We start from the raw sequence: 109445 nt of genomic DNA, 5'->3' as shown, positions 1-109445 counted from the left end.
GACCCGCTTGCGCTCCGGATGGCATTCGGCGGCATAGGCCGCGCGCGCCTCGTCGAGCCGGGCGCCAGGGATGTTGATGCCGTGCTCGACGTGGTTGAACAGCCTGCGAGTCAGCGCCTGGATCAGCTGGCGCTTGGTCTCGAGGGTGTCGGCGGGTGGTTCGTAGTACTTGATCCAGTACCCGTCGTAGTGCACCCGGGTGTCGCCGTCGATCTTGCGTCTGGTGCCGTTGGCGATGGTCTGGGACATACGTCGCTGGGATCGAAATGACCGGAATGGGGCGCAGTGTAGAGAAGAGCTTGCGCGCCGTCAGCCCTTGCCGAGTCTAGACTGATGCCATGGGGCGGCAATCGGGTTCGCTACCGCTGCCGGGCCGCCTGGATCCATGCTGTCGAGAGAGCATCAATGCAACATAGGGACAAGGTCGCGGCCATCTTCATGGGGCTGTTCGTCTGGGGGTTCGCCGGTGCGCTGTTCGGTGCGCTGTTCGCGGGCCTGTATCAATTGCTGGTCGGGTTGGGGATTGCGGGCTGGCTGCCGCTGCTGATCGCCGCCACCATTGCCGCCACCACCACCTCGGCCTTCTACAGCGCCATGCCGGTGGCCCTGGCCGGGGCCATGGCCGGGGTGCTGGCCTCGATCGCCTATCTGATCGCCACCGGGCATCAGGTCGAGCTGCCCTTGATCGCCGGCCTTGCCGGTCTCGCCGGGGTGCTGGCCGGCGGTTTCTATGCCTGGGCCATCAGCAGCGGTGCCCGCCCCCTGGCGCAGACCTTCAGCGGTCTGCTCGCCGGTCTGCTCGCCGGGACGGTGCTGGCGCTGCTCCTCGGGCTGAGCGGGATCGAGGTCGGGATGTTCACGCTCGCCGCCGGGGTCGTGGCGCTGGTCGGCTCGATCTATCAATTCTCGGTGCGTCGGTTGGCGCATGCCGCCGACTGGCTGCCGGGCGGGCTGTCGGCGCCAGTGGTGGCGGGCTTGATCGCCTCAGTGGTCGGCGCCAGTGTGTGGATCGTCGGCGGTACCACCGCCGGGCTGCATGTCGCGCCCGGCGCGGCCTTCGAGGCGATTCTCGCCGAGGTCCCGGCGGGTCTGCTCGGCGGCGCGCTCGGTGGCGCGCTCACCGGTCTGCTGCTGGAGTCGCTCGGTATCGATCTGCAGGCGATCGCTTGAGCGCCTGCCTCGGGAACGAATCGGGCACTTATGGGCTAGGCTCAGGTCTACAACCCTGGTTGCTGAATGGTTGTATTGGTTCCACTTTCTTGCATCTCGTTGATGAGGAGGTCTTCATCATGTTGTTGTATGTCCTGCTACTCCTGGCCGTCGGGATCGTCATCGGCTGGAACTGGCCGCAGCCGCCGTGGGCGCGTGATTTCCAGGCGCGCGTGGTCGACACGGTGCGCTCGCTCACCGGCAAGGCCAGGTAAGACGCGCGGTGCGCTGAGGAGCCAACCGCGCGTCACTGGACGCGCGGTTGGCTCCGGGCGGCTTCAATCGGTGGGGTGGGACGGCTAGACGGCCGATGCCGGTGGGTCACTCGATCCACGCATACATCCATCCAGTTCATCCGAACCGCGAGGGAATCCATGCGCAGTATTCCAAAACTTCTCGCCCTGATCTCCGCGATCCTCTGTCTGGCGGTGCTGAGCGCCCCGCTGCATGCCGCGCCCTTCAACGTCCAGCGCGGCCAGATCGCGCTCCAGGAACTCGGCTATGCCCCCGGCCCGGCGGACGGGATCTACGGCCCGGCCACCCGCTCGGCGATCAAGCGTTTCCAGCGTCATCACGGGCTGGCGGTCACCGGGCGCTTCAATCAGGCCACGGTGGCGCGGCTGCGTCATCTGATGCAACGACGACACATGCGTCGTTGATCGTCCTTCTGTGAGGTGTTGTCCCATGCCTATTCGACTCGGTGCAGCGGCGCTGTGCCTGCTCGCTTCATTCCTCTCGGTCGGTTGCGCCACCCAACCCGGGCGCGCCACCACCGGCGGCGCGCTGATGGGGGCGGCCACCGGTGCGGCGATCGGCTCGTTGAGCGCCGACGCCGGCAAGGGTGCGTTGATCGGCGCCGGTGCCGGCGCGCTCGGCGGCTATCTGATCGATGCCGAGAACGCCTCGCGCCGTCCGCCGCCCTCGCGCTATGGGCCGCGCCCCTATCAGGGGCAGCCCTGTCCGCCGGGGCTGGCGCTGGGGCGTGGCGGGCGCTGCGTGCGTTACTAGGGGATGGAGCGCTTCGCCCTGGCGCGGGTCGCGCTCACGGCCCAGACGTTGCAGTCACGGCTCGGGATCGCCGAGCTCGCCGACTGCTGCGCCAGCATCGACCGGGTGCTCTGGCATGATGGCGCCGAGGGCGAGCTCTACTGTCTGTGGGGCCAGTTCCTGGTGCGTCGCGAGTGTCTTCGTGGCGGTGTGCGCTTCGCCCTGCCGGAGTGCCCCAATGCGCTCGCCTGGACCCTGACCGAGACGGTCGATGGCGGCGCGGTGATGATCCACTGCACCATCGCGCGGCACGACCCCGAGCCGGAGTTCGTCGAGTCGATCGAGACCTTCGTCGAGGACTGGCGCATCGGGTTGGAGCGCTGTTGCGGTTGAACGCCCGAGGCTCGGCTCAGAGCACCTCGAGCGCGCGGACCAGGGCCTCGAGTTCGGGGTCTTCGGCGAGCGCCCCCTCCCAGACCCGGTAGCGCCGCTGGGTCGATCCCTCGCCGATGTTCAACTCGACGATGAACCCCGAGGTGTCGGTCGGCGCCGGACGTTCGTCGGGTGCGCCGAGGGCGCTCGTGAGCCGTTGCAGACGCGCGCGCTGCGTCTCGTCGAGACAGCCTCGGCGCGGGGCGTGGCTGGTGTAGTCGCCATTCTCGATGCGGTAGTCACCAGTGGCGTCGATACGGATCTCGACGGCATAGTCGTCCTGGCCGATCATGCGGTAATGCAAGGGTTCCAGCGGCATGGCGGGATCTCCGTGGCGGCGTTGCCGATTCCGGCCCGACGGCTGTCCGGCCGGTCCTGCGTCCAGCATAGTGCAGTGGCCGGTCGCGGCCCGCTTGCTTTTGGGCGCGCCGCTTGGCACCCTCGATTCGAGATGGGCGCCGTGGTGTCGGCGTCAGCGGGCGATGTCACCTGCATCGTGCAGGTTGCCCGCCCCGCTGGCCGGGGGGTGAGAGCCCCTGCGCGCACCGTGGCTGGGCGCGCTTCGGCTCGTGTCCGCGCTCGCGCATCCGCGTTGCCGGTCACGACCGGGGGCGGTCGGCCAGGCGCCCGTGAAATCCGGACTCCCGCACCCCAGGTCGTCAGATATCGATGTCACGCCCCGAGGAACTCCCCCGCCGGATCGGTCGGGCGATGCTGCTGGCCGCCTGGGTCGTCGCGCTTGGGCTGTTGGCGTGGCTGTTCGATGATCTGCTCGATCGCGATCGAGCACCGCCGCCGCGGGTGTTCGTCGCCCCCGACGGGGTGCCGAGCGTGGTGCTCGAGCGCAATCGCGCCGGGCACTATGTCGCCGATGGCCGGATCGACGGTGAGCCGGTGCGATTCCTGGTCGACACCGGCGCCACCGATGTCGCCCTGCCGCTGGCACTGGCGCGTCGCCTGGGCCTGGAGTTGCGCCCCGGTGGGATCAGCCGCACCGCCAACGGCGAGGTGCGGGTATGGCGCACGCGGCTGGCGCGCGTCGAGCTCGGAGGTCTGGTCGCCCATGACGTGCGCGCCGCCGTACTGCCGAACATGCCGGGAGACGAGGTGCTGCTGGGGATGAGCTTTCTCGAGCGCCTCGAACTCGTCCAGCGCGGCGAGACCCTGACCCTGAGGCCTGCGTCGGGCTGATCCCCTACGCCCCCTGTTGCCGAGGCGTCGCCGTCAGTGGCGACGTGTTCGTTCGCGCGTCGGTCGGAGAGCCCGGCGCCGGCAGCGCGAGCTGCAAGAAATCCGGGGCCGCGCGCCTGGCGCGCCGGCCCCGATCCCTGATGTCGAGCGCCCCATGAGGGGGCGCGGACTGGTCTTTTCCATCGAGATGACACCGTGAGCCAGAAACCACCCCTGATCGTTTCGGAAACCGATTTCGAGCGTCTGCAGCGATTGCTCGATACCCTGCCTGCCGATGGCGTCCCGGGACGCGACAACCTCGAGGAGGAGCTCGAACGCGCCGAGATCGTCGCTTCGGAGCAGGTGCCCGCAAACGTGGTGACCATGAACTCCCGGGTGCGGGTGCGGGTCTCGTCCTCCGACGAGACCTTCGTGCTGACCCTGGTCTATCCCAAGGACGTCGACCCCGAGGGCGGCACCGTCTCCATCCTCGCGCCGGTCGGCAGCGCGCTGCTCGGGCTCGCCGAGGGCGCCGAGATCGACTGGCCGCGTCCCGGTGGCACGCTGATGCGGGTGTGCATCGAGGAGGTCCTCTATCAGCCCGAGCGCAGCGGCGAGTATCACCGCTGAGGGTGGCCACGCCTCGCCTGGGTTACACTCCGGCCGTCTCCGCCGCGCGCGAGACGTCGCCGGGGTCCGCCCAGGCGGGCCCGGATACCGGCGAGACCGCCGTCTCCTCTCCCCAGTTCGTCCAGGGACATGCCCGTGATGAAACCTTCGCTCCGCCCCGTCACCCTGCCGCCGTCGCTGCGCCGTCGCTTCGGCTCGTTGCTGCTGCTGGCCGCGGCGCTGACCCTGGTCGGCCTGGTCGGGACTCAGCTCGGCCAGCGCCATAACCCCAATCCGCGTCCGGTCGCCTATCTCGGCAGCGACGGCGTGCCCGCGGTGGTGCTCGAGCCCAACCAGGTCGATCAGTACGTCGCCACCGGGCAGATCAACGGCCATCCGGTCGACTTCCTCGTCGATACCGGCTCGGCTGATGTCGCCATGCCCTACCTGCTCGCCCAGCGTCTCGGCCTGAGGCTGAGGAGCGGCGGTTACAGCAAGACCGGTAACGGCAACGTGGCGACCTGGCACGCAACCCTCGAACGGGTCGACGTCGGCGGGTTGGCGGTCACCAACGTCAAGGCCACGGTGCTGCCCAACATGCAGGGCGAGGAGGCGCTGCTCGGCATGTCCTATCTCAAGCACATGGAGGTGGTGCTGCGCGACGGCACCCTGTCGCTGCGTCCCCTGGGAGGGGACTGAGCGCTGTCGCGCCCCGTCCGCTCAGTGGTGACCGTCGAGCAGCCGGCGCTTCATCCGCTTGAGTCCGAGCCAGGCGGCACCGACCACGATCGGCACCGAGAGCCCCATGCCGAGGGTCGCGTCGATCGGTAGCAGCCCCTGGGCCTCCAGACCCTTGAGGGCATAGCCGACCAGGCCGACGCCGTAGTAGCCGATGGCGATCACCGACAGCCCCTCGACCGTCTCCTGCAGCCTGAGTTGGATCCGGGCGCGCCGGTCCATCGATTCGAGCAGCCCGCGGTTCTGGTGCTGCAGGTCGACCTCGACGCGCGCGCGCAGCAGGCTCGCCAGCCGTGCGGCGCGCTTGGCCAGGTCCTGTTGCCGCTCGCGGGTGGAGTCGCAGGTGGCGATCGCCGGGGCCAGCCGCGCCTCGAGGAACTCGGTGAAGGTCTGCAGCCCTTCGATACGACGCTGACGCAGCTGTTCGAGCCGCTGCTGGACGATGCGGTAGTAGGCGCGCGAGGCCTCGAAGCGATAGATGGTGCGCGCGGCGACGGTCTCGATCTCGGTGGCCAGGGTGGTGAGCTCGGCGAGCAGTTCGCTCTCGCTGGCGCCGCGGTCGTGGTCATTGCCCTCGGTCATGCGCGCGGCCAGCGCCACCAGGCGGCGCTCGGCCTCGCTCAGCGCGCGCGTGGCCTCGCGTGCCGCCGGCAGCCCGAGCAGCGCCATCGCGCGGTAGGCATCGACCTCGAGGATGCGCTTGGCCAGGCGCCCGGCCTGGTTCTCCGACAGCCCGCAGTCACGCAGCAGGATGCGTGAATAGCCGTCGCTGTGGATGCGCAGGTCCGACCAGGCGCGGCTCGAACCACCGACCACCTCGGAGCCGATGAAGGGGTTGCCCTCGAACAGCGCCAGCAGCTCGTTGCTGCCGCGCTCGGGCATCTCGCACGACTCCAGCGCCAGCGCGGTGGCGGTGACCACCTGTCCCGGGATCTCGCGCAGCCAGTCCTGTGGCAGCTCGTTGATCAGCGGGTCGGTGAAGGGGTGGTTGAAGCGTTCGTGACGGCTGAAGGTATAGGTCACAAACTCGGTATGGCGCTCCCAGCGCAGCCACAGCCCGCCGCCGAGATCGACCGCATAGTACTGCCCGACCTGCTCGGGGCGACGCACGCCGAAATGATCGAGCAGTCGCAGCAGGTGCTCGGCATTGGCCCCGCTGCGTCGCTCGCCACAGACCGCGGCAAGGTGGAAGACGCGTGCAGGGGAAGGCAGCGGGTCGAAGGTGCGCGCGTGCAGCTCGGCGGTGACCGAATGACGCAGCGGGTGTTCCTTGAAGGCCGGGGACATCGATTGAAACAGGCTCGTTGTTGACACGGGTGCTCAGAGTAGCGGAAAAGGATGACCGGCGCGCGTGGGCGAGGTTCCGTCGCTCGCCTGGCAAAATCGGATGGGTGCCCGGACAATGGGTGTCCGATAGCGTTCGCGAAGGCCCTTGGTGGCTGGCGGGCGCGCCGCTCAAGAACGACGACGACTCACCATGTCCGAACCAACAGAGGAGACCGGTGTCGGCGAGGCCCGGACCCTGCGCGACTCGCTCGAGCAGATGCGCGAGCAGGCTGCGCGCGAGATCGACCGCCTCAACCGTCGCCTGGTGGCGCGCGAGCAGGCCGTCGAGGACAGCGTGGCCTCCGAGACCGAGCGCCTGGCGCTGCAGCAGGAGCTGACCCTGTTGCGCCAGACGCTGGGCGTGAAGGAGCAGGCGCTGGCGCGGATCACCGACGAGTGCCAGCGGCTCGAGGACCTGCTCGAGGATCGCAATCTCGCCTTCGACGGGTTGCAGCAGGCCTTCGAGCAACGCGACAGCTCGCTGCGCGAGACCCAGCGTGAGCTCGAACGCATGCGTCAGGAGATGGCCTGGCTGCAGAAACGTGCCTATGGTGCGCCATTCTCGCCGCCCCCGGCTGCGGCCTCACCGCCGTCGCCCCGTGCAGCCCCAGCCCGTGCAGCCCCAGCCCGTGCGGCGGCACCGGCGCCCGGCGCGGCGCCGCCGCGCCCACCGGTCTCGTCGCCGTCGCCGTCGTTGGCGTACGTACGGGGGCCGCGCGAGGGACGGCTGGTCATCGGTCTGGTACTGGTGGTGCTGGTGCTGATCAGCCTCGCGGTCTTCCTGCCGCAGTTGCGTGTCTGGTTCTCGGCGATGTCGCTCTCCGATGGACCGGCCGAGCTGATCTGGGCCGAGCCGCCGGAGCCGGCCACATCGTCCCCGGCAGCGCCCGCGCCGCCGCCGACCGTGACCGCGCGCCCCTTGATCCCGGCCACTGCGCCGCCGCGCGCCGAGCAGATGCCGCTGCTGCTGCGCGATCGGTTGGCCGACGGTGCCTTTGGTCCCGAGCTGGTGGAGCTGCCCGGGGGCAGCTTCCGCATGGGCTACAACTCGCTCGCCCGCACCGACCACATGCCCGCGCACCAGGTGAGGGTGGACGCCTTCCTGATCGGCGCCTACGAGGTCACCTTCGCCGACTACGATCGCTTCGCCCGCGCCAGCGGACGTCCCTTGCCGGACGATTACGGCTGGGGGCGTGGCGACCGGCCGGTGGTCGGGGTGAGCTGGGAGGATGCGAGCGCCTATGTTGCCTGGCTCTCGCGCGCGAGCGGTCATCGCTACCGGCTGCCCTCCGAGGCCGAGTGGGAGTATGCCGCCCGCGCCGGCGGGACGGGGTCCTACTGGTGGGGGTTCGGCAAGGAGCCGGGGCGTGCGGTTTGTTTCGATTGCGGCAGCGAGTGGGATCGACGCTCCAGCGCCCCGATCGGCAGCCTGCGGGCCAACCCCTTCGGTCTGTTCGATACCGCCGGTAATGTCATGGAATGGGTTGCCGACTGTTATGTCTTCGGCTATCAGGATGCACCCGTCGACGGCAGTCCCCGGGTCGACGGTGGTTGTACCGAGCGTGTCGCCCGCGGTGGCTCCTTCAGCCAGCCGTCGACGGCGATCCGCACCTATGCGCGCCAGCACTTCCCGCCGCGGACCCAGCTCAACATGCTCGGTTTCCGGGTCGCCCGTGACCCCTGAGCCCGGTCCGCGGGTGCTTGCCGTCGGCGTGGCCACGCTCGATCTGATCAACGAGGTCGCCGACTATCCGCCCGAGGATGCCGAGGTGCGCGCCCTGGCGCAGCGTCGGGCGCGTGGTGGCAATGCCACCAATACCCTGGCGGTGCTGGCCCAGCTCGGGTGGCGCTGTGCCTGGAGCGGTACCCTGGCCGACGATGCCGGGGGACGCTTCATCGCCGCCGATCTGGCGCGGCGCGGGATCGCGCTCGCCGCGGTGGAACGGGTCGCCGGGGCCGCCACCCCGACCTCCTACGTCACCCTCAGCCGTGCTTCCGGCAGTCGCACCATCGTCCATCATCGCGATCTTCCCGAGCTCGATGCCGCAGGCTTCGCCCGCGTCGGACTCGACGGGTTCGACTGGGTGCACTTCGAGGGCCGCAACCCCGCCGAGACCGCCGAGATGATGCGCCGGGTGCGGCGACTGCGTCCGCGGGCGCGGATCTCGGTCGAGCTGGAGAAAGCGCGTCCCGGGATCGAGTCGCTGGCCGCGCTGGCCGACCTGGTGCTGGTCGGGCGCGATCATGCGCGCGCCGGTGGTGGCAAGACGCCGGCGCGGGCGCTCGCGACCTTGGCACCGCTGGCGCCGCAGGCCTGCTGGGTGCTCGGCTGGGGCGAGGGCGGTGCCTGGAGCCGGGTGCCCGGCGCCGCCCCGCGTCATCATCCGGCCTGGCCGCTGGCGCGGGTGGTCGACAGCCTGGGCGCGGGCGATTGTCTCAACGCCGGGGTGATCGACGGCCTGCTGCGTGGGCTCGAGCTGGCGGAGGCGAGCGCGCGGGCGGTGCGGCTGGCCGGGTTCAAGTGCGCCCGGCCCGGTCTCGACGACCTGATCGATGCGGCGCTCGCGACCGCCGGCGTGCTCGACTGAACCCTGGGCCGGCTCAGGGGGATGGGTTGGGCCAGCGGGTCTGGATTGCCTCGATCTCGGCGAGCAGTGCGGCGTCGAGCGTGATCTCGAGGCTGCCGAGGTTGTGCTCGAGCTGCTCGAGCGTGGTGGCGCCGAGGATGGTGCTGGAGACGAAAGGACGGGTGTTGACCCAGGCCAGCGCCATCTGCGCCGGGTCGAGACCGTGGCGACGGGCGAGGGCGACGTACTCGGCGGTGGCCGCTTCGGCCTGGGGGTTGTTGTAGCGCTTGAAGCGCGAGAAGCGCGTGATTCGCGCCCCGGCCGGGCGCTGGCCGTCGAGATACTTGCCTGAGAGTACGCCGAAGGCCAGCGGCGAGTAGGCGAGCAGACCGCAGTCCTCGCGCAGTGCGACCTCCGCGAGGCCGATCTCGAAGGTGCGGTTGAGCAGGTTGTAGGGGTTCTGGATGCTCGCCACCCGGGGCAGACCGTGCTGCTCGGCCAGGGTCAGGGCGTGCATCAGCCCCCAGGGGGTCTCGTTGGAGAGGCCGACATGGCGGATCTTGCCGGCGCGCACCAGCTCGGCGAGCGCCTCCAGGCTCTCGCGCAGCGGCACGCTGTCGTCGATCTCGGCGGGGCTGTAGCCGAGCCGACCGAAGAAGTTGGTCTGACGATCCGGCCAGTGCAGCTGGTAGAGATCGATCACATCGGTTTGCAGGCGGCGCAGGCTGCCCTCGATCGCGCTGGCGATGTTGTGCCGGTCGAGCCGCCGGGTCAGATGCGGCAGCCAGTCGGCAGGACCGGCGACCTTGGTGGCGAGCACCATCTCGTCGCGACAGCCGCGCTGTCTGAGCCAGTTGCCGATATAGGTCTCGGTGCGCCCCTGGGTCTCGCCGCGGGGCGGGACCGGATAGACCTCGGCGGTATCGATGAGGTTGATCCCGGCGGCGCGGGCGCGGTCGAGCTGGGCGTGCGCCTCGGTCTCGCTGTTCTGCTCGCCGAAGGTCATGGTGCCGAGACAGAGCGCGCTGACCTCGAGGTCGGTGCGGCCGAGTCGTCTGTAGTGCATCTGGGTCTCCTGTGACCGCTGCGAAGTGGTGATCGCACCATCTTAGCAACCCCTCCAAACCGAACGGGTTAGGCCCGCTGTGCCGTGCTAGTCTTGCGAGCCTGCGCCGGCCCCTGGTGTTCCTGGGGCGGGCCCGACATCCTGATCTCGCAATCATCATACGGAGTACATGCATGCGCTGGTTCGGTACGGCCGTCGCCGGCGGTCTCGGGTTGGTGTTCGGCGGTCCGCTCGGTGCCCTGTTCGGCGCCGCGCTCGGGCGTGGCGTCGATCGTGGCTGGAGCGCCAAGGGGGGAGAGCGGCTCACCCTGGAGCAGCGTTCGCGTATCCAGCAGCGCTTCTTCGAGGCCGGGTTCCGTGTCATGGGGCATGTGGCCAAGGCCGATGGCCGGGTGAGCAAGGCCGAGATCGCCTATGCCGAATCGGTGATGACCCGGATGGGATTGGGCGCGCCTCAGCGCCAGAGCGCAATCGCGCTGTTCGGCGCCGGCAAGGCGCCGGAGTTCGCGCTGGCGCCCGAGATCGCGGCGCTGCACGAGGTCGCCGCCGGTCAGGGGCCGATGCTGCATCTGCTGCTCGAGGTGGCGCTGTCGATGGCTTATGTCGACGGTCCGCCCTCGCGCGCGCAGCGCGCCGCGCTCGAGACCATCCGGCGCGGGCTCGAGGTCTCCAACGGCGCCTATCGACGCATCGAGCTGCTGGTCTCGCTGCAGCGTCGGGTCCGCGATGCCGGTGGCGACAGCTCCGCCGGGCCTGGCGCGGCGCCGCGGCGCGAGCTGCCGCTCTCACGCGCCTATGCCGTGCTCGGCCTCCGCGCCCGGGCGAGCGACGTCGAGGTCAAGCATGCCTATCGCCGGTTGATGAGTCAGCACCACCCCGACAAGCTGGTCTCGCAGGGGGTGAGCGAGGCGCAGATCCGCGCCGCCTCGCAGAAGACCCAGGAGATCCGCCGCGCCTACGAGACCATCACCCGCGCCCGCGGGTGAGTGCCGCCGCTTGGCGCTTGCCAGCCGCCAGGAAGTTTGAACCGCAAAGGGCGCGAAGGGATTCAAGCCGCCAGCCGCCAGCCGCCAGCCGCCAGCCGGGAGGATTGAACCGCCAAGCCGCAAAGAGCGCAAAGGTGTTCAAGTTGTCAGCGACCAGCGGCCAGTGGTCGCTGGAGGCTCTACCTCTCCTTTGCGTGCTTTGCGGCTTGGCGGTTCGAATCAGCTTCCAGCGATCAGCATCCAGCCTCCAGTAGGCGAGGCTGGTGTGCATGATCGGCGATTGACGGGCAAGACGGTATCTTGGCGGTTCAATCTCCTGGTCGCTGGTCGCTGGTCGCTGGTCGCTGGTCGCTGGCCTGTCATTGCACCCGTGTGCGGGCTCTGCCTATACTCGGGCGCTCTAAGGAGATGACCAACGGCGGTACTGTAGGATGAGCGGTAGAGCGAAAGGGTACGGTTTGATCGGTGCGCTGGCGCTGCTGTGTGGAGGCCAGGCGCTCGCCGCCGGACTCGATCAGGCACTCGGTGGCATGGACTGGAACGATGACCGCCCGGCGGGCTTCGAGGTGCTGCACCAGGAGCGTTTCCAGGGCCGCGAGTTCACCCTCTGTGTCGATCCCTCCGCCGCCCCCACGGTCGGCGATGTGCGCTTCGATCAACGCATCTACCGCTTCGTCGATGGTCGTCTGGCGGCGATCTCCTTCATCAAGGAGGACGCCGGGCTCGACTGGTATCGCGCCAGTCGCGATCAGCTCGAATCGACCCTCGGTGCGCCCAGTCAGGTGCTCGACAACCCCATGCTCGAGTTCTATCAGACCTATTGGCGCGACGCCCACAGCATGGGCTCGCTCGAGTGGGAGGAGGGCGACGCCGAGTATGACGAGGCGCCGGGCGTGTCCTTCACGCTGTCGCCGCCGCTGGGGCTCTGAGGCCGCGCGACGCGCGCATCGATCCAGTCCGCGCCCTACCCGGGGCGCGACGCCGAAAAAAACGAATCCAGGGGGACCTAGCCATGACTCGAGACCTGATTGCGCCATCGATCCTCTCGGCCGACTTCGCCCGGCTCGGCGAGGAGGTCGATCAGGTGCTGGCCGCCGGCGCCGACATCGTTCACTTCGATGTCATGGACAACCATTACGTGCCCAACCTCACCATCGGCCCGCTGGTGTGCGAGGCGCTGCGCAAGCACGGGGTCGAGGCCCCGATCGACGTGCACCTGATGGTCAAGCCGGTCGATCGCATCATCCCCGACTTCGCCGCCGCCGGGGCGAGCTACATCACCTTCCATCCCGAGGCCAGCGAGCACGTCGACCGCAGCCTGCAGCTGATCCGCGACCAGGGCTGCAAGTCGGGGCTGGTGTTCAACCCAGCCACGCCGCTGAGCTATCTCGACTATGTGATGGACAAGGTCGACATGGTGTTGCTGATGTCGGTCAACCCCGGCTTCGGTGGCCAGAGCTTCATCCCCGCGACCCTCGACAAGCTGCGCGAGGCGCGCCGTCGCATCGATGCCAGCGGTCGTGACATCCGTCTCGAGATCGACGGCGGGGTCAAGGTCGACAACATCGCCGAGATCAAGGCCGCCGGCGCCGACACCTTCGTCTCCGGTTCCGGCATCTTCGGCAAGGGCCGCGTCGAGGACCCCAACCGCTACGACACCATCATCGGCCAGATGCGCGAGGCGCTGGCCGGGGCGGGGCGCTGATGACCGCCGCCGCCTCGCTCCTCCGCCCGCAGATGGTGCTCTGCGATCTCGACGGCACCCTGGTCGACAGCGTCCCCGACCTCGCCTACTGCGTCGATACCATGCTGGCGCGTCTGGGCCGTGCGCCCTGTGGCGAGGCGGCAGTGCGCAACTGGGTCGGCAACGGGCTCGAGCGGCTGGTGCGCCGCGCCCTGGTCGGCGCGCTCGATGGCGAGCCCGATGCGAGCGAGTTCGACCGCGCTTATCCGATCTTCCTCGAACTCTATGCCGAGTACACCTTCGAGCGCGCCGCGCTCTATCCCGGGGTGCGCGAGGGGCTGGATTTCCTCAAGGCGGCCGGTTATCCGCTCGGGTTGGTGACCAACAAGGCGGCGCGCTTCACCGGGCCGCTGCTGCGTCATCTCGGGCTCTACGAGGACTTTGGCATCATCATCAGCGGCGATACCCTGCCGGCGTGTAAGCCCGATCCGTTACCGCTGCAGCATGCGGCGCGTCATTTCGGCGCCGACCCCGCCGCCTCGCTGATGGTCGGCGACTCGGTGAGCGATGTGCGTGCTGCACGAGCGGCAAAATTCGGTATTATTTGCACCAGCTATGGGTACAATCACGGCCAGGACATCCGCGACAGCGGTCCCGACGCGGTCATCGACTCGCTGACCGAATTGACCGGGATACTGGCCCCGTCCCGCTGAGCGCGGGGCGACGACACGGCAAACGGACTCTGACACATCATGTGGATCGACGCGGCTCGAGTGACGGTAGGGTGGCGATGGCGACGCTAAGTCGCCTTCGTCTGACCCCTATCGTCCAAACTCAGCCGTCAGGAGATCCACATGACTCCCGAGACCTTTTGTGCCCTCGCCGAGCAGGGCTATAACCGCATTCCGCTCGTCAGCGAGGTCCTCGCCGACCTCGAGACCCCGCTGAGCGTCTATCTCAAGCTCGCCGCCGGCGCCAACTCCTATCTCTTCGAGTCCGTCCAGGGCGGCGAGAAATGGGGACGCTACTCGATCATCGGCCTGCCCTGTCGCACCCTGCTGCGGGTGCGTGGTCACGAGGTCAGCCTGGAGCGCGACGGCGCCGTGATCGAGTCGCACCAGGTCGCCGACCCGCTGGCCTGGATCGAGTCCTATCAGGCGCGTTTCGAAGCCTTCGACGTCGAGGGGCTGCCGCGTTTCACCGGCGGTCTGGTGGGCTATTTCGGTTACGACACCATCCGCTATATCGAGCCCCGGCTCGGCGACTCGCCCAATCCCGATCAGCTCGACACCCCGGACATCCTGCTGATGGTCTCCGACGAGGTGGTGGTGTTCGATAACCTCAGCGGTCGGCTCTATATCGTCCTCCACCTCGACCCCACCGCGGGCGACACCCTGGAGTCGGGGCAGGCGCGGATCAACGCGCTCACCGAGCGCATGTGTCGACCGCTGGTGCCGCACCACAGCGGCGAGCGCCGCCAGGTCGACGAGAGCGACTTCGTCTCCGGCTTCACCGAGCAGGGCTTCAAGGACGCGGTCGAGCGGACCAAGGACTATATCCTTGCCGGCGACTGCATGCAGGTGGTGCTCTCGCAGCGTCTGTCGATCCCCTTCAAGGCCCCGCCGCTCGATCTCTATCGCGCACTGCGCGGGCTCAATCCCTCGCCCTACATGTACTTCCTCGACTTCGGCGAGTTCCAGATCGTCGGCTCCTCGCCGGAGATCCTCACCCGGCTGGAGGAAGAGGAGGTGACCGTGCGCCCGATCGCCGGGACGCGCAAGCGCGGCGCCAACGAGGCCGAGGACCAGGCGCTCGAACGCGACCTGCTGAGTGACCCCAAGGAGCTGGCCGAGCACCTGATGCTGATCGACCTCGGGCGCAACGACGCCGGCCGGGTCTCGGAGATCGGCAGCGTGCGCCTCACCGACAAGATGGTGATCGAGCGCTACTCGCACGTCATGCACATCGTCTCCAACGTCACCGGGCGGTTGCGCGAGGGGATGAGCGCGATCGACGTGCTGCGCGCGACCTTCCCCGCGGGCACCGTCTCCGGCGCGCCGAAGATCCGCGCCATGGAGATCATCGACGAACTCGAACCGGTCAAGCGCGGGATCTACTCCGGCGCGGTGGGCTATCTCTCCTGGAACGGCAACATGGATACCGCCATCGCCATTCGTACCGCGGTGATTCGCGACGGGACCCTGCACATCCAGGCCGGCGCCGGCATCGTCGCCGACTCCCAGCCCGAGCTGGAGTGGCAGGAGACCATGAACAAGGGGCGCGCCATCTTCCGCGCGGTGAGTGCCGCCGAGATGGGCATCGATCGTTACGGCTGCGGGCTGAAGGGGGAATGACCATGTTGCTGATGCTCGACAACTACGACTCCTTTACCTACAACCTGGTGCAGTATTTCGGTGAACTCGGCGCCGAGGTGCGGGTGGTGCGCAACGACGAGTGCACGGTCGACGAGGTGGTGGCGATGCGCCCCGAGCGCATCGTCATCTCCCCCGGACCCTGCACCCCCAACGAGGCGGGAATCTCGATGGCGCTGATCGACGCCATGGCCGGGCGGGTGCCGATCCTCGGCGTCTGTCTCGGTCACCAGTCGATCGGTCAGGTGTTCGGCGCGCGCATCGTCCGCGCCCGCGAGGTGATGCACGGCAAGACCTCGCCGGTGTACCACCGCGCCTGCGGGGTGTTCGCCGGGCTCGCCGACCCCTTCGTGGCGACCCGCTATCACTCGCTGGTGATCGACCCCGAGAGCCTCCCCGAGTGTCTCGAGGTGACCGCCTGGACGCAGACCGAGGACGGCGCGCTCGATGCAATCATGGGGGTGCGACACCGCACCCTGCCGATCCAGGGGGTGCAGTTCCATCCGGAGTCGATCCTCAGCGATCACGGTCACGACCTGCTGCGTAACTTCATCGAGGACCGGGACTGATGGACATCAAGGACGCCATTGCACACTGTATCGAGCGACGTGACCTCGACGACGCGCAGATGCGCGCGGTGATGCACACCATCATGACCGGGGGGGCGAGCGCGGCACAGATCGCCGGCTTCCTGGTCGCGCTGCGGATGAAGGGCGAGTCGGTCACCGAGATCGCCGCCGCCGCGGCGGTGATGCGCGATCTCGCCGCCGGGGTCGAGCTCGACGGTCTCGATCATGCCGTCGACATCGTCGGCACCGGGGGCGACGCCTCGGGGACCTTCAACGTCTCCACCACCAGCATGTTCGTCGCCGCCGCCGCCGGTTGCCGGGTGGCCAAGCACGGCAACCGCTCGGTGTCGAGCAAGTCCGGCGCGGCCGACGTGCTCGAGGCTGCGGGGGTACGTCTCGACCTCAGTCCGGCGGAGGTGGCGCGCTGTGTCCACGAGGTCGGGGTGGGCTTCATGTTCGCCCCGGGGCATCACAGCGCGATGAAGCACGCGGTCGAGCCGCGTCGCGCGCTCGGGGTGCGCACCCTGTTCAACGTGCTCGGTCCGCTGACCAATCCGGCACGGGTCTCCAACCAGGTGCTCGGGGTGTTCGCCGAGCACCTGCTCGAACCCCTGGCCGAGGTGTTGCGCCGGCTCGGCAGCCGTCATGTGATGGTGGTGCACGCGCGCGACGGGCTCGACGAGATCAGCATCGGCGAGCGCACCGACATCGCCGAGCTGCGCGACGGTGAGATTCATCGCTACAGCGTGCGCCCGGAGGACTTCGGATTGACCCGCGCCGCACTCGAGCAGGTGCGGGTGTCGGGACCGGAGGAGAGTCTGCGGGTGTTGCGCGGGGTGCTCGACGGCGAGCCGGGCGCGGCGCGCGAGATGGTGCTGCTCAATGCCGGCGCGGCGATCTATGTCGCCGGGCGGGCGCCTTCGTTGGCGGCGGGGGTGGGGCGCGCCGCCGAGGTGATCGACAGCGGCGAGGCGCGTCGCCGGCTCGATCGACTGTGCGCCCTGACCGGCGGTCTCGAAGCCGCGCTGGCCACGACTTGAGGACGAAGAGATGCGAGAGACCCCGGATATCCTGAAGAAGATCGTCCACCGCAAGGCCGAGGAGGTGAGCGCGCGCGCCGCGCGTCGCCCGCTCGCCGAGTTGCGCGCCGCCGCCGCCGAGCAATCCCCGGTGCGCGGTTTCGCGCAGGCGCTGCGCGCGCGTGTCGCCGCCGGCGACCCGGCGGTGATCGCCGAGGTGAAGAAGGCCAGCCCGAGCAAGGGGGTGCTGCGCGAGCACTTCGTCCCGGACGAGATCGCCGCGCGCTACGCCGCCGCCGGCGCCGCCTGTCTCTCGGTGCTCACCGACGCCGACTTCTTCCAGGGCAGCGAGACCTATCTGCGCGAGGCGCGCGCGGCCTGCGCGCTGCCGGTGATCCGCAAGGACTTCATCATCGACCCCTATCAGGTCGTCGAGGCGCGTGCCATCGGCGCCGACGCCATCCTGTTGATCGCCGCCTGTCTCGACGACGCCCAGCTCCGCGATCTCGGCGCCCTGGCCGGCGAGCTTGGGCTCGACGTGCTCGTCGAGGTCCACGACGGCGAAGAGCTCGATCGCGCCCTGGCCTGTCCCGGTGAGCTGATCGGTATCAACAACCGCGATCTGCGCAGCTTCGAGGTCAGTCTCGAGACCACCCTGGGACTGCTCGACCGGGTACCCGAAGAGCGACTGCTGGTGACCGAGAGCGGGATCCTGGCGCGTGCCGATGTCACCCGGATGCGCGGGCACGGGGTCAATGCCTTCCTCGTCGGCGAGGCCTTCATGCGCGCCGAGGACCCCGGCGCCGCGCTGCACGCCCTGTTCTTCGCCGACTAGACCCCGGCGCCGCACCGCGCTGCCGAGAGGACGCGGCGGCGGTCGGGTCCTCGTCCCGCATCATCCCCGAGCCCGTGCGTGCACGATCGCACCGACGGCGCGCGGGGGCGAGTCCGTGAGTCGTGATCGGGGGAGATGCGCCGCGAGCGTGCCGCCGGGCGTGATGCGCCGACCGGGGGGCTGTGGCCGGCGTGGTCCGGGGTTCAGCGGGTGCCGAACACCACGATGGTCTTGCCCTTGACGCTGACCAGCCCCTGCTCCTCGAGGTTCTTGAGCACCCGGCCCGCCATCTCGCGCGAGCAGCCGACGATGCGTCCGAGCTCTTGACGGGTGACGCGGATCTGCATCCCGTCGGGGTGGGTCATGGCGTCGGGCTGCTTGCAGAGATCCAGCAGTGTTCCGGCGATGCGCCCGGTGACGTCGAGGAAGGCCAGATGGCTGACCTTGCGACTGGTCTGGCGCAGCCGGGTGGAGAGCTGGTAGCCGACGCTGTAGAGGAAGTCCTTGGCATAGACCTTGAACTCGTTCTCGAGCAGCCGGTCGAGGCGCTGATAGGTGATCTCGGCGACCTTGCACTTGGTGCGGGTGCGCACGATCACGCTGCGCGTGTTCTGCGGCACGAACAGCCCCATCTCGCCGATGAACTCGCCCTTGTTGATATAGGCGAGCATGATCGTGCGCCGCTCGTCGGCGTCATCGATCAATGCGGCAGCCGACCCCTCGATCAGATAGTAGAGGCTTTCCGCTGGCTGGCCCTGGCGGATGAAGTCCACGTTCTTGTCGTAGGTCTTGGTATGACACTGCGACAGGAAGGGCTGCAGCCAGGGCGGGTCCTTTTTCGGTGGTGTCAGAATGCTCATGCGAAGCTTGCCAGAGCGCCTTGTCGTCTCACGATTCTATGCATGCTGCTGTGCATTGTCGAACTGTGTTAGCCTTCGCCCGGTTCGAGGCCGGGGTCGGTCGGGCGTGGCCTGGCGGGTGACGGCGGAGCAGACGGGAGCAAACGGGATATGAAAGCGCGGGTGAAGTGGCTCGAGGGTGCGGCCATGGTCGGCATGGCCGGCGATGCGGGGTCCGAACATGCAGTGGTGATGGACGGACCGCCCCAGTACGGGGGGCGCAACCTCGGTCCTCGACCGATGGAGCTGCTGTTGATCGGCATGGGTGGCTGCACCCAGTTCGATGTGATGCAGATCCTGCGCAAGGCCCGCCAGCAGGTCAGCGACTGCGTGGTCGAGCTCACGGCCGAGCGTGCCGAGCGCGACCCCAAGGTCTTCACCCGGATCCATGCACACTTCATCGTCAGCGGACAGGGACTCGACCCCAAGCGGGTCGAGCGCGCGATCGCGCTCAGCGCCGAGAAGTACTGCTCGGCCTCGATCATGCTCGGCGCCACCGCCGAGATCACCCACGACTTTGAGCTGCGTGATACAGCCGTCTCCGTTGCGGATGCGCCACCACGTTAGCGCCCGCGCCTTCCGTTGTTTCCGAGGTTCCTGAGGAATGCCCAATCCGTTGAAGAAGCTGCGCCTGGAAGGGTTCAACAACCTGACCAAGTCGCTCAGTTTCAATATCTACGATGTCTGCTACGCCGACTCGGACGAGCAGCGCGAGGCCTATATCGAGTATATCGACGAGGCCTACAACGCCGAGCGCCTGACCGCGATCCTGACCGATGTCACCGAGATCATCGGCGCCAATATCCTCAACATCGCGCATCAGGACTATGAGCCCCAGGGTGCCTCGGTGACCATGCTGATCTCGGAGGAGCCGATCGCCGCCGAGGCGTTGTCGAACAACGCCACCCCGGGGCCGCTGCCCGAGGCGGTGGTGGCGCATCTCGACAAGAGCCACATCACCGTCCACACCTATCCCGAGACCAATCCCCAGACCGGGATCAGTACCTTCCGCGCCGATATCGACGTCTCGACCTGTGGTCGGATCTCGCCGCTGCGCGCGCTCAACTATCTGATCCACTCCTTCGAGTCGGATGTGGTCACCATGGACTACCGGGTGCGCGGCTTCACCCGCGACGTGCGTGGCAAGAAGCACTTCATCGACCACAACATCAGCTCGATCCAGAACTATCTCTCGAACGACACCAAGCGCAAGTTCCAGATGATGGACGTCAACGTCTATCAGGAGAACATGTTCCACACCAAGATGGTCCTCAAGCACTTCCGCGTCGACGACTATCTCTTCTGCATCAAGGCCAAGGACCTCTCCGATCGCGAGTACAAGCGCATCCACAAGCTGCTGCGCCGCGAGCTGAGCGAGATCTTCTACGGCCGCAACATCGGCCGCGAACTCGAGTTCATGGACCCGTGACGGCGGCGTAGCCGTCGGGTCTTAGCCGCCAGCGATCAGCCTCCAGCCACCAGTCGTCAGTGCGCCCGTCGTCGAGGCTGCGCGCCCACTGGAGGCCGGCGGCTGGTTGCTATTCATCCCTTGGCGTTCTTTGCGGCTTTGCGGTTCAGGTCGGGATAAGACCTGAACCACGAAGGCGCGAAGGACGCAAAGAGTGTCATGAGAGCGCGCGGTGGGCTGATCGTCCACGGTCCACCGCTCCCGCCTGCGAATGCCTTCCGACCTGAGCGATTCAACCGCCTGTTGTCAGTGCGCCCGTCGTCGAGGCTGCGCGCCCACTGGAGGCCGGCGGCTGGTTGCTATTCATCCCTTGGCGTTCTTCGCGGCTTTGCGGTTCAATCCGCTGGCCGCTGGCCGCTGGCCGCTGGCCGCTGGCGGTTCTAGACTGTCGCAATCGGCCATGCGTTGAAGAGCTAAGGGAGGCAAGGGTGCTGATCGACGAGTTGATGACGACCTCTGGGGTCAAGTTCGGGACCAGTGGCGCTCGTGGGCTGGCGACGGCGATGACCGACCGGGTCTGTTACGCCTATGCCCATGCCTTTCTCCGTTATGTTCGTGACCAGGGGGCGCTGGCCGCCGGCGCCGAGGTCGGCCTCGCCGGCGACCTGCGCCCGAGCACCGAGCGTATCCTCCGCGCCTGTGCCCGTGCCGCACGTGATCTCGGTCTGGAACCGCGCGACCACGGTCGCATTCCCACCCCGGCGCTTGCGGCCTACGGTCTTGCCCGGGGCGTGCCGACGCTGATGGTCACCGGCAGCCATATCCCGGACGACCGCAATGGCATCAAGTTCAATCTGCCCAGTGGCGAGATCCTCAAGGACGACGAGGCGGCGATCCGCGCCCTGCCGGTGATCGCGCCCGGGGAGCTGTTCACCGCCGCGGGGGCCTTTGTCGACACCGCCGCCGCGCCGCTGCCGCCGGCGAGTGACGCGGCGCGCAGCGCCTATCTGCGGCGCTATCTCGACTTCTTCCCCGAGGGCTGTCTGCGTGGGCTGCGGGTCGGGGTCTACGAGCACTCGAGCGTGGCACGCGACTGTCTCGCCGAGCTGCTCGAAGCACTTGGCGCCGAGGTGCGGCGGCTGGCGCGCGCCGATCGGTTCGTGCCGGTCGATACCGAGGCGATCCGTCCCGAGGACGTCGCGCTGGCGCGTGAGTGGTGCGCCGATGGCGCGTTCGATGCGCTGGTCTCGGCCGATGGCGACGGCGACCGCCCGCTGGTCGCCGATGCCCGGGGCGAGTGGCTGCGCGGGGATATCGCCGGCATCCTCTGCGCGCGCCAGCTCGGCGCCGCGGCGGTGGTCACCCCGGTGAGCAGCAATACCGCCGTCGAGCGTTGCGGGGGCTTCACCGAGGTGCTGCGCACCCGTATCGGGTCGCCCTATGTGATCGCCGGGATGACGACGCTGCTCGGGCGTGGTCTGGCGCCGGTGGTCGGTTATGAGGCCAATGGTGGTTTCCTGCTCGGCAGCGCCATCGAGCGCGACGGGCGGGTGCTGGCGGCGCTGCCGACACGCGACGCGGTGATCGTCGCCCTCGCGTTGCTGCAGGCGAGCGCCGCGCGCGCATTGCCGCTCGCCGCGCTCGCCGCCGAGCTGCCGCCACGCTTCACCGCGAGCGATCGGCTGCGCGAGTTCCCTTCGGCGCAGGCGCAGTCGCGTATCGCTGCGCTCGCCGCCGATCCCGCGGCGATCGGCGCCTTGTTCGGTGAGGCGCTCGGCGCCGTCGCCGAGGTCGACCAGACCGACGGGCTGCGTCTCACCTTCGCCGCCGGCGAGATCGTCCATCTGCGCCCCTCGGGCAACGCCCCGGAGCTGCGCGTCTATGCCGAGGCCGACAGCGCCGAAGGTGCGCGGGCGCGGGTCGAGGCGACCCTCGCCCTGCTCGAGCGCTGGCGCGGCTGAGCCTGGCTCAGACCAGGAACAGGGTGGCGAGCCCGAGGAAGGCGACGAAGCCGACCACGTCGGTGACGGTGGTGAGGATCACCCCGCCGGCGAGCGCCGGGTCGATGCCGAAGCGCTCCAGCGCCATCGGCAGCAGCGCCCCGGCGAGGGCGGCGGCGAGCAGGTTGATGGTGATCGCCACGCCGATCACCAGCGCGATCTGCGGATCGCCGAACCAGTAGGCGGCGACCGCCGCCACCACCACCGCCCAGACCACGCTGTTGATCGCCGCCACCGCCAGCTCCTTCCACAGCAGCCAGCGGGCGTTCTTGCTCGAGAGCTGACCGATCGCCAGGCCGCGGATCGCCAGGGTCAGGGTCTGGGTACCGGCGATACCGCCCATGCTGGCGACCACCGGCATCAGCACCGCCAGCGCCACCACCTGCTGGATGGTGTCCTCGAAGCGACCGATCACCCAGGCGGCGAGGAAGGCGGTGAGCAGGTTCACCCCGAGCCACAGCGCGCGACGTCGCGCGCTGAGCAGCACCGGGGCGAACATGTCCTCGGTCTCGGAGAGACCGGCCTGGCCGAGGAACTGGTGCTCGGCCTCCTCGCGGATGACGTCCATCACGTCGTCGACGGTGATGCGCCCGAGCAGCAGTCCCGAGTCGTCGACCACGGGTGCGGTGACTAGGTCGTGCTGCTCGAAGCGGGTGGCCACCTCGCGCGCCCCCCAGGTCGCCGGGATCGCCTGCACCGCCAGGGTCATCGCCTCGGCCACCGTCTCCTCGGGGTCGTGGGTGAGCAGATCGGTGAGATAGAGTACGCCGAGATAGTAGCCCTCGCGGTTGACCACGATGAGGTTGTCGGTGATGTCCGGCAGCCCGTCCTTGAGTCGGCGCAGATAGCGCATCACCACGTCGAGCGTGACCTCGGGGCGGACGGTCACGGTGTCGGTGTTCATCAAGCCGCCGGCGCTGTCCTCGGGGAAGGCGAGGGCGGTCTGCAGCCGTTCGCGACGCTGCTGGTCGAGCGACTTGAGGACCTCGCTGGTGATGGTCACCGGCAGGTCCTGGATGAGGTCGGCGAGGTCGTCGGTGTCGAGCCCGCCGACGGCGGCGACCAGCTCGCCGGCGTCCATCTGGCTGATCAGCTGCTCGCGCACGTCGTCGTTGAGATAGGTGAGGATCTCGCCGTCGTACTCGGCATCGACCAGACTCCACACCAGCTCGCGCTCCTTGGGCGGCTGCGACTCCAGCAGGTGGGCGATCTCGGCCGGCTGCAGTGCATTGAGCATGCGCGCGGCCTTGCGCATGGCGCCCTGCTCGAGAACCTGGTGAAGATCGGCGAAACGCTGGTCGTCAGTGGTGCTGGGTGCTGCGGCTGTCATGGCTGCCCGTGGCTGCTGTGATTGGGAGACGCTCGCCGGGCGCGGGGTGGCGGTGCATCGCGGGGGCCGGCGCTCGGTTGCGCCTATCCTAACAGAGCCGATGGGAGGGGCCTGGGGGCGGCGTCAATCGGTGTTGAGTGCCGCGAGCAGGTCCTGTGGGTCGGCCTCGTCGAGCCGGGCGAAGAGCGCCTCGGTGCGTCGCTGCAGGGTGCTGGTGTCGGCGGCGAGCACCACCTCCTTGACGTCGAGCAGGGCACCGGGCTGCATGCTGAACTCGCGCAGCCCGAGCCCCAGCAGCAGACGGGTGAAGCGCGCGTCGCCGGCCATCTCGCCGCACATCCCGACCGGGATGCCGCGGGCGCGACCGGCCTCGATGGTCATGCGGATCAGCCGCAGGATCGCCGGGTGGGTGGGGTCGTAGAGGTCGTTGACGGCGTCGTCGAGGCGATCGATGGCGAGGGTGTACTGGATGAGGTCATTGGTGCCGATCGAGAGGAAATCGCAGTGACGGGCGATGGCCCCGGCGGCGAGCGCCGCGGCCGGCACCTCGATCATCGCGCCGAGCGGTAGCGCCGGGTCGTGCGCCAGCCCCTCGCTGGCGAGTTCGCGCTTGAGCTGCTCGAGCAGTTGGCGTACCGCCATGACCTCGCGCACCCCCGAGACCATCGGCAGCATCAGCCGCACCGGACCGAGCGCCGAGGCGCGCAGGATGGCACGCAACTGTGGTCGGAACAGTGCCGGTTCCTTGAGGCAGAGACGGATCGCGCGCAGCCCCAGCGCGGGATTGCCGCTCGGCTCGATGGGCTGGGCGGCGCTGTCCTTGTCGGCACCGAGATCGAGGGTGCGGATGGTGGTGGGGATGCCGCCGAGTCCCTCGATCATCGCCGCGTAGCTGGCGAACTGCTCTTCCTCGTCGGGCAGGTCGAGGCGGTTCATGTAGAGGAACTCGGTGCGGTAGAGTCCGACGCCGGCGGCGCCGTTGGCGCGCGCCGTCTCCACGTCCTCGGGCAGCTCGAGGTTGGCCTGGAGGCCGACTGCGATGCCGTCGCGGGTGCGCGCGGCGCGTCCGATCAGTCGGCGCAGCCGGTGCTGGCGCGCCTCGGCGGCGCGGACGCGATCACGGAAGTGGGCGATGGTGAGGTCGTCGGCATCGCACAGCACGGTGCCGTTCTCGCCGTCGACCACCAGGAACTCGCGCGGCTCGATGTAGCGGGTGATGTTGCGCACCCCGATCACCGCCGGGACCCCGAGGCTGCGCGCGAGGATCGCGGTGTGCGACATCGGCCCGCCGAACTCGGTGACGAAGCCGGCGATGCCGCGGTGGTGGAGCAGGATGGTATCGGCCGGGGTGAGGTCGCGGGCGACCACCACATGGCCGTCGAGATCGTGCTCGGGCAGGCGCGGCTCCGGGGACTCGCCGGCGAGGAAGGACTGGATCTGGTGGACGACGTGCTCGACGTCGTCACGGCGGGTGCGCAGATAGGGGTCGTCCATCTCGTCGAAGATGCGCACCAGGGTGTCGCGCTGCTGCTGCAGCGCCCACTCGGCGCTGCAGCGCTCGGCGCTGACGATGCGCCGGACCTCCTCGACCAGCGCCGCGTCCTCGAGCATCAGCAGATGGGTGTCGATGAATTCGGCGATGTTCTGCGGGGTCTGGGTGGGGATCTGCGCGCGCACCGCCTCGAGCGCGCCACGTGCCGAGGCGATCGCCCGCTCCAGCCGCTCGAGTTCGGCGGGTACCTGCTCGTCGCTGATCTCGATATGGCCGATGGTGGCCAGGCTGCGACTGTCGACCAGCGCCGGCCCGAGCGCGATGGCGCGCGTCGAGTGGATGCCGATGCCCTGGTAGGCGATGGTCACTCGCCTTCCCCGAAGCGGTCGCCGATGAGTTGCTCGATCGCCGTCAGTGCAGCGGCCTCGTCCTCGCCCTCGGCGCTGACGGTGATCCAGGTGCCGCGGCTGGCGGCCAGCATCATCACCCCCATGATGCTCTTGCCGTTGACGCGCTGACCGCGGCGCTCGACCTCGATGCGGCTGGTGAAGCCGTTGGCGCACTGCACCAGCTTGGCCGCAGCGCGGGCGTGGAGGCCGAGTTTGTTGATGATCTCGAAGTCCTTGCTGGTCATGCGTCCTGCTCCTGGCAGCGAATCACACCCTCGCGCCCGCCCTCGAGCGCCTTCTCGGCGACGCTGTCGAGGTCGAGCTCGGCATAGTTGAGCGCGCGCAGCAGCATCGGCAGGTTGACCCCGGAGATCACCCGCACCTGGCGTCGCTGCTCGTGCAGCGCCAGGGCGATGTTGGCCGGGGTGGCACCGTAGAGATCGGTGAGCACCAGTACGCCGCCGCCCTGGTCGAGTCGGTCGACGCAGTCGAGCGCCTCGCGCAGCATGCACTCGCAGGGACGGTCGTTGACCAGTTCGAGCGCTTCGGTGGCTGCCGGCTCGGTGCCGAGGATGGCGCTGGCGATGCGCAGCAGGTCGCCGCCGAGTGGCTGGTGGGTGATGAGTAACAGTCCGATGCTCACGGTAACTCCCGGTGTCTGACCAGCACCTTGTGACCGGTCTGCTCGAAGTGACGGCGCAGCGCCTCGGTCATGTAGACCGAGCGATGCTGGCCGCCGGTACAGCCGATGGCGATGGTGAGATAACTGCGCCCGTCGGTCTCGAAGCGCGGGATCCAGCGGTCGAAGAAGGCGAGCATGTCGTCACGCATCTCGCCGACCTCGGTGCTGGCGTCGAGGAACTCCATCACCGGCTGATCGAGTCCGGTCAGTGGCTTGAGTTCCGGCTGCCAGTGCGGGTTGGGCAGGCAGCGCACGTCGAAGATGAAGTCGACGTCCTTGGGCACGCCGTGCTTGAAGCCGAACGACTGCAGCAGGATCGAGACCTTGGGCGAGTCGCTGCCGACGAGGTGGGCGCGGACCAGGTCGCGTAGTTCGTGCACATTGGTGTGGGTGGTGTCGATACGGATCTCGGCGCAGCGGCCGATGGCCTCGAGCAGACGGCGCTCGAGGCGGATGGCCTCGTCGAGCGAGCGGTTGCCGCGGGTGAGCGGGTGACGCCGCCGGGTCTCGCTGAAGCGGCGCTTGAGGGTGTCGGTGTCGGCGTCGAGGAACATCACCCGACAGTCGATGCCCTGGGCGCGCGCCTCCTCGATCAGCTCCGCGAGCCGACCGAGCGCGCGCGGGCTGGTGCGCGCGTCGATGCCCACCGCGGTGCTGGAGAAGCCGTCGTCGGGGGCCTTGCGCAGCCCCGCGACCAGGTCCTTGAGCAGGAACAGCGGCAGGTTGTCGATGCAGTAATAGCCAAGGTCCTCGAGCGTATGCAGGGCGACGCTCTTGCCCGAGCCGGACAGGCCACTGAGGATGACGAGTTTCATGGGCTGCGGGTTGCTCCGGGCCGGTCCCGATCGAGGTCGGGAGCGGTGCTAGGGTCTGGATCCGGGGCCGGGCGGGTCGGGGCGGTCGAGACGGATCGCCCGCGCCTGCCGGTCGATGAAGTCGACGCCGGCGTCATAGCCACGGATACGTAGGATCTGGTGGCGCACTGCCGCTTCCACCAGGATGGCCAGGTTGCGTCCCGGCGCCACCGGCATGGTGATGGTCGGGATCGCCACCCCGAGCACGTCGGTTGCCGAGAGGCTGCCGGTGAGCCGGTCGAGACCGGCGATCTGTTGCTGGTCGAGGGGTTGCAGATCGATGATCAGGTTCAGCGTCTTGCTGCGCTGGACCGCGCCCTCGCCGAACATCGCGCGGATGTTGAGGATACCCAGCCCGCGCACCTCGAGGAAGTCCCGCAGGGTCTCCGGGCAGGTGCCCTCGATGGCCTCCGGGGCGATGCGCGCGAAGCGCGGCGCGTCGTCGGCGATGAGCCGATGACCGCGGGTGATCAGGTCGAGCGCCAGCTCGCTCTTGCCCACCGCCGGATCGCCGACCAGCAATACCCCCATCCCCAGCACCTCGATGAAGACGCCGTGCAGGGTCTGGCGCTCGGCCAGGGCGTGGGTGAGAAAATAGCGCAGGTGGTTGATCAGCTCCTCGTCGCCGAGCGGCGAGCCGAGCAGCGGGGTGTCGTGCTCGGCGGCGAAGGCGAAGAAGGCGGGGTGGGGCTCGAGGCCGTCGGCGAACAGGATCGCCGCCGGCTGCTCGGCGAAGAGTTGCTCGAGGGTTTCCTCGAAGGCGGTGCGTCCCAGTGCCTGGAGATAGCGCTGCTCGGCGCGCCCGATCACCTGCAGACAGTTGGGATGGATGCAGTTGAGCGAGCCGATCAGCGACTCGCGCGAGCGTGCGCGCTCGGGCCGGCGCAGTGGGGAGCCTTGTTCGGGCTCGCCGTTGAGCCAGCGCAGCTGCAGCCGCGGGCCGGTCTGTTCGAGGAGTGACTGGAGGCTGTCGAGCATGGCCCAGGTCGGCGTGGCGTTAGCGCGCCTCGCTCGTCTCGATCAGTTGCAGGACGGTCGCCGCCGAGCCGGCCTCGCGCAGCGCGGCGCGGGTGGCCGGGTCGCTGAACATGCCGGCGAGCCGGGCGAGCAAGCGCAGATGCTCCTCGGTGGCGCTCTCCGGGACCAGCAGGGCGAAGGCGAGATCGACCGGCTCGCCGTCGATCGCGTCATAGTCGACCCCGGTGCTGGTGCTGACGAAGGCTCCGAGCACCTCGTTGATCTCCTTGATGCGGGCGTGCGGCAGCGCCACACCGTGACCGAGTCCGGTGCTGCCGAGTCGCTCGCGCTCGAGCAGACGCTCGAAGACGAGTTCGGTGTTGAGACGGGGGTGGTCGTTGGCCAGCAGCTCGGCGAGCGTCTCGAGCAGCCGCTTCTTGCTGGCGATCTCGGCACCGCAGCTGACTCGGGCCTCGCTGATCAGGTCTGGACTGAACATCGGTCAAGGCTCCTGGTGGTCGCAGGGACAGGGGCGCTGGGCGGTGACGGTGTCCGGTGTCCATACCGGCGGGTGATCGGGGCGCGTGGTCGTGGTCATGGATTCTGGGTGTCCTTCGAGTCGTCGGAGCCCGCAGGTGTCGATATCGGCTCGGATCTCAGGGTCTCAATGCAAAACACCCCGAACGGCGCGATCACGGATCCGTTCGAGGTGTCGGTGCGTCGGTCCGGCGGGTGTCGGGTGTCCCGACGCCCCGCCGACGCATGGGCCATCAGGCCGTTGCCGGGCTATTCGGTATCGGCCTCGGCGTCGGCCTCGGCTTCAGAGTCGGCCGCCTTCGGGCCGGGTGCGCTGCGATAGTCGTTCTTCTTCTCCTTGTGGCGCAGGATCTGGCGATCGAGCTTGTCGGTCAGGCCGTCGATCGCGGCATACATATCTTCATGCACGGAGTCGGCGAAGAGCTTCCCACCATTGATGTGCAGCGTCGCCTCGGCCTTCTGGTCGAGCTTCTCAACGCTGAGAATGACGTGGGCATTGGTGACGTGGTCGAAGTGACGCGCCAGGCGTGCGAATTTGCTGTCGACGTAGTCGCGCAGTGCCTCGGTGATGTCGACGTGATGACCCGTCAGATTGATTTGCATCATTGGACTCCTTACAGGGGTTCCAAACAGCCTGCTCATGCCAGGCGTTTGCGCTCGTTCGAGGCTGGAATACCCATGGCCTCGCGGTACTTGGCGACGGTTCGACGCGCGACCTGGATGCCGCGATCGGCCAGTTCGGCCGCGATCTTGCTGTCGCTCAAGGGTTTTCTGGCGGGTTCGGCGGCGATCAGCTTACGAATGAGCGCGCGGATCGCCGTTGATGAACACTCCCCACCAGAAGTGGTGCTGACGTGGGACGAGAAGAAGTACTTGAACTCCAGGGTGCCCCTCGGCGTATGCATGTATTTCTGCGTGGTGACCCGGGAGACGGTCGACTCGTGCAGCTCGAGCGCCTCGGCGACGTCGCGCAGCACCATCGGCCGCATCGCCTCCTCGCCGTGCTCGAAGAACGCCTGCTGCATCTCCACGATCTTGGCGCCCACCCGCAGCACGGTGTCGTTGCGGCTCGCCAGGCTCTTGATGAACCAGCGCGCCTCCTGCAGGTGGTTGCGCATGGTGACGCTGTCGCTGCTGGTGTCGGCGCGCCGGATCAGCCGGGCGTAGTCTGCGTTCACCCTCAGTTTAGGTGTGGATTCCGGGTTGAGTTCCACCGACCAGCGACCATTCTCTCTGCGCACGAAGATGTCGGGTACAACGTACTCCGGGGGCTCCTGCGCGATCAAGTCGCCGGGGTGCGGGTTGAGCTGGCAGATCAGCGTGAGTGCACCACGAATCTCGGGCTCGGTCTGCTTGAAGCGGCGCATCAGCGCGGCGATGTCCTTGCGCGGCAGGTGCTCGAAGCCGTCGCGACAGATCGCCAGCGCGAGGTCGCGCTGCGGGGTCTCGGCGGGGAGCTGCCGCAGCTGGATCTGCAGGCACTCGGCGAGATCGCGGGCGCCGACCCCCGGGGGATCGAACGACTGCACCCGGTGCACCATGGTGGCGATCTCCTCGAGGCTGATCTGATCGTCGCCGATGGTGCTCAGCAGCTCGTCGAGATCGGCCCGAAGATAGCCGCGCGCGTCGATGGCATCGATCACCGCCTCGGCGATCATCTCGTCGCGCTCGCTCAGCCGGATCAGGTTGAGCTGCCAGAGGAGGTGATCGTGCAGGGTCTGAGGGCGGCTCTGGTGGAGGAAGGGGTCGAAATCGGCGTTCTCGGCGCTGCCCTGGGTGCTCGGCGGTAGATAGCCGTCGTAGACATCGGCCCACTGGGTGTCGACCGGGAGCTCATCGGGGATCTCGTTGGTCTCGCCCTGGAGCTCACGCTCGGCGCTGCCCTGCTCATCGCTGGGCGGGGACTCGTGTGCGCCATTGCCGCTGTCCTCACCGTTGGCGGCGAAGCGGTCGGCCTCCTCGGCCTCCTCGAGCATCAGGTTGGAGTCCAGCGCCTCCTGGATCTCCTTCTGCAGCTCGAGCGTCGACAGCTGCAGGAGGCGAATCGCCTGCTGCAGCTGGGGCGTCATCGTCAGGTGTTGGCCGAGGCGAAGCTGGATGGTTTGCTTCATGGATCGCCGATGCGTCTTGCGTCTGTCTCTATGCCGGGTCGATGACCGTCCTATGACGATTATAGGTCGGGTGGCAACAAAGGTGCCTGAGTCACGTCAAGCGCGCCCCCTGCCGGGGCGCGATGGTCTTCATCTTACTCCCAATATGTAGCAGCGGGGCGCGGATGCTGCCGCCTACATGCTACATGGCGAAGTCGGCGCCGAGATAGACGTCGCGTACCTGCTGGTTGGCGAGTAGCTCGTCGGGGCGGCCGGCGGCGATCACCTCGCCATTACTGATGATGTAGCCGCGATCGCAGATGTCGAGCGTCTCGCGCACGTTGTGATCGGTGATCAACACGCCGATGCCGCGCTCGCGCAGGTGCGAGACGATCGCCTTGATGTCGCCCACGGCGATCGGGTCGACGCCGGCGAAGGGCTCGTCGAGCAGCATCACCTTGGGGTCGACGGCCAGCGCGCGGGCGATCTCGAGACGACGGCGCTCGCCACCGGAGAGGCTGAGTGCCAGCGACTCGCCGATATGGGCGATGCCGAGCTCCTCGAGCAGCTGCTCGCAACGCTGCTCGCGCTGCTCGCGGTCGAGGTCGCCGCGGGTCTCGAGGATCGCGAGGATGTTGTCGCGCGCGCTGAGCTTGCGAAACACCGAGGGCTCCTGCGCCAGATAGCTCAGTCCGGCGCGCGCGCGCGCATGCATTGGCATCAGGGTGACATCGTGCTCGTCGAGGGTGATGCGCCCCTGGTCGGCCGGGATCAGCCCGACGATGAGATAGAAGCAGGTGGTCTTGCCCGCGCCGTTGGGGCCGAGCAGCCCGACCACCTCGCCGGCCTCGACCTCGACGCTCACTCCCCGCAGGACCTCGCGGCTGCGATAACGTTTCTTGAGCTGTTCGGCGCGCAGTACGCTCATCCGTCGACCCCTGTCATGACTCCTCCTCGGGGGTGATGGTGATCCGCACCCGACCGCTGCCGCCGGCACGGAAGTGTTCGCGGGCACGGTCGTAGACGATGCGCTCGCTGGCGACGCGGTCCTCGCCCTGGATCAGTACCGCCTCGTCGATCAGCACCAGCTCGTCGCGGTCGGTGTCGAACTCCATGCGCCTGGCGAAGGCGCGGACCTCGCCCTGGTCGTCCTCGAGCAGTTGACGGAAGCGCGCCGGGGTGCCGATGGCGATGATCTGGCGCGGGCGGCGGTCCTCGCGGTGATAGACGGTCATGTGGTCGGCGTGCAGGCGCATGCTGCCCTGGGTGACCTCGACGTTGCCGACATAGATGCTGGTGCCCTCGGCCTCGCGTACCTCGACGTCGTCGGCCTCGATGTACATCGGTTGCTGGGGGTCGTCGTCGAGCGCGTTGGCCGGGTTCCAGCCGAACAACAGCAACAGTGCCAGCAGGCGCAGTGGAGGGCTCATGGTTGGGTCTCCTGGGTCGGGGCGAGCAGCATCCGGGTGCGACCGTGGAAGGTGGCGCGCGCCGGCTCGTCGTACCACAGCTGCATGCCGGTGGCGCTCAGCCAGTCCTCGCCGCTGGCCACCCGCACCGGCAGGTCGGTACGGGCATAGGCGCGCTGGTGCCAGACGTTGAGCTGCTCGGTCTCGATGTGCGCGGGCGGGGCCTCGGCGGTGGCGTCGCGCTCGAGATGGACGTCGCCGGTCAGCCGCACCTCCGCGCCGCCGTCGAGCACCAGCCCGTGCTCGGCGCGCGCGCGCCACGGCGGTCCGTCGGACTGGAACAGCTGCATGTGTGGGCGGTCGAGCTCGGAGAGGTCCTCGGCGACGAACTGACGCAACTCGGTCGCGCTCAGGCGTCGGCTCGGTGCGCCGCTGGTGTCGGTCTCGAGCGCGGTGAACGCGTGGACCACGTAGTCGGGGACGCGGGGGCGTACGGTGGCCGGTCCCTGCGGCTGGTCGATGCGCTGGACCTGCCACCAGCCCGCGAGCCCGCTGAAGGCGAAGAAGGCGGCGAGCAGGTAGTAGCGCAGCGGCCAGTGCGCGCGGGTGCTCATGGACGCTGTCCGGCCAGTCGCGCGAGCGTCCCCTGAGCGTCCATGATCAGTTCGCAGAACTCGCGCGCGGCGCCGCGCCCGCCGTGCGCCGTGGTGTGCCAGTGCGCCTCGGCGCGTACCATCGGGTGGGCATCGGCCACCGCCGCGGCGAGCCCGACCTGGCGCATCACCGGCAGGTCGATGACGTCGTCGCCGAGATAGGCCACGGCGGCGTCCTCGATCCCCAGTCGCTCGCGTAGCTCGAGATAGGCGGCGAGCTTGTCGCGCTGGCCCTGGTAGACGTGGTTCACCCCCAATCCCTTCATCCGCATGGTGACCACCCGCGAGCTGCGCCCGGTGATCACCGCGAGGGTCACGCCGGACTCGCGCAACATCACCATGCCGTGACCGTCGCGGGCGTTGAACGCCTTGTATTCCTGACCGTCGTCGCCGAGATAGAGGCTGCCGTCGGTGAGTACGCCGTCGACGTCGAAGATCGCCAGACGAATGGCGGCGGCGCGGTTGCGGATCTCTTGCATCTCCCTGGTGACTCCTTGATGAGGAAGAAGGGGCGGGCCCCTGTGCGGCGCATTGTCGGGTGCGCGGGCGGTTTTGACCAGCGGGGGCAGTTTCAGACCACGCCCGCGCGCAACAGGTCGTGCATGTTGAGTGCGCCGACCGGGCGGCGCTCGTCGTCGAGCGCCAGCAGCGCGTTGATCGAGCGCGCCTCCATCAGCTGCAGCGCCTCGGCGGCGAGCGCGCCGGGGGAGATGGTGACACAGTCGCGGGTCATCACCGTCTCGATCCGGGTGTGGTGGACGTCGACGCCGCGATCGAGCGCACGGCGCAGGTCGCCGTCGGTGAAGATGCCGCACAGCCGCCCACCCTCGTCGACCACCGCGCTCATCCCCAGCCCCTTGCGCGAGATCTCCTCGAGGGTGGCCAGCAGGCTCGCCTCGCGCCCGACGCGGGGGACCCGTTCGTCGCGATGCATGATGTCGTCGACGTGCAGCAGCAGGCGCCGCCCCAGGCTCCCGGCCGGGTGCGAGCGGGCGAAGTCCTCGGCGGTGAAGCCACGCGCCTCGAGTAGCGCCACGGCGAGCGCATCCCCCATTGCCAGCGCCGCGGTGGTGCTGGTGGTCGGCGCCAGGCCGAGCGGGCAGGCCTCGGCCGAGACGGTGACATCGAGATGGACGTCGGCCTCGCGCGCCAGGGTCGAGTCGCGCCGCCCGGTCATCGCGATCATCGGCACCCCGAGGCGCTTGAGCACCGGCAGGATGGTGAGCACCTCGGCGGTCTCGCCGGAATTGGAGATCGCCACCACGACGTCGAGCGGGGTGATCATCCCCAGATCGCCGTGGCTGGCCTCGCCGGGGTGGACGAAGAAGGCCGGACTGCCGGTGCTCGCCAGGGTGGCGGCGATCTTGCCGCCGATGTGCCCCGACTTGCCCATGCCGGTGACCACGATGCGTCCGGCGCAGGCGAGCATGTAGCGACAGGCGGTGACAAAAGGGGTGTCGATCCGTGCGGCGAGCGCCGTGATCGCCTGGGCCTCGGTGTCGAGAACGGCACGGGCGAGATCGATGATGCGTTGGTGCTCGCCGGCATCGAGCGGCGCCAGACGGGCGCCGAGTTGTCGTCGTTCGGTCATGGTCTCGGGGATGGAGCCGATGAGTGGTCGGTCAAACCAAGAAAAATACACCATGCCACGCGGACATGTCGCATCGGGCGAGGGGGCTGTCGCCAGCCGCCAGGATTGAACCGCCAAGCCGCAAAGAGCGCAAAGGTGTTCAGGTGGTCGGCGACCAGCGGCCCGTGGTCACGTGTCCTCAAGCGCCGGCGCCAATGGTGATGGCAGGCCGTGCTGTTGTCGAGGACGCACACCCACTGGCGACTGGAGGCTGGTCGCTGGAGGCCCTACCTCTTCTTTGCGCCCTTCGCGGCTTGGCGGTTCAATCTTCTTGGTCGCTGGCCGCCCTTTGCTTGACGCCCCGCGCCGGGGCCGCGAGAATTGCCCGCTTTGGCCGACCGATGCGTCGATAGCGACATTTCACCATGATGCCAAGCCAGGGCCCAGGCGGCGCGCCGGGCGTCCGGGTCGAGGACGCGTCTGCGGGCACCAATGGAGCCGCGCGGGCATCCGCCACCGACGATGTGCTGGTGCGGGTCCGCGACCTGACCTTCCGCCGCGGCGAGCGGGTCATCTTCGACGGGCTCGATCTCGACATCCGTCGCGGCGCCGTGACTGCGGTGATGGGACCGAGCGGGACCGGCAAGACCACGCTGCTCAAACTGATTACCGGACAACTGCGTCCTGACGCCGGTCGCGTCGAGATCGGCGGTGTGGCGGTGCACGAGCTCGACAAGAGCGCGCTCTATCGATTGCGCCGACGCATGGGCATGCTGTTCCAGAGCGGGGCGCTGCTGACCGATCTCAACGTCTTCGACAACGTCGCCTATCCGCTGCGCGAGCACACCGACCTCTCGCCTTCGCTGCTGCGCAAGCTGGTATTGCTGAAGCTCGAGGCGGTGGGGCTGCGCGGCGCGCGCGCGCTGATGCCGAGCGAGCTGTCCGGCGGCATGGCGCGTCGGGTAGCGCTGGCGCGGGCGATCGCGCTCGATCCCGAGATGATCCTCTACGATGAGCCCTTCACCGGCCAGGACCCGATCTCCATGGGCGCGCTGGTGTCGCTGATCCGCCAGCTCAACGACGCGGCGAACCTCACCAGCGTGCTGGTGTCGCACGATGTGGCCGAGACCAGCCGGATCGCCGATCATGTCTATCTGATCTCGCACGGTCGGGTGGTCGCCCAGGGCTCACCGGCCGAGATCGCCGCCGAGCGCTCGACCTGGGTGCGCCAGTTCATGGACGGTCAGGCCGACGGGCCGGTGCATTTCCACTATCCGGGGCCCTCGCTGGCCGAAGACCTGCTGAGCCGGGGAGGACGCTGAGATGTTGTTCGATCCCCTGGCGCGACTCGGTCGCGGTGGGCTCGATGCCCTGGCGCGCTTCGGACGCGCCCATCGGCTGCTGTTGGCGATGGTGCTCGGCATCGGTGAGGTGCTGCGCCGGCCGCGGCTGCTGATCGCGCAGGTCTACAACGTCGGCGTGCTCTCGATGCTGATCGTCGGCGTCTCCGGGTTGTTCGTCGGCATGGTGCTGGCGCTGCAGGGCTACTATGTGCTGGCTCGCTTCGGCGCCGCCGAGAGCCTGGGGCTGATGGTCGCCGCCTCGCTGGTGCGTGAGCTCGGCCCGGTGGTCACGGCGCTGTTGGTGGCCGGTCGCGCGGGCTCGGCGCTGACCGCCGAGATCGGCCTGATGAAGGCCACCGAGCAGCTCGCCGGGCTGGAGTTGATGGCCGTCGATCCGGTGCGCCGGATCCTGGTGCCGCGGTTGTTCGGCGGGGTGTTGGCGATGCCGCTGCTGGCGGCGGTGTTCAGTGCCGTCGGCGTGATCGGCGGCTATTTCGTCGGCATCGGGCTGCTTGGCGTCGACGCCGGCGCCTTCTGGAGCCAGATGCAGTCGGCGGTCGATTTTCGCGAGGACGTGGTCAACGGTGTCATCAAGTCGCTGGTGTTCGGCGTGGTGGTGACCTGGATCGCGCTGTTCCAGGGCTATGACTGCAGCCCGACCTCCGAGGGCGTGAGCCGCGCGACCACCCGTACCGTGGTGCATGGCGCGCTGGCCGTGCTCGGGCTCGATTTCGTGCTCACCGCGTTGATGTTCGGAGGCTGATGAGATGGCAAGACAACGCAACATCGAGATCCTGGTCGGGGCCTTCATGGTCGCCGGCTTCGTCGCCCTGTTCTTCCTCGCGATGCAGGTCAGCAACCTCAATCTCGCCGGGGGCGACGAGGGTTATCGGCTCACCGCACGCTTTGCCAACGTCGGCAGCCTCAAGGCGCGTGCGCCGGTGAGCATGGCCGGGGTTCGGGTCGGGCGCGTGGAAGCGGTGGACTTCGATCCCCGCACCTTCGAGGCGGTGGTGACGCTGCGCATCGACTCGGCGGTCGACAACCTGCCGATGGACACCTTCGCCAACGTCTTCACCTCCGGACTGCTCGGCGAGCAGTACGTCGCACTCGAGCCCGGCGGCAGCCCCGACGTGCTGCGCGACGGTGACGAGATCATGCAGACCCAGTCGGCGATGATCCTCGAGCAGATGATCGGACAATTCTTATTCAGTAAGGCAAGCGGAGACGGCTGATGTTGCGGCAACGTCATTTTCTATTGCTGGTGACCCTGGTGCTGGCGAGCCTCGGCAGTGGTCTGGCGAGCGCGGCCCAGGAGTCGGCCACCGCCCTGGTCGAGCGCACCACCATGCGCATGCTCGACACCCTCGAGCAGCGCCGCGCCGAGATCGAGCGCGATCCGAGCCTGATCTATGGTCTGCTCGAGGACCAGGTCGCGCCTCACTTCGACTTCGTGCGCATCACCCAGGGCGCGGTCGGTCGCTATTGGCGCGAGGCCAGTCAGGCGCAGCGCCAGCGTCTGGTCGACAGCTTCAAGCAGGTGCTGATCCGCACCTATGCGCGCTCGCTGCTGAGCTATTCGGGCGAGGAGATCCGCTATCTGCCGGTGCGCCCGAGTTCGCGCCCGAACATGGTGACCGTCGCCACCGAGGTTCAGCAGTCGGGCGGTTCGCCGATCCCGGTCGACTACCGCATGTACGACGGTGGTTCCGGCTGGAAGGTCTATGACGTGGTGATCAGCAATGCCAGCCTGGTCGGCAACTATCGCAGCGACTTCGCCACCGAGATCCAGCGCTCCGGGATCGACGGTCTGATCGCCCGGCTCGAGGACATGAACCTCAAGGGGCGCGAATGAGCGCCACCCGCCTGAGCGAGACCGCGCCGGGTCGCTGGCGTCTCGACGGCGTACTCGATCTCGCCACGGTCACCCGGCTGGCGGTCGAGGGCGAGGCGTTGCTGCGCGCGCCCACGACCGTCGAGATCGACCTGGCCGGCGTCAGCGCCGCCAACAGCGCCGGTCTGGCGCTGCTGCTCGAATGGCTCGACCTCGCCCGGGCGCGCGGCGTCGCGCTGAGCTATGCCAATCTTCCCGATTCGCTGCGGCGGATCGCGGCCTTTTCGAACATCCTGGAGTTGTTGCCGGTATCGACCACCCCGGCGGCGGCGCGATCGAGCTGACAGGGAGCCTGTGGTGGATGCTGGAGTGATGCTCGAGCCTGGGCCGGCGGCGGCGTGTCCGTCGCAATCGAAACAGAGCGAGGGAGCGGGCGCGAGCGCCTTCGTCCCTCAGGGGTTCGCCGAGACCATGGACAAGCTGCTGATTAACGGTGGGACCAGGCTCGATGGCGTGGTCGAGGCCTCGGGGGCGAAGAACGCGGCGCTGCCGATCCTCGCCGCCACCCTGCTGGCCGACGCGCCGGTGACCCTGACCAATATCCCGCGCCTGCGCGATATCGCCACCACCCTGGAGCTGCTGGGGCGGATGGGTGCGGCGCTGCGCCGCGAGGGTGATCGGGTCGAGGTCGAGCCGCGCACGCTGCACGACTTCGCCGCGCCCTACGAGCTGGTCAAGACCATGCGCGCCTCGATCCTGGTGCTCGGGCCGCTGCTCGCGCGCTATGGTCGTGCCGATGTCTCCCTGCCCGGGGGCTGCGCCATCGGCGCCCGCCCGGTCAACCTGCACATCGAGGGGCTGCGCGCGATGGGCGCCGAGATCACCGTCGAGGGCGGCTATATTCGCGCCCGCGCGCGCCGTCTGCGCGGGGCGCGGCTGGTGATGGAGATGGTCTCGGTCACCGGCACCGAGAACCTGATGATGGCCGCCGTCCTGGCCGAGGGCGAGACGGTGATCGAGAACGCCGCGCGCGAGCCCGAGGTGGCCGACCTCGGCGCCTTCCTCAATACCCTGGGGGCGCGCGTCGAGGGCGCCGGTAGCGATCGCATCCGCATCCAGGGCGTCGAGCGGCTCGGCGGCGGCAGCCATCGGGTGATGCCCGATCGCATCGAGACCGGCACCTTCCTGGTCGCCGCCGCCATGACCGGCGGGCGGGTGCGGGTCGAGCGGACCTGTCCCGAGGCGCTCGACGCGGTGGTACAGAAGCTGCGCGAGGCCGGCGCCGAGGTCGCGACCGGCGAGGATTGGATCGCCCTCGACATGCACGGTCGGCGCCCGCGCGCGGTCGACATCCACACCGCGCCGCACCCCGGTTTCCCGACCGACATGCAGGCCCAGTTCTGCGCCCTCAACAGCATCGCCGAGGGCGTCGGCACGGTCACCGAGACCATCTTCGAGAACCGCTTCATGCACGTCCCCGAGCTCGAGCGGATGGGCGCCGAGATCCGGATCGAGGGCAATACCGCCATCTGTCGCGGGGTCGGACGACTGACCGCCGCGCCGGTGATGGCCACCGACCTGCGCGCCTCGGCCGGTCTGGTGCTGGCCGGTCTGGTGGCCGAGGGCGAGACCCTGGTCGATCGCCTCTACCACCTCGATCGCGGGTATGACAACATCGAAGCAAAGCTGCACGCCCTGGGCGCCGATCTGCGGCGGACCTCGGGCGCGGACTAGGATCGCGACACCATGACAGCGAACACCCCCCTGACCATCGCCCTGTCCAAGGGCCGTATCTTCGAGCAGACCCTGCCGCTGCTGGCCCATGCCGGGATCCATCCGCTGGATGATCCGGAGCGCAGCCGCAAGCTGATCCTCGAGACCACGGACGCGCGGGTGAAGTTCGTCATCATCCGCGCCAGTGACGTCCCCACCTATGTCCAGTACGGCGCCGCCGATCTCGGCGTCGCCGGCAAGGACGTGCTGCTCGAGCACGGCGGCGAGGGGCTCTACGAGCCACTCGACCTGCGCATCGCCCGCTGCCGGCTGATGGTCGCCGGGCTGCCCGACAGCACGCCGCCGACCAACCGGCGCATGCGCATTGCCACCAAGTATGTGCGTAGCGCCGAGCGCTATTACGCCGCCAAGGGCGAGCAGGTCGATATCATCAAGCTTTACGGTTCGATGGAGCTGGCCCCGCTGGTCGGCTTGGCCGATCGTATCGTCGACCTCGTCGAGAGCGGCAACACGCTCAAGGCCAATGGCCTGGTGCCGCTCGAGCACATCAGCGACATCAGCTCGCGGCTGGTGGTCAACAAGGCCGCCTGGAAGATGAAGCATGCCGCGGTCAATGGGCTGCTCGAGAGCCTGCGCGAGGCGCTGGCAAGCAACCAGAATTGAATGCTATGGGGTCCGTGGCGACGGACCGGGAGTGACATCCGTGACCGAGATCCAACGTCTTGACACCACCGACGCCGACTACCAGGAGCGGCTCGACGGCCTTCTGGCCTGGGAGTCGGTCTCCGACGATCGCGTCCAGCAGACGGTCGCCGAGATCATCCGCGAGGTGCGCGCGCGCGGCGACGCGGCGCTGATCGACTACACCGCCCGCTTCGATCGCTGGTCGCCGGCCAGTGCCGCCGACCTGGAGATCCCGCGCGCGCGTCTGGCCACCGCCTGGGAGCGCATCCCCGCGGCGCAGCGCGAGGCGCTGGAGCAGGCCGCCGCGCGCATCCGTGCCTATGCCGAGCACCAGTGCGTCGAGTCCTGGAGCTTCGAGGAGGCCGACGGCACCCTGCTCGGTCAGCAGGTCACGCCGCTCGATCGCGCCGGGCTCTACGTCCCCGGCGGCAAGGCGGCCTATCCCTCCTCGGTGCTGATGAACGCCATCCCGGCCAAGGTCGCCGGGGTCGCCGAGCTGATCATGGTGGTGCCGACCCCGGATGGCGAACTCAACGAGCTGGTGCTCGCCGCCGCGCACGTCGCCGGGGTCGATCGCGCCTTCGCCATCGGTGGCGCCCAGGCGGTGGCCGCGCTCGCCTACGGTACCGACTCGGTGCCGCCGGTCGACAAGGTCGTCGGTCCCGGCAACATCTATGTCGCCACCGCCAAGCGCGCGGTGTTCGGTCAGGTCGGCATCGACATGGTCGCCGGACCCTCCGAGATCCTGGTGGTGTGCGACGGCCAGACCGATCCCGACTGGATCGCCATGGACCTCTTCTCCCAGGCCGAGCACGATCAGGACGCGCAGTCGATCCTGGTGAGCTGGGACCACGACTTCCTCGACCGGGTGGCGGCGAGCATCGATCGTCTGCTGCCGACCATGGAGCGCGCCGAGATCATCGCCACCGCGCTGCGCGCCCGTGGCGCGCTGATCGCCGCGCGCGACCTCGACGACGCCATCGCGGTGGCCAACCAGATCGCCCCCGAGCACCTCGAGCTGTCGCTGGCCGATCCGCAGGCGGTGGTCGGGCGCATCCGTCACGCCGGCGCCATCTTCATGGGTCGCTATACCGCCGAGGCCCTGGGTGACTACTGCGCCGGCCCCAACCACGTGCTGCCGACCTCGCGCACCGCGCGCTTCTCTTCGCCGCTGGGGGTCTACGACTTCCAGAAGCGCTCGAGCCTGATCATGGCCTCGGCGGCCGGTGCCGCCACGCTCTCGCGCACCGCCTCGGTGTTGGCGCGGGGCGAGGGTCTGACCGCGCACGCGCGCTCGGCCGAGTATCGCGGCGAGGACGCCGCCGAATAGCCTCTGGTGGCGTGACATGACCACGGTGATCGATGCGTTGGTCCGCCCCGAGATCCAGGCCATACCGGCCTACCGGGTCGCGGCGGCGGACGGGATGATCAAGCTCGACGCGATGGAAAACCCCTACGGCTGGCCCGATGAGTTGAAGGCGGAATGGCTCGAGACCCTGCGCGGGCTCGATCTCAACCGCTACCCCGACCCCAATGGCGAGGCGCTGCACACGGCGCTGCGCGAGACCATGGGGATCGGCCCCGAGTTCGAGCTGTTGCTCGGCAACGGCTCGGACGAGCTCATCCAGATGCTGGCGATGACCGTCGGCGGCCCCGGACGGCGGCTGCTGTCGCTCGATCCGGGGTTCGTGATGTATCGCCAGATCGCCCAGTGCGCGGGCATGGAGTACGTCGGCGTGTCGCTGCGCGCCGACTTCGCCATCGACCTGCCGGCGGTGCTCGCAGCGATCGAGCGCGAGCGTCCGGCGCTGATCTTCCTCGCCTATCCCAACAACCCCACCGGCAACCGCTTCGACTCCGAGGACATGGTACGCATCATCGAGGCCGCCCCCGGCCTGGTGGTGGTCGACGAGGCCTATGCGCCCTTCACCGACACCAGCTTCCTCGGTCTGCTCGGCGACTGGCCCAACCTGCTGGTGATGCGCACCGTCTCGAAGATGGGGCTGGCGGGGCTGCGTCTGGGCTATCTGGTGGGGCCGCGTGACTGGCTGGCGCAGATCGACAAGACCCGGCTGCCCTACAACATCAACGTCCTCACCCAGGTCTCGGCGGTGTTCGCGCTGCGTCACAAGGCGCTGTTCGACGCCCAGACCTGGGCGATCCGTGAGGAGCGCGCGCGGCTGTTCGCGGCGCTCGCCGCGCTCGACGGTCTGCACCCCTATCCGAGCGAGGCCAACTTCATCCTCGTGCGTACCCCCAGGGGGCGCGCCGGTGGTCTGTTCTCGGCGCTGTGCGAGCGCGGCGTGCTGGTGAAGAACCTCGACGGCAGCGACCCGGCCCTCGCCGATTGTCTGCGCATCACCGTCGGCACCCCGGAGGAGAACGCGGTGCTCGTCGATGCGCTGCGGGTGGCCTTGTGCGCGAGCGGCTGATCGACGATTTCGGCGCCGCCGATGGCCGCTCGTGCCTCGGCACCCGCTGGCGGCTGGTCGCCGATCAGGTGATGGGCGGGCGCTCGCAGGGCGCGCACTGGTACGGCGAGGAGGACGGTCGGCGGGTGCTGTGCATGCGCGGCGCGGTGAGCCTGGCCGAGGGTGGCGGATTCCTCCAGCTGTTGCTGCCGCTCGCCGAGTCGGGGACCTTCGATGCCGGTGACTTCACCGGGCTGTGGCTGCGGGTGCGCGGCAACGGCGAGGATTACAACCTCCATCTCAAGAGCGACGCGCTGCACCACCCCTGGCAGTCCTATCGCGCGGGATTCACCGCGACCCCGGCGTGGCGCACCTGCCATCTGCCCTTCGCCGCGTTCAGGCCGCACCGTGTCGATCGCCCGCTCGACCCGCGTCGGCTGACCCGGCTGGGTGTGGTCGCCATCGGTCGCGCCTTCGAGGCTGAACTCTGTCTCGACGCCATCGGGCTCTATCGCGACTGATCCTGTCGTGATCGGTGGCTATCTGCTGCTCTTCGTCTCGGCCTTTCTCGCCGCGACCTTGCTGCCGGCCTCCTCCGAGGTCGCCCTCTACGCGCTGTTACAGGCCGGGGCCACGCCTTGGCTGCTGCTCCTCGTCGCCACCCTCGGCAACACCCTGGGGTCGTTGCTCAACTGGTGGCTGGGGCAGGCGCTGTTGCGCTTCCAGGATCGGCGCTGGTTCCACTTCACCCCGGCGCAGATCGCCGCCGCGCAGACACGCTTCGCCCGCTACGGGGTGTGGACCCTGTTGTTCGCCTGGGCGCCGCTGATCGGTGACGCCCTGACCCTGGTCGCCGGGGTGATGCGGGTACCGCTGCGGCTGTTCCTGCCGCTGGTCGCACTCGGCAAGGGTGCGCGCTATGCGCTGATCCTGTGGCTGGCGAGCTGAGCGCTGCCGCTACCACAGCCGCAACAGGAAATAGAGCGTCATGCTCAGGGTGACGGTGAGCAGCACCCGATGGGTGCGCCAGGCGAGCAGCGCGGCCAGGGTGGCGGCGGCGAGCTCGGGGAGGGCGAGGGCGAACCGGCCGGGCTCGCCATGGATGAACACCACCGGGCCCCAGATCGCGGTGAGCACCGCCGGGCCGGCATAGCGCAGCATGCCGCGCAGATGGCGGTTGAGCCGCAGCGGCAGCGCCGGTTCGAGGAACAGATAGCGGCTGGCGAAGATCACCAGGGTGAGGGCGAGCAGATCGAACAGGCTCATGGCGCCACCTGCTCGGTGACATAGCCCGCGCCCATCCCCGCCAGCGCGGCGAGCACCAGTCCGCCGGGGATCCCCAGATGGGCGGCGAGCACCGCCACCACCAGTGCGCTCAGCGCCGCGACCCACAGCGGCCGGTCGACCAGGTTGGGGACGACGATGGCGATGAAGGTCGCCGCCACCGCGAACTCCAGCCCCAGCCCCTCGATCCCGGGCAGGGTCTCGCCCATCACCACCCCGACCAGGGTCGCCAGATTCCACACCAGATAGAAGACCAGTCCGGCGCCGAGCATGTACCAGCGGTCGAAGGCGGGGGCGTCGTGACGGGTGCAGACGGCAAACAGCTCGTCGGTGAGGAGAAAGCCCAGCGGCAGTCGCCAGCGCAGCGGCAGCGTGCCGACCCGGTCGCGCAGGCTGAGGCCGTAGAGCAGGTGACGGGCGGTGATGAAGGCGGTGGCCAGCAACATGGCGGCGAGCGAGGCGCCGTCCTGGGCCATGCCGATCACCACCAGCTGGACCGCGCCGGCGAACAGGATCAGCGACAGTGCCTGACCCTCGAGCGGCGAGAGCCCGCTGCCGACGGCATAGGAGCCGGCGAGCAGTCCCCAGGGGACGACCGCCAGACAGAGTGGTGCGATCGCCACCGCGCCGCGCGCGAGACGTCTGCCGGGGTGAGGGAGCGGTGCTGCGTTCATGCGGTTTCTAGTGCTGTTGTGGAGCGTTCGAGCCTAGCGCTCGCGGGGGCGCGGCGTCTTGTACGTTCTTGCGCGGTACTGGGCGAGATATTGCCCCGGGGTGATGCCGCGGGCGCGCTTGAAGTGACGGTGCAGATGGCTCTGGTCGTGGAAGCCGGCGGCGCAGGCCGCCGCGCCGATCGTCGCGCCTTGGCGCAGCAACGCGGCGGCCCGTCTGAGCCGGGCCTGGACCTGATAGGCGTGCGGAGGCAGGCCGTAGCGACGATGGAAGGCGCGCACCAGATGTGCCGGGCTGCAGCCGGCGAGTCGCGCCAGCGCGGCGAGCGGGATCTCCTCCTCGGGGGCCTGTTCGAGCCGGTCGCGGACCAGCGCGAGACGGGGGTTGGCGCCCGGCTCGCCGGGTGCGGCGTGCATCCCGGCGTGATCGCGCATCAGTCGTGCGAGGGTGTCGTGGAGCGCGGTGTCGCGCGCGAGCCGGCTCGCGGGTCGATCGAGCAGGGTGAAGAGTGTGCGCAGACGGTGCGCCAGGGCCGGGTCGTGCACCACCGGCGAGCGGAACCAGGGGGCGCGACGACCGGGCTGGCCGAGTACGCGCCAGACCTGCTCGAACTGCTCGGGGGTGGGGTAGAGCGCGCGATAGGCCCAGCCGCCGCTGCTCGCGGCCTGTCCGGTGTGGATGGTGTCGGCGTTGACGAGGATGAGGCTGTCGGTCGGGGCGAGATGGTTGGCGCCGGCGTTGAAGAAGCCCTGGGTGCCGCGCTCGATCAGCGCGATGCTGTAGCCGGCATGGGCATGGCGCGAGAAACGCTGGTGGACATAGCGCGCGCTCAGCCACTCGAGACCGCCGAGGACGTCGCTGACGTGGAAGCGCACGCGTTCGTCGTGGTCTTGCAGGGACATGGGTTGCTGGTGGCGGAGCACTGCTCGTCGGGTTGCTCGGAGGGCGCGCGCGGATCCTGGCCGGTCGGTGGGGAGACGCACGGTGGGCGGCGTGTGTCGCAGTGTAGCAGCGCCAGTCGATGTCTGCGGTAGTGGGGGTCGAGTTCGCTCCAGGCGATACGGCCGTTGCGCCCGCTGGCCTTGACCCAGTCGAGGGCGTCGTCGGCGCGCTTGACGATCTCCTGAGGGGCGCGCGGTGGTGCGAACTGGGTCTGCGCCTGACACTCGCCGACACACGGTGTCACCGATGCTGTCGATGACCCTGAGCCGGGGGGCGCCATCGAGCCCGATCGGGTCGCGGTGCAGGCGTTCGCGCAGTCGCGCCAGCCGCGCGCGGGCCTGCTCGGGCGAGATGCGGTGGAGGATCTGCGCGAACTCCTCGCCGCCGATCCGCGCCAGCACATCGCAGTCGCGGCTCGCGGCGCGGCGGATCCCGGCGAGCTGCGCGAGCATCCGGTCGTGGCCGCCGACGGGACGCAGGACGTCCGTCGGCGGCCGGATTGCCCGGCAGGGCGCCGACCTGAGCGCGTGGGACGCGGGCGAGGTCGCGATCGATGGTGCGGCGGCCATCGTGGTGGATGAGGCCGGGGCCCTCGCTGGCGGTGTCGCTCATCCTTGGAAGGGCGCTCAGCGACGGCCCTGGCCGATGCGCGGTGGTGTCACCCGGGGCGGCGCGGCGGTGGCGCAGCCGCCACCCTTGCCCTTGCCCGAGCAGCCGCCGCAGCGACCGCGGTTGGCCCACAGGGTGCGGTAGAGATAGTAGAGCGCGGCGCCGAGCGCGATCAGCGGGATGAGGATGTCGGCCCAGCCGAGCGCATTGCCGGCGGCGACCACCGTCGCGGCGCTGCTGTCGGTTGCGGTCTCTTGCATGCGGTGCTCCGTGGTCTGCGAATGGGGGCGGCCGGGGCGCTGCCCCGGCCCCCGGTCAGCCGTGTTCGGGTGCGGTGGTCAGGGCGACGGGGCGTCTCCGGCCCGGCCCGGTGAACAACCCGAGCAGCAACAGCAGCGCGAGCGCGCCGAAGTAGGTCCAGCTCATCATCTCGATCCCCGAGGAGCCGGTGGCGACGCCGATGCTGTAGACCGCGCTGGCCACACCGAGCCCGAGCAGGGTGGGGAAGACGATCGAGAACAGCATCCACTTGTAGGAGCCGGTCTGGACCTTGACCATCACCGTGGTGGCGAGACAGGGCGGGTAGAGCGCGAAGAACAGGATCACCGCCACCGCGGTGAGTGCGGTGGCGCCGCCGGCGCGGGTCTCCTCGCCCATGCGTTGCTCGAGCGTGGCGTTCTGGTCCTCGTCCTGCTGGAACAGCACCCCGAGGGTGGCGACGCTGCTCTCGCGCGCGGCGAAGGAGGAGAGCAGGGCGACGTTGATCTTCCAGTCGAAGCCGGCGAACCGGGTCACCGGCTCCATGCCGCGCCCGATGATGCCGAGGATCGAGCTGGTGATGCGCTCCTCGCGCATCTCGCGGCGCAGCGACTTGCGCGCCGAGCTGAGCTTGCGCAACTCGCGACTGGCCTGACGGGCGTCACGATCGCCCTTGGGCGGTGCGACCAGCGGGAAGTAGTCGGGGTTGCGGCGCTCGAAGCGTGCCTTGACCGCGCGTGAGCCCTCGGCCCCGGAGGCGTTGAGCTTGGCGCGCTTGTAGTCGTTGTAATAGTTGAGCAGCGGGGTGATGTGCTCGGCGGTGGCGACCCAGTCATAGGCGTTGCCCGCCATCGCCTGCTCGAAGCTGCTCACCGCCGCGCGACCGCGCTCCTCGAAGTCGGCCATGCGGGCGTCGGAGAGTCCGGGCAGGTGCAGCAGGGTGAAGACCACCACCGCCACCGCGATGACGATGGTGCCGACCTTCTTGATGTAGAGCCAGGTGCGATCGATGGCGCGCCGCAGCACGCCGCCGAGGGTCGGCAGGTGATAGGCCGGCAGCTCCATGACGAAGGGCGAGGTCTCCTCGCCGCGCAGCACGGTGCGGGTGAGCAGCTTGGCCACCAGCAGCGCGAAGATGATGGTCATGGTCGAGATGTAGAACATCATCAGCGCCTTGTGCTCGACGAAGAAGATCCCGAGCAGCAGGGTGTAGAGCGGCACCTTGGCCAGACAGTTCATGAAGGGCACGGTGAGGATGGTGGCCATCCGTGCGCGATTGTCGGGGATGCCCTTGGTGGCCATCACCCCGGGCACCGCACAGCCGCCGGCGAACACCCCGGCGAGGATGAAGGGCAGGGTACTCTGGCCGTGCAGCCCGAAGCGGTGCAGCACCTTGTCGAGGATGAAGGCGATGCGCGCCATGTAGCCCGAGTCCTCGAGCACCGCGATCAGCGCGAAGAGGATGAGGAAGATCGGCACATAGTTGAGCAGGGTGTTGGCCGAGTCGACCAGCCACAGCCCGAGCGCGCGGGTGTAGGGATCGACCAGGAAGCCGGCATCGGGCAGCACCCCGGCGACCAGCTCGCGCATCCCGGCGAGCAGCGGCCAGGTGTAGTTGGTCAGCTCGTAGCCCCAGACGATCGCCACCTGATAGATCAGGAACACGGTGAGCACCAGGAAGGCCGGCGCGGCGAGACGGTTGAGCACCACGCGGTCGATGCGCTCGGTGAGGGTGGTGCGCGGACGGTCCTCGCGCCGTTCGACCACGCCCGTGAGCAGTTGTCCGACGGTCTGGTCGCGACAGGCCGCGAGGTGGTCGGCGACGTCGAGTCGCGCCTGGGTCTCGAAGTCGCCGCGCCGGCGCGCCGCCTCCTGGAGCAGGGCCTCGGCCTGTGGTGCGGGCAGGCGCTCGCGCAGCTGCCGCTGCGCCTGGGCGTCGTCCTCGAGCAGCTTGAGCGCGAGCCAGCGCGCGGGCACGGCGGCCAGCTCCGGGGTGGTGGTCGCGTGCTCGACGAGTGCGCCGATCGCCGGCTCCAGCTCGCCGTAGTCGACCGCGGCGGCGGTCTTGCGGTGATCGCACGCGCGCGCGCGAATCGCCGCGCGCAGCGCCTCGCGTCCCTCGGAGCGGCGCCCGACGGTGGGGATCACCGGGACGTCGAGTCGTGCGGCGAGGCGCTGCGGGTCGATCTCCAGCCCGCGCCCGGCGGCGACGTCCATCATGTTCAGCGCCAGCACCAGCGGCAGCTCCATCTCCTGGAGCTGCAGGGTGAGGTGCAGCGAACGGCGCAGGTTGGAGCCGTCGACCACGTTGACGACGACGTCCGGGCGCTCCTGGATGAGGAAGTCGCGCGCCACCCGCTCCTCCAGTGAGAAGGAGGTCAGGCTGTAGGTGCCGGGCAGGTCGACGATGCGTACCCGGCCCTCGGTGTCGCCGTACTGGCCGTACTTCTTGTCGACCGTCACCCCGGGGTAGTTGGCGACGTGCTGGCGCGCCCCGGTGAGGGCGTTGAACAGGGTCGACTTGCCGGCGTTCTGCTGGCCGGCGAGGGCGACCAGCAGGTCTCTGCGCTCAGTCATCGTCGCCGACCTCGATGGTGGCTGCCTCCTGACGGCGCAGGGTGACGTTGGTCGCCTCCAGCTTCAGTTCGATGGGGTCGTTCAGTGGCGCGCTGCGCACCAGCACCACCTCGACGTTCGGCATCAGTCCCAGGTCCATGAGGCGCTGGCGTACGGCGCCGCGCGCATGGTGACGACGGATGCGCGCGCGGTGACCGGGGCGCATGTCGTTGAGGGTGCGGTGGGGGTGGTTCGGTCGGTTCGGCATGGCGGGGCCTTGAGCAGTACGAGCGGGCTGAGGGCGGAATTCTAGACTTATTGATGCTTTGGCGCAAATGATAAAGATTAGCGTTTGCGTGATTATGCCCTCTTGGGGTAAGGTCTCTCGCGCCCCGAAATCGACCGGGATGCCGATCCCGGCGACGACGAAAATCGCAATCTGGAGAGTTCGATGCGCAAGATCCTGCCGCCACTGACGCTGCTCGCAGCCACCCTGGCCGCCACCCCGGCCCTGGCCCACACGCCGCTGTGCTCCTGCTACGACAACGGTGACGGCACCGTCTTCTGCGAGGGCGGCTTCTCCGACGGCTCCTCGGCCTCCGGCGTGGCGATCCGCGTGCTCGACGCCAGCGGCAGCGCCGTCATCGAGGGCGCGATGACCGAGGACAGCGAGTTCGAGTTCGACAAGCCCGATGGCGAGTACAAGGTGGTGTTCGACGCCGGTCCCGGTCACGAGATCGAGATCGACGGCGAGGACATCGTCGAGTAAGGGCCAGCCGCGCTGGCCGCAATACCCCGCTTTCTGACACCGGAACCCTAGCCACGATGATGAAGACCCCTCTCGCACTCCTCGCCTCGGCCGCCGCGCTCGGTCTCGGCACCGGCGCCGCCCAGGCGCACTTCCAGCTGCTCTACACCCCCGAGACCATGCTCGAGTCGCCGGCCGAGGTCGATCTCAAGCTGGTGTTCGGGCACCCGATGGAGAACGGCCACGCCATGGACATGGGCGAGCCGCTCGATTTCTTCGTCCAGTTCAAGGACCAGCGCATCGACCTCAAGGACGCGCTGCAGCCGATCACCTGGCAGGGCGCCCACAACCAGGCCAAGGCCTATCAGGCGACCTACAAGGTCCGGCGCAACGGTGACTATGTGTTCGCGCTGGTACCCGCGCCCTATTACGAGGGTAGCGAGGACATCTATATCCAGCAGATCACCAAGTCCTATCTGAACAAGGGCGCGATGCCCACCAACTGGAGCGAGCCGCTCGGCCTGCCCACCGAGATCGTGCCGCTGAACAAGCCCTATCAGGTGTTTGCCGGCGGCACCTTCACCGGTCAGCTGCTCGCCGAGGGCCAGCCGGTGGCCGGCGCCGAGTGCGAGATCGAGTACATCAACACCGAGATCGACATGACCGCCAACGCCTTCGGCGAGGACACCCTGGGCACGGTGCCGGCGACCGCGATCGTCGCCATCACCGATAGCGACGGGCGCTTCACCTTCGGCATCCCGACGCCCGGGGTGTGGGGCTTCGCCTGTCTCGGCAGTGGCCCGGAGAAGGCGCACGAGGGCAAGGAGCTGTCGCAGGATGCGGTGATCTGGGTCGAGGCGCGTCCCCTGGAGGTCGGTGCGCCGGTCGTCGAGGCGGGGGTGAGCGAGCAGGCCGAGGCGGGTGACGCCGAGACCTTCGATCGCGAACTGAGCCTCGAGCAGCGGCGTGATGTGCAGGCCGCGCTGCGCGGGCTCGGGGTCTACGGCGGTGGTGTCGACGGTCGCTTCGGGCCGCAGACGCGCGAGGCGCTGAAGGTCTTCCAGCGGGTGCGCGAGCTGCCCGTCAATGGTCTGGTCGATGCCGAGGTGCTCGATGTGCTGAGCCGACTCGGCGCCAACTGAGTCGTTTCGCCGGACGCGCGGGAGCGGGTTCGGCGGGCATCTCCATCGCCCCGGTTCGGCCTCGTGCCGGGCCGGGGCGATGTCTTTTCGGGATCCGTGCCCTGACGACCGTCCGTGCGGCATGTCCGGTGACGGGGCGGGGGGAGAGACGGGGGCGGTGCGGGGTGTTGCGGACGTGCGGCGATGGCGGGGCCGATGGCGCGACGGTGACGCCGCGCGCCTGGCGTGTTCGGGGCGAGCTGCGGTCGTTCAGCCCTTCATCGAGGAGAAGAACTCGTCGTTGGTCTTGGTCGCCTTGAGTTTGTCGAAGAGGAACTCCATGGCCGCCAGTTCGTCCATCGGGTGCAGGATCTTGCGCAGGATCCACATCTTCTGCAGTTCCGCCGGGCCCATCAGCAACTCCTCGCGGCGGGTGCCGGAGCGGTTGATGTTGATCGCCGGGAAGATGCGACGCTCGGCGATACGGCGATCCATGTGGATCTCCATGTTGCCGGTGCCCTTGAACTCCTCGTAGATCACGTCGTCCATGCGCGAGCCGGTGTCGACCAGCGCGGTGGCGATGATGGTGAGGCTGCCGCCTTCCTCGACGTTGCGCGCGGCGCCGAAGAAGCGCTTGGGACGCTGCAGCGCGTTGGCGTCGACGCCGCCGGTGAGCACCTTGCCCGAGGAGGGCACCACGGTGTTGTAGGCGCGCGCCAGGCGGGTGATGGAGTCGAGCAGGATGACCACGTCCTTCTTGTGCTCGACCAGACGCTTGGCCTTCTCGATCACCATCTCGGCGACCTGGACGTGACGCGTGGCCGGCTCGTCGAAGGTCGAGGAGATGACCTCGCCGCGCACCGAGCGGGCCATCTCGGTGACCTCTTCCGGACGCTCGTCGATGAGCAGCACGATCAGGTAGCAGTCGGGGTGGTTGTGACCGATCGACTGGGCGATGTTCTGCAGCATCATGGTCTTACCGGCCTTGGGCGGCGAGACGATGAGGCCGCGCTGACCCTTGCCGATGGGGGCGACCAGGTCGATGGTGCGGGCGGTGATGTCCTCGGTGCTGCCGTTGCCGACCTCGAGGGTGAGCCGCTCCTGGGCGAACAGCGGGGTGAAGTTCTCGAACAGGATCTTCGACTTGGCGTTCTCGGGGCGATCGAAGTTGATGTCCGAGACCTTGAGCAGGGCGAAGTAGCGCTCGCCGTCCTTGGGCGGACGGATCTTGCCCGAGATGGTGTCGCCGGTGCGCAGCGCGAAGCGCCGGATCTGGCTGGGCGAGACGTAGATGTCGTCGGGGCCGGCGAGATAGGAGGCGTCGGCCGAGCGCAGGAACCCGAATCCGTCCTGCAGGATCTCGAGCACGCCGTCGCCGTAGATGTCCTCGCCACGCTTGGCCTGTGCCTTGAGGATGGCGAAGATCAGGTCCTGCTTGCGAGAGCGTCCGACACCCTCGATGTCCATCGATTGGGCAAGGGCAACCAGCTCGGGTACAGGCGTCTTCTTGAGTTCGGTTAGATTCATCACGGTTATCGTTAAAGACAGAGGTCGTGGCTGGTGGGCAGCGCCCCGCGAGAAGGATCGGTGTCGCGAGAGGATGCGGCTGCAGGACAGCAGCCCACCGGAGAGGGGGCGTCCGGGCGGACGCCCCGTGGAAATTAGAAAGTCGATCGCCTCAAACGCGCGGGTGCCTCGCCGCGCGCTGGTTGGTTGCCGGGTGTCAGAGGTTGCTGTCGATGAAAGCGGTCAGCTGCGACTTGGAGACGGCGCCCACCTTGGTCGCCTCGACCTCGCCATCCTTGAACAGCATCAGCGTGGGGATGCCGCGGATGCCGTAACGGGGAGGGGTGTTGGGGTTGTCGTCGATGTTGAGCTTGGCGACCTTGAGGTCCTTGCCGTACTCGCTTGCGATCTCATCGAGGACCGGGGCAATCATCTTGCACGGACCGCACCAGTCGGCCCAGTAGTCTACGAGCACCGGCTTGGAGGATTTCAGCACCTCTTCCTCGAAGGTGTCATCGGTCACGTGGACGATGCTGTCGCTCACTGGAGTCGTCTCCCGTTGAATTCGTGTGGTGAAGGGCGTGAGAACTCGCCGTTGAGGCGTCGCGCGGGTCGGCTGTGGAGCGGGCGGGCGAATTGGCGTTGATATGGGCCCTTGGGTAAGATGCTATTTGATCCAAAGCGAAGAGAATTTGCAAGCCTTGCCCGTCCGCGAGGTCTGTAGCTCAGGGATACCCGAAACGTCATGACAGACACACACCTCTCCCAGACGCGCCTCGACTCGCTGGCGCTTGATCCGCGGATCCTCGCGGGTCTCGCCGAGACCGGTTTCACCCACTGTACACCGATCCAGGCCGAGACCCTGCCGATCGCCCTGGAGGGGCATGACATCGCCGGTCAGGCACAGACCGGCACCGGCAAGACCGCAGCCTTCCTGCTCGCGACCATGCAGCGGCTGCTCGGCCACCCCGCCGAGCCGCGCGATGCCGCCGACACCATCTGTCGACCGCGGGCGCTGATCCTCGCCCCGACCCGCGAGCTGGCGGTGCAGATCCACAAGGACGCGCTCGCCCTCGGCGCCCACACCGGGTTGCGTCTGGGGCTGGCCTATGGCGGCACCGGCTATCAGAAACAGCGCGATGAGCTGGCCGCAGGTGTCGACATCCTCATCGGCACCCCGGGACGGCTGATCGACTACTTCAAGCAGCGGGTGTTCGACCTGCGCGGCATCGAAGTGGTGGTGCTCGACGAGGCCGATCGCATGTTCGACCTCGGTTTCATCAAGGACATCCGCTTCCTGCTGCGGCGGATGCCGCCGCCCGAGTCGCGTCAGGGGCTGCTGTTCTCGGCCACGCTCTCCTACCGGGTCACCGAGCTCGCCTATGAGCACATGAACCAGCCGCGCCTGATCAAGATCGAGACCGAGCAGGTCACCGCCGATCGGGTGCGCCAGTGCTGCTACATGACCGCCAACGAGGAGAAGATCCCGCTGCTGGTCGGGTTGGCGCGCGGCTGGCTCGAGGGCGATGCGCGGATCATGGTCTTCGTCAACACCAAGCGCGAGGCCGATCGCGTCTGGGGTTATCTGCAGGGCAACGGCATCAACACCGCCGTGCTCTCCGGCGACGTGCCGCAGAAACAGCGGTTGCGCCTGCTGCGCGAGTTCACCGAGGGTTCGCTGCCGGTGCTGGTCGGTACCGACGTGGCCGCGCGCGGGCTGCACATCCCCGACGTCACCCACGTGGTCAACTTCGACCTGCCCGAGGACCCGGAGGACTATGTCCATCGCGTCGGGCGCACCGCGCGCGCCGGCGCCGCGGGCGATGCCGTGGGCTTCGTCTGCGAGACCTATGCCTTCTGTCTGCCCGACATCGAGGCCTATATCGACGCCAAGATCACCGTCGAGCCGGTCGATCCGGGCCTGCTCGCCGAGGTCGATCCCGGCAGCCGCTTGCGTCCCGAGCGCGCGCGTCGCGATGGGCATCGTTCCGGCGAGCGTGGTGAGCGCGGCCATGGCGAACGCGATGGGCGCAGACGCAGCGCGCGACCGAGATCGGCCGAGCCGGTCGCGGAGAGCGAAGGCTCGACCCGTGACGCCTCGACCGAGTCGTCCGCGCAGCCGCCGCGCCCGCGTCGACGGCGTTCGACCAAGGTCTCGGACGCCCCGGCCTCCTGTGCCCTCACCGATCCCGCCACCGATCCCGCCCCCCAGCCCCCCACCGAGACCGATGCCAGCCAGGCCGAGGCCCCGCGCAAGAGGCGTCGGCGGCGTCGGCGCAAGCCCTCAACCAGTCAGGAAACAGGCGTTCAGTCGCCCAAGCCCGAGGAGATCGAGCCGGTCGACTGAGCCGCGTCCAGTCCGGGGATCAGCTGTCCGAAGTCGGTGATGGTGGCGAAGCCCTCGACGCGGCGCGGCGCGGCGCGTGAATCGGGCGCGCCGACGGCGAGCAGCCAGCCGAAGCCGTAGTCGTGGGCCGCGCGCAGCACCTGCGGGTTGTCGTCGACGAACAGGGTGCGCGTCGGGTCGAAGGGCTCGATGGTCTGCACCCGCGACCAGAATCCCGGTGTCTCCTTGACCGCGCCGAGGTCATGGGCGCAGATGATGTGCTCGAAATGACCGGCGAGACGGGTGCGTTCGAGCTTGAGCGCGAGCGCGCGCTGGTGGGCGTTGGTCACCAGCACCCGGCGTCTGCCGCGCGCGCCGAGCAGCTCGAGGAACTCGACCACCCGCGGGTGGACCGCGATCAGGTGCTCGACCTCGCGCTTGAGCAGGGCGACGTCGAAGCCGAGCTCGCGGCTCCAGTGATCGAGACAGTACCAATCGATGGTGCCGGCGAGATCGTGATAGCGGGCGTGCAGCTCGGCCCTGGCCGTCGCCACCGGGATGCCGCGCGCCTCGGCGTAGCGCCGGGGCATGTGTTCGAGCCAGAAGTGGTTGTCGAAGTGCAGGTCCAACAGGGTGCCGTCCATGTCGAGGAAGACGGTGTCGATCCGCGTCCAGTCGATGTCGATGGGCTCTGGGGTCATGTGCTGCGCCGGAGGTTGGTTGCGAGTGGGTGACCGCTGCCTTGGGTCGGGGCCGGTGGGGCAGAGGATGCCCGATGCCCGGGCGCGACGCCAACCCGCCGCGCCCCGGCGGCCTTCGGTTATGGTGGTTTCGAGCCGCGTGCCCGGTGTCGGGCCGCCGCGGCGCTCTCATCCCTGCAAGGAGTCCCTGATGCGGTCCAAACCCAAGATCCTCGACCGTCGCGTGGTCGCCGAGAGTCGACTGTTCCGGGTCGAGCAGATCGATCTGGAGTTCGCCAACGGCGCGCGGCGTACCTATGAGCGGGTGCCCGGCAGCGGCAACGACTCGGTGATGATCGTGCCGATGCTCGATGCCGAGACGGTGTTGCTGATCCGCGAGTACGGCGCCGGCAGCGAACGTTACGAACTCGGTCTGCCCAAGGGGGTGGTGGAGCCCGACGAGCATCCACTCGCTGCCGCCAACCGTGAACTCCAGGAAGAAGTCGGGCATGGGGCGCGGACGCTGCGCATCATCGATCGGGTCTCGCTGGTGCCCGGCTATATCGCCCATCGCAGCCTGATCGTGCTTGCCCAGGACCTCTATCCGAGTCGCCTGCCGGGCGACGAGCCCGAGGAGATCGAGGTGGTCCCCTGGCGCCTCGACGCGCTCGATGCGCTGCTCGCGCGCGAGGACTTTGACGAGGCCCGTGCCATCGCCGCGCTCTTTCTCGCGCAGCGCGCGCTCGCCGCCGGGGGCTGAGCGGCGCGCCGTCACCGCTGGGGTCGATATCGGGAGGGATCCGCATGACCATCATTCGAGTATGGCTGGCCGCTGCTCTGCTGGGGGTGACGATCGCCGCGGTGGCAGAGGAGGGCGGTGGGGCCTTCGACGATCGCCCGCGCGCGACCCTGCTCGAACACCCCGATTGGTTCACCGAGACCCTGTTCGATCTTCCCGATGATCTGGCCAGGGCGGTGGCGGCGGGCAAGCGCGGGCTGATGGTCTATGTCGGCCAGCGCCGCTGCGCCTATTGTCATCTGCTGATGGACGAGGTGTTCGGCCAGGCCGACATCCGCGACTACACCCGGCGTCATTTCGACGTCGTCGCACTCGATGCCTGGGGCGTGGCCGAGGTCACCGCCATCGACGGCGCGGTGCTCAGCGAGCGGGCGCTGGCGCTGCGCGAGCAGGCCGACTTCACCCCGACGATCCTGTTCTATGACGCCGCGGGACGACTGGCGCTGCGGCTGCGCGGTTACTACCCGCCCTATCAGTTTCGCGCCGCGCTCGAATACGTCGCCGACGCCCACTATCGAGACGAGTCCTTCCGCGACTATCTCGCCCGTGGCGACAATCGTCTGGTGTTCGAGCTCGACGCGCTCAACGAGGCCGATTTCTTCCAGCCGCCGCCGCACAACCTCGATCGTCGCTTCCCTGCCGAACGGCCCCTGGCGGTCTTCTTCGAGCGCGGCGAGTGTCATGCCTGCGACGTGCTCCACGGCCAGGTGTTGCGCGGGACCGGGCTGGATGCGTCTTTCACCCGGATCGACGCGGTACAGCTCGACATGGATGCCCCCACCCCGGTGATCACCCCGGACGGTCGGCGTGTCCGTGCGCGTGACTGGGCCGCCGAGCTGGGCCTGTTCTATGCGCCGTCCGTGCTGTTCTTCGACGAGCGTGGTCGTGAGCTGCTGCGGGTCGACTCGGTGGCGAGCTTCTATCGGCTCGGGCGGGTGCTCGAATACATCGACAGCCGCGCCTATCGCGACCTTCCCTATGGTCGCTGGCGGGCGCGCGTGGAGACGCCCGGAGAGTGAAATCGACCGTTTCGTGTACAGTGCTAGTGTTGGGAAAATCAGGGAGTCCGGCGCTACGTCATTGAAATAGCGCGATCCCGGCATGGTTATTATCTGTTATTTTTCCGCGTCGCTGTTTTTGACGGTCTGACGATCGCGCACGATCGTCATGCCCCGTAAGAGGAAGAATAATGCAAAGCGTCTATATCGCCGGCGCCGGACGCGGTAGCGGCAAGTCCGTGGTCGTGCTCGGCTTCATGGAGATGCTCTCGTCGGTCAAGCAGAAGGTCGGGTTCTTCCGGCCGTTCGCCCCCCGGGGCGCGACCGAGGACAACCTGACCGCGCTGATCCGTAGCCGTTACGATCTGCCGTTCCCGCCCGAGATGCTTTACGGCTGTACGGTCGAGACCGCCCGTCAGCTGATCGGCAGTGGCCGCTACGACGAGCTGCTGAAGCTGATCCTCAACAAGTTCAAGATGCTCGAGGAGCGCTGCGACCTGGTGGTCTGCGCCGGGACCGACTACAACGGTCTGATCCCCTCGCTCGAGCTCAGCTTCAACGCCGACCTGGCGAGTCACTTCGGCTGCGGTCTGGTGGCGGTGGTCAAGGGCTTCGGCCGCACCCCGCAGGAGGCGCAGGATGCGTTGCACATCGCTCACGAACTGATGCGCGAGCGTGGCGGCGACTTCCTGGTGAGCATCGTCAACGGCGTCGAGCCCGAGTGCGTGGAGACGGTCAAGGACCGTGCCCGCGACCTGCTCACCGACAAGGAGAACGTTTGCGTCATCCCCGAGGATGCCGAGCTCGGCATGCCGACGGTGGGCGAGGTCTGTCAGGCGCTCGGCGCCGAGCGTCTCTACGGCGACGATGACGCGATGAACCAGGTGGTGTCGAGCTACAAGATCGCCGCCATGGCGGTGCCCGACTTCCTCGGCTATGTCGAGGACGGCAGCCTGATCATCACCCCGGGTGATCGCGCCGACATCATCCTCGCCAGTCTCGCCGCCGACGCCTCGGCCGCCTTCCCGCGGGTGGCCGGGCTGCTGCTCACCGGCGGCATCGAACCCTCGGACAAGGTGCGTCAGCTCATCGAGGGGCTGCGTCGCACCAAGGTCGCCATCCTCCAGGTGCCGACCGACACCTTCACCACGGCGATGAACCTGCACGGTATCGAGTCGACCATCCTCCCCGGCGATGCGCGCAAGATCGCCGCCGCGCTGGGGCTGTTCGAGGCGCACGTCGACGTCGACGACCTGCGCACCCGGCTCACCGGGCGGCGTTCCGAGCGGGTCACCCCGCTGATGTTCGAGTACGAGCTGATCCAGCGCGCCAAGGCGCGGCGCCAGCGCATCGTGCTGCCCGAGGGCAACGACGAGCGGGTGCTGCGCGCCGCCGAGATCCTGATGCTGCGCCAGGTCGCCGACCTCACCCTGCTCGGCAACCCCGACGAGATCCATCGCACCATCGGCGAGCTCGGACTCAAGCTCGAGGGGATCCGCATCCTCGACCCGGCCACGGCGCCGGAGCGCGAGCGCTATGCCAAGGCCTACTACGAGCTGCGCCGGCACAAGGGCATCTCCGAGCAGATGGCGCTCGACGTGCTCGAGGACGTCAGCTACTTCGGTACCATGATGGTGCACGTGGGCGACGCCGACGGCATGGTCTCGGGCGCGGTGCACACCACCCAGCACACCATCCGCCCGGCCTTCGAGACGGTCAAGACCAAGCCCGGCGTCGAGCTGGTCTCGAGCGTGTTCTTCATGTGCCTGCCCGACCGGGTGCTGGTCTACGGCGACTGTGCGGTCAACCCCAACCCGACCGCCGAGCAGCTCGCCGAGATCGCCGTGACCTCGGCCGAGACCGCCGCGGCCTTCGGCCTCGAGCCGCGCGTGGCGATGCTCTCCTATTCGAGCGGCAGCTCGGGCAAGGGCGAGGACGTCGAGCGGGTGCGCGAGGCCGCGCGGCTCGCCCGCGAGCGTCGTCCGGATCTCAAGATCGAGGGTCCGATCCAGTACGACGCCGCCGTCGACGTCAACGTGGCGCGCTCGAAGATGCCCGACAGCGAGGTCGCCGGACATGCCACCGTGCTGGTGTTCCCCGACCTCAACACCGGCAACAATACCTACAAGGCGGTGCAGCGCAGCGCCGGGGCGGTGGCCATCGGGCCGGTGCTCCAGGGGCTCAACAAGCCGGTCAACGACCTCAGCCGCGGCTGTACCGTGACCGACATCATCAACACCGTCGCCATCACCGCCATCCAGGCGCAGACCGAACAGGAGATCCAGGCATGAAGGTGCTGGTCCTCAACTCGGGGAGTTCCTCGATCAAATATCAGCTCTTCCGCAGCGAAGACTGGACCGCCATCGCCTCGGGCATGGTCGCGCGTATCGGCGAGACCGAGGGCGAGATGCGTCTCGAATGGCTCGACGCCGATGGGGTGATGCAGCGCGATCAGAACGATCTCGCCGTGCCCTCGCACCAGGAAGGCATCGACTTCATCGTCGAGACGCTGCAGTCGCACGGCGTGCTCGGCGACGTCTCCGAACTCAGCGCCATCGGCCATCGGGTGGTCCACGGCGGGCCGCACTTCAAGCACCCGGTGATCGTCGACGCCGATGTCCTCGCCGAGCTCCACGAGGTGATCCCGCTCGCGCCGCTGCACAACCCCGGTCATCTGGCCGGGATCGAGGTCGCGCGCAAGCACTTCCCGAGCGTCCCTTCGGTGGTGGTGTTCGACACCGCATTCCACCAGACCATGCCGCCGACGGCCTATCGCTACGCGATCCCGGAGTATCTCTACACCGAGCACCGCATCCGTCGCTACGGCTTCCACGGCACCTCGCACCACTATGTCGCCAAGCGCGCCGCCGAGCTGCTCGGCAAGCCGCTCGAGCAGTGCAACCTGATCACCATGCATCTCGGTAACGGCGCCAGCGCCAGCGCCATCCGCAACGGCCGCTGTGTCGACACCTCGATGGGGCTGACCCCGCTCGAGGGGCTGGTGATGGGCACGCGCTGCGGTGACATGGATCCGGCGGTGCCGATCTATCTGAGCAAGCACCTCGGGCTCAACGCCGAGGCGATCGACCACATGCTCAATCGTCAGAGCGGGCTGCTCGGCATCTGCGGCGTCAACGACATGCGCGAGGTGGTGCGCCTGGCCGAGCGCGGCAACGAGCGTGCCGAGCTGGCGCTGGGGATGATGACCCATCGGTTGAAGAAGTACATCGGCGCCTATTACGCCGAGCTCGGCGCGGTCGACGCCATCGTCTTCACCGGCGGGATCGGCGAGAACTCCGCCGAGGTCCGAGCCGGCGCCTGCGCCGGTCTCGAGGCGCTGGGCATCGAGCTCGACGCCACGGCCAACGCCGGTCGCGCCGATGAGGCCGGACTGCGTATCAGCACCGCCGAGAGCCGGGTGCAGCTGTGGGTGATCCCCACCAACGAGGAGCTGGAGATCGCCCAGCAGACCCTGGCCACGGTGGAGCGCAAGCGGCGCTGAACCTCGACGGGATCGTCAGCCGCCAGCGCTTGGCCGGTGGCGGCTGGCGCTGTCCTCTCGATCAGGCGTACAAGACATGAACGGCGCGCCGGGCGAGGCCCGCGCGCCGTTCATGTTTTACGCAGGTCACGGGCTGCCGGTTGGGGAGTGAGCGGACGCGCGCTGTCATGCTGCTGATCCGTCGGATGTGCGGCCTGTCGGTTAAATGCGAGATAATCGGTCATTCAACCGTGGTCCGCTTGGGGTTTCCCGTCGGCCACGCACGAGAACAACGACCGAACGAGCCACCCCAAGGAGGTGACGATGTCCGATACCAGCTCCACGTTCTGGAGACCGGTTGCGCTGTTCCTGCTGGTCGCCCTGATCGGCGTCTATCTGCTCTACGAGTGGTATGACGACCGGCTCTATGAACAGCTCGACAGCCAGGAGAGCGCGCTCGCCCAGGCCGAGCGCAATGCCCGCCAGCTCGATGCCCGGCTCGCCGATGCCGAGTCGCGCCGTGAGCTGCTGGCCGCCGAGCTCGATCGGCTGGGCGCCGAGCACGCGGAGCAGCTGAGTGAGCTCGAGCAGCGACTCGCCGCGCTGCTCGGCGAGAAGCAGGGCCTGGAGGAGCGCTACCAGACGTTGCTCGAGCGCCATCAGGCGATGGAGGTCGATCTCGACTCCGAGCGTGCCCAGGCGAGCGGTGCCTATGCCGAGCTCGAGGCGCGCTATCAGCAGGCCGAGGAGACCATCGCCGCGCTGCGTGACGATCTCTCCCGGGTCCATGAGACGATCGCCGCCACCGCGGCCGAGCATCGTGCCCACATCGAGACCCTGGAGCGTCATCTCAACGAGCGCATCCATCTCTCCACCACCACCCCGATGGATGCCGAGCTGCTGCGTCTGGCGCAGAACCTCGGGGTCGTGCCCTCGGAGGCCGATCGTCAGGCCATCGCCGAGCTCAAGACCAAGCTCGAACTGCTGCAGGAGGACTATGCCGCCGCCCGCGCCAAGTACGAGGTCGACTGCGCCCATCTGCGCCAGGCGCTGGAGCAGGCCGAGGCCAAGGCCGAGGCGCGCGGCGCCGAGCTCGAGCAGCTCAAGATCGCCTACGACGAGGCGCTGGCGGCGCTCGAGACACGTCCCGCCGAGGCCGGCGAGGCCGTGGCCGAGCTCGCCGAACTGAACCGGACCCTGGTCGCGCGCGAGGCGCGGATCAGCGAGTTGGAAGCGCGGCTGGTGGCGGTCGGTCAGCAGCGGGTCGAGGCCGAGGCCGCGCTCGCCGAGCGTCCGAGCGCAGCGCAGCTTGCCGAGCTCGAACGCGCGCTCGGCGAGGCGCGGGCCCGCATCGAGGGACTGGAGACCGAGGCGGCGGCCGCCGCCGAGGGGGCCGATGCCAGTGCCGCGCTGCGCGAGCAGCTGGCCGCGCGCGAGGCGCGGATCGCCGAGCTGGGGGCCGCGCTCGCCGAGCTGGAGGCCGGGCATCAGGCGCTGAGTGCCGAACTCGATGCCCGTCCCACCGCGGCGCGGGTGAGCGAGCTCGAGCAGGCCCTCGCCGCGGCGCAGGCGCGGATCGCCGAGCTGGAGGACGAGCTGGCGGCCTTCGCCGCCGGTGCCGATGCCGATGCCGGTCTGCGCGAGCGGCTGGCGGCGCGCGAGGCGCGGATCTCCGAGCTGGAGTCGCAGCTCGCCGCGCAGCAGGCACGGCTGGCCGAGGCCGATGCCGCGCTCGCCGAGCAGGCCGACGACGCCGAGGTTGAGGGGCGGGTCGAGGCGCTGAGCGCGGCGCTCGCCGCCGAGCGCGCCGAGACCGCTCGGGTGCGCGCGCTCTACCAACGCCTGGCCGAGCTGGGGGCGAGCTACACCGAGCAGGGGATGCGGCTGCGGCTGGCCAACGACACCCTGCGCTTCCCCTCGGGGGCGGCGACCCTGCCCGCCGGCGAGCTGCCGGTGCTCGATGGTATCGTCGCGCTGCTCGCCGACAATCCGGGGCTGACCCTGCGGATCGTCGGTCATACCGACAGCGCCGGCAGCGATGCGATCAACCTGGAACTCTCGCGCCAGCGCGCCGAGGCGGTGCGCCAGGGACTGATCGAGCGTGGGCTGGAGGCCGCGCGGGTCGAGGCCGAGGGTATCGGCGAGGCCGAGCCGATCGCCAGCAACGCCACCGCGAGCGGTCGCGCCAGCAACCGCCGGGTCGAGATCTATGTGATCGAGTGACCCGCAGGCGACGTCCGTTGCGACGTCGCCGGGCACGCGCCCGGTCGTTCCGGGCGCCTGTCCTCCCGCCTCAGTCGGTGAGTTCCTCGCCGACCGCCAGCCGGGCATCGAGCCAGGCGTGCACGTCCTCGACGCCCTGTCGTTCGAGCGAGGAGAAGCGCTGTACCGTGATCAGGTCGCCGGCCTCGCGCAGCTCCCTGGCCACCGCCAGTTCGGCGGCGCGTGCCGCGCCCTTGCGGTACTTGTCGGCCTTGGTCAGCAGCAGCAACAGCGGCAGCTCCGCTTCCTGCCCCCAGGCGATCATCTGCCGGTCGAAGGCCGAGAGCGGATGACGGATGTCCATCACCACCACCAGCCCGGCGAGCGCGCGTCGCTCGATCAGGTAGGTGGCCAGATGTTGCTGCCACTGGCGCTTGATCGACTCGGCGACCTTGGCGTAGCCGTAGCCCGGCAGGTCGACCAGACGGCGCTGCTCGTCGAGCTCGAAGAACACCAGGTGCTGGGTACGGCCCGGGGTCTTGCTGGTGCGCGCCAGCGCCTTCTGGTGACAGAGGGTGTTGATGGCACTCGATTTGCCGGCGTTGGAGCGACCGGCGAAGGCGACCTCGCGACCGCTGTCGGTCGGGGCCTGATCGATCCTCGGGACCGAGGTGAGAAAGTGGGCGCGTTGATAGAAGGGATTCATGGAGTGTGCGTGCTGGATTGGTCGCTGTGTGGGCGAGGGGAATGGCGTCTGGCGCCGGGATGGGTAGGGATGCCTGAGTGGCGGGGCGGCGTCAAGCCTCGACGGGGCGCTGCCAGTGTCCGGAGCGGCCGCCGTGCTTCTCGATCAGGCGCACCTGCTCGATGATCATGCCGCGATCGCTCGCCTTGCACATGTCATAGATGGTGAGCAGCGCGACCTGGACGGCGCACAGCGCCTCCATCTCGACGCCGGTGGGACCGGTGGTCTCGACCCGGGCGCTGCACTCGATGGTGCTGGTCTCGGCGTCGGGGGTGAAGGCGATCTCCACCCGCGAGAGCGCGAGCGGATGACAGAGCGGGATCAGATCGGCGGTGCGCTTGGCGCCCATGATGGCGGCGATGCGCGCCACGCCGAGCACGTCGCCCTTGCCGGCGCCGCCCTGACGGATGCGCTCGAGGGTTGCGGGGTGCATGCGAATGCGGCCCGCGGCGAGTGCGCCGCGCCGGGTCGAGGGCTTGTCGCCGACATCGACCATGCGCGCCGCGCCCTGGTCGTCGAAATGGGTGAGATCGTCCATCGGCGGGGCTCCGTCGGTCGGGGCGCCGCCCGCCCAGGGGCGGGCGGGACGCGGATCAGAAGGCCGGCTTCTCCGGGGCCTCGTCGAACATGCGCACGCTCTCCATGATCTCCTGGCGCGCCTCCTCGCGGCCGAACCAGCCGTCGACACGGACCCATTTGCCTTCGTCGAGATCCTTGTAGTGCTCGAAGAAGTGGGCGATCTGGTCGAGCAGGTGCTCGGGCATGTCGCGGAAGTTGGTGATGTGACGATAGCCCTTGTAGAGCTTGTCGATCGGCAGCGCCAACACCTTGGCGTCGTCGCCCGACTCGTCGGTCATCTTCAGCACGCCGATCGGGCGGCACTTGATCACCGAGCCGCACAGCAGCGGATAGGGCGTGGCCACCAGCACGTCGACCGGGTCGCCGTCGGCCGACAGGGTGTGGGGGACATAGCCGTAGTTGCAGGGATAGTACATCGCCGTCGACATGAAGCGGTCGACGAACATCGCGCCGGTGTCCTTGTCCATCTCGTACTTCACCGGCTCGGAGCGGGCCGGGATCTCGATGATGACGTTGATTTCGTTGGGGACGTTGTCGCCCCTGGAGACTTTCTTCAGATCCATGTAAGTACTCTGATGGTTGCGAGGGGTGGTTGTCGCGGCGCGCACGCAGGCCCGGGGGGCGGTCGATCCCCCGACGCACACGCGCGACGGAAAGCGACGGATTGTAGACGATCCCCGTGACGGAATCCCAATCGCGGGCGGTTTCGGTGGGTTTCAGCGGTCAGCCATCAGCGTCCAGCCACCAGCTGCGGGGCATCCGCCATCATCGCCCGGCTGGCGGCTGGCGGCTGGCGGCTGGCGGCTGGCGGCTGGCCGTCTAGACCTCGAACAGTCCGAGTCTGCGCTCGACGGCGCGGTTCTGGAGGGTGACGTATTTGGGCAGGCCGCGCTCGAAGGGCGGGTAGTCCTCGCCCTGGATCAGCGGGATCAGGTAGTCCTTGCAGGCCTGGGTGATGCCGTAGCCGTCGGCGGAGATGAATTCCTTGGGCATGAACTTCTCGACGTTGGCGACCTCGGCGAGCGGGGCCTCGCCGACCTCCCAGGCGTAGGGATCGTTGCTCAGACGGCGCACCGTCGGCATCACCGCGTTGTGCCCGGCGAGGGCGAACTCGACCCCGGCGCGGCCCATGGCGTAGGCCTGCTCGACGTCGGTCTTGGAGGCGAGATGACGTGCGGCGCGCTGCAGATAGTCGGCCACCGCCCAGTGGAACTTGTAGCCGAAGGCCTCCTTGACCATGTTCGCCACCACCGGCGCGGCGCCGCCGAGCTGGGCGTGGCCGAAGGCGTCGCGGGTACCCTGCTCGGCGAGGAAGCGGCCATCGGGGTGATGCGCGCCCTCGGAGACCACCACGGTGCAGAAACCGTGACGCTCGACCTTCTCCTGCACCGCGGCGAGGAAACGGGTCTGGTCGAACTCGACCTCGGGGAAGAGCACCAGCACCGGGATGCCGTGGTCCTCGGCGAGCGCCCCGGCGGCGGCGATCCAGCCGGCGTGACGGCCCATCACCTCGAGCACGAAGACCTTGGTCGAGGTCTTGGCCATCGAGCGCACGTCGAACGAGGCCTCGAGGGTGGAGGTGGCGATGTACTTGGCCACCGAGCCGAAGCCGGGGCAGTTGTCGGTGATCGGCAGGTCGTTGTCGACGGTCTTGGGGATGTGGATCGCCTGCACCGGGTAGCCGAGGCTGGCCGAGAGCTGGGAGACCTTGTAGCAGGTGTCGGCCGAGTCGCCGCCGCCGTTGTAGAAGAAGTAGCCGATGTCGTGGGCGCGGAAGACCTCGATCAGGCGCTCGTACTCGCGGCGGTTGGCCTCCAGGCTCTTGAGCTTGTAGCGACAGGAGCCGAAGGCGCCGGACGGGGTGTAGCGCAGCGCGGCGATCGCCTCGTCGGACTCGGCCGAGGTGTCGATCAGGTCCTCGGTGAGCGCGCCGATGATGCCGTTGCGCCCGGCATAGACCTTGCCGATCCGGTCGGGATGCTGGCGCGCGGTCTCGAGCACGCCGCAGGCCGAGGCGTTGATGACGGCGGTGACGCCGCCGGATTGGGCGTAGAAGGCGTTCTTCGCGGACATGTCGGTGGTCCCCCTTGGATGCTTTTCCGATTCGGGTGTGGCGTGGCCGGGCTCAGGGGCGCGCCAGTGGCGGCAGGTCGTCGCCGAGGCCCAGGGCACGCGCGATGAAGGCGCGCTTGAGCGCGGGCAGGCGATCGGTGGCGCTGAGCCCCAGACCGCGCAGTCGCGCCAGTAACGGGTTGGTGTTGCCGAACAGCCGCTTGAAGCCGTCCATGGCGGCGAGCATCGCCAGGTTGTCGCCGCGGCGCGCGCGCTCGTAGTGACGCAGCGTCCAGCAGCCGTTGATCGCGCGTCCGCGGGCGCGTGCCAGGTCGAGCGCGGCGGCCAGTTCGGCGGCGTCGAGGAAGCCGAGGTTGACCCCCTGACCGGCGAGCGGATGGATGGCGTGGGCGGCATCGCCGATCAGCGCAAGCCCCGGTTGTACGTAGCGCTTGGCGTGTTGCAGGCGCAGCGGGAAGGCGGCGCGCTCGCCCTCGAGCACCAGCCTGCCGAGCCGCCCCTCGCTGGCCTCGGTGAGCGCCTCGGAGAAGGCGGCCGGGGCGAGCCCGAGCAGCGTCTCGGCGCGTTGCTCGGTGGCCGACCAGACCAGCGAGCAGGCGCCGTCGCGCAGCGGCAGCAGGGCCAGCGGCCCGCTTGGCAGGAAACGCTGCCAGGCCGTCTCCTGGTGACCGTGCTCGGGACGCACGGTGGCGACGATGGCGCGCTGGTCGTAGTCCCAGCCATAGGTCTCGATCCCGGCGAGGGCGCGGACCTGGGAGTCGCGCCCGTCGGAGCCGACCAGCAGTCGACCCTGCAGCCGCCGGCCGTCATCGAGGCCGAGTCGGGTGAGGTCGGCGTCGTGGGTGAACTCGGTGATCCGCGCCGGGGTGATCAGCTCGACCTCGGTGTGTGCCGACAGATGCTCCCAGAGCGCGCGCTGGATGACCCGGTTCTCGACGATATGGCCGAGATCGGGCTCGCCGAGCGCGCGGCTGTCGAAGTGCACGCCGCCGCCCTTGCCGCTCCACACCCGCATCTCGCGATAGGGGCTGGCGCCGAGCGCGAGGATGCGCTCCCACACCCCGAGCCGTTGCAGGATGCGTTGGCTGGCACGGCTGAGCGCGCAGACGCGAAGATCGCGCGTGCCCTCCGCCCAGTCGAGCATCGGGGCGCGCGGCTCGATCACCGCGATGCGCAGTCCCTTGTCGGCACAGGCGGCGGCGCAGAGCGCGCCGACCATGCCACCGCCGACGATCAGCAGGTCGTGGGTCGCGTCCGGATCAGACATGGCTCGTCCTCAGGGGTAGACCACAGGCAAGGCGGGGCTGGGTTCCTTCCAGCCCCATGAAGCGTCGCGCGACCCGCTGGCGGGCGCCGGGGAGCAGGTCGATGCCGAGCATCGCCGCGGCGCGCAACCCGAGCACCGGGCGCAACGGGTTGACGAAGACCCGCGCCAGCAGGTCGGTGACCAGCCCGGTGACGAGCTGGTCGCCGCCGCGCCAGCGACGATAGGCGGCGAGGGTCTCGGGTCCGCCGGGATCGGCGCGCCCGGCCGGCTCGGCGAGCACCTCGGCGAGCGCGGCGACGTCACGCAGCCCGAGGTTGAAGCCCTGACCGGCGACCGGGTGGAGGGTGTGGGCGGCGTTGCCGATCAGCACCACGCGCTGCTGTACCGGCTCGCGGGTGAGCGCGAGTCGCAGCGGATAGGCCTGGCGCGCCGAGGGGCGTTCGAGCCGGCCGAGCCGGTGGCCGAAGCGCGCCTGCAGCAGCGCGATGAAGTCGGCGTCGGAGAGCGCGAGCAGCTCGGCGGTCTCGTCCTCGCGGCAGGTCCAGACCACCGAGTAGCGCCCCTCGGTCATCGGCAGCAGCGCCAGCGGACCGCTCTCGGTGAAACGCTCGTAGGCGGTGCCGGGGCTGGCGTGATCGGCGGTGACCGTGGTGATGATGGCGTCCTGGCCGTAGGCGTGGCCCCGGGTGCCGAGCCCGAGCCGGGCGCGGATGGCCGAGTCGCCGCCGTCGGCGGCCACCAGCAGCCGGGTGCCGAGCTGGAGGTCGCGTCCCTGACAGTGCAGGTCGAGCGTGACCCGGTCGCCCTCGAGTCGATGGTTGCAGAGCCGCGCCGGACACAGGGTGGTGAGGGTGTCGAGGGTGGCGAGCCGGGTGCGGATGGCATGCCCCATGACCCGCGCCGGGGCCACCTGGCCGAGCGCCTCGACGCCGAGCTCGGCATGATCGAGGCGGGTGAAGCCGCAGTGTCCGCGATCGGAGACGTGGACCCTGCGGATGGGTTCGGCCTCGGCGGCGATGCGCGGCCACAGCCCGATGCCCTGGAGGATGCGCTGGCTACCGAGCGAGAGGGCGATCACCCGCTCGTCATAGCTCGGCTGGCGCATGGTTTCGGGGGCGACGGCCTCGACCAGCGCGATCCTGAGTCCGGTCGGGGCGAGGGCGCAGGCCAGGGCGCCCCCGACCAGCCCGCCGCCGACGATCACCACATCGTACTCGTGCATAGCTCTCTCGCGGGTCTGTCTACATCTGTTGAGGGTGTCCGGGCGTTCTCAGCTCGCCATCAACGCCTCGATCTCCTCGGGGTCCTTGGGCGCGCCCTCGGTGAGGACCTCGTGGCCGTCGGCGGTGATCAGCACATCGTCCTCGATGCGGATGCCGATGCCGCGATAGGCGATCGGGACTTGGGCATCATCGGGCATGTAGAGCCCGGGTTCGACGGTGATCACCATGCCCGGTTCGAGCGCCCGCCAGGCGCCGTCCTGATCGCGATAGCGGCCGACGTCGTGCACGTCCATGCCCAGCCAGTGGCCGGTGCGGTGCATGTAATAGGGGCGATAGGCGCCCTCCTGCAACAGCGTCTCGGGGTCGCCCTCGAGGATGCCGAGACGGACCAGCCCGCGGGTGAGCACGCCGAGTGCGGCCTGGTGCGGGGCATCGACGCTGGCGCCGGGGCGGGCGACGGCGATCGCCGCGCGCTGGGCCTCGAGCACCAGGTCGTAGAGTTCGCGCTGCGGGGTGCTGAAGCGGCCGTTGACCGGGAAGGTGCGGGTGATGTCGGCGGCATAGCCCTCGAACTCGCCGCCGGCGTCGATCAGCACCAGTTCGCCGTCGCGCAGCAGGGCGTCGTTCTCGGTGTAGTGAAGGATGCAGGCATTGGCGCCACCGGCGACGATCGGCGGGTAGGCCTGGAGGCGCGCGCCGGCATCGGCGCAGCGATACTGGAATTCGGCCTCGAGCGAGAGTTCGGGCAGGCCCGGTCGGCAACGACGCATCAGCGCACGATGGGCCGCGGCCGAGATCTCGGCCGCGCGGCGCATCAGCGCGATCTCGGCGGGATCCTTGCGCAACCGCAGCTCGTGCAGGGCGACACCGATCCGGGTCAGGGTCTCGGGCACCGGAGCACTGTCGCGGGTGGCGGCGCGGGCGCGCCCGAGCCAGTCCTGGATGCGCGCCTCGAAGGCCGCGTCGGCGCCGATCGGGCAATGCAGCCGGGTACGTCCGGCGAGCAGCTCGGGCATCCGCTGATCGAGCTCCGCGAGGGTATGGGCCTGGTCGACCCCGTGGTCGGTCACCGCGCCCTCGGCGCCGATGCGTCGACCGTCCCACTGCTCGCGCTCGGGGTCGCGCTCGCGGCAGAACAGCACGAATTCGCCCTCGGCGCGCCCGGGGACGATCACCGCGATCGCATCGGGTTCGGGAAAGCCGGTGAGATAGCGGAAGTCGCTGTCCTGGCGGAAGGGGTGATTGACCCCGGCGTTGCGCTCGGTCTCGCGCGCGGCGGGGACGATGGCGATCGCCTCCGGGCCGATGCGCTCGGCCAGCGCGGCGCGTCGGCGTTGATACTCGCTGGCGCTCATGCCGTGCCCTGTCCCTGGTCGCTGTCCTGGCGTGCCGGGGCCTCGTCATGGATCAGCAGTGCGGCGGCGCGGGTGAACTCGATGATCTCGGTCAGCGCGGCCTCGTTCTCCTCGTTGTCGTCGAGGTCGTTGAGGTCCATGCGGGTGATGTCGGCGAAGTCGCGCAGGATCTCGCGCCCCTGCTCGGAGAGTCCCTGCTCGGAGATGCCGAGCATGCCGAAGGCGTAGAGGAAGCCGCGTACCCAGTCGTAGAGCGCGGTGGCGCGCTGGGCGAGCGGTGCGCCCTCGTCGGGCAGCAGCGGGCTGAAGCCGTAGTCCTCGTCGGCGAGTGCGGCGCGGGTCGCGCGCGCGAGTTCGCCGAGTGCGGCGCGGGTCTCCTCGCGTGCGGCCTCGGCCTCCTCGCTGTCGACGGGGGCGGTCTCAGCCTCGGGCGGGGCCGCCTCGGACTGCTCGGCGTCGGCCTGGGGCGAGCTGGCGGGCAGCAGCTGGTCGAGCCAGCGTTGCTCGGGGTCGGTGATACCGGCGCAGATCAAGCCGCACAGCATGCCGTGCGCCTCGCTCGCGGTCGGGGTGAGTGGGCTCGCCTCAAGGAGTTGGTCGAGCCGGGTGTCGTCGATGTCCGTGGCAACCTCCGTGGCGCATGGGGCGCGCTCGTCGCGGTGAATCGACAATCGATCATAGCATGGGTTCCAGCCGCCAGCCGCCAGCCGCCAGCCGCCAGCCGCCAGCCGCCAGCCATCAGCCATCAGCCATCAGCCATCAGCCATCAGCCATCAGTCGCCAGTCGCCGGTCGCCGGTCGCCGGTCGCTGGGAGGATTGAACCGCAAAGCCGCGAAGGGGCAGAGCGACCAGCCTGCGGCTGTCAGCCGCCAGTGGGTGCGCGCGCGCGCCGACGGGTGCCCTGGTTGCCGGGAGGAGCGATCAGCTGTCTGAGCTTCCAGCTGTCAGCCTCCAGTGCGGGGAGCGGGCTTGTCTTATGGCGTTGCAGTTGACTGCAAACCGACGCTGGCAGCTGAAGGCTGGTTGCTGGTCGCCTTCTTCGTGTGCACCATCCCGCTGGTTGCTGGTTGCTGGTTGCTGGTTGCTGGTTGCTGGTTGCTGGTTGCTGGCCGCTGCGCCCTTGAGGTTAAGGCAATCTCCCGGTGGCCGGCGCCCGATTGACCCTCTTCCGAGCCCCTTCTATAGTGCGCTGAACTGCAATGGAGTCACGCACCTTGGCCGATTTCGATCTAGACCAACTGGAACGGCAGGTCGCTGCGTTGATCCGGCTCAATCAGCGGCTGCGCGAGGAGAACGCCTCGCTGCGCGTGCGTCAGGAGACGCTGGTGGCCGAGCGCGGCGAGTTGATCGAGAAGACCGAACAGGCGCGTAGCCGGGTCGAGGCGATGCTCTCGCGGCTGCGTGCGATGGAGGAGAGCTTGTGAGCGATGAACCGCTGCAGGTCAGCATCCGTATCCTCGACAAGGACTACCGGGTCGCCTGCGAGCCGCACGAGGAAGAGGGCCTGCGCGATTCGGCGCGGCTGCTCGATGGCCGGATGCGCGAGATCCGCCAGACCGGGCGGGTGATCGGTACCGACCGCATCGCGGTGATCGCGGCGCTCAACATCGCCCATGAGCTGATCCAGCTCCAGCGCGCCGGCGGGGTGCCCCGCGACGATGTGTTGGTGGAGCGTCTGGGGCATCTTCAGGGGCAGCTCGCCGAGGCGCTCGCGCACGCCGTACCCCCCCTGGACGCATCGCCCGAAAAGGGTTAGCCTGTCACTGCGACACCCCCTGTAGTGTTCGACAGCGGTCTGGGTATTTTCTTGAGCCTAATCTCGACCCTGGGAGCATGACCGCAAGGCTGTTGTGCATGTCCGCCCCGAGCGGAAAGCCTGATGCCATTGCTGACTGTTCCCACTTGAACCCTCTGGTTCAAGAACGAAGGCCTGCGACGGCACCCGTGGGGGGTGTCCTTTACCCCATCCCTTGATGTCCGATCCCTCTCTCCCATCATTGCGCCGTACCCTGCGCCAGCGTCGTCGCGCGCTCGGGGCGAGGACCCAGCGTCTGCATGCCCGCGCGCTCGCGCGACGGCTGGGGCGCGAACTCGCGCTGTTGCGCGCCCGCCGCATCGCGCTCTACTGGCCGAGCGACGGTGAGCCCGATCTGCGTGCGCTGATCGAGACCCTGCGCGGACGCGGGCATGACTTCTATCTGCCGGTGCTGCGTCGCCCGGCGCCGGCCCGTGGCTCGACGCTGTGGTTCGTGCGCCACCAGCCGGGACGGCGGATGTGTCCCAATCGCTACCGCATTCCCGAACCCTGTGCGCGCGGTCGTGCGATCCGCCCGGTGAGGCAGCTCGATCTGGTGCTGGTGCCGCTGGTGGGGTTCGATGCCGATTGTCATCGCATCGGCATGGGCGGCGGTTTCTACGACCGCGCCCTGGCGCACCTGCGCCGTCATCGTCGCTGGCGCCGGCCACGGCTGTTCGGCATCGCCCACGAGTGTCAGCGTCTCGAGCGTATCGCGCCACGCCCCTGGGACGTGGCGCTCGATGCGGTCTTCACCGAGCGTCGGCGTTATCGGCGTCCGCCGTGCTGAGCGGCCCGGCGCCGGCGAACAGTCGGTAGGCGAGGTTGTCGGTCTCCTCCCAATAGCTGTAACCGAGCGCGTCGAGCGATGCGCGGAAGTTGGCGCGTTCGCCCGCCGGCACCTGGGCGCCGAGCAGCACCCGGCCATAGGCCGCGCCGTGGTTGCGGTAGTGGAACAGGCTGATGTTCCAGCGCTTGCCGATGGCGGTGAGGAAGTTGAGCAGGGCGCCGGGGCGCTCGGGGAACTCGAAGCGCACCAGCACCTCGTCGGCGATCCCCGGCGCGTGTCCGCCGACCATGAAGCGGATGTGCAGCTTGGCCGTCTCGTTGTCGCTCATGTCGACGACCTCGAGGCCCTTGGCGGCGAGCTTGGCGGTCAGCTCCTCGCGCTCGGACTGGCCCCGACTCAGCTCGACCCCGACGAAGACCTGGGCCTGACGGGCATCGGCATAGCGATAGTTGAACTCGGTGATCTGGCGCCTGCCGAGCAGCTTGCAGAAGGCGAGGAAGCTGCCCGGCCGCTCGGGGATGGCGACGGCGAGCAGGGCCTCGCGACGCTCGCCGAGTTCGGCACGCTCGGCGACATGGCGTAGCCGATCGAAGTTGACGTTGGCGCCGCTCTCGATGGCCACCAGCTGCTGGTCGCGGATGTCGTGGGTGGCGACATAGCGCTTCATCCCCGCCACCGCGAGCGCCCCGGCCGGCTCGGCGATGCCGCGGGTGTCGTCGAAGATGTCCTTGACCGCGGCGCAGAGTTCGTCGGTGCTCACCAGCACCACCTCGTCGACGTATTCGCGGGCGATGCGGAAGGTCTCCTCGCCGATGCGCCTGACCGCGACCCCGTCGGCGAACAGCCCGACCCGTTCGAGCTCGACCGGGGCGCCGGCGGCGAGTGCCTGGTACAGGGTCGGCGCCTCCTCGGGCTCGACGCCGATGATCCGCACCTGAGGATAGAGCCACTTCACATAGGCGGCGATCCCGGCGATCAGCCCACCGCCGCCGACCGGGACGAAGATGGCGTCGGGTGGGGTCGGGTGCTGGCGCAGGATCTCCATGCCGATGGTGCCCTGGCCGGCGATCACCTCGGGGTCGTCGAAGGGATGGATGAAGGTCAGCCCCTGCGCCTCGACCAGCGCCATGGCATGGGCATAGGCCTCGTCATAGGAGTCGCCGTGGAGCACCGCCTTGGCGCCGAGGCGGCGCACCGCGCCGACCTTGATCGCCGGGGTGGTGCGCGGCATCACGATGGTGGCGGTGATCCCCAGGCGTTTGGCGCCGAGGGCGACGCCCTGGGCGTGGTTGCCGGCGCTGGCGGCGATCACCCCGCGCGCACGCGCCTCGGCGTCGAGTCCGACGAGCTTGTTGTAGGCCCCGCGCAGCTTGAACGAGAACACCGGCTGCAGGTCCTCGCGCTTGAGATAGACGGCGTTGTCGAGTCGGGCGGAGAGCAGCGGTGCCTTGGTCAGCGGGGTTTCGCAGGCGACGTCGTAGACGCGGGCGCGGAGGATGCGCTCGATGTAGTGTGTGGGCATGGAGGACTCCGGGGATAGCGTTGCCGCTCCATGTTAGCGCAGCGACGCCCCGGCGCGGTTGCTATGATGGCCGCCCGCGGCCGTGCCGGCCGTGTCATCACGCCGAGTCCCTCGGCGTGTTCGTCAGCCAGAGAGTCCCATGCGGAGGAGTGAGATGGACCAGGACGCGATGAAGCGCCAGGCGGCCGAGGCCGCGTTGGCCTATGTCGAGGGCGGTGTGATCGGGGTGGGGACGGGCTCGACCGTCAACCATTTCATCGATGCGCTGGCCGGCATCAAGGGGCAGATCGAGGGGGCGGTGTCGAGCTCCGAGGCCTCGACCGAGCGGCTGAAGGCGCACGGTATCCCGGTGTTCGACCTCAATGCCACCGGGGAGCTGACGCTCTATGTCGATGGCGCCGACGAGTCGAACGCGCGCCTGCAGCTGATCAAGGGTGGCGGTGGCGCGCTGACGCGCGAGAAGATCGTCGCCGCGGCGAGCAAGCGCTTCGTCTGCATCGCCGACGAGAGCAAGCTGGTCGATGTGCTGGGCGCCTTCCCGCTGCCGGTGGAGGTGATCCCGATGGCGCGCAGCCATGTCGCGCGTGCGCTGGTCGAGCTGGGCGGGACGCCGGTGTGGCGTGATGGCTTCGTCACCGACAACGGCAACCTGATCCTCGACGTCCATCATCTCGAGATCCAGGATCCGGTGGCGCTGGAGCAACAGATCAATGCCATCGCCGGGGTGGTGACGGTGGGGATCTTCGCCCAGCGTCCGGCCGATGTGCTGATCCTCGGCTCTGCCGAGGGTGCACGGACGTTGACCGTGGCGGGTTGATCCTCGGTCGGTCGCACGCCTGGAGCGGACGCCGGTCGTCTTTTTTCCGGGCAAAGAAAAACGGGGCCGCTGGCCCCGTTTTTCGTTCCACGGTTCTAGAGCGCGAGGCTTAGAAGCTGTGGATCATGCCGACCGAGAAGCCGTCCCAGTCCTCGACGTCGAGATCGCTGTCGACCTGGGTGTACAGCACGTACGCCTTGGTGCGCTTGCTGAAGTTGTGGTCGAAGGCGATGGCCCAGGCGTCGGCGTCGATGTCGTCGACGTTGTTCACGCCGAGGTCATAGGAGTTGGCGCCGTACATGGCCTTGACCTGGTTGTTGCCGAAGGCATAACCGGCCTGGATCTGCCACAGGTCAGCCGACGGATCGCCGAAGTCCTGGTTCTCGTAGACGGCGGTCAGGGTGAAGCCGTTCCAGTCGAGGAGACCGAGGCCGGCACGCCACTTGGTGTAGTCGTCCTCGACGTAGCCCGGGTTGGCGACGACGCGGCCGTTGGGCAGGACGATGTTCTTGCCGGTCAGGCTGTCAGCGGAGTCCATGAACAGCTCGTTGCCGATCGACTCGTAGGAGAGAGCGGCGTAGAACGGGCCGTTGGAGTAGATACCGGCCAGCGAGTAACCCTCGGCGAGGCTGTCGGCGTTGACGTTCTCACCGAAGCCCAGGGTCGAGCCGCCACCAGCGTGGGTCGCGGCGGCCAGCTGGAAGCCGCTGAAGCTCGGGCTGATGTAGGCGATGGCGTTGTCGAAACGGTTATCGTCGAAGCCGATGGTACCGTTGTAGTCAGCCATGGTGTCGCTGAACAGGTCGAGCTTGCCGGTGGAGATCTTCATCGGGCTGTCGTGACGACCGACGAGGAAGGTACCCCAGTTGCCGGCGAGACCGACGAAGCTGTTACGCATGGTGATGGTGTCGTTGGCGCCGGAAGCGGCGTTGCCGTAGCCTTCCTCGGTCATGCGCACGCCGAACTCGACCTGGTAGATGGCCTTCAGACCGTTACCCAGATCCTCCGAGCCCTTCACGCCGATGCGGTTGGCGCGGCCAGCACCAGGCAGATCGCCGCCGCCGTTCAGGCCCCAGCCCTTGAAGCCGACGCTCTCGCCGGTGACGGGATCGATGGCGGTTGCCTCGACGTCTGCATAGTCAATCGACATGTGCAGCTTGCCGTAGAGGACAGCCTCAGCCATCGCAGCGGCCGGAGCGGCCATGGCGGTGGCGACCGCCAGGGTGATGAGTTTCTTGTTCATGATGTTCTCCGCTGTTGTGAATTTGTCAGACAGACTGCAGAAACCGAGCGCAATCATGCTTTGCGAAGTGAACTATAGAGGAGGGCATGGTGTTTTGCAACAGATTGGACGGGAAAAAGACACACCCATTAAAAAGTGTCTCTTTTTTGCATCGCTAGCGCTTGGTCGGACGGCTGAGTGCATCCCCCAAAAGTTTATCGGATGATTGCACGGCCCTGCTGTCGATGCGGTTTTTACGAATGCATCGAGCGGGGCGTTTCGAGCCGGTCGCGTATCGGCTGTAATTCGAGCACCCTGGGAGCGATCGGGCATCGCTTGTTGTGAAAAGGGTACATCTGTGTCAAGACCCGATATCGGGACAAGGATGAGGCGGGGAGGGGGATAAAGAAAAAGGCCCGAACCCTGAGGGCTCGGACCTTTTCCTGGAGTATGGCTGGGGGACTAGGATTCGAACCTAGGTTGACGGAGTCAGAGTCCGTAGTCCTGCCGCTAGACGATCCCCCAATATCGCTTGCCGCGATATGTCGGAGAATTATAGCGACTCCGACATACCGTGACAACCCCGAAGTTTTAACGCTTCGAGAACTGCGGACGCTTGCGCGCCTTGTGCAGACCGACCTTCTTGCGCTCGACCTCACGGGCATCGCGGGTCAGGAAGCCAGCGCGACGCATCGGAGAACGCAGGGTCTCGTCGTACTCGGTCAGTGCGCGGGCGATGCCGAGGCGGATGGCGCCGGCCTGCCCAGTGTTGCCGCCACCCTTGACGGTGACGTTGACATCGATCTTGTCGGCCAGCTCGGCGGTCTCGAGCGGCTGACGGACCACCATACGGGCAGTCTCGCGACCGAAGAACTGGTCGATCGGACGACCGTTGATCGTGATGTTGCCAGCGCCTGCCGTCAAGAAAACTCGTGCGGCGGACGTCTTGCGGCGACCAATAGCGTGTTGCGTCTCCGACATGCGTCTGATTCCTAAACGTTGAGCTCGAGGGGCTGAGGCTGCTGCGCCTGGTGTTCGTGATTCGGACCGGCGTAGACACGCAGCTTGCGGAACATGGCGCGTCCCAGCGGACCGCGCGGCAGCATCCCCTTGACTGCGAGCTGGATGGCACGCTCAGGGGCGGTCTCGAGCAGCTTTTCGAGGCTGGTCGACTTCAGGTTACCGACATACCCCGTGTGACGGTAGTACATCTTGTCCTGCATCTTGTTGCCGGTCACGCGAATCTTGTCCGCGTTGACGACCACCAGATAATCACCGGTATCGACGTGCGGGGTGTATTGCGGTTTGTGCTTGCCGCGAAGGCGCAACGCCAGTTCGCTGGCGAGCCGGCCGAGTGTCTTGCCTTCGGCGTCGATCAGGTACCAGGCGCGGCGAACCTCTGCGGGTTTGGCGCTAACAGTCGTTGTCATGTCCTTCGCTCCGGGAAGTCCACGCGCAACAGAACGGCGCGCGGTCCGTGAATTCGTTATCTGCGTCGAGAAAGACCGGGGATGGTACGCGATCGGTTTCGCGAGCGCAACCCCCCGTTGTATCATCGGGTGCGATCTGTGCTGCGGGTCCGTTCAGCCGGGCAACTTCAAGCGGTCAACGTGCTTGCCGGCGAGCAGATGAGACTGGAGGATCTCCTCGATATCCTCCTGATCCACGAAAGTGTACCAGACTCCCTCTGGATAGACCACGATCACCGGACCCAGCTCGCAACGCCCCAGGCAGCCGGCGGTGCTGATCTGCACCCCGCCCGGTCCGGTCAGCCCCAGTGCCTTGGCGCGCTGCTTGAGATGGTTGCGCATCTCCAGGGCGCCACACTGATCGCAGCTCTGGCGTCCGTCGCTGCGGGCGTTGGTGCAGAAGAAGACATGATGGCGATAGTAGGTCATCGTCGCTGTCAGAAGGTCCTGATCCAATGCTTGGCCCGGTTGCCCAGGGTAGCACGGAGCGAAGGCTCCCGACCGTTCGCGCCCGGACCGCCCCAGCCCGCTCAGAGTTCGAATGCCTTGAATACCGCCCTCAGCCAGACTTCTTCTTCCGACCCGGCGGCCCTGGAGTTGCTCCGGCTCGCCGATCAATGCGTCAAGTGCGGGCTCTGTCTGCCGCACTGCCCGACCTATGCCCAGACCCGTGACGAGGGCGACTCGCCGCGCGGGCGCATCGCCCTGATCCAGGGTTGGGCGAGCGGCCAGCTGGTGTGGGACACGGCGCTGGCCGCCCATCTCGACGGTTGTCTGGGATGTCGCGCCTGCGAGCGCGCCTGTCCCTCGCTGGTCGCCTACGGTCGGCTGATCGATGGCGCCCGCGCGCGCCATCAGGCGCAGCGCCCGCGCTGGCGGCGCTGGTGGTCGCGCCGGCGCCTGGAGACGGTCTCGGATGCCGTGCAGGTGCGTCGGCTCGTCGGACTGCTCGCGCGGCTGCGCGGGGCCGGGGCGCTGGCCTGGCTGGGTCGGCTCGCCCCGTCGCGACTGGCCGTCTATCTGCGCCTCGCTCGGGTGATCGGGACGCCGTCGCCGGCCTCTGCCGTGCCATCGGTCACGATGGCCGGTGACGCGGTCGAGCTGTTTGTCGGCTGTACCCAGGAGGGGTTGCAGGGCGGTGCGGTGATGGCTGCGCGGGCGCTGCTCGCCCGGCTCGGGGTACAGACCCGGATCGCCGACGAATCGCTGTGCTGCGGGGCGCTGCTGCGTCACGCCGGTCACCCCGATGCCGCCGACCGACGCCGCGAGCGGGTCGCCGAGGTGCACGCCGGGCGCACCCTGGTCGGCTTCTCCAGCGCCTGTGTCGGCGAGCTGCGCGAGCACCCGGGGCTCGCCGGGACCACCGAGCTGTGCGCCTATCTCGATGGCCTGGCCTGGCCCGAGGCGCTGCGTCTGCGCCCGACGTCGCTGCGGGTGCTGGTCCACGAGCCCTGCACCCATCGCACCCTGCTCGGCGGCAACGCCGCGGTGCACCGGTTGCTCGGGCGCATCCCCGGGGTGGTGCTGATCGGGCTCGGTGAACAGGCGAGCTGTTGCGGCGCCGCCGGCACCTACATGCTCGAACGCCCGGGGATGGCGCAGGCGCTGTTCGCCGATCAGCTCGCGGCGATCCGCGCCGCCGCCCCCGAGCTGATCGTCACCACCAACCTCGGCTGTGCCCTGCAGCTCGCCGCCTCGCTGCGCGAGGCGGGGCTGGAGATCGCCGTCGAGCATCCGGTCGAGCTGCTCGCGCGCCAGCTCGAGCCCCTGCCGGACACATGAAATCCGCCGTACACGACCCGATATCGCCCCATCACCGATGGCGTGGACGCCGTCGCGCGCGCCGCGCCCTGTCAACACGGACCCAGGAGACCATGAGCACTCGTCACTACACCCCGCTCGATGCCTTGCTGATCCAGGGCGATCGCGCCCTGCGCACCCTGTTCGGTCGGCCACCGCAGACCGAGCGCCCCAACCCCGCGGCCGGTCTCGGCGAGGGCGATCTCGGCAGCGATCAGCGCCGCCATGTCGCCCGGTTGATGCGCATCAACCATACCGGCGAGGTCTGCGCCCAGGCCCTCTACCAGGGCCAGGCGCTCACCGCGCGGTTGCCCGAGACCCGCCACCGGCTGGAGCGTTCGGCGCAGGAGGAGAACGACCACCTCGCCTGGTGCGAGACTCGGCTGCGCGAACTCGACGACCGCAAGAGCCTGCTCAATCCGCTGTGGTATGCCGGCGCCTTCGGGCTCGGCGCGGCCGCCGGGATCGTCGGCGACAAGTGGAGTCTCGGCTTCGTGGTCGAGACCGAGCGTCAGGTCGAACGCCATCTCGACGATCATCTCGAACAGATCCCGCTACAGGACGAGAAGAGTCGCGCCATCCTCGAGCAGATGCGCGCCGACGAGATCCATCACGCCCAGGTCGCGCGCGCCGCCGGCGGCGCCGAGCTGCCCGCCCCGGTGCGGCGGATGATGCGTTGGGGCTCGCGGCTGATGACCCGCAGCGTCTACTGGGTCTGATCCGGGCGCTGAGCGCCCCGTTGCGCTGATCGTCTCGGCTGCCGCCGCGCGCCGGATGCGCGCGGCGCCGGGCCGTCGGAGAGCGCCAGCACCAGCCCCAGCATCACCAGCACGGTCACCAGGCTGGTGCCGCCCTGGCTGATCAGCGGCAGGGTGATGCCGGTCAGCGGGATGAGCTTGGTCACGCCGCCGAGATTGAGCAGGGTCTGGCAGGCCAGGGCGCTGACCAGCCCGAGTCCGAGTAGACGACCGAAGCGGTCGCGGGTGCGTTCGGCGACGAGCAACCCGCGCCACAGCAGGATCAGCACGAAGACCACCAGCAGCACGCAGCCGACGAAGCCGAACTCCTCGCCGATCACCGCATAGATGAAGTCCGACTGGGCGATCGGGGTGTACTCCGGATTGCCCGCGCCCAGCCCCTCGCCCCACAGCCCGCCCGAATACATCCCCGAGAGCCCCTGGAGGATCTGCCAGCTCGCCCCGGTGGGATCGGCGAAGGGATCGAGCCAGGCGGCCAGTCGGCGCTGACCGTGGGCGAACAGCCCCAGCGCCGCCGCGCCGAGCGCGCCCCCGAGCCCCAGCCCCCACCACAGATAGCCGCGTCGCCCGCTGCCGGCGACCAGCACCACCAGCTGCACCGTCGCCAGCACCGCGAGCATGCCGAGATCGCGCTGCCACAGCAGCAGCGCCGCGAGCGCCGCCCAGAACCCCACCAACGGCCAGAGCGCGCGCAGCGGCGGCCAGATCGACCCGGGTCCGCGCCACTCGCCGAGCGCCTTGGCATGCCGGTCGACGAACCAGGCCATGAACACCACCGCGGTGATCTTCAGGAGTTCCGTCGGCGTCACCAGCCCGACACCGTAGACCGCGCCGCGAAAGCGCTGCCCGAGCGCCAGCACCACGACGACCAGCGCCAGCGACAGCGCCGCCCACAGCCAGCCGGCGGTGGCGAGCCGGACATGGCGCCCGCGCATCGCCAGGGCGCAGGTGACGAGCATCGCCGTCACGCCGAGCGGCAGGGCGTAGAGCCCGGGGTCGGTCGGATCGCCCGGATCGAAGGCGCCCATGCGATAGCGCACCAGCAGCCCGAAGCCGGCGAGCAGGGCGATACAGGCGGTGAGCAGCTGATCGCCGCGACAGCGCAGCGCCACCAGACCGAGATGGATCACCACCACGCAGCCGAGCAGCAGCGCCGGGGCGACCAGCACCTCGGCGCCGAGCCGTGCGCCGGCGGCCTGTGCGCTGCCGATCGCCATGGCGAAACCGAGCCCGACGCACAGCAGCCCCCAGGCGAGCAGTTCGCGCTCCGGGGCCCGCAGCGCCCAGGCCGCGCGCAGATCGGGTGGCGGCGCGCTCATCGCAGCAACCCCCGGCGGGCGGCCTGCTCGATGAGCGCGCGGGCGATCGGCGCGGCGGCCACCGCGCCATAGCCGCCGCGCTCGACCAGCACGGCGACGGCCAGGGTCGGGCGCTCGGCCGGTGCGAGACCGAGAAACCAGCTGTGCGCCCGGCCCTGGGCGTGCTGCGCGGTGCCGGTCTTGCCGGCGATGCGCAGCGCCGGGTCGTCGATCGCGCGCGCCGTACCCTCGGTGACCACCGCGCGCAGCAGCGGTAGCAGCGCCGCGCTGGTCGTCGGCGAGAAGAACTGGCCGAGCGCCTCGGGCGGCTGGTCGCGCAGCAGCCGGGGGCGCATCGCCACCCCCTGGTTGCCCACCGCCGCGCCGATCAGCGCGAGCTGCGCCGGGCTCATCAGCAGCGCGCCCTGGCCGAGCGACATTTGCGCCAGCCCGTAGCGGTCATCGGGGTCGAGTCGGGGCAGTCGCAGGGTCTGCATGGTGTAGCGTCCGTGGGCGCTGTGGTGGAGCACGATCGGTCGGTTGGCATGGAGCCGGTCGGCAAGGGCGTAGAAGGCGGCGTGACCATAGCCGACGCCGAGCTTGGCGAAGAACACGTTGGAGGAGCGCGCCAGCGCCGTGCCGAGCCCGATCGCGCCGTGACCGCGCCACTGCGTGCCGTGCTCGCGCGCCTCGTAGTACTCGTGGTCGCGGATGCGGGGATAGCGCGCCGAGGTGGTGAAGCCCTCGGCCGGACAGTCGATGGTGGTGTTGAAGCCGTGCTCGAGCGCGAGCGCGGCCATCACCACCTTGAAGGTCGAGCCCGGTGGATAGAGCCCCTGGGTGGCGCGGTTGAGCAGGGGCGCGGCGGCGTCCTCGGCGCCGCCGAGGGTGGCGGCGATGCGCTCGGGGTCGAACCCCGGGGTGCTCGCCAGCACCTGCAGCGCGCCGTCCTGCGGGCGCAGCATCACCACCGCGCCGCGGCGCGCGCCGAGCAGGGCGACGGCGTGGCGTTGCAGCTCGGCATCGAGGGTGAGCCAGAGATCGTGGCCGCGCGGGTGCTCGTCCTGGGTCAGCACCTGACGCCCGACCCGGCCCCAGTCGGCGAGCCGCAACGGGGTGCCGCCGTCGAGATGGACGCTGGCCACCGCCTCCAGCCCGGTGGCGCCGAAGCGCGGGTGACGGTAGCCGACGACATGGCCGAACACCGGTCCGTCGCGGTAGTGACGCCGGACCTGGCCGGCCTGCTCCTCGCTGTAGACCAGCACCTCGCCGTTGCGATCGAGGATACGTCCGCGGCGCAGCCGGTGCGCCGGGTTGAAGTCGCGGCGGTCGTAGAGCTGCATGAAGGCCATGAACTGCGGGCGCAGCATCCCGGTGAGCTGCCAGCTCGCCTGGTGCAGCAGCACCACCGCGAAGAGCAGGATCAGCACCAGCAGTGCGCGCCGCTCGCCGCCCTTGCCGCGCGCCAGCTGGCGCATCGGCAACTGCGGGTGGAGGTCGCGGATGCGTTGGAGCAGATAGGCGAGGGCGAGCAGCAACCCGGCATGCAGCGCGACCCGCACCACCGGCCAGCGCGTCGGGTCGGTCAGCGACTCCAGTGCCATCGGCTCAGGGTGCCTGGGCGGGGAAGGGGGTGAAGCCCGAGCCCGGCGTGTCGGGGAGGGTGATGACGCCCTCGCGCGGAGAGGGCGCGACCCCGAGGTCCTCGGCGAGCCAGGCGGCGGTGTCGAGCCCGTGGGTCTGCGTCGGCGCCAGCGCGGCGGCGAGCTGGGCGTCGACCCACAGCCCGGCGGCGCTCTCGACCACGCTGGTGAGCACCACCTCGAGCCCGGCGGCGCGGGCCCGATCGGCGAGCGCCCGGGTGGCGCGCGGGCCGCCGAGGACGGCGGGCTTGAGCACCACTCGGCGCACCCCGAGCCGCTCCGGGGCGAGCCCGGCGAGCGGCCCGGCGAGCGATTCGTCGAGTGCCAGGGCGAAGGGCGCGCGCGCCTGCAGTGCGGCGAGGGTCGCGGTGTCGGGCTCGCGCAGCGGTTCTTCGAGCGACTCGACCGGCAGCGCGCGACAGGTCTCGATCATGGTCGCGGCGGTGGCCGCGTCCCAGGCGCCGTTGGCGTCGAGCCGCAGCCGTGTCTCTGGCGGCAGGTGGCGGGCGAGCACGCGGAGTCGCGCGCGCTCGGTACGCGGTTCCGCGACCCCGAGCTTGAGCTTGAACACCCGCGCGCCGCGCGCCGCGGCCGCGCTGAGTGCGCTGGCCGGATCGTCGCCGAGTGCGCCGAGCACGGCGTTGACCGCGACCCGTGTCGGGGCCTCGGGGGCGAGCAGGGCGCGCAGCGTCAGCCCGCGCCGCCGTGCGATCAGATCGAGCAGGGCGCTCTCGATCCCGTGTCGCGCCGCCGGGGCGGCGAGGGTCAGGGCCTCGAGTCGGTCGAGCAGCGCCTCGGCGCCGAGTGCGCCGGCCGCCCCGAGCACCCGCGCGAGCGCGGTCTCGGCGACGTCCGGTGACTCGGTCCCGGCCGCCGGCAGCGGCGCGCAGTCGCCCCAGCCGCTGACGCCGCCGGCGCTGGCCCTGACCAGCCAGCCGCGGCGTTGGGCGAAGCCGCCGCGGGCGCTGCTCCAGTCGCGCGCCAGCGCCAGGGCGTAGGGGGTGATGCGCAGCGCGACGCTCATCGCCCTAGAGCGCCAGCGCCACCACCAGCAGCAGGGTCAGCGCGCTCTGGTAGAGCGCGGTGCGCGCCAGCTGCTGGTTGAGCGCACGCCCCTCGGCACCGCGCAGCAGGTTTGCCGCCAGCGCCAGCGCCAGCGGCAGCGCGGCGAGCAGCGGCCAGGGGTTGGCCGGTATCCCGGCGAGCAGCAGGATGGGCACCGGCAGCACCAGCAGCAGGGTGTAGAGCAGCCGCGCCCGGGGCCGACCGAGATAGTGACAGAGGGTGCGCCGCCCGGCGCGCCGATCGCTGTCGAGGTCGCGATAGTTGTTGATCACCAGCACCGCCGCCGCCGGCAGCCCCAGCGCCAGCCCCACCAGCAGCGGCGTCCAGCCGAAGCTCAGGGTCTGCAGGTAGTAGGTGCCGCCGACCGCCGCGAGGCCGAAGAACAGCAGCACGTAGAGTTCGCCGAAGGGGCCGTAGGCGATCGGTCGCGGGCCGCTGGTATAGGCGTAGCCGGCGACCAGCGAGGCCAGGCCGATCACCAGGATCGGCCAGCCGCCGCGCCACAGCAGGGCGATGCCGAGGACGAATGCAAGGGCGAAGGCCAGGTGCGCGGCCAGGCGCACCTGACGCGCGCTGAACCAGCCCTCGGCGCTGGCGCGCGCCGGTCCGAGTCGGTCGGGACCGTCGGTGCCGCGTTCGAAGTCGACGGCATCGTTGTGCAGGTTGGTGCCGATCTGGATGGCCATCGCCGCGAGCAGGGTACAGAGCGCGGTGAACGGCGCGAGCCGCCCGGTCTGTGCCACCGCCAGGGCGATGCCCGCGATCACCGGCGCCAAGGCCATCGGTAGGGTCTTGGGCCGGGCCGCGAGGATCCAGCGCACCAGGGTCGAGTGCGTGGCGCTCACGTCAGGGGCGCCAGGGGAAGCGGCTGAAGTCGGGGTCGCGCTTGTCGAGGAAGGCGTTGCGGCCCTCCTGCCCCTCCTCGGTGGTGTAGAAGAGTGCGGTGGCGTTGCCCGCCAGCTCCTGGATACCGGCCATGCCGTCGGTGTCGGCGTTGAACGAGGCCTTGAGGATGCGCAGCGCGGTGGGCGAGAGCTGGAGCATGCGTCGGCACCACTCGACGGTGGTGCGTTCGAGCTCGGCGAGCGGCACCACGGTGTTGACCAGTCCCATGTCGAGCGCCTCGGCGGCGTCGTACTGACGACACAGGAACCAGATCTCCTTGGCCTTCTTCAGCCCCACGGTGCGCGCCATGATGCCGGCGCCGAAGCCGCCGTCGAAGCTGCCCACACGTGGTCCGGTCTGGCCGAAACGGGCGTTGTCGGCGGCGATGCTGAGATCGCAGATCAGGTGCAGCACGTGACCGCCGCCGATCGCGTAGCCGGCGACCATGGCCACCACCGGCTTGGGCAGGGTGCGGATCTGGCGCTGCAGCTCGAGTACGTTGAGGTGCTCGACCCCGGCCTCGTCGCGATAGCCCTCGTGGCCACGGATGCGCTGATCGCCGCCGGAGCAGAAGGCAAGATCGCCGGCGCCGGTGAGCACGATCACCCCGACCTTGGGGTCGAGATGGGCGCGGCGGAAGGCGTCGATCAGCTCGCGCACCGTCTGCGGACGGAAGGCGTTGCGCACCTCGGGGCGGTTGATGGTGATGCGCGCGATACGCTCGGCCTGATGGTAGAGGATGTCCTGGTACTCGGGCGCGCCGGCCGGGGTCTCCCAGGCGATCGGACGGCTCGGGTCGGCCGCGCTCGGGGCGGGCAGTTGGACGGACTGGTTGGGGTTGTCTGGCTCCACCTGTGTAGGACCTCTGATGTGACTGTACAGGGTGTCGGGACGGCCTCCTGGTCGTCGCGACACCGCGAAACGGGGCCGGTGGCGCCGGCCCAGGGCCGGGCCTCCCGCCCGTGCCGACGGACGCCCGTGGGCGTCACTCGAACAAGCGGGTGTCCTCGTGCAACCGGCTCCAGAAGGTCTGGTGCACGGCGCGGCTGCGCTCGGCGTCGATCCGCACCTCGATGATCCCGGCGGCGTCCTCGCGGGCGAGGCTGGCGGCGAACTCGGCCGCGCCGGTGACGGCGTGATGGGCGAGCCCGTGGGCGCGCGCCACGGCGCCGATGTCGAGCGGTGGCGGGGTGCGCCAGAGCCGCTCGAAGCCCTCGACGCCCTGCTGCGGGAGATAGTCGAAGATGCGACCGCCACCATTATTGAGCACCACGCAGGGGCGGTCGAGTCGCTGCAGCAGTTGCAGTCCGGAGAGGTCGTGGAGCAGCGACAGGTCGCCGAGCAGGCCGTGACAGGGCACCCCGGCGGCGTTGAGTCCGGCGAGCGTCGAGGCCTGGCCGTCGATGCCGCTGGCGCCGCGGTTGCAGAACAGGCGCAGCGGGGTGGCGCGCGCCCCGGCCCAGGTGTCGAGCTGGCGGATCGGCATCGAGTTGGCGCTGAACAGCCCGGCGCCGGGGTCGATGTGCGCGAGCAGGGTGGCGAGCAGCTGTGGTTCGCACCAGGGCGACTCGGCCAGATGCTCGGCGGCGATCGCCTCGACCCGACGCTCGGCCTGTTGCCAGTGCGCCAGCCAGTCGCGTGGGGCGGGATCGAGCCGCTCGGCGAGCCAGTCGCAGCAGGCCGCCGGGTCGGCGTCGAGCAGCAGGGCGACGTCGTGGTTGGGGTCGCTCCAGCGCGCCGCCGGGTCGATGCGCAGGGTGGGGACGTCGGCGAGCCAGCCGAGCAGGGTCTTGGAGACCGGCGCGCGACCGAGTGCGATCACCCAGTCCGGGCGCAGCTGCGCGCGCGCCCCGGGGTTGCGCAGGAAGCCGTCGTAGCGGGCGATGCGCGCGGGGCTGCCGGGTCCGAAGCGCAGCCCCGAGAGCGGGTCGCAGAGCACCGGGACGCCGAGGTGCTCGGCGAGTTGCCAGAGTCGCGGCGCGAGCCCCGGCCGGGCGGCGTCGGGGCCGCAGCAGATCAGCCCGCGTCCGCGCAGCAGCGCGCGCGCCTGCTCGGCGCGGTGCGGGTCGGGGGCGCCGCCGTGCCAGGCCGTCGGTGGCGGCGGCGGCGCTGGTCTGTGTTGCGCGGCCGGTGGCGCCAGCGTCTCCTCGGGCACCAATGGCTCGCGCAGCGGCAGGTTGATGTGTACCGGACCGGGGTGCGGGCCGCGCGCGACGGCGGCGGCGCGTGCGCCGAGCGCGCGCATCATCTTCAGCGCCGCCGGGTCGTCGGTGGCCGGGCCGGGGTCGTGGCGCTCGCGCGCGAAGGGCACGAACAGCTCCCCCTGCTCGATGGTCTGGTTGGCCCCCCAGCCGCGCAGCTCGGGCGGACGGTCGGCCGAGATCAGCACCAGCGGTCGGCCGGACTGGGCGGCCTCGATCACCGCCGGCAGCCAGTGCGCCGGTGCGCTCCCCGAGGTGGCGAGCAGCGCCACCGGACGGTTCGCCGCAGTGGCCAGGCCGAGGGCGTAGAAAGCGGCGCTGCGCTCGTCGAGGATCGGCTCGATGGCGAGTTCGGCACGGCGCTGCGCGGCGAGGATCACCGGGGTCGAGCGCGAGCCCGGCGACAGCACCAGGGTGGCGACGCCGCCGGCGATCAGCCCGTCGAGCAGTGCCGCGCACCAGTTCAGGTTGCGCGTTCCCTGATCGGTCATCACGGACACCTCAGGCGAACTGCAGCGCGGTGGACATGGCCGCGAGCTTGTGGTCGATCTCCTCCCACTCGCTGACCGGGTCGGAACCGGGGACGATGCCGGCCCCGGCATAGAGCTCGGCGGTGTCACCGGCGACGCGGGCACAGCGCAGCAGCACCCACAGCTCGCCGCTGAGATCGGGCTCGACGATGCCGGCCGCGCCGGTGTACCAATCGCGCTCGAAGGGTTCGTTGCGCCGCAGCCAGTCGTGGGCGTCGCGCCGCGGCTGGCCGTTGGTCGCCGGGGTGGGATGGAGCAGTTCGGCGAGGCTGAAGACATCGCCCTCGGCATCGATCTCGCCGCGCACCAGGCTCCACAGGTGCTGAGCGTTGTTGAGCTGCATCACCTGCGGACCATCGATCGGCTCGATCCGCTCGCAGCAGCGCTCGAGCGCGGCGCGCACCGCCTCGACCACCACCTGGTGCTCGTGCAGGTTCTTGGCGCAGCCGAGCAGCTCGACGGTGAGTGCCGCGTCGCGCGCGGCGTCGGCGGCGCGGCAGGCGGTGCCGGCGATGGCGTCGGCCTCGACCCGGCGACCGCGCAGGGTGAACAGCCGCTCGGGGGTGGCGGCGACGAAACAGCTCTCGCGGTGACGGACGTTGATCACCTGACAGGAGGGGAAGAGATAGGCCAGGGCGTCGTTGAGCCGGTCGAGGTCGAAGCGGCGGTGCCCTTGCAGCCGCTGGCGCCGGCACAGCACCAGTTTCTCCAGCGGGCCGTCACGCTCGATGGCGTCGAGCGCGGCGAGCACCAGGTCGCGCCAGGGCTCGAGCGCCGGCTCGCTGGGACCGCGTTCGAGCGTGGCCGGGGTCTGCGGGGTGCGTGCCGGTTGCGCGAGCAGCGGGACCAGTCGCTCCAGCCAGTCATCCCAGCGCGCCAGCAGGGCCTCGGGCTCGACCGGCAGGCGGGCGGTGAGGATCAGCGCCGATTGCTCGTTGGTGGTGTTGAGTGCGACCTCGGGGATCCAGTAGACGGCGTTGGGCAGGTCGGAGGCGCCGGGCGTGGTGGTCGGCTCGGGGGTGGCGGCGAAGCCGAGCATGGCGAAGCCGCCGAGTCCGGTCTCGTCGGGGTCGAGCTGGTGCCAGTCGGGGGCGGTGGCGCGCGCCCGTTGGCGCAGTTGCTGCAACCGCTGCTCGCCCTCGGCCCGCCACTCGGCGGCGATGCCGTAGCCGGCGCGCAGCTCGCCGCGATGGTTGTGGGCGAACTGGAAGCGCGGGCCGGAGAGCTCGGGAGCGGCATGGAGCGGCTGGGGCAGCTCGAGGGCGAGCGAGACGAGTCCGTGCGCACGGGTGAATGCAGGAGTGGCGATCGCCTCGCGAACGCGAGCCTTGAGCTGCTCGAGGCGTTGGAGCGGTGCAAGCATGGGATAGATCGATGGACCGGGATTGAGTGCACGGCGCGCGCGGGCGCGCCGGCGTTGGTGTCAGGGCGGTGTCGGGGCCGTCAGCCGGCGGACCGCTCGGACCAGAAGCGGTCGATGGCCGCGGTGGTCTCGGCGGGCCGGTCCCACTGCGGCATGCCACGGGTCGGCGCGATGCGCTCGGCGCGCCAATTGTCATGACGGCAGAGGAAGTCGGGCAACTCGTGGAAGTCGATATTGGGGTCGCGATCGTAGAGCACCAGCACCGGCTGGGTGAGCGGGTCATAGAGACGCTCGCCGGCCTCGGGGGTGAACAGCTGCCCGGAGAGGAAGTAGAGCGGCGCGTACTTGGCCCCCGGCTGGTGGGAGGTGGCGTAGGCGTAGTCGACCATCTCGGGCGGGGTCGGACCGGCGAAGGCCTGACGATAGAAGTACTTGATGCTCGGGCGCGAGGTCAGCAGCCGGAACAGGCCGTCGTTGAGTCCGGGGATGCTGAGCGCGCGATGGACACGCTCGGCGGCGACCCCGGTGGGCATGGCGCGGGCGTTGAAGCCGGTGGGCGAGAGCAGTACCAACGAGCCGATGCGCTGCGGGCGCAGCGCGGTGGCGCGGGCGGCGAACTCGCAGCCGAGCGAGAAGGCGACCAGGTCGATCTCACCCTCGTCCTCGACCACCCGGTCGAGGAAGTCGACCAGGGCGTTGGCGTAGAGTTCGGGCGAGTAGCGGCGGTTGCCGCGATCGGAGCGACCGAAGCCGGGCAGGTCGAGGGCATAGACCCGGCGCTCGCCGCGATAGCGCTCGAACAGCGGCTTCATCTCGAAGGCGCTGGGCGCGGCGTTGACGCTGTGCACCAGCACCAGCGGGCGCGTCCCGCTGGGGCCGTCGACATAGTAGTGGATGCGGCCACCGTGCTCGGTGACGAGGTCGTGTGCGGGCGCCTCGAGCGCCGGTGCCAGCTCGACACCGCCGCCTGTGCTGTGTTGCTCGGGACGGGCGATGGAGGAGTCGATACCTGAGTCCATGTGATTGTCACCTCTTGTCTTGAGTGGACGCGAGTGCGTCGGCGCCGGGCGTCTCGCGCTCGGCGCGGCGGCAGATCTCGCGGGTCAGCCGTTTGAATACCAGACGGTGGATGGGTTCCAGCGCGTACCAGTAGAGCAACCCCCAGACCCCGGCCGGATGCCAGTAGCCGCTGGTGGTGAGCCGGGCGCGACCGGGGCCGCGCGGCTCGATCTCGAACTCCATCATACCCGCCCCGGGGGCGCGCATGCCGAACCCGAGGGTCAGGCGTCGCTCCGGTTCGAGTCCGATCACCGTCCAGTGGTCGATGCGATCGCCGGCGCGCAGCTGCTGCGGATGACGCCGGCCGCGGCTGCGCCCGGGGCCGCCGATGGCCCAATCGAACCACTCGCGGAGCGACCACAGGGCATTGCAGCAGTAGTAGCGGTTGTCGCCGCCGATGGCCGCGAGCAGCCGCCACAGCGCGGCGGGGTCGGCGCTGGTCTCCGCGCTCACCCGCAGCCGCTTGGCGTAATAGGCGTAGTCCGGGCGCTGCTGGCGCGCGCCCAGCGCGCCCTCGGTCCAGCGGCTGATCACGGCGGTGCGGCGTTCGGCGTCGAGCGCGGCGGCGACCGCCTCGCGGAAATCGAGCAGCCGTTGCGGCAACAGGCGGCGCAGCTCGGCGTCGTCGGCGTGGAAGTCGTGGCGCAGCCCGCCGATGAGGGCGCGGGCGATGTCGGTCGGCACCGCGGTGACCAGCCGCAGCCAATAGGCCGAGAGCCCCGGGGTGAGGACCGGGACCGGCAGGATCCAGGGGGGACGACGCCCGGCGGTCTCGGCCAGGATGCGCATCATCTCGGCATAGGTCAGCTGTTGTGGGCCCGCGGCATCGAAGCTGCGACCCGCGCTGGCGTCGACCCAGGGGATGCGCGCGAGATAGTACAGCAGGTTATCGAGCGCGATCGGTGGCGACAGGGACTGCACCCAGCGCGGGGTGATCATCACCGGCAGATGATAAACCAAATCGCGCATCACCTCGAACGCCGCCGAGCCCGGCCCGACGATGATCCCGGCGCGCAGCTCGGTGACCGGGACCGGGCCCTCGCGCAGCACCTCGCCGGTGCGCCGGCGCGAGACGATGTGCTCGCTGGTGGCCGTCGCCGGCGCCAGCCCGCCGAGATAGACGATGCGCCCGACCCCTGCGGCGGCCGCGGCGGCGGCGAAGTTGCGCGCCGCCTCCAGGTCGAGCCGGGCGAAGCCGCGCCCGGCGGCCATCGAGTGCACCAGATAGTAGGCGACCTCGATCCCCGCGAGCGCGGCGGGCAGGGTGGCGGGGTCGAGGGCGTCGGCCGCGACCAGCTCGACGCCCTCCCAGCCGCGCGCCGCGAGCACCGCCGGGTTGCGCGCGCTGGCGCGTACCCGGTGGCCGCGTGCGCGCAGCAGTGGCACCAGGTGGCCGCCGATATAGCCGCTGGCGCCGAAGACCAGACAGTGCGTGCTGCGTTCGGTATCGGGGCTGGGGTGGGGCTGGTCGTTCATCGTCGGGGCTCCGCTCGGCGATCCTGGGGGCGACATTGCCGTCATCTTCTAGCGCACTTGCGGGTCGCAGTGGTGCGCTGCAATGGCGCGGCCTGTCGTCGCCTCGAGGCGGCGGTCGTCGACAGGGCGTGAGCGGGGTTTGCGTCCCCGATGCCTTTGTGGTTCAACTGACCGCATCGAGCCCATCCCGAGGACGCCGCTTGCGCACGTTCGCCCGTACTCCATTGTTGCTCCTGTGGTGCTGTCTGGCGGCGTTGTTGAGCGCGGGCTGTGCCGGGACCGGCGCGGTTCGTGACACGGCCGCCGGCGATGACGCCGTGGTGCGACTCTATCCGGGGACGGGCGCACGGGCGGGCGATCTGGTGGTGCTCGGGCACGGTTTCCTGCGCGAGCAGTCGACCCTGGCCGGACTGGCGCGGACCCTGGCTGCGGCCGGGGTCGATTGCGCGACCCTCGACTTCACCGCGCAACGCCCCTGGGACGGCGCCCATCTGCGCAACGGTCTGGCGATGATCGGCGTCGCCGATCGGCTCGGTGCGCGTCGGGTGGTCTATGTCGGCTTCTCGGCCGGTGGGCTGGCGGCGTTGGTGGCCGCGCGCAATGATCCGCGTGCCCGTGGTGTGGTCACCCTGGATCTGGTCGACGCCGCCGGGCTCGGGCGCGTCACGGCCGCGGCGCTGCGCGTGCCGCTGGTCGGGCTGGAGGGCGAGCCGGGGCGCTGCAATGCACACAATGGGGCAGGGCTGGTCCATGCCCAGGCCCCTCGGGGGCGGCTCGAACGCATCGCCGGCGCTGGTCACTGCGACTTCGAGTCGCCGACCGACCTGCTGTGCGAGATGCTTTGCGGCGAGGCCGATCCGGCCCTCGGCGCGTTGGTACGCGCGCGTGCCAGCGCCGCGGTGCTGGCGTTGCTGGAGCCTGTGGATTCCACCTCGGCGGAGTGACCCGATGCTTTCCCGACTCGCACACTGGATCGAACGACACCCGTCGCTGCATCGTCTGGCGCTGCGGGTGTGGCGGTTGTTCCCGGCGCGCCTGGCCGGATTCCTCAAGGGGGTGTTCGCGCGCCGCTGGGTGGTGGGCGCGGTGGCGGTGATGATCGACGAGACGGTGACGCCGCCCGAGGTGCTGCTGGTCGAACACAGCTATCGGCGCCGCGGCGCCTGGGGGCTGCCGGGCGGTTCGGTGGAGTCGATCCCGGGCAGCCCCACCGCGCCGGGTGGGCCGGCCTCGCCGGACGACGTGCTCGAGGCGACCCTGGCGCGCGAGGTCGAGGAGGAGCTGGGTCTCGCCATCGAGGGGATCGAACTGCTGCGCGTCGATGCCGTGCCTTTCATCCCCGAGGAGCCCGGTCCCTACCGCCTCGACTTCTATTTTCGCTGCCGTCCGGTGGCGGGTTTCGCGACGCTGCGCGAGGCCGCCGCGGCGCCGCGCTCGCCCGAGATCACCGCGGTGCGGATGGTGGCGCTGCCGGCGCTCGCCGACTACGACCTGTTCTCGCCCGACGCCCGCTTCCTCCGCGAGGATCTGCCGCGGCTCTGTCCGGGGCTGGCTGATTGACGCTCAGGCGGCCTCGTCGAGCGGTTGCTCGACGGTCTTGGCCATGCGCTTGGCGAAGTAGTAGATGCGCTTGAGCTTCTCGATGATGTCGACCTCGATGGTGTAGGCGGGGATGCGCTTGGGTTCCTGCGCGACCAGGCGCTGTGCCTGGTGCACCGCCGCCGAGTCGGCGATGCGCGAGATCTCCTGCTTCATGGTGGTGACGCTGCGCGCGGCCAGCTCGTTGTTCTGCGCCACCGCCTGGATCGCCGCGGTCACCGCGCGGGTGACGCTGTGGTGGAAGCCGTTGAGGACCTGACGGGTCGGCGTGCTGATCGAGACCCCGGCGTCGATGCGCTGGTGGCCGAGCATCACCAGGTTGGTCTCGACCACGTCGCCGATGTTCTCGAGGTCGTTGACCGCCTCCATCAGTCCCATCAAGTCGCCGGTCTGACGCTCGGTGAGACTCAGTCGACTGATCTTGCCGAGATAGGTGAGGATCTGCGCGTGCAGGGTGTCGACGTCGTTGTCCATCAGCTCGACCTCGCGCAGCATCTGTTTGTCGCCGCTGAGGATTGCCGGCATGCTGCGATCGAGCATGCGCTGGACGTACTCGCCCATGTGCAGGATCTCCAGCCGTACCCGGTCGAGCGCGAGCGACGGGGTGGTGAGCAGCTCGTCGTCGAGATACTTGGCGCGCACCGCCACCGCCGCCTCGCCGAGCGGGCGCTCCGGTACCAGCCATTCCACCAGACGTGCGAACTGACCGGCGAAGCCGATGAAGATCAGGGTGTTGGCGATGTTGAACAGCGTGTGGGCGTTGGCCAGCTGGCGGGGCACCTCGGCGGCGAGACGCTCGGCGCCGGCGAGCTCGGGGTGACGCGGCGAGATCTCCTGCACCAGGAGCGACAGCTCGCCGATGAAACCGACCCAGAGCACCACCCCGGCGACATTGAAGATGACGTGCACCAGCGCCGCGCGCAGCGCCTCGCGTGACTTGCCGATCGCGGCCAGCAGCGCGGTGACACAGGTGCCGATGTTGGCGCCGAAGGCCAGGGCGATGCCGGTCGGCAGGGTGATGAAGCCCTGGCTGGCCATGACGATGGCGATGCCGGTGGTCGCCGCCGAGGACTGGATCAAGCCGGTGAAGACCGCCGCCACCAGGATGCCGAGCAGCGGGTTCTCCAGCCGGGTCATGAAATCGAGGAAGGGCTGATAGCTGCGCAGCGGCGCCATCGCCTCGCTCATCACCCCCATGCCGAAGAACACCATCCCCAGCCCCATCAGCATCCCGCCGTAGTGACGCGCGCGCTCGCCCTTGGCGAAGAACTGCAGGGTGAAGCCGACGCCGATCATCAACAGCGCCGCCTCGGTGACCTGGAAGGCGATCAGCTGGGCGGTGACGGTCGAACCGATGTTGGCGCCCATGATCACCCCGACCGACTGCGACAGGGTCATCAGCCCGGCGCTGATGAAGCCGACCACCAGCACCGTGGTCACCGAGGAGGAGTTGATCACCGCGGTGACGAAGGCGCCGGTGAGCGCGCCCATGAAGCGGTTGACGGTGAGCTTGGCGAGGATGTCCTTCATGCGCTCGCCGGCGACCGCCTTGAGCGCGTTGGCCATCTGCTCCATGCCGAAGAGGAACAGCGCCAGACCGCCGAACAGTCCCATGCCCATGGTGGTCCAGTCGATCGTCTCGGCGGCCTCGTCGGCCAGGGCGAGGGTGGGCAGGGCGAACGCGCCCAGGGCGCAGATCAGCAGTGGCCACAGACGCTGGGCGGGATGGTGGTGTGGGGGCGGCGGAGGGGTCGGCTTCATGGAGTACGGTTGCGGGGAGATTTGACGATGGTCACCGGGATCGTCGCGCGGTGGACCACGCGTTCGGCCACCGAGCCGATCAGCAGGTGTCTGAGTCCGGTCAGCCCCTTGCTGCCCATCACGATCTGCTGCGCCGTTCGGCGCTCGGCGATCTCGAGGATACGGGTGCTCGGCAGGCCCTTGACCAGCAGGGTCTCGGCGCCCTGCAGTGGCCCGAGGTCGGGGTGGCGCGCGCTCACCGCGGCGACGAACTCATCGAACATCTCGGCGGCGCCGTCCTCGATGCGGTGGAGCTGCTTCTTCTTCAGTGCGCGACCGTAGTAGCCGGGCATGCTGAAGGGATCGTGGACGACGTGAAGGATCAGCAGTGGTCGCTCGCGACAGGTGGCCAGCTCGGCTGCGAACGTCAGCGCGGCCTCCGAGTGCGGCGAGAAGTCCACCGGTACCAGGATCGGGCTGGGGGCGGTCGGCTTGGTCATCGATGCTCCTGGTCGCCTGCGGGTTGTCCATGCCGGTCATGGGGTCAGGGTCGGGGCGGACACCGGCGAACACCAGGCCGCGCGGCCTGGCGGTCCCCGCATTATGACACCTGTCTGACGGAATCGTGACGACGCCGGGTCGATCTCAGGCGTTGGCGGAGAAGTGGTTGTAGGCGGCCAGCAGCGGCTCGCTCGGGTAGCGCAGCGGCAGCAGGTGCTTGCGCCCGCGGGTGATCACCCCGATCCAGTCGGGGTGGGCGCCGTAGAGCACGTGGTGATTGGCGATGCCGCCGGCGTCGATCCAGCAGGTCTCGTCGCGCGACAGCGGGGTATGGCCGACGATGCAGGGGGTCTGCTCGCGCACCCCGAGACAGCGGCGCAGCCGTGCCAGATCGCTCGCGCCATAGCCCTTGGGCGAGTTGTTGCGGCGCAGCCGCACATGGGTGAGCTGATGGGCGAGGCGCGGATGGCGGTCGATCTCGACCAGCATCTGCCAGGTGCAATAGCCGGTCGGCGGGCCGGCGTGACAGGCGATATAGCTGGGGGCCACGGCGACATAGGGCAGCAGGTCGTAGAAACGCTGCATGGCGTCGCGATAGGCCTGGCCCCGAGTGGTGATCAGGTGCTGCTCCCAGACCAGCCCCTGGGGGATGCCGGCCTTGCTGATCTCGTCGGAGAAGCTGTCGTGGTTGCCGCGCAGATAGAACACCCGGTCGGGAAAGCGCACCTTGAGGCGGAAGATCAGCTCCATCATCAGCACCGAGTCCTCCATCTCCGCCTCGCGCCCGGGGGCGTCGGGTTGGACCGCATCGCCGAGCAGGATCAGCACCGCGCTGCCCTCGGCGAGCGCATCGAGGAAACCGCCCTGGGTGAGCACCACCAGCAGGTTGTCGATGCGGGCGTGGAGATCGCCGACGAAGATCGGGCGCGCGCGCTCGGGCAGCGCCAGCAGCCCGCCGGGCCGATCGTCCGCGGTGCGTATCCGGTAGGGCTCGGTGGCGAGCAGGGCGTTGACCTGCTCGAGCAGCGTCAGCGCTTCGGCGCCGGTCAGCGGTTCCAGCGGGCCGCGCAACAGGCCGTGCAGCTGGCCGAGCTGGCGGCGGCGCCAGCGGGCCATGCGCTCGCGCGCGCTGCGCGCGGTGAGCGGGGCGATACAGGCCGGGGCGCGGGTCGACTTGCGCTTGAGCGCCAGCCCCTTGGGCGAGAGCTTGAGCCGCAGGTGACGCTCCTCGACCAGCTTGGGGTAGCGCAGCAGACGACGCTGCAGTTGATCGCGTCGCCCGAGGGTGAGCGCCTCGCCGTGATAGAGACGGAGGAACCCGCTGATGTCGCTGAAGTACTCCTCGGGGTCGAGCAGCAGATAGTCGCCGCTGGGTTGGAGCTGGGCGTTGGCGTCGAAACACAGTTCCGGGTAGAGGTGCAGGCGGTAGCCGGGTTCGCTGCCGAGCTGGATCTGCAGCGGCAGGGTCGGTGCGGGGATGCGCACCTTCTCGGTACCGAGCCGCAGCGAGCCGCTGAGATCGACGTCCTCGCAACCCTCCAGCTCCTGGACCAGGCCGTGGAACTGCTGGAGGAAGGTCTTACGGGCGTTGCGTTTTGTCGCCATGGCACTGAGCCTCGGGGGTGATCGCGATCCGCTCCGGGATCGCCAGGGCGCGGGTACGGACATGCACGATCATGCCGGCGCGATGCAGGATCATCGCCAGTTGCGCACAGGTCTCGACCTGGGCGTGGATCTGCTCGGGCTCGATGTGTCGGTCGATCGGGTGGGTGCCGCGACGTGCGCGCGCGAGCCGGTCGGCGACGATGGTCTCGGCGTCGGGGAGCAGGAACTCGAAGGCGAAGCGGCGGCGCCAGTCGATGCCGAGCAGCGAGCGTCGCGGCGGCGGGATGCGCAGCCGTGTCGGATCGAGGCGCAGTCGCGCCCAGCCCTCGAGCCAGGCGGCATCGAACAGCGCGAGCGCCTCGCTCTGATCGACGAAGGGCAGCCCGAGATGGATCTCGCGCGGGCGCAGGGCGAGCACCCGGTCGCGCCACCAGCCCTTGTGCGAGAGATCGACATAGCCCTCGCCGGGCCAGCCGCCGAGGCGCTCGACCAGGGTGGTCTTGCCCGAACCCGGCGGGCCGGTCACCAGCAGCTGGCCGAAGCGGACCTCGGGCGAGAGCGGCACGCCACGGATGTACACCGGCGACTCGACCGGGCGCAGTGGCAGCACCAGACGGCCGGTCGTGTCGCTCATCGCGCCCGCCCCCGGGCCCGGCCTCTAGCCGAAGATGCCTGCCAGCACATAGAAGAAGATCGCGGCGAGGATGGCGCCGGCGGGCAGGGTGATGATCCAGGAGAGCACGATGTTGCCGATCACCCGCAGGTCGAGTGCGGCGATCCCGCGCGACAGGCCCACGCCCATCACCGCGCCGACGGCGATGTGGGTGGTCGAGACCGGCAGGCCGGTCTTGGAGGCGAGCACCACCACGCTGGCCGCGGCCAGGGTGGCGCTGAAGCCGCGTGTCGGGGTGAGCTCGGTGATCTTGGTCCCGATGGTCTGCATCACCCGATAGCCCATGGTCGCCAGGCCGACGACGATGCCGACGCCGCCGAGGGCGAGGATCCACAGCGGCAGCGGGGCCTTGGCCATCACCTCGCCGCCACTGTTGATGATCGCCACGATCGCCGCCAGCGGGCCGATGCCGTTGGCGACATCGTTGGAACCGTGGGCGAAGGCCATGGCACAGGCGGTGAACAGCATCATCGGGGTGAACACCCGCTCGACGCTGGCGAAGTGGAAGCTGCGATCGGCGTTGGGGTCGACCTCGACGCGGTCGATGAGCAGCTTGCCGACGGCGGCGGTGGCCAGCCCGATCAGGGTGGCGGTGAGCAGTGTGGCCGGCAGCGAGAGATGGAAATCGAGGTGCTTGAGTCCCTTGAACAGGGTCACCAGACTGACGATCCAGCCGACCAGGAAGACATAGACCGGTCCCCAGCGCTTGGCCTGACGGAAGGGGTCCTCGGTGTTGAGGATCAGGGTGCGGATGCTCAGCATCAGCAACAGCGCCACGGCGCCGCCGAGCACCGGCGAGATCACCCAGCTGGCGACGATCTGGCCGATCTTGTCCCAGTGCACCGCATGGATGCCGATGCCGGCGACGGCGAAGCCGACGATGGCGCCGACGATCGAGTGGGTGGTCGAGACCGGCCAGCCACGGGTCGAGGCGATCATCAGCCAGATCGCGGCGGCGAGCAGTGCCGCGAGCATGCCGAAGACCAGCAGCTCCGGCTGGTTGGCCACCGCGCCGGCGTCGATGATGCCGCTGCGGATGGTCGAGGTGACGTTACCGCCGGCGATGAAGGCGCCGGCGAACTCGAAGATGGCGGCGATCACGATCGCCTGCTTGACGGTGATGGCCCCGGAGCCGACCGATGTCCCCATGGCATTGGCGACGTCGTTGGCGCCGATGCCCCAGGTCATGTAGAGACCGAATACGATGGCCAGGATCAGGAAGACCGATCCCCACTCACTGATGATTTCCACGCTTCCTCCAAAACGATGCCGGATGTGGCGGCGGGTCGATGCGCGTCAACGCGCGATAAGCAGTAGCAGGCGTTCGCCGACCTTCTCGGCGTGGTCGGCGAGGTCGCCGATGCGCTCGATCAGGCGATACCAGAACACCACCGAGACCGGGTCGAGCCGGTCCTCGTGGGCGAACAGGGTGCGGTTGAGCGACGCGACCAGGGCGTCGGTCTCGCTCTCGATGTTGCAGAGGGTCTCGACCATCTCCTCGACCCGCGCCGCCTCGCGGCCACGAAAGCCGGTCTCGAGCAGCTCGTCGAGCTCGTCGACCACCCGGGTGGCCTGGATGCAGGCGTCGATACAGCGGCGTACCAGCGTCATCAGCTCCGGCTGCATCACCCCGGGCAGGGGCATCTCGCGCTGCACCAGCACCCCGGCGATCTCCTGGGCGGTGTCGGCGATCGCATCCTGGGTCTCGAGGACCGCCAGCAGGTCGCGACGATCGACCGGCATGAACAGGCTGCGCGGCAGGCGCAGGCGGATCCGGTTCTTGGCCTGGTCGGCGGCGTGCTCCTGGTCGACGATCGCCTGCTGGGCGCGCTCGAGGCGCTCGCGGTCACCCTCGAACAGGGCGGTGAACAGCTCCGGGAGCAGGGCGACGCAAGCATCGACCAGATGCATGTGCTCCTGCATCGGTTTGAACGGCGAGCGACCGAACAGATCGGCGATCGGGTTGCTGGGTTTCATGGTTTCATCCTCCTCGGCGGATGCGACGGGAGCGACCGGTATGGGCTGGGATTGATCATGGGTCGGGTGGTGCTGAATCGATCGACGCTATCCTGCCGATGAACGGCGATCGCGCCGGACGGCGACTGGACGTCGCGACCAGGACGCGTCGAGCATTGGATGACATTCAGGTTGCGGCCGGCGACATAGTGGCAAAAAACGGCAATCGGGTCGCCATCTTTTTGGTACAAGGTCGCGCATGATAGCGGGCCGCGTGGACATGGTCCGCGTTCTCCAGGTCACACGGTAGATGATGGAGGCGGTGCATTGAACCAGATTGCGGGCCGGTTGCGTATCGGCGAGAAGCTCGTCCTCGGCTTCGGGGCGGTGGCCCTGATCTTCCTCGCGGTGATCTGGCACGATCAGCGCGACCTGCGCGCGGTGCTCGAGCAACACCGCGACCTGCACGCGCTCGCTGCGGCGCGCCAGGAGGCGGCCTTCGCCATCGAGCGTCACCTGATCGCGCTGCGCGACGCCGAGGCGCGGTTCCTCGCCGCGCGCGAGCCGGCACAGGCCGAACGGGTGCGGCGCGAGGGCGCGGCGCTGCTCGACTGGGGCGCGCGGCTGGCGGCGACCGACGCCGCGGCCGGGGCCGCCGCCGCGCGGATCCGCGCGGCGCTCTCCGACTATCTGGCGCGTTTCGGCGAGATCGAGGCGGGCTGGCGCCGGCGCGGACTCGATCACGACAGCGGTCTCCAGGGTGACTTCCGCGCCAGCGCCCACGCGCTGGAGGCGCGTCTGGCGCAATGGGCCCCGGCGCTCGAGCGTGAGCTGCTGCAGCTGCGTCGACGCGAGAAGGACTATCTGCTGCGCGGCGAGGCGGGTTATGCGGTGATGGTCGAGCGCATCGCCGAGACGCTCGCACAGGGTCTCGCCGCCGCTGACCTGGAGCGCGGGGCGCGTAGCAGCCTCGAGCAACTGCTCGGCGACTATCTGCGCGATTTCCGCGCGCTGCTCGAACAGGATCGGCGGATCGCCGTGTTGCGCGCACAGATGGATCAGGCCGCGGCCGCGGTCACGCCATTGGTCGAGACCGCGCTCGCCGAGGCCCGTGCCCGGCTCGATGAGACGGTGCGGGGGATCGATGCGGCCTCCACCGAGCGGGCACGGCGCAGCCTCTATCTGGCGCTCGTCGCCACCCTCGTCGGGACCCTGCTGGCGCTGGTCTTCACCGCCCGTCTGGTGCGACCGGTGCGCGAGATGGCCGGGCTGCTCGATCGCCTGACCTACGAGAACCCGCACCAGCGCATCCCCACGCGCCCCGGCGCACGCGACGAGATCGACGCCATGGCCCGTTCGCTCAATGCCCTGGCCGATCATCGCGCCACCTTCACGCATTGGTGGCGCAACGCCATGGCCGAGGCGGTCGCGCTGCGCGACCTGCAGCTGGCCGCGACCCCGGAGTCCGAGGATACGGCGCGGGCCCGGTTGCGCCGTGCCATCCGCGAGCGTGCCCGGCGGTTGCGGACGGTGCGTGCGCGCTGCATGCAGCAGCTCGAGCGTATCCGCACCCTGGCGCGTGCCCCGGTGGCGGCGAGCCGCACCGAGCGTGCGCGCGAGCGGGCGACGCTGCAGCATGCCAGCGAGTCGCTGGCGACCCTGTTGCAGTTGCTCGACGAGCCACTGCCCGATCCGGTTCGCGACGAGGCGGGGCGCCTCCCGAGCGGCGACGAGCGGTCTAGTTGAGCGCCGGCAGGTAGGGGTTGGGGAGCAGCCCGATGCGCCGTCTCCCGGGATGCTTGCCATGTCTGGCGCGGAGGTGGCGCGATCCGTGCGGACCGACGAACAGCCCTGACGCGCTGGCCTTGGCGCGGTGCTTGAGTTCGGCGATGGTCTGGCCGAGCTGCTCGACGCTGCCGTGGTCGTCGCCGGGGCGGATGGTCAGCAGCGCGGCGCTGCAGCGCATCAGCCCGGCGCGACGCGGGGTGCCGTCGCGGTCGTGGGCGAGGATACAGCCGCGAGCGCGGTCCTCGGGGTCGTAGAGGCTCTGCACGTCGGAGCGGAACTTGGCGAGCAGCTGCTCGATGCGGTGGACCACGGCGCCGGACTCGACATCGGCGATGCCGGCGAAGAAGTCGTCGCCGCCGATATGACCGATGAACCACTGCTCGGGACCGAGCAGCTTGCGCAGCAGCTCGGCGAACATCAGGATCGCGCGGTCGCCGCGGCGAAAGCCGTAATGGTCGTTGAAGGCCTTGAAGTTGTCGAAGTCGAGATAGACCAGGTGCCAGATGCGGTGACGCTCGCCGAGCGCGCCCGAGACATAGGCATAGACCGGGTTGTTGCCCGGTAGCCGGGTCAGCGGGTTCTGCTCGCGGGCGGCGGCGAGGTTCTTCTGCTCGACCAGCTGGAGCAGCGCGGTCGCCGAGATGAAGCCGTGATAGCGGGCGTCGCGGGTGAGGATCAGCCCCGCGGGGTTGATGTCGGCGCAGTAGGCGCCGAGCAGCCGCTCGGCCGAGTCGTGGATGTCGACCGTCGGGCAGGGGCGCAGGAAGTCGTGCAGGTTGCGCCCGAAGGCGCGGTTGAGCAGCAGCTCGCGACCATAGTTCGAATAGAGCACATCCTTGATGTCGGCCTCGTGGATCAGCCCGAGCGGGCGCCCGGCATGGTCGATCACCGGCAGCACGTGATGTACGCGGTCGTGACGGAAGGTCTCGATCATCGCGCCGACCTCGGCATCGATCGGTAGTGGCCGGATCGGTTCGATACAGGCGGCGATCAGGCTGCGATCGTCATCGGTGCGTCGCCGGTCGCTGGCGTTGACCCTGGCGATCTCCCGGTAGCGGGTGCGCAGCGCGCGGTGATCGGTCTGCGGGCGGGCGACCAGATAGCCCTGCACCAGATCGCAGCCGACCTCGCGACAGGCGAGCAGCTCGCGCTCGGTCTCCACCCCCTCGGCGATCACCGCGATGCCCATCACGTGGGCCAGCTGCACGGTGCTGGCGACGAACAGTCGCTTCTTGTGATCGTCGGCGATGCCGCTGACGAAGAAACGGTCGATCTTGAGCAGCTCGGGCGGGTGCTCGTAGAGCAGTCGCAGCCCGGCGTAACCACTGCCGAAATCGTCGATGGCGAGATGGAAGCGATGACGGCGATAGGCGGCGATCACCTCGGCCACTCGCGGGCTGGCGGTGAGGTCGGCGCGCTCGGAGAGCTCGAAGCAGACCGTCTCGGGCGGCAGGCCGTGCTGCTCGAGCAGGCGCAGGGTGTGGCCCGGGTCCTCGAGTTCGATCAGCTGGGGGTCGAGGTTGAAGAACAACCGGTAGCGCGCCGCCTCGGGCAACGCGGCGAAGCTGGCGATCGCCAGGGTCCGCAGCTCGCAGTCGAGTTCTGCGGCGCAGCCGAGCCGCCAGGCATGTTCGAGCAGCGCCGGGACGGTGTCGAAACCGAGCCGGTCGACCCCGCGCAGCAGCGCCTCGTAGCCGTAGACACAGCCGGTGTGGATGTTGACGATCGGCTGCAGCGCGTAGCGCAGTCCATCGCGGGCCTGCGCGAGCCAGGTCTCTGGAGTCATGGTGTCGGGCTGGCGATGGGTGCGCTGAGTCATCCCAGGACCCGGAAGAAGGTGACGCGCTCGGTGAGCCCCTGCGACAGGTTGCTGAGATGGTGGCTGTGGGCGAAGCCGTCGTTGGCCGCCTCGGCGCTCTCGCGCGCGAGCAGGGTGATGCGCTCGAGGGCGCGGGTGACCTCCTCGGCCATCCGGCTCTGCTCGTCGGCGGCCTGGGAGATCTGCTCGGTCATCCCGGTCAGCTGCTCGATCGAGCCGTAGAAGCCGTCGAACTCCTCGGCCGCGCTGCGGTAGCGGGCGATGCTCTCGCAGGCGCGGCTGCGGTTGTCGTGGATCACGCTCACCGCCTCCTCGGCGCTCGACTGCAGCGAGCCGATCAGCCCCTCGATCTCGCCGATCGACTGCTCGGTGCGCTGCGCGAGCTGGCGCACCTCGTCGGCGACCACCGCGAAGCCGCGACCGTGCTCGCCGGCGCGCGCGGCCTCGATCGAGGCGTTGAGCGCGAGCAGGTTGGTCTGCGCCGAGATGGTGCGGATCACCTCGAGCACGTTGCCGACCGACTGGCTGTGTCCGGCCAGTCCGTCGACGACCTCGGCGGCGTGACCGATCTCCTCGGTGAGCCGCTCGACCACCGCCGTGGTCTGCTCGAGGATCTGCCGGCCGGCGTCGATCCGCGCCCGCGCCTCGCCGGTCGCGGCGGCCGCCGCGCTGGTGTGCTCGGCGACCTGATGAGCGGAGAGCGCCAGCTGGTTGATGGCGTCGTCGACCTGGTGGGTCTCGGCGCGCTGGCGGTCGAACTGTCCCTTGCTCTGCTGCGACAGGTTGGCCATGTCGCCGGCCGAGGCGTGCAGCTCGTGGCTGGCCTGGTGGAGGTGGGAGATGATGTCGCGCATGCGCTCGGTCATCGCCTGCAGCGCCGTCATCAGCTGGCCGACCTCGTCGTTGCGGGCGTGTGGGAAGCGCGCGTTGAGATCGCCCTCGGCGAGCGCCGAGACCGTCTCCAGCGCCGCGCCGAGCGGGCGCAGCGCATGCTTGACGTAGAGAAAGATGCCGCCGCTGGCGAGCACCAGCACCAGCGCCAGGGCGCCATAGACGGCGAGCTGCAGGCGCTGCTCGGCGTAGTAGGCGGCGCTCTGGTCGGCGATGGTCGTCAGGTGGGCGATCGGCGCGTCGTCGATGCCGAGGATCGGGCGGGTGAGCACGCCGTAGATGCCGCCATCGGCGGCGCGGCGGGTGAGGCCGTGCTCGGTGAGCGGTTGCGCCGGGGGGGCTGTCGTCTCGTACAGCGCCGGGTCGGTGCCGGCGAGCATGCGGCCCTCGGCATCGCTGAGATAGACCTCGGCGCCGTCGATCCGCTTGAAGCGTGCCAGGGCGTCGTCGAGTGTGCGCTCGAACAGTGCGACCCCGACCAGCGTGTGACGGAATTCGAGCGGCAGCGCATGGAAGGCCACCGGGACACCGTCGGCGCCGAGGCCGATGCCCTGGCGTGGTTCGCCGGCGCTGCTCGCGCGCTGGGCCAGCAGGGTGCCCGCGGTCGGTATCGGCGTCTCCGGCGACGGGCCGAGCAGCAGCTTGCCGTCGTCGTCGAGCAGATAGAGCCGATCGAAATACCCGAGATCGCCGAGCAGGTTGAGCAGCGAGTCGCGTGCGCGCTGCAACGCCTCGCGATCGCCGGACCTGAGGGCCTGGCGCAGGGGGAAGTCGCGCGCGATCGCGTCGACCCCGCCGGCCATGTGCTCGAGCAGTTGCTCGCTCACCATTCGCCAGACCATGCCCTTGCCGGTGTCGACCGCGTCGGCGACGCGCGCCTCGAGCCGGGTCTGGTTGAACTGCGCGATCAGGGTCAGGGCGCCTGCGACGAGCAGGGTGACGAGGATGGCAACGAGGGTGACGCTGCGTCTGATAGTCATGGTGTCGAGGTCGGGTGCGTCCAAGGGAGCGCGGACATCGACTGGCGCGAAGTCTTTGGAGGGACAGGCGTGGCGCAGGATGTTCGCGATGCCGCGATCATCGACCGGGGAGCCCGGTGGATCGGATCAGCGGCGCAAGTACACCAGACGAAGGTGAAGATCCGATGACGGACCCTTGGGGGCACGGGGGCAGCGATCAGAAGATTGAACCGCCAAGGCGCCAAGGCGCCAAGGCGCCAAGGGCGCAAAGGAGAGAAGAGCCCCCAGTGGTCAGCCTCCAGCCTCCAGCCGCTACCTGCCCTCAAACACTGGCGCTAAAAACGTACGCCACGACTGATGGTCAGCCGTGCCGTGGTCGAAGGCGCACACTCACTGGAGGCTGGCGGCTGGTCGCTTGCAACTTGAACTTCTTTGCGCTCTTGGCGCCTTGGCGGTTCATCCCCCCCAGCTGTCGACTGGTCGCTAACTCCGCCCGTAGACCGGGATCGCCGCGCCGGTGACGGCGCGTGCGGCGGGGGAGGCGAGGAAGACGATGACCTCGGCGATCGCGGCCGGCTCGACCCAGTCGCCGGGGTCCTGGTCGGGCATGGCGGCGCGGTTCTCCGGGGTGTCGACGGTGCCGGGGAGGATACAGTTGACGTTGACGCCCTGGTCGCGCAGCTCGGCCGAGAGGGTCTCGGTGAGTGCGATCACCGCCGACTTGGCGGCGCTGTAGGGGCCCATGTAGGCGCCGGCGGGGCGGGCGGCGCGGGCCGAGACATTGACCATGGCGCCGCCGCCGCCGGCGACCAGGTGAGGGACGGCAGCGCGCGCGCCGTGGAGCAGGGTGCGGGCGTTGATGTCGAGCATCCGCTCCCAGTCGGCGTCACTGGTCTGGTGCAGCGGCGCGCCCATGGCGAAGCCGCCGGCGAGGTTGGTCAGGGTGTCGAGTCGGCCATGGCGTTCGACCAGCCGGGCAAGCTCGGCGCCGAGCGCGTCGGGGGCGAGCAGGTCGCAGGCGAGACACTCGACGGTGATTCCGGCGCCGAGTTCGTCGCGTGTGCGTTCGAGTGCCTCGCGGTCGCGCGCGAGCAATGCCAGCCGGGCGCCGCGTCGGGCGAAGGCGGCGGCGGTGGCGCGACCGAGGTTGCCGGTGGCGCCGGTGATGAGGACCAGTTGCTGGTCGAGTTCGCGGATCATGTTCGGACCTCCTGCCCGAGGGGCTCGTGCCGAGCAATCTGGGGTGGGCGCGGGACGGACTCAAGGCTGGAAGCCTCGTGCGGTCGGTCGCGCCGGCCTGTTATGATTGGGCCGGTGAGCGACCGATCCGGATCACTTGACGGCCCACTCTTCGGTCCTTGCGCTCCTGGGGTGCGAGGTACACGGGCGGTCATGCGCGTGCCGCACGGTGACGCTTGCCGTGATCCCTTGCCGTGGTCGTGCCGCGCAGCCTCAGGTACGGCCCCGGCCCGGCTCGATGGAGTGCGCGCGTGATCGAGATCCTGTTCCTGCTGCTGCCGGTTGCGGCGGCCTCCGGTTGGTGGCTGGCGCGACACGAGCGTCCCGCGTCCCGACGGTCTCGCCGCCCTGCCCATCCGAGCTTCCTGCGCGGACTCAACTATCTGCTCGACGAGCAGCCCGACAAGGCGCTCGACATGTTCATCGAGCTCGCCGAGGTCGACGACGAGACGGTCGAGACCCATCTCGCCCTCGGCAGCCTGTTCCGTCGTCGCGGCGAGGTCGACCGCGCGATCCGTGTCCACCAGAACCTGATGGCGCGTCCCAGCCTCGATGCCGAGCAGCGCGGCTATGCCCTGCTCGAGCTGGGGCAGGACTACATGAGCGCCGGGCTGCTCGATCGCGCCGAGCTGCTGTTCCAGGAGCTGGCCGGTCTCGGCCTGCACCGTCAGCGCGCACTCGCCGGGCTGCGCGAGATCTATCAGCAGGAGCGTGACTGGGAGCGCTGTCTGGAGGTCGCCGAGCAGCTGCGTCCCGGCGGCGAGTCGATGCTCGACGCCGAGATCGCCCACTATCATTGCGAGCTGGCCGAGGAGGCGCGCCGTCGCGGCGAGCACGAGCGCGTTCGCGCGCAACTCGCGCGGGCGCTGGAGACCGATCCGGAGTGCGTGCGCGCCAGCATGCTCGAGGCCCGGGTGGCGCTCGAGGAGGGTGAGCCGCAGCGGGCGCTGGCGCTGTTTCGCGGGCTGGTCGAGCGCCACGGCGCCTATCTGCCGGAGATCCTGCCGGCGCTGATCGAGGCGCTCGAGCGCGTCCCCGGGGAGGACCCGCTGGCGGTGCTCGAGGAGCTGGCGGCGCGTCATCCCAGTCCGGCGTTGGTGGTGACGCTGGCCGAGCGGGTCGCCGCCGAGCGCGGTCGCGCCGAGGCGCTCGAACTGCTCTGCGCGCACCTGCGCCGGTTCGCCGACCTGGTGGGGCTCGAGCGCCTGCTCGCGCTCGCGCTGACGGAGCTGTCGGAGCTGTCGGACGCCGCCGATGTCCATCGGCTCGAGCGCGCGCTGGCGGTGATCCGCCATCTGGCCGCGCGCCAGCCGGCCTATCAATGCGATCATTGCGGCTTCCAGGCGCGCTCACTGCACTGGCAGTGCCCGAGCTGCAAACGCTGGGGCTCGGTGGTGCCGGTGCAGCCCGAGCCGCTGGTGATCGACGCCGGGCTCGACGGCCCACGCCTGGCCTAGACGCCGATCTCAATCCGAACCCTTGAAGGAACCCCCGTGACCCAGTCGACACGCATCATCGTGGCCCTCGATTTCCCCGCCCGCGAGCCGGCGCTCGCCCTGGTCGATCAGCTCGACCCGGCACGCTGTCGCCTCAAGGTCGGCAAGGAGCTGTTCACCCGGCTCGGGCCGGACTTCGTCGCCACCTTGCAGGCGCGCGGCTTCGAGGTCTTTCTCGACCTCAAGTTCCACGACATCCCCAACACCGTCGCCGCGGCCTGTGCCGCGGCGGCCGATCTCGGGGTGTGGATGGTCAACGTCCATGTCACCGGCGGGCGGCGGATGATCGAGACCACCCGCGAGCGGCTCGATGCGCTGCCCAAGGCGCCGCTGCTGATCGGGGTGACGGTGCTCACCAGCCTCGACGGTGACGATCTGGCCGAGGTCGGCTGTCCGGGCGAACCGGCCGAGCGGGTGCTCGCGCTCGCCGAACTCGGTCGCGAGGCCGGGCTCGACGGCATCGTCTGCTCGCCGCGCGAGTCGGCGGCGGTGCGCGCCGCGCTGGGCGAGGACTTCCTGCTGGTCACCCCGGGGGTGCGCCCGAGCTGGGCGGCGACGGGGGATCAGAAACGGGTGATGACCCCGCGCGAGGCGGTTGCCGCCGGCTCCGATCACCTGGTGATCGGCCGCCCGATCGCCGCCGCGCCCGATCCGCTGGCCGCGCTGGCCGAGATCGAGCGCGAACTCGCGGGCTGAACACGGCGCCCCGCCGGCGCTGGTCGAGGCCGATCGTGCCTCCCGCCGGCGACGCGTGGATGCGTTCGCCCCGGACGGGGTGCGCCGTATCAAGCAATCAATATCGACGTAGAGGAGATGACTCGATGGCAAAGATTCACAAGGCGGTCTTCCCGGTGGCCGGTCTCGGTACCCGCTTCCTGCCGGCGACCAAGGCCAGCCCCAAGGAGATGCTGCCGATCGTGGACAAGCCGCTGATCCAGTACGCCGCCGAGGAGGCCGAGGCCGCCGGGGTGGAGCAGCTGGTGTTCATCACCGGACGTCACAAGCGCTCGATCGAGGATCACTTCGACAAGGCCTTCGAGCTCGAGGTGGAGCTGGCCGAGGCGGGCAAGGACAAGCTGCTCAAGGTCGTGCGCAACGTGCTCACCGAGGGCACCACCTGCGCCTATGTGCGTCAGGCCGAGGCCCTGGGGCTGGGCCATGCGGTGCTCTGCGCCAAGCCGGTGGTCGGTCGCGAACCCTTCGCGGTGCTGCTCGCCGACGATCTGATCCGCGCCGAGGGCAAGGGGGTGGTCGAGCAGATGGCCGAGGTGCACGCGCGCTATGGCTGCAGCGTGCTCAGCGTCCAGGAGGTGCCGCGCGAGGAGACGCACAAGTATGGCATCGTCGAGGTCGAGCCCGGTCCCGACGGTGAGCTGCGGGTGGTCTCGATCGTCGAGAAACCGGCGCCCGAGGATGCGCCCTCGAACCTCGCCGTGGTCGGGCGCTACCTGCTCACCCCGACGATCTTCGACAAGCTCGAGAACACCGGTACCGGCGCCGGCGGCGAGATCCAGCTCACCGATGCGATCTCGGCGCTGCTCGCCGACGAGCCGGTGATCGCTCACCCCTTCGAGGGCAAGCGCTACGACTGCGGCAGCAAGCTCGGCTATCTGGAGGCGACGGTGGAGTTCGGGCTCGACCACCCCGAACTCGGCGAGCGCTTCGCCGCTTATCTGCGCGATTTCGTCGCGCAGCAGTAGGGGGCTGGCGTCCAGCGATCAGCCGCCAGCCTCCAGTGACGGGGGTGGCGCGGCTCCGAGCGTCGCGGCTGGACGCCAGCGTTCACCAGAGGAGGGCGTTTCACGCCGGACATGCTGTGCGTTGCTCGGATTCATGAGCGACCGGTCGCTACTGGCGAGGCCTGGGCGCCGAGGGGTGGGCGTCGAGTCCTTTTGCGGCCTTCGTGTCTGGGCGGTTTAATCTTGCTGGCCGCTGGCCGCTGGCCGCTGGCCGCTGGCCGCTGGCCGCTGGCCGCTGGCCGCTGTCACCGATCCGCTGGCAGCGGCGCGCTGCGCGTCCGCGGGACGCGTTCGATGCGCCAGTGCGTGATGGCGTGCTCCCAGAAGCGTTGCAGGGTGCAGTCCGGCGGCGGGGGCGGTTGGCCGAGGAAGGCCCAGGCGCGGCGCAGCGCCGGGAGTGGGTCGGCGGGATCGACCGGGGCGGCGGCGAGGCGCTTGCTGAGCTTGCGTCCCTCCGGGTCGAGCACCAGCGGGACA

General features: G+C 69.3%; 111 protein-coding genes, 1 tRNA gene, 1 other RNA gene and 1 pseudogene (2 of these 114 cut by a window edge). 53 read left to right on the top strand and 61 right to left on the bottom strand.

Features of this window, described 5'->3' with window-relative positions; translation table 11 throughout:
* Positions 1–249, bottom strand: partial view of a hypothetical protein gene (locus EBL84_RS03625; protein ID WP_123139564.1) — the beginning only. 693 nt of this gene lie to the left of the window's left edge; 249 of the gene's 942 nt are visible here — the first part of the coding sequence; the start codon lies at positions 247–249; its stop codon lies beyond the left edge, outside the window.
* A gap of 156 nt (positions 250–405) precedes the next feature.
* On the opposite strand from EBL84_RS03625, the gene EBL84_RS03620 reads away from it, so the two are divergent.
* From EBL84_RS03620 to EBL84_RS03605, 5 genes are all read left to right on the top strand, one after another.
* Positions 406–1170 carry a spermidine synthase gene (locus EBL84_RS03620; RefSeq protein ID WP_123139563.1) on the top strand — a complete coding sequence of 255 codons (765 nt, stop codon included), beginning with the start codon at positions 406–408 and terminating at the stop codon, positions 1168–1170.
* A 119-nt stretch (positions 1171–1289) separates the two neighbouring features.
* Positions 1290–1424, top strand: a complete 135-nt coding sequence (locus EBL84_RS17465) for a hypothetical protein (protein WP_255420151.1) — start codon at positions 1290–1292, stop codon at positions 1422–1424.
* A gap of 159 nt (positions 1425–1583) precedes the next feature.
* Positions 1584–1868: a peptidoglycan-binding domain-containing protein gene (locus EBL84_RS03615; protein ID WP_123139562.1), complete on the top strand. Its 285-nt coding sequence runs from the start codon at positions 1584–1586 to the stop codon at positions 1866–1868.
* Positions 1869–1893: 25 nt separating this feature from the next.
* The gene (locus tag EBL84_RS03610; RefSeq protein WP_123139561.1) at positions 1894–2217 is read left to right on the top strand and encodes a YMGG-like glycine zipper-containing protein; all 324 of its coding nucleotides are present in this window, start codon (positions 1894–1896) and stop codon (positions 2215–2217) included.
* A gap of 3 nt (positions 2218–2220) precedes the next feature.
* Positions 2221–2589 carry a hypothetical protein gene (locus EBL84_RS03605; RefSeq protein WP_123139560.1) on the top strand — a complete coding sequence of 123 codons (369 nt, stop codon included), beginning with the start codon at positions 2221–2223 and terminating at the stop codon, positions 2587–2589.
* Between the two features lie 16 nt (positions 2590–2605).
* On the opposite strand, the gene EBL84_RS03600 is transcribed toward EBL84_RS03605, so the two are convergent.
* On the bottom strand, positions 2606–2947 hold the full coding sequence (locus tag EBL84_RS03600) for a hypothetical protein (RefSeq protein ID WP_123139559.1): 342 nt from the start codon (positions 2945–2947) through the stop codon (positions 2606–2608).
* 350 nt (positions 2948–3297) lie between these two features.
* Here EBL84_RS03600 and EBL84_RS03595 point away from each other — a divergent pair, with 350 nt between their 5' ends.
* From EBL84_RS03595 to EBL84_RS03585, 3 genes are all read left to right on the top strand, one after another.
* A complete protein-coding gene (locus EBL84_RS03595; protein ID WP_123139558.1) occupies positions 3298–3819 on the top strand; it encodes a TIGR02281 family clan AA aspartic protease in 522 nt (173 codons plus the stop codon).
* 195 nt (positions 3820–4014) lie between these two features.
* Positions 4015–4428 (top strand): nucleoside diphosphate kinase regulator, encoded by a 414-nt coding sequence (gene rnk, locus EBL84_RS03590; protein ID WP_062273124.1) that lies wholly within the window; start codon positions 4015–4017, stop codon positions 4426–4428.
* 138 nt (positions 4429–4566) lie between these two features.
* Positions 4567–5106: a TIGR02281 family clan AA aspartic protease gene (locus EBL84_RS03585; protein WP_123139557.1), complete on the top strand. Its 540-nt coding sequence runs from the start codon at positions 4567–4569 to the stop codon at positions 5104–5106.
* Between the two features lie 21 nt (positions 5107–5127).
* Here the strand turns inward: EBL84_RS03585 and EBL84_RS03580 are convergent, their stop codons facing one another.
* Entirely contained in the window at positions 5128–6432 is a 1305-nt protein-coding gene (locus EBL84_RS03580; protein WP_123139556.1) for a DUF3422 family protein, read from the bottom strand.
* A gap of 190 nt (positions 6433–6622) precedes the next feature.
* Here EBL84_RS03580 and EBL84_RS03575 point away from each other — a divergent pair, with 190 nt between their 5' ends.
* Complete coding sequence (locus tag EBL84_RS03575) at positions 6623–8155, top strand: formylglycine-generating enzyme family protein (protein WP_123139555.1); 1533 nt, start codon at positions 6623–6625, stop codon at positions 8153–8155.
* Positions 8145–9059, top strand: a complete 915-nt coding sequence (locus EBL84_RS03570) for a PfkB family carbohydrate kinase (RefSeq protein ID WP_223806948.1) — start codon at positions 8145–8147, stop codon at positions 9057–9059. The genes EBL84_RS03575 and EBL84_RS03570 overlap by 11 nt, the downstream gene beginning before the upstream one ends.
* Before the next feature lie 13 nt (positions 9060–9072).
* On the opposite strand, the gene EBL84_RS03565 is transcribed toward EBL84_RS03570, so the two are convergent.
* Positions 9073–10104: an NADP(H)-dependent aldo-keto reductase gene (locus EBL84_RS03565; RefSeq protein ID WP_123139553.1), complete on the bottom strand. Its 1032-nt coding sequence runs from the start codon at positions 10102–10104 to the stop codon at positions 9073–9075.
* Positions 10105–10277: 173 nt separating this feature from the next.
* Between EBL84_RS03565 and djlA the strand changes: the two genes are divergently transcribed.
* The 8 genes from djlA (at position 10278) to trpC (ending at position 17569) form a co-directional block, all read left to right on the top strand.
* Complete coding sequence (djlA, locus tag EBL84_RS03560; protein ID WP_123139552.1) at positions 10278–11090, top strand: co-chaperone DjlA; 813 nt, start codon at positions 10278–10280, stop codon at positions 11088–11090.
* A gap of 431 nt (positions 11091–11521) precedes the next feature.
* A complete protein-coding gene (locus tag EBL84_RS03555; RefSeq protein ID WP_132228978.1) occupies positions 11522–12019 on the top strand; it encodes a hypothetical protein in 498 nt (165 codons plus the stop codon).
* 83 nt (positions 12020–12102) lie between these two features.
* Positions 12103–12795, top strand: a complete 693-nt coding sequence (rpe, locus tag EBL84_RS03550; protein ID WP_123139550.1) for a ribulose-phosphate 3-epimerase — start codon at positions 12103–12105, stop codon at positions 12793–12795.
* The gene (locus tag EBL84_RS03545; protein ID WP_123139549.1) at positions 12795–13487 is read left to right on the top strand and encodes a phosphoglycolate phosphatase; all 693 of its coding nucleotides are present in this window, start codon (positions 12795–12797) and stop codon (positions 13485–13487) included. The genes rpe and EBL84_RS03545 overlap by 1 nt, the downstream gene beginning before the upstream one ends.
* A 141-nt stretch (positions 13488–13628) precedes the next feature.
* Positions 13629–15128, top strand: a complete 1500-nt coding sequence (trpE, locus tag EBL84_RS03540) for an anthranilate synthase component I (protein WP_123139548.1) — start codon at positions 13629–13631, stop codon at positions 15126–15128.
* 2 nt (positions 15129–15130) lie between these two features.
* Positions 15131–15715, top strand: a complete 585-nt coding sequence (locus EBL84_RS03535) for an aminodeoxychorismate/anthranilate synthase component II (RefSeq protein WP_123139547.1) — start codon at positions 15131–15133, stop codon at positions 15713–15715.
* A complete protein-coding gene (gene trpD / locus EBL84_RS03530) occupies positions 15715–16755 on the top strand; it encodes an anthranilate phosphoribosyltransferase (protein ID WP_123139546.1) in 1041 nt (346 codons plus the stop codon). Before EBL84_RS03535 ends, trpD begins: the two co-directional genes overlap by 1 nt.
* A gap of 10 nt (positions 16756–16765) precedes the next feature.
* Complete coding sequence (gene trpC / locus EBL84_RS03525; RefSeq protein ID WP_123139545.1) at positions 16766–17569, top strand: indole-3-glycerol phosphate synthase TrpC; 804 nt, start codon at positions 16766–16768, stop codon at positions 17567–17569.
* 203 nt (positions 17570–17772) lie between these two features.
* On the opposite strand, the gene crp is transcribed toward trpC, so the two are convergent.
* A complete protein-coding gene (crp, locus tag EBL84_RS03520; RefSeq protein ID WP_005224498.1) occupies positions 17773–18429 on the bottom strand; it encodes a cAMP-activated global transcriptional regulator CRP in 657 nt (218 codons plus the stop codon).
* Positions 18430–18579: 150 nt separating this feature from the next.
* Between crp and EBL84_RS03515 the strand changes: the two genes are divergently transcribed.
* The 3 genes from EBL84_RS03515 to EBL84_RS03505 all read left to right on the top strand — a co-directional run bounded on the left by EBL84_RS03515 (position 18580) and on the right by EBL84_RS03505 (position 21837).
* Positions 18580–19035, top strand: a complete 456-nt coding sequence (locus tag EBL84_RS03515; protein WP_005224497.1) for an OsmC family protein — start codon at positions 18580–18582, stop codon at positions 19033–19035.
* 37 nt (positions 19036–19072) lie between these two features.
* Positions 19073–19897 carry an adenosylmethionine decarboxylase gene (gene speD, locus EBL84_RS03510; RefSeq protein ID WP_123139544.1) on the top strand — a complete coding sequence of 275 codons (825 nt, stop codon included), beginning with the start codon at positions 19073–19075 and terminating at the stop codon, positions 19895–19897.
* A gap of 467 nt (positions 19898–20364) precedes the next feature.
* Complete coding sequence (locus EBL84_RS03505; RefSeq protein WP_123139543.1) at positions 20365–21837, top strand: phosphomannomutase; 1473 nt, start codon at positions 20365–20367, stop codon at positions 21835–21837.
* Positions 21838–21844: 7 nt separating this feature from the next.
* On the opposite strand, the gene mgtE is transcribed toward EBL84_RS03505, so the two are convergent.
* The 14 genes from mgtE to EBL84_RS03435 form a co-directional block, all read right to left on the bottom strand.
* A complete protein-coding gene (gene mgtE / locus EBL84_RS03500) occupies positions 21845–23206 on the bottom strand; it encodes a magnesium transporter (protein ID WP_123139542.1) in 1362 nt (453 codons plus the stop codon).
* A 123-nt stretch (positions 23207–23329) separates the two neighbouring features.
* Entirely contained in the window at positions 23330–25066 is a 1737-nt protein-coding gene (gene ptsP, locus EBL84_RS03495) for a phosphoenolpyruvate--protein phosphotransferase (protein WP_123139541.1), read from the bottom strand.
* Positions 25063–25332 (bottom strand): HPr family phosphocarrier protein, encoded by a 270-nt coding sequence (locus tag EBL84_RS03490; RefSeq protein ID WP_123139540.1) that lies wholly within the window; start codon positions 25330–25332, stop codon positions 25063–25065. Before EBL84_RS03490 ends, ptsP begins: the two co-directional genes overlap by 4 nt.
* Positions 25329–25730 carry a PTS sugar transporter subunit IIA gene (locus tag EBL84_RS03485; protein WP_123139539.1) on the bottom strand — a complete coding sequence of 134 codons (402 nt, stop codon included), beginning with the start codon at positions 25728–25730 and terminating at the stop codon, positions 25329–25331. Before EBL84_RS03485 ends, EBL84_RS03490 begins: the two co-directional genes overlap by 4 nt.
* A complete protein-coding gene (rapZ, locus tag EBL84_RS03480; protein ID WP_123139538.1) occupies positions 25727–26584 on the bottom strand; it encodes an RNase adapter RapZ in 858 nt (285 codons plus the stop codon). Before rapZ ends, EBL84_RS03485 begins: the two co-directional genes overlap by 4 nt.
* 48 nt (positions 26585–26632) lie before the next feature.
* Positions 26633–27601, bottom strand: coding sequence for an HPr(Ser) kinase/phosphatase (gene hprK, locus EBL84_RS03475; protein WP_123139537.1), 969 nt, complete (start codon positions 27599–27601; stop codon positions 26633–26635).
* A gap of 19 nt (positions 27602–27620) precedes the next feature.
* A complete protein-coding gene (locus EBL84_RS03470; RefSeq protein WP_062273166.1) occupies positions 27621–28079 on the bottom strand; it encodes a PTS sugar transporter subunit IIA in 459 nt (152 codons plus the stop codon).
* 287 nt (positions 28080–28366) lie between these two features.
* Positions 28367–28720 carry a ribosome hibernation-promoting factor, HPF/YfiA family gene (gene hpf / locus EBL84_RS03465; RefSeq protein ID WP_062273339.1) on the bottom strand — a complete coding sequence of 118 codons (354 nt, stop codon included), beginning with the start codon at positions 28718–28720 and terminating at the stop codon, positions 28367–28369.
* A gap of 35 nt (positions 28721–28755) precedes the next feature.
* A complete protein-coding gene (locus EBL84_RS03460; RefSeq protein ID WP_123139536.1) occupies positions 28756–30228 on the bottom strand; it encodes an RNA polymerase factor sigma-54 in 1473 nt (490 codons plus the stop codon).
* Between the two features lie 181 nt (positions 30229–30409).
* Positions 30410–31135, bottom strand: a complete 726-nt coding sequence (lptB, locus tag EBL84_RS03455) for an LPS export ABC transporter ATP-binding protein (RefSeq protein WP_123139535.1) — start codon at positions 31133–31135, stop codon at positions 30410–30412.
* A 13-nt stretch (positions 31136–31148) separates the two neighbouring features.
* Positions 31149–31637 (bottom strand): lipopolysaccharide transport periplasmic protein LptA, encoded by a 489-nt coding sequence (lptA, locus tag EBL84_RS03450; protein WP_123139534.1) that lies wholly within the window; start codon positions 31635–31637, stop codon positions 31149–31151.
* A complete protein-coding gene (gene lptC / locus EBL84_RS03445; protein WP_123139533.1) occupies positions 31634–32230 on the bottom strand; it encodes an LPS export ABC transporter periplasmic protein LptC in 597 nt (198 codons plus the stop codon). Before lptC ends, lptA begins: the two co-directional genes overlap by 4 nt.
* Entirely contained in the window at positions 32227–32748 is a 522-nt protein-coding gene (gene kdsC, locus EBL84_RS03440) for a 3-deoxy-manno-octulosonate-8-phosphatase KdsC (protein WP_123139532.1), read from the bottom strand. The genes lptC and kdsC overlap by 4 nt, the downstream gene beginning before the upstream one ends.
* 92 nt (positions 32749–32840) lie before the next feature.
* Complete coding sequence (locus tag EBL84_RS03435) at positions 32841–33860, bottom strand: KpsF/GutQ family sugar-phosphate isomerase (protein WP_123139531.1); 1020 nt, start codon at positions 33858–33860, stop codon at positions 32841–32843.
* 404 nt (positions 33861–34264) lie between these two features.
* Here EBL84_RS03435 and EBL84_RS03430 point away from each other — a divergent pair, with 404 nt between their 5' ends.
* From EBL84_RS03430 to EBL84_RS03380, 11 genes are all read left to right on the top strand, one after another.
* Positions 34265–35161: an ABC transporter ATP-binding protein gene (locus EBL84_RS03430; protein ID WP_123139530.1), complete on the top strand. Its 897-nt coding sequence runs from the start codon at positions 34265–34267 to the stop codon at positions 35159–35161.
* Position 35162: 1 nt separating this feature from the next.
* Positions 35163–35945, top strand: coding sequence for a lipid asymmetry maintenance ABC transporter permease subunit MlaE (mlaE, locus tag EBL84_RS03425; RefSeq protein WP_005224479.1), 783 nt, complete (start codon positions 35163–35165; stop codon positions 35943–35945).
* 4 nt (positions 35946–35949) lie between these two features.
* On the top strand, positions 35950–36417 hold the full coding sequence (mlaD, locus tag EBL84_RS03420; RefSeq protein WP_123139529.1) for an outer membrane lipid asymmetry maintenance protein MlaD: 468 nt from the start codon (positions 35950–35952) through the stop codon (positions 36415–36417).
* A complete protein-coding gene (locus tag EBL84_RS03415; protein WP_123139528.1) occupies positions 36417–37037 on the top strand; it encodes a phospholipid-binding protein MlaC in 621 nt (206 codons plus the stop codon). The genes mlaD and EBL84_RS03415 overlap by 1 nt, the downstream gene beginning before the upstream one ends.
* Positions 37034–37360 (top strand): lipid asymmetry maintenance protein MlaB, encoded by a 327-nt coding sequence (locus EBL84_RS03410; RefSeq protein WP_123139527.1) that lies wholly within the window; start codon positions 37034–37036, stop codon positions 37358–37360. Before EBL84_RS03415 ends, EBL84_RS03410 begins: the two co-directional genes overlap by 4 nt.
* A 127-nt stretch (positions 37361–37487) precedes the next feature.
* On the top strand, positions 37488–38750 hold the full coding sequence (murA, locus tag EBL84_RS03405; RefSeq protein WP_123139526.1) for a UDP-N-acetylglucosamine 1-carboxyvinyltransferase: 1263 nt from the start codon (positions 37488–37490) through the stop codon (positions 38748–38750).
* Positions 38751–38762: 12 nt separating this feature from the next.
* Positions 38763–39413 (top strand): ATP phosphoribosyltransferase, encoded by a 651-nt coding sequence (gene hisG / locus EBL84_RS03400; RefSeq protein WP_123139525.1) that lies wholly within the window; start codon positions 38763–38765, stop codon positions 39411–39413.
* A gap of 40 nt (positions 39414–39453) precedes the next feature.
* A complete protein-coding gene (gene hisD / locus EBL84_RS03395; protein ID WP_123139524.1) occupies positions 39454–40764 on the top strand; it encodes a histidinol dehydrogenase in 1311 nt (436 codons plus the stop codon).
* Between the two features lie 16 nt (positions 40765–40780).
* A complete protein-coding gene (gene hisC / locus EBL84_RS03390) occupies positions 40781–41866 on the top strand; it encodes a histidinol-phosphate transaminase (protein ID WP_123139523.1) in 1086 nt (361 codons plus the stop codon).
* Complete coding sequence (locus EBL84_RS03385; protein WP_123139522.1) at positions 41851–42366, top strand: CIA30 family protein; 516 nt, start codon at positions 41851–41853, stop codon at positions 42364–42366. The genes hisC and EBL84_RS03385 overlap by 16 nt, the downstream gene beginning before the upstream one ends.
* 7 nt (positions 42367–42373) lie before the next feature.
* On the top strand, positions 42374–42793 hold the full coding sequence (locus EBL84_RS03380; protein WP_123139521.1) for a YqaA family protein: 420 nt from the start codon (positions 42374–42376) through the stop codon (positions 42791–42793).
* 9 nt (positions 42794–42802) lie between these two features.
* Here EBL84_RS03380 and EBL84_RS03375 read toward each other — a convergent pair whose 3' ends face one another.
* The 6 genes from EBL84_RS03375 to EBL84_RS03350 all read right to left on the bottom strand — a co-directional run bounded on the left by EBL84_RS03375 (position 42803) and on the right by EBL84_RS03350 (position 48434).
* Positions 42803–43111, bottom strand: a complete 309-nt coding sequence (locus EBL84_RS03375) for an AzlD domain-containing protein (RefSeq protein ID WP_123139520.1) — start codon at positions 43109–43111, stop codon at positions 42803–42805.
* Positions 43108–43803, bottom strand: coding sequence for an AzlC family ABC transporter permease (locus tag EBL84_RS03370; RefSeq protein ID WP_123139519.1), 696 nt, complete (start codon positions 43801–43803; stop codon positions 43108–43110). The genes EBL84_RS03375 and EBL84_RS03370 overlap by 4 nt, the downstream gene beginning before the upstream one ends.
* 33 nt (positions 43804–43836) lie before the next feature.
* On the bottom strand, positions 43837–44703 hold the full coding sequence (locus EBL84_RS17245; RefSeq protein ID WP_223806947.1) for an AraC family transcriptional regulator: 867 nt from the start codon (positions 44701–44703) through the stop codon (positions 43837–43839).
* Between the two features lie 666 nt (positions 44704–45369).
* On the bottom strand, positions 45370–45612 hold the full coding sequence (locus tag EBL84_RS03360) for a hypothetical protein (protein WP_123139517.1): 243 nt from the start codon (positions 45610–45612) through the stop codon (positions 45370–45372).
* A 55-nt stretch (positions 45613–45667) separates the two neighbouring features.
* Positions 45668–48187 (bottom strand): ferrous iron transport protein B, encoded by a 2520-nt coding sequence (gene feoB, locus EBL84_RS03355; protein WP_123139516.1) that lies wholly within the window; start codon positions 48185–48187, stop codon positions 45668–45670.
* Positions 48180–48434, bottom strand: a complete 255-nt coding sequence (locus EBL84_RS03350; RefSeq protein ID WP_123139515.1) for a FeoA domain-containing protein — start codon at positions 48432–48434, stop codon at positions 48180–48182. Before EBL84_RS03350 ends, feoB begins: the two co-directional genes overlap by 8 nt.
* A 183-nt stretch (positions 48435–48617) precedes the next feature.
* Between EBL84_RS03350 and EBL84_RS03345 the strand changes: the two genes are divergently transcribed.
* A complete protein-coding gene (locus EBL84_RS03345) occupies positions 48618–48935 on the top strand; it encodes a hypothetical protein (protein WP_123139514.1) in 318 nt (105 codons plus the stop codon).
* A gap of 56 nt (positions 48936–48991) precedes the next feature.
* Positions 48992–50056: a DUF4198 domain-containing protein gene (locus EBL84_RS03340; RefSeq protein ID WP_200189292.1), complete on the top strand. Its 1065-nt coding sequence runs from the start codon at positions 48992–48994 to the stop codon at positions 50054–50056.
* A 249-nt stretch (positions 50057–50305) separates the two neighbouring features.
* On the opposite strand, the gene rho is transcribed toward EBL84_RS03340, so the two are convergent.
* Positions 50306–51562 carry a transcription termination factor Rho gene (gene rho, locus EBL84_RS03335; protein ID WP_005224458.1) on the bottom strand — a complete coding sequence of 419 codons (1257 nt, stop codon included), beginning with the start codon at positions 51560–51562 and terminating at the stop codon, positions 50306–50308.
* Between the two features lie 196 nt (positions 51563–51758).
* On the bottom strand, positions 51759–52085 hold the full coding sequence (trxA, locus tag EBL84_RS03330) for a thioredoxin TrxA (protein WP_062273231.1): 327 nt from the start codon (positions 52083–52085) through the stop codon (positions 51759–51761).
* Positions 52086–52286: 201 nt separating this feature from the next.
* Here trxA and EBL84_RS03325 point away from each other — a divergent pair, with 201 nt between their 5' ends.
* On the top strand, positions 52287–53888 hold the full coding sequence (locus EBL84_RS03325; RefSeq protein ID WP_123139512.1) for a DEAD/DEAH box helicase: 1602 nt from the start codon (positions 52287–52289) through the stop codon (positions 53886–53888).
* On the opposite strand, the gene yrfG is transcribed toward EBL84_RS03325, so the two are convergent.
* Complete coding sequence (gene yrfG / locus EBL84_RS03320; protein ID WP_123139511.1) at positions 53849–54568, bottom strand: GMP/IMP nucleotidase; 720 nt, start codon at positions 54566–54568, stop codon at positions 53849–53851. The genes EBL84_RS03325 and yrfG overlap by 40 nt on opposite strands.
* 190 nt (positions 54569–54758) lie before the next feature.
* Between yrfG and nudE the strand changes: the two genes are divergently transcribed.
* From nudE to EBL84_RS17515, 5 genes are all read left to right on the top strand, one after another.
* The gene (nudE, locus tag EBL84_RS03315; RefSeq protein WP_123139510.1) at positions 54759–55307 is read left to right on the top strand and encodes an ADP compounds hydrolase NudE; all 549 of its coding nucleotides are present in this window, start codon (positions 54759–54761) and stop codon (positions 55305–55307) included.
* A 44-nt stretch (positions 55308–55351) separates the two neighbouring features.
* Positions 55352–56365 carry a thioredoxin fold domain-containing protein gene (locus EBL84_RS03310; protein WP_123139509.1) on the top strand — a complete coding sequence of 338 codons (1014 nt, stop codon included), beginning with the start codon at positions 55352–55354 and terminating at the stop codon, positions 56363–56365.
* A 170-nt stretch (positions 56366–56535) separates the two neighbouring features.
* A complete protein-coding gene (gene pta, locus EBL84_RS03305; protein ID WP_123139508.1) occupies positions 56536–58635 on the top strand; it encodes a phosphate acetyltransferase in 2100 nt (699 codons plus the stop codon).
* Positions 58632–59846, top strand: a complete 1215-nt coding sequence (locus tag EBL84_RS03300; protein WP_123139507.1) for an acetate/propionate family kinase — start codon at positions 58632–58634, stop codon at positions 59844–59846. The genes pta and EBL84_RS03300 overlap by 4 nt, the downstream gene beginning before the upstream one ends.
* A 303-nt stretch (positions 59847–60149) precedes the next feature.
* Entirely contained in the window at positions 60150–62048 is a 1899-nt protein-coding gene (locus EBL84_RS17515) for an OmpA family protein (protein ID WP_123139506.1), read from the top strand.
* A 70-nt stretch (positions 62049–62118) separates the two neighbouring features.
* Here EBL84_RS17515 and yihA read toward each other — a convergent pair whose 3' ends face one another.
* The 8 genes from yihA to EBL84_RS03255 all read right to left on the bottom strand — a co-directional run bounded on the left by yihA (position 62119) and on the right by EBL84_RS03255 (position 69940).
* Entirely contained in the window at positions 62119–62733 is a 615-nt protein-coding gene (gene yihA, locus EBL84_RS03290; protein ID WP_123139505.1) for a ribosome biogenesis GTP-binding protein YihA/YsxC, read from the bottom strand.
* Positions 62734–62824: 91 nt separating this feature from the next.
* Positions 62825–63310, bottom strand: coding sequence for a cyclic pyranopterin monophosphate synthase MoaC (gene moaC / locus EBL84_RS03285; protein ID WP_123139504.1), 486 nt, complete (start codon positions 63308–63310; stop codon positions 62825–62827).
* 55 nt (positions 63311–63365) lie between these two features.
* A complete protein-coding gene (ppa, locus tag EBL84_RS03280; protein ID WP_005224447.1) occupies positions 63366–63914 on the bottom strand; it encodes an inorganic diphosphatase in 549 nt (182 codons plus the stop codon).
* A gap of 256 nt (positions 63915–64170) precedes the next feature.
* Positions 64171–65424: a 6-phosphofructokinase gene (locus tag EBL84_RS03275; RefSeq protein ID WP_123139503.1), complete on the bottom strand. Its 1254-nt coding sequence runs from the start codon at positions 65422–65424 to the stop codon at positions 64171–64173.
* A 52-nt stretch (positions 65425–65476) separates the two neighbouring features.
* On the bottom strand, positions 65477–66691 hold the full coding sequence (locus EBL84_RS03270; protein ID WP_123139502.1) for a UbiH/UbiF/VisC/COQ6 family ubiquinone biosynthesis hydroxylase: 1215 nt from the start codon (positions 66689–66691) through the stop codon (positions 65477–65479).
* Complete coding sequence (ubiH, locus tag EBL84_RS03265; protein ID WP_062273259.1) at positions 66684–67913, bottom strand: 2-octaprenyl-6-methoxyphenyl hydroxylase; 1230 nt, start codon at positions 67911–67913, stop codon at positions 66684–66686. The genes EBL84_RS03270 and ubiH overlap by 8 nt, the downstream gene beginning before the upstream one ends.
* Before the next feature lie 48 nt (positions 67914–67961).
* Positions 67962–69269 carry a Xaa-Pro aminopeptidase gene (gene pepP, locus EBL84_RS03260; protein ID WP_123139501.1) on the bottom strand — a complete coding sequence of 436 codons (1308 nt, stop codon included), beginning with the start codon at positions 69267–69269 and terminating at the stop codon, positions 67962–67964.
* Positions 69266–69940, bottom strand: coding sequence for a UPF0149 family protein (locus tag EBL84_RS03255; protein WP_223806063.1), 675 nt, complete (start codon positions 69938–69940; stop codon positions 69266–69268). The genes pepP and EBL84_RS03255 overlap by 4 nt, the downstream gene beginning before the upstream one ends.
* A 544-nt stretch (positions 69941–70484) precedes the next feature.
* Here EBL84_RS03255 and EBL84_RS03245 point away from each other — a divergent pair.
* The 4 genes from EBL84_RS03245 to EBL84_RS03230 all read left to right on the top strand — a co-directional run bounded on the left by EBL84_RS03245 (position 70485) and on the right by EBL84_RS03230 (position 71855).
* Positions 70485–70694, top strand: a complete 210-nt coding sequence (locus tag EBL84_RS03245) for a TIGR02449 family protein (RefSeq protein WP_223806062.1) — start codon at positions 70485–70487, stop codon at positions 70692–70694.
* A complete protein-coding gene (locus tag EBL84_RS03240) occupies positions 70691–71026 on the top strand; it encodes a cell division protein ZapA (RefSeq protein WP_005222309.1) in 336 nt (111 codons plus the stop codon). Before EBL84_RS03245 ends, EBL84_RS03240 begins: the two co-directional genes overlap by 4 nt.
* A gap of 13 nt (positions 71027–71039) precedes the next feature.
* Positions 71040–71225: non-coding RNA, 6S RNA (ssrS, locus tag EBL84_RS03235), on the top strand.
* An 18-nt stretch (positions 71226–71243) separates the two neighbouring features.
* Positions 71244–71855 (top strand): 5-formyltetrahydrofolate cyclo-ligase, encoded by a 612-nt coding sequence (locus EBL84_RS03230; RefSeq protein WP_123139499.1) that lies wholly within the window; start codon positions 71244–71246, stop codon positions 71853–71855.
* On the opposite strand, the pseudogene ilvA reads toward EBL84_RS03230, so the two are convergent.
* A pseudogene (ilvA, locus tag EBL84_RS03225) lies at positions 71818–73386 on the bottom strand (threonine ammonia-lyase, biosynthetic); the annotation flags it as partial. The gene EBL84_RS03230 and the pseudogene ilvA overlap by 38 nt on opposite strands.
* 145 nt (positions 73387–73531) lie before the next feature.
* Here ilvA and rpiA point away from each other — a divergent pair.
* Positions 73532–74194 (top strand): ribose-5-phosphate isomerase RpiA, encoded by a 663-nt coding sequence (rpiA, locus tag EBL84_RS03220; protein ID WP_123139497.1) that lies wholly within the window; start codon positions 73532–73534, stop codon positions 74192–74194.
* A gap of 109 nt (positions 74195–74303) precedes the next feature.
* Here the strand turns inward: rpiA and EBL84_RS03215 are convergent, their stop codons facing one another.
* The 5 genes from EBL84_RS03215 to EBL84_RS03195 form a co-directional block, all read right to left on the bottom strand.
* The gene (locus EBL84_RS03215; RefSeq protein WP_123139496.1) at positions 74304–75437 is read right to left on the bottom strand and encodes a porin; all 1134 of its coding nucleotides are present in this window, start codon (positions 75435–75437) and stop codon (positions 74304–74306) included.
* Positions 75438–75867: 430 nt separating this feature from the next.
* A tRNA-Gln gene (locus EBL84_RS03210) sits at positions 75868–75941 on the bottom strand.
* A 66-nt stretch (positions 75942–76007) separates the two neighbouring features.
* Positions 76008–76397: a 30S ribosomal protein S9 gene (rpsI, locus tag EBL84_RS03205; protein WP_005222320.1), complete on the bottom strand. Its 390-nt coding sequence runs from the start codon at positions 76395–76397 to the stop codon at positions 76008–76010.
* 11 nt (positions 76398–76408) lie between these two features.
* Positions 76409–76846, bottom strand: coding sequence for a 50S ribosomal protein L13 (gene rplM, locus EBL84_RS03200; protein ID WP_005222322.1), 438 nt, complete (start codon positions 76844–76846; stop codon positions 76409–76411).
* Positions 76847–76999: 153 nt separating this feature from the next.
* Complete coding sequence (locus tag EBL84_RS03195; protein ID WP_123139495.1) at positions 77000–77314, bottom strand: ferredoxin; 315 nt, start codon at positions 77312–77314, stop codon at positions 77000–77002.
* Between the two features lie 117 nt (positions 77315–77431).
* Between EBL84_RS03195 and EBL84_RS03190 the strand changes: the two genes are divergently transcribed.
* Positions 77432–78667 carry a (Fe-S)-binding protein gene (locus tag EBL84_RS03190; protein WP_123139494.1) on the top strand — a complete coding sequence of 412 codons (1236 nt, stop codon included), beginning with the start codon at positions 77432–77434 and terminating at the stop codon, positions 78665–78667.
* A gap of 92 nt (positions 78668–78759) precedes the next feature.
* Positions 78760–79404, top strand: coding sequence for a 2-polyprenyl-3-methyl-6-methoxy-1,4-benzoquinone monooxygenase (gene coq7 / locus EBL84_RS03185; protein ID WP_123139493.1), 645 nt, complete (start codon positions 78760–78762; stop codon positions 79402–79404).
* Here coq7 and EBL84_RS03180 read toward each other — a convergent pair.
* The 9 genes from EBL84_RS03180 to EBL84_RS03140 all read right to left on the bottom strand — a co-directional run bounded on the left by EBL84_RS03180 (position 79392) and on the right by EBL84_RS03140 (position 90963).
* Positions 79392–80762: an FtsW/RodA/SpoVE family cell cycle protein gene (locus EBL84_RS03180; protein WP_123139492.1), complete on the bottom strand. Its 1371-nt coding sequence runs from the start codon at positions 80760–80762 to the stop codon at positions 79392–79394. The two genes, coq7 and EBL84_RS03180, sit on opposite strands and share 13 nt — an antisense overlap.
* The gene (locus tag EBL84_RS03175) at positions 80759–82345 is read right to left on the bottom strand and encodes a penicillin-binding transpeptidase domain-containing protein (protein ID WP_123139491.1); all 1587 of its coding nucleotides are present in this window, start codon (positions 82343–82345) and stop codon (positions 80759–80761) included. The genes EBL84_RS03180 and EBL84_RS03175 overlap by 4 nt, the downstream gene beginning before the upstream one ends.
* 4 nt (positions 82346–82349) lie before the next feature.
* The gene (gene menC, locus EBL84_RS03170) at positions 82350–83408 is read right to left on the bottom strand and encodes an o-succinylbenzoate synthase (protein WP_123139490.1); all 1059 of its coding nucleotides are present in this window, start codon (positions 83406–83408) and stop codon (positions 82350–82352) included.
* Positions 83409–83412: 4 nt separating this feature from the next.
* Complete coding sequence (locus EBL84_RS03165; RefSeq protein ID WP_190287867.1) at positions 83413–84294, bottom strand: 1,4-dihydroxy-2-naphthoate polyprenyltransferase; 882 nt, start codon at positions 84292–84294, stop codon at positions 83413–83415.
* Between the two features lies 1 nt (position 84295).
* A complete protein-coding gene (gene menB / locus EBL84_RS03160; protein WP_043762868.1) occupies positions 84296–85153 on the bottom strand; it encodes a 1,4-dihydroxy-2-naphthoyl-CoA synthase in 858 nt (285 codons plus the stop codon).
* A 166-nt stretch (positions 85154–85319) separates the two neighbouring features.
* Positions 85320–87026 (bottom strand): 2-succinyl-5-enolpyruvyl-6-hydroxy-3-cyclohexene-1-carboxylic-acid synthase, encoded by a 1707-nt coding sequence (menD, locus tag EBL84_RS03155; RefSeq protein ID WP_123139489.1) that lies wholly within the window; start codon positions 87024–87026, stop codon positions 85320–85322.
* Between the two features lie 10 nt (positions 87027–87036).
* Positions 87037–88428: an isochorismate synthase MenF gene (locus EBL84_RS03150; RefSeq protein WP_123139488.1), complete on the bottom strand. Its 1392-nt coding sequence runs from the start codon at positions 88426–88428 to the stop codon at positions 87037–87039.
* 80 nt (positions 88429–88508) lie between these two features.
* Positions 88509–89447, bottom strand: coding sequence for an alpha/beta fold hydrolase (locus EBL84_RS03145; protein ID WP_123139487.1), 939 nt, complete (start codon positions 89445–89447; stop codon positions 88509–88511).
* Between the two features lie 7 nt (positions 89448–89454).
* Positions 89455–90963 (bottom strand): DUF2867 domain-containing protein, encoded by a 1509-nt coding sequence (locus EBL84_RS03140; RefSeq protein ID WP_123139486.1) that lies wholly within the window; start codon positions 90961–90963, stop codon positions 89455–89457.
* A 200-nt stretch (positions 90964–91163) separates the two neighbouring features.
* Here EBL84_RS03140 and EBL84_RS03135 point away from each other — a divergent pair, with 200 nt between their 5' ends.
* Together EBL84_RS03135 and EBL84_RS03130 are read left to right on the top strand one after the other, a co-directional pair.
* Positions 91164–91907, top strand: a complete 744-nt coding sequence (locus tag EBL84_RS03135; protein ID WP_148040257.1) for an alpha/beta hydrolase — start codon at positions 91164–91166, stop codon at positions 91905–91907.
* Between the two features lie 4 nt (positions 91908–91911).
* Positions 91912–92523: an NUDIX hydrolase gene (locus tag EBL84_RS03130; protein WP_123139484.1), complete on the top strand. Its 612-nt coding sequence runs from the start codon at positions 91912–91914 to the stop codon at positions 92521–92523.
* A 3-nt stretch (positions 92524–92526) separates the two neighbouring features.
* Here EBL84_RS03130 and EBL84_RS03125 read toward each other — a convergent pair whose 3' ends face one another.
* The 6 genes from EBL84_RS03125 to EBL84_RS03100 form a co-directional block, all read right to left on the bottom strand.
* A complete protein-coding gene (locus EBL84_RS03125) occupies positions 92527–94323 on the bottom strand; it encodes a Na/Pi cotransporter family protein (RefSeq protein ID WP_123139483.1) in 1797 nt (598 codons plus the stop codon).
* Positions 94320–94802 carry a universal stress protein gene (locus EBL84_RS03120; RefSeq protein ID WP_123139482.1) on the bottom strand — a complete coding sequence of 161 codons (483 nt, stop codon included), beginning with the start codon at positions 94800–94802 and terminating at the stop codon, positions 94320–94322. The genes EBL84_RS03125 and EBL84_RS03120 overlap by 4 nt, the downstream gene beginning before the upstream one ends.
* A 145-nt stretch (positions 94803–94947) precedes the next feature.
* Positions 94948–96408 (bottom strand): metallophosphoesterase, encoded by a 1461-nt coding sequence (locus tag EBL84_RS03115; RefSeq protein ID WP_123139481.1) that lies wholly within the window; start codon positions 96406–96408, stop codon positions 94948–94950.
* On the bottom strand, positions 96383–97042 hold the full coding sequence (locus tag EBL84_RS03110) for an ATP-binding protein (RefSeq protein ID WP_123139480.1): 660 nt from the start codon (positions 97040–97042) through the stop codon (positions 96383–96385). The genes EBL84_RS03115 and EBL84_RS03110 overlap by 26 nt, the downstream gene beginning before the upstream one ends.
* Positions 97043–97066: 24 nt before the next feature.
* The gene (locus EBL84_RS03105) at positions 97067–98332 is read right to left on the bottom strand and encodes an inorganic phosphate transporter (protein ID WP_123139479.1); all 1266 of its coding nucleotides are present in this window, start codon (positions 98330–98332) and stop codon (positions 97067–97069) included.
* 45 nt (positions 98333–98377) lie between these two features.
* Positions 98378–99058, bottom strand: coding sequence for a TIGR00153 family protein (locus EBL84_RS03100; RefSeq protein ID WP_123139478.1), 681 nt, complete (start codon positions 99056–99058; stop codon positions 98378–98380).
* A 306-nt stretch (positions 99059–99364) separates the two neighbouring features.
* Here EBL84_RS03100 and EBL84_RS03095 point away from each other — a divergent pair, with 306 nt between their 5' ends.
* On the top strand, positions 99365–100783 hold the full coding sequence (locus tag EBL84_RS03095) for a HAMP domain-containing protein (protein ID WP_123139477.1): 1419 nt from the start codon (positions 99365–99367) through the stop codon (positions 100781–100783).
* On the opposite strand, the gene EBL84_RS03090 is transcribed toward EBL84_RS03095, so the two are convergent.
* The 3 genes from EBL84_RS03090 to EBL84_RS03080 form a co-directional block, all read right to left on the bottom strand.
* On the bottom strand, positions 100776–102644 hold the full coding sequence (locus EBL84_RS03090) for a GGDEF domain-containing protein (protein ID WP_123139476.1): 1869 nt from the start codon (positions 102642–102644) through the stop codon (positions 100776–100778). The two genes, EBL84_RS03095 and EBL84_RS03090, sit on opposite strands and share 8 nt — an antisense overlap.
* Complete coding sequence (locus tag EBL84_RS03085; protein ID WP_123139601.1) at positions 102641–104515, bottom strand: methyl-accepting chemotaxis protein; 1875 nt, start codon at positions 104513–104515, stop codon at positions 102641–102643. The genes EBL84_RS03090 and EBL84_RS03085 overlap by 4 nt, the downstream gene beginning before the upstream one ends.
* Positions 104516–104977: 462 nt before the next feature.
* The gene (locus EBL84_RS03080) at positions 104978–105694 is read right to left on the bottom strand and encodes an SDR family NAD(P)-dependent oxidoreductase (protein WP_123139475.1); all 717 of its coding nucleotides are present in this window, start codon (positions 105692–105694) and stop codon (positions 104978–104980) included.
* Positions 105695–105984: 290 nt separating this feature from the next.
* Between EBL84_RS03080 and lapB the strand changes: the two genes are divergently transcribed.
* The 3 genes from lapB to galU all read left to right on the top strand — a co-directional run bounded on the left by lapB (position 105985) and on the right by galU (position 108929).
* Positions 105985–107190, top strand: a complete 1206-nt coding sequence (gene lapB / locus EBL84_RS03075) for a lipopolysaccharide assembly protein LapB (RefSeq protein WP_123139474.1) — start codon at positions 105985–105987, stop codon at positions 107188–107190.
* Positions 107191–107226: 36 nt separating this feature from the next.
* Complete coding sequence (pyrF, locus tag EBL84_RS03070; protein WP_123139473.1) at positions 107227–107925, top strand: orotidine-5'-phosphate decarboxylase; 699 nt, start codon at positions 107227–107229, stop codon at positions 107923–107925.
* Between the two features lie 125 nt (positions 107926–108050).
* Positions 108051–108929, top strand: a complete 879-nt coding sequence (galU, locus tag EBL84_RS03065; protein WP_123139472.1) for a UTP--glucose-1-phosphate uridylyltransferase GalU — start codon at positions 108051–108053, stop codon at positions 108927–108929.
* Positions 108930–109213: 284 nt separating this feature from the next.
* On the opposite strand, the gene gluQRS is transcribed toward galU, so the two are convergent.
* On the bottom strand, positions 109214–109445 hold the 3' portion of the coding sequence (gene gluQRS, locus EBL84_RS03060; protein ID WP_369957562.1) for a tRNA glutamyl-Q(34) synthetase GluQRS. 620 nt of this gene lie beyond the right edge of the window; 232 of the gene's 852 nt are visible here — the last part of the coding sequence; its start codon lies off the right edge, out of view; it ends in the stop codon at positions 109214–109216.

This window comes from Marichromatium sp. AB31 (genome assembly GCF_003718685.1).
GTDB lineage: Bacteria > Pseudomonadota > Gammaproteobacteria > Chromatiales > Chromatiaceae > Marichromatium > Marichromatium gracile.
The sequence above is the reverse complement of the archived record's forward strand: the minus strand, read 5'-3'. Positions and strand labels throughout refer to the sequence as shown.

Excerpts from the sequence above, each read along its gene's own strand:
- lptB (WP_123139535.1), bottom strand. The coding sequence starts at position 31,135 with ATGAGCGTACTGCGCGCCGAACAGCTCAAGAAACGTTATCGCAGCCGC.
- EBL84_RS03120 (WP_123139482.1), bottom strand. The coding sequence starts at position 94,802 with ATGACCAAGCCGACCGCCCCCAGCCCGATCCTGGTACCGGTGGACTTC.
- EBL84_RS03430 (WP_123139530.1), top strand. The coding sequence starts at position 34,265 with ATGATGCCAAGCCAGGGCCCAGGCGGCGCGCCGGGCGTCCGGGTCGAG.
- EBL84_RS03325 (WP_123139512.1), top strand. The coding sequence starts at position 52,287 with ATGACAGACACACACCTCTCCCAGACGCGCCTCGACTCGCTGGCGCTT.
- EBL84_RS03340 (WP_200189292.1), top strand. The coding sequence starts at position 48,992 with ATGATGAAGACCCCTCTCGCACTCCTCGCCTCGGCCGCCGCGCTCGGT.
- EBL84_RS03230 (WP_123139499.1), top strand. The coding sequence starts at position 71,244 with ATGTCCGATCCCTCTCTCCCATCATTGCGCCGTACCCTGCGCCAGCGT.
- speD (WP_123139544.1), top strand. The coding sequence starts at position 19,073 with ATGCCCAATCCGTTGAAGAAGCTGCGCCTGGAAGGGTTCAACAACCTG.
- EBL84_RS03085 (WP_123139601.1), bottom strand. The coding sequence starts at position 104,515 with ATGACTATCAGACGCAGCGTCACCCTCGTTGCCATCCTCGTCACCCTG.
- EBL84_RS03580 (WP_123139556.1), bottom strand. The coding sequence starts at position 6,432 with ATGTCCCCGGCCTTCAAGGAACACCCGCTGCGTCATTCGGTCACCGCC.
- EBL84_RS03360 (WP_123139517.1), bottom strand. The coding sequence starts at position 45,612 with ATGCAAGAGACCGCAACCGACAGCAGCGCCGCGACGGTGGTCGCCGCC.
- EBL84_RS03350 (WP_123139515.1), bottom strand. The coding sequence starts at position 48,434 with ATGCCGAACCGACCGAACCACCCCCACCGCACCCTCAACGACATGCGC.
- rpsI (WP_005222320.1), bottom strand. The coding sequence starts at position 76,397 with ATGTCGGAGACGCAACACGCTATTGGTCGCCGCAAGACGTCCGCCGCA.
- EBL84_RS03195 (WP_123139495.1), bottom strand. The coding sequence starts at position 77,314 with ATGACCTACTATCGCCATCATGTCTTCTTCTGCACCAACGCCCGCAGC.
- EBL84_RS03300 (WP_123139507.1), top strand. The coding sequence starts at position 58,632 with ATGAAGGTGCTGGTCCTCAACTCGGGGAGTTCCTCGATCAAATATCAG.
- EBL84_RS03130 (WP_123139484.1), top strand. The coding sequence starts at position 91,912 with ATGCTTTCCCGACTCGCACACTGGATCGAACGACACCCGTCGCTGCAT.
- EBL84_RS03605 (WP_123139560.1), top strand. The coding sequence starts at position 2,221 with ATGGAGCGCTTCGCCCTGGCGCGGGTCGCGCTCACGGCCCAGACGTTG.
- EBL84_RS03345 (WP_123139514.1), top strand. The coding sequence starts at position 48,618 with ATGCGCAAGATCCTGCCGCCACTGACGCTGCTCGCAGCCACCCTGGCC.
- EBL84_RS03585 (WP_123139557.1), top strand. The coding sequence starts at position 4,567 with ATGAAACCTTCGCTCCGCCCCGTCACCCTGCCGCCGTCGCTGCGCCGT.
- hpf (WP_062273339.1), bottom strand. The coding sequence starts at position 28,720 with ATGCAAATCAATCTGACGGGTCATCACGTCGACATCACCGAGGCACTG.
- pta (WP_123139508.1), top strand. The coding sequence starts at position 56,536 with ATGCAAAGCGTCTATATCGCCGGCGCCGGACGCGGTAGCGGCAAGTCC.
- pepP (WP_123139501.1), bottom strand. The coding sequence starts at position 69,269 with ATGAGCGCCAGCGAGTATCAACGCCGACGCGCCGCGCTGGCCGAGCGC.
- crp (WP_005224498.1), bottom strand. The coding sequence starts at position 18,429 with ATGAGCATTCTGACACCACCGAAAAAGGACCCGCCCTGGCTGCAGCCC.
- EBL84_RS03090 (WP_123139476.1), bottom strand. The coding sequence starts at position 102,644 with ATGACTCAGCGCACCCATCGCCAGCCCGACACCATGACTCCAGAGACC.
- EBL84_RS03535 (WP_123139547.1), top strand. The coding sequence starts at position 15,131 with ATGTTGCTGATGCTCGACAACTACGACTCCTTTACCTACAACCTGGTG.
- menD (WP_123139489.1), bottom strand. The coding sequence starts at position 87,026 with ATGACCGATCAGGGAACGCGCAACCTGAACTGGTGCGCGGCACTGCTC.
- EBL84_RS03215 (WP_123139496.1), bottom strand. The coding sequence starts at position 75,437 with ATGAACAAGAAACTCATCACCCTGGCGGTCGCCACCGCCATGGCCGCT.
- EBL84_RS03370 (WP_123139519.1), bottom strand. The coding sequence starts at position 43,803 with ATGAACGCAGCACCGCTCCCTCACCCCGGCAGACGTCTCGCGCGCGGC.
- trpC (WP_123139545.1), top strand. The coding sequence starts at position 16,766 with ATGCGAGAGACCCCGGATATCCTGAAGAAGATCGTCCACCGCAAGGCC.
- lptA (WP_123139534.1), bottom strand. The coding sequence starts at position 31,637 with ATGAGCCCTCCACTGCGCCTGCTGGCACTGTTGCTGTTGTTCGGCTGG.
- EBL84_RS03310 (WP_123139509.1), top strand. The coding sequence starts at position 55,352 with ATGACCATCATTCGAGTATGGCTGGCCGCTGCTCTGCTGGGGGTGACG.
- EBL84_RS03080 (WP_123139475.1), bottom strand. The coding sequence starts at position 105,694 with ATGATCCGCGAACTCGACCAGCAACTGGTCCTCATCACCGGCGCCACC.
- mgtE (WP_123139542.1), bottom strand. The coding sequence starts at position 23,206 with ATGACAGCCGCAGCACCCAGCACCACTGACGACCAGCGTTTCGCCGAT.
- EBL84_RS03515 (WP_005224497.1), top strand. The coding sequence starts at position 18,580 with ATGAAAGCGCGGGTGAAGTGGCTCGAGGGTGCGGCCATGGTCGGCATG.
- ubiH (WP_062273259.1), bottom strand. The coding sequence starts at position 67,913 with ATGCACGAGTACGATGTGGTGATCGTCGGCGGCGGGCTGGTCGGGGGC.
- EBL84_RS03110 (WP_123139480.1), bottom strand. The coding sequence starts at position 97,042 with ATGAGCGACACGACCGGCCGTCTGGTGCTGCCACTGCGCCCGGTCGAG.
- EBL84_RS03140 (WP_123139486.1), bottom strand. The coding sequence starts at position 90,963 with ATGAACGACCAGCCCCACCCCAGCCCCGATACCGAACGCAGCACGCAC.
- EBL84_RS03470 (WP_062273166.1), bottom strand. The coding sequence starts at position 28,079 with ATGTTCAGTCCAGACCTGATCAGCGAGGCCCGAGTCAGCTGCGGTGCC.
- EBL84_RS03180 (WP_123139492.1), bottom strand. The coding sequence starts at position 80,762 with ATGAGCGCGCCGCCACCCGATCTGCGCGCGGCCTGGGCGCTGCGGGCC.
- EBL84_RS03575 (WP_123139555.1), top strand. The coding sequence starts at position 6,623 with ATGTCCGAACCAACAGAGGAGACCGGTGTCGGCGAGGCCCGGACCCTG.
- mlaE (WP_005224479.1), top strand. The coding sequence starts at position 35,163 with ATGTTGTTCGATCCCCTGGCGCGACTCGGTCGCGGTGGGCTCGATGCC.
- EBL84_RS03410 (WP_123139527.1), top strand. The coding sequence starts at position 37,034 with ATGAGCGCCACCCGCCTGAGCGAGACCGCGCCGGGTCGCTGGCGTCTC.
- menC (WP_123139490.1), bottom strand. The coding sequence starts at position 83,408 with ATGAGCGTCGCGCTGCGCATCACCCCCTACGCCCTGGCGCTGGCGCGC.
- EBL84_RS03415 (WP_123139528.1), top strand. The coding sequence starts at position 36,417 with ATGTTGCGGCAACGTCATTTTCTATTGCTGGTGACCCTGGTGCTGGCG.
- mlaD (WP_123139529.1), top strand. The coding sequence starts at position 35,950 with ATGGCAAGACAACGCAACATCGAGATCCTGGTCGGGGCCTTCATGGTC.
- trpD (WP_123139546.1), top strand. The coding sequence starts at position 15,715 with ATGGACATCAAGGACGCCATTGCACACTGTATCGAGCGACGTGACCTC.
- EBL84_RS17465 (WP_255420151.1), top strand. The coding sequence starts at position 1,290 with ATGTTGTTGTATGTCCTGCTACTCCTGGCCGTCGGGATCGTCATCGGC.
- EBL84_RS03125 (WP_123139483.1), bottom strand. The coding sequence starts at position 94,323 with ATGAAGCCGACCCCTCCGCCGCCCCCACACCACCATCCCGCCCAGCGT.
- EBL84_RS17245 (WP_223806947.1), bottom strand. The coding sequence starts at position 44,703 with ATGTCCCTGCAAGACCACGACGAACGCGTGCGCTTCCACGTCAGCGAC.
- nudE (WP_123139510.1), top strand. The coding sequence starts at position 54,759 with ATGCGGTCCAAACCCAAGATCCTCGACCGTCGCGTGGTCGCCGAGAGT.
- EBL84_RS03115 (WP_123139481.1), bottom strand. The coding sequence starts at position 96,408 with ATGGCGACAAAACGCAACGCCCGTAAGACCTTCCTCCAGCAGTTCCAC.
- EBL84_RS03145 (WP_123139487.1), bottom strand. The coding sequence starts at position 89,447 with ATGGACTCAGGTATCGACTCCTCCATCGCCCGTCCCGAGCAACACAGC.
- EBL84_RS03595 (WP_123139558.1), top strand. The coding sequence starts at position 3,298 with ATGTCACGCCCCGAGGAACTCCCCCGCCGGATCGGTCGGGCGATGCTG.
- EBL84_RS03545 (WP_123139549.1), top strand. The coding sequence starts at position 12,795 with ATGACCGCCGCCGCCTCGCTCCTCCGCCCGCAGATGGTGCTCTGCGAT.
- EBL84_RS03435 (WP_123139531.1), bottom strand. The coding sequence starts at position 33,860 with ATGACCGAACGACGACAACTCGGCGCCCGTCTGGCGCCGCTCGATGCC.
- EBL84_RS03150 (WP_123139488.1), bottom strand. The coding sequence starts at position 88,428 with ATGCTTGCACCGCTCCAACGCCTCGAGCAGCTCAAGGCTCGCGTTCGC.
- EBL84_RS03270 (WP_123139502.1), bottom strand. The coding sequence starts at position 66,691 with ATGTCTGATCCGGACGCGACCCACGACCTGCTGATCGTCGGCGGTGGC.
- trpE (WP_123139548.1), top strand. The coding sequence starts at position 13,629 with ATGACTCCCGAGACCTTTTGTGCCCTCGCCGAGCAGGGCTATAACCGC.
- murA (WP_123139526.1), top strand. The coding sequence starts at position 37,488 with ATGGACAAGCTGCTGATTAACGGTGGGACCAGGCTCGATGGCGTGGTC.
- EBL84_RS03490 (WP_123139540.1), bottom strand. The coding sequence starts at position 25,332 with ATGACCAGCAAGGACTTCGAGATCATCAACAAACTCGGCCTCCACGCC.
- EBL84_RS03460 (WP_123139536.1), bottom strand. The coding sequence starts at position 30,228 with ATGAAGCAAACCATCCAGCTTCGCCTCGGCCAACACCTGACGATGACG.
- rho (WP_005224458.1), bottom strand. The coding sequence starts at position 51,562 with ATGAATCTAACCGAACTCAAGAAGACGCCTGTACCCGAGCTGGTTGCC.
- rapZ (WP_123139538.1), bottom strand. The coding sequence starts at position 26,584 with ATGAAACTCGTCATCCTCAGTGGCCTGTCCGGCTCGGGCAAGAGCGTC.
- EBL84_RS03375 (WP_123139520.1), bottom strand. The coding sequence starts at position 43,111 with ATGAGCCTGTTCGATCTGCTCGCCCTCACCCTGGTGATCTTCGCCAGC.
- EBL84_RS03610 (WP_123139561.1), top strand. The coding sequence starts at position 1,894 with ATGCCTATTCGACTCGGTGCAGCGGCGCTGTGCCTGCTCGCTTCATTC.
- galU (WP_123139472.1), top strand. The coding sequence starts at position 108,051 with ATGGCAAAGATTCACAAGGCGGTCTTCCCGGTGGCCGGTCTCGGTACC.
- EBL84_RS03620 (WP_123139563.1), top strand. The coding sequence starts at position 406 with ATGCAACATAGGGACAAGGTCGCGGCCATCTTCATGGGGCTGTTCGTC.
- coq7 (WP_123139493.1), top strand. The coding sequence starts at position 78,760 with ATGAGCACTCGTCACTACACCCCGCTCGATGCCTTGCTGATCCAGGGC.
- EBL84_RS03100 (WP_123139478.1), bottom strand. The coding sequence starts at position 99,058 with ATGAAACCCAGCAACCCGATCGCCGATCTGTTCGGTCGCTCGCCGTTC.
- djlA (WP_123139552.1), top strand. The coding sequence starts at position 10,278 with ATGCGCTGGTTCGGTACGGCCGTCGCCGGCGGTCTCGGGTTGGTGTTC.
- rpe (WP_123139550.1), top strand. The coding sequence starts at position 12,103 with ATGACTCGAGACCTGATTGCGCCATCGATCCTCTCGGCCGACTTCGCC.
- feoB (WP_123139516.1), bottom strand. The coding sequence starts at position 48,187 with ATGACTGAGCGCAGAGACCTGCTGGTCGCCCTCGCCGGCCAGCAGAAC.
- yrfG (WP_123139511.1), bottom strand. The coding sequence starts at position 54,568 with ATGACCCCAGAGCCCATCGACATCGACTGGACGCGGATCGACACCGTC.
- EBL84_RS03600 (WP_123139559.1), bottom strand. The coding sequence starts at position 2,947 with ATGCCGCTGGAACCCTTGCATTACCGCATGATCGGCCAGGACGACTAT.
- lptC (WP_123139533.1), bottom strand. The coding sequence starts at position 32,230 with ATGAGCACCCGCGCGCACTGGCCGCTGCGCTACTACCTGCTCGCCGCC.
- EBL84_RS17515 (WP_123139506.1), top strand. The coding sequence starts at position 60,150 with ATGTCCGATACCAGCTCCACGTTCTGGAGACCGGTTGCGCTGTTCCTG.
- rplM (WP_005222322.1), bottom strand. The coding sequence starts at position 76,846 with ATGACAACGACTGTTAGCGCCAAACCCGCAGAGGTTCGCCGCGCCTGG.
- EBL84_RS03275 (WP_123139503.1), bottom strand. The coding sequence starts at position 65,424 with ATGTCCGCGAAGAACGCCTTCTACGCCCAATCCGGCGGCGTCACCGCC.
- EBL84_RS03175 (WP_123139491.1), bottom strand. The coding sequence starts at position 82,345 with ATGGCACTGGAGTCGCTGACCGACCCGACGCGCTGGCCGGTGGTGCGG.
- EBL84_RS03565 (WP_123139553.1), bottom strand. The coding sequence starts at position 10,104 with ATGCACTACAGACGACTCGGCCGCACCGACCTCGAGGTCAGCGCGCTC.
- hisG (WP_123139525.1), top strand. The coding sequence starts at position 38,763 with ATGACAGCGAACACCCCCCTGACCATCGCCCTGTCCAAGGGCCGTATC.
- hisC (WP_123139523.1), top strand. The coding sequence starts at position 40,781 with ATGACCACGGTGATCGATGCGTTGGTCCGCCCCGAGATCCAGGCCATA.
- EBL84_RS03555 (WP_132228978.1), top strand. The coding sequence starts at position 11,522 with ATGAGCGGTAGAGCGAAAGGGTACGGTTTGATCGGTGCGCTGGCGCTG.
- yihA (WP_123139505.1), bottom strand. The coding sequence starts at position 62,733 with ATGAATCCCTTCTATCAACGCGCCCACTTTCTCACCTCGGTCCCGAGG.
- EBL84_RS03615 (WP_123139562.1), top strand. The coding sequence starts at position 1,584 with ATGCGCAGTATTCCAAAACTTCTCGCCCTGATCTCCGCGATCCTCTGT.
- kdsC (WP_123139532.1), bottom strand. The coding sequence starts at position 32,748 with ATGCAAGAGATCCGCAACCGCGCCGCCGCCATTCGTCTGGCGATCTTC.
- hprK (WP_123139537.1), bottom strand. The coding sequence starts at position 27,601 with ATGCTCGACAGCCTCCAGTCACTCCTCGAACAGACCGGCCCGCGGCTG.
- ppa (WP_005224447.1), bottom strand. The coding sequence starts at position 63,914 with ATGGATCTGAAGAAAGTCTCCAGGGGCGACAACGTCCCCAACGAAATC.
- moaC (WP_123139504.1), bottom strand. The coding sequence starts at position 63,310 with ATGGACGATCTCACCCATTTCGACGACCAGGGCGCGGCGCGCATGGTC.
- rpiA (WP_123139497.1), top strand. The coding sequence starts at position 73,532 with ATGGACCAGGACGCGATGAAGCGCCAGGCGGCCGAGGCCGCGTTGGCC.